This window comes from Kitasatospora sp. NPDC004615 (genome assembly GCF_042873545.1).
In the GTDB taxonomy this organism is placed as follows: Bacteria; Actinomycetota; Actinomycetes; order Streptomycetales; family Streptomycetaceae; genus Kitasatospora.
Window position 1 is genome coordinate 228,445 of record NZ_JBIALQ010000006.1, and the last position, 110,012, is coordinate 338,456.

The window sequence follows — 110,012 nt, forward strand, 5'->3', positions numbered from 1 at the left end:
CTCGCACGCCACCAGCCACCTGCTGCTGCCCGAGGATCCGGGGCTGCTCGCCGGGGACGGGCCGCTGGTGCTGGTCGACGACGAGTTCTCCACCGGCACCACGGTGCTCAACACCATCCGCGCCCTGCACGCCGCGCACCCCCGCGAGCGGTACGTGGTGGTCGCCCTGGTCGACCTGCGCACCCCCGCCGACCGCGCCCGCCTGGAGGTCGCCGCCGCCGAACTCGGCGCCCGGCTCGACCTGGTGGCCACCGCCGGCGGCGGCGTCCAGCTGCCGGAGGGCGTCCTGGACCGCGCCCGGGAACTCATCGACGCCACCCCCGAGCAGCCACAACCCGTCGAGCCCGCAGGCGAGTTGGCGCATCTCTGGCTGCCATGGCCGGACGGCCTGCCGGACGGCGGCCGGCACGGCTTCACCCCCGCCCACCGCCGCCGGCTGGAAGATGCGCTCCCCGCGCTCGGCGCCGCCCTCGCCGCCGCCGTCGGCCCCCGGCCCCGCCGCATCCTGGTGCTCGGCTGCGAAGAGCTGATGTACGCCCCGCTGCGGCTCGCCGACGCCCTGCAACGCCAACTCCCGGACGCCGAGGTGCGGTTCTCCACCACCACCCGCTCCCCGGTGTTCGCCCACGACCACCCCGGCTACGCGATCCGCACCCGGCTCGCCTTCACCGCCCACGACGACCCGGCCGGCGACGACGCCACCGAGCGCTACGCCTACAACGTCGCCCCGGGCAGCGATCCGGCCCGCCGCTTCGACACCGTCGTCCTGGTCGTCGACGACCCCGCCGACACCCCCGCCCTGCACCACGGCCCCGACGCCCTGCTGCCCCGCCTGCGCACCGCCACCGACCACGTGGTGCTCGCCGTTCTCCCGTCGTACCGCCCAGCGCCACCCGCCTGACGCCCCGCCGACCACCCGCTGCCAGAGCATCACCCCTGCGCACCCCACCGAAGGCCCGGCATGACCGCACACACCGCCCCCTCCCCGCCCGCCGCCCGCCCACTGCACGGACCGGCCTTCTCCAGCTACCCGGCCACCGACGTCACCTGGCTGCTCAAGGACCTCTCCGACGTCCACCTCGAAGCACCCGTCGAGGAACGCGAGGAGGCCGTGCAGTCCGGCGGCGCCCACTACGCCGAGTCGCTGCCGGTCGAGTACCAGCCCAGCCCCGAGTACCAGCAGCTGTTCCACACCGCGCTGGCCGCCTCCGCGACCCGGCTGGCCACCGCCGTCGGCGCCGTCGCCGAAACCCTGCTGCGCGAACGCGGACCGCACCTGGTGCTCGCCTCGCTGGCCCGGGCCGGCACCCCCGTCGGCATCCTGATCCGCCGCTGGCTCGCCCACGCCCACGGCCTCGACGTGCCGCACTACACCGTCTCCATCGTCCGCGGCCGCGGCATCGACCAGGTCGCGCTGAAGCACCTCGCCGCCCACCACCGCGCCGCCGACGTGGTCTTCGTCGACGGCTGGACGGGCAAGGGCGCCATCACCCGCGAACTCGAGCAGGCACTGGCCGGCACCGGCTTCGACCCCGGCCTCGCCGTCCTCGCCGACCCCGGCAGCTGCGTGCGTACCTACGGCACCCGCGACGACTTCCTGATCCCCTCCGCCTGCCTCAACTCCACCGTCTCCGGCCTGGTCTCCCGCACCGTGCTGCGCGCCGACCTGACCGGTCCCGGCGAGTTCCACGGCGCCAAGTACTACCGGCACCTGGCCGAGGCCGACGTCTCCGCCCGGTTCGTCGACACCGTCGCCGCCGAGTTCCCGGCCGTCGCCGCCGCCGTCGCCGCCGAAACCGCCCTGCTCGCCACCGCCGACCGCACCCCCACCTGGGAGGGCTGGGCCGCCGTCGAACGAATAAGCGCCGAGTACGGCATCGACAGCGTCAACCTGGTCAAGCCCGGCGTCGGCGAGACCACCCGGGTGCTGCTGCGCCGCGTCCCCTGGCGGATCCTCGCCCGCCGCGGCACCGGCGCCGACCTCGACCACGTCCGGCTGCTCGCCGCCCAACGCGGCGTCCCCGTCGAGGAGATCGACCACCTGCCGTACAGCTGCGTCGGTCTCATCCACCCGCGCTACACCCGTGGCGCCACCGGCGCGGACGGCACCGCCGTCCACACCTGACCCTGCCCCCGACCGAAGGAGACCCCGCCCGTGCCGCAGTTCCTGGTCGCCAGCGACCTCGACCGCACCCTCGTCTACTCCAACCGCGCGCTCGCTCTGGACGTGCCCGACCGGCTCGCCCCGCGACTGCTCTCGGTGGAGGTGCACGACGGCAAGGCGCTCTCCTTCATGACCGAGACGGCCGCCGAACTGCTCGCCGAACTCGCCGAGCAGACCCCCGTCGTCCCGATCACCACCCGCACCCGCACCCAGTACGAGCGGATCAACCTCCCCGGCCCCACCCCCGGCTGGATACCCCCGTACGCGGTCTGTGCCAACGGCGGCCACCTACTGGTCGACGGCGTGCCCGACCCCGACTGGCAGCACGAGATCCGCACCCGGCTGGACGCCGCCAGCGCCCCGCTGCCCGAGGTCGTCGAACACCTCGCCATCGCCGCCGACCCCGAGTGGACGCACAAGCGGCGGGTCGCCGACGACCTGTTCGCCTACCTGGTGGTCGAACGCGCCGAACTCCCCGCCGGCTGGATCGACGAACTCACCGCCTGGTGCGCCGACCGCGGCTGGACGGTCTCCCTCCAGGGCCGCAAGGTCTACGCGGTGCCCGCACCGCTCTCCAAGAGCGCCGCACTGGCCGAGGTCCGCCGCCGCACCGGCGCGCGGACCGTCCTCGCCGCCGGAGACTCACTGCTCGACGCGGACCTGCTGCTCACCGCCGACCACGGCTGGCGACCCGGCCACGGCGAACTCGCCGAGACCGGGTGGAGCGCCGAGGGCGTCACCGCGCTCACCGAGATCGGCGTCGCGGCGGGCGAGGAGATCATCCGGCAGATGCTGGCCCGGGTCCGCGCGGGGGAGGTAGCGGTTGTGAGCTGACCCGTGGCCGGTGGGCTATGACGCGTGACCGGTGGCCCGTGACGTGTGACTGGTGGCCGGTGGGTGCCGGTCAGCCGCAGCAGCCGCCCCCGCAGCAGCCGCCGCCCCCGCCGCTCGGGGCCGGGGCGGCAGCGCCGGACGCGCCGCCGGTCACGGCGACGGTCGACAGCAGCTTCACGGTGTCGGGGTGGCCCTCCGGGCAGACGGCCGGGTCGTTGGCCTGGGCCATCGGGCGGCTGAGTTCGAACGTGGCGCCGCAGGAGCGGCAGCGGAAGTCGTAGCGAGGCATGGTCAGCAGGGTACCGAGGGGTGACCGGGTCGGTGCCCGGTCGGTCCGCCCAGTGGCCGGTCGGGGACGGCGGGCGCCCAGCCGGTGTCGGCCGTTCAGTGGCGGCGGATCATCGAGACCACCTCGGCCGCCGTCTCCCGCACCGCCGCCAGTTCGGTCAGGAACTGCCAGTAGTCGGGGTGCCGGCCGGCCTGCTCCAGCGAGGCGACCGCACGGTCCAGGCGGCCCACCGCCGCGTCCAGCGGGCCGGCGTGCCGCGGGTCCGGCGCCTGCCGGCCGGCCATCGCCAACCGCTGGGCGTCGCGCAGCGCGAACCGGGCCCGCTCGATCTCGCGCTGCGGATCGTGCTGCACCTCGTTCAGCTGCCGCAGCCGCTCGTTGACGGCCGTCACCGACCCCTCGGCGGTGTCCAGCAGCGCCCGCACGGTGCCGATCGCCGTCGTGGCGTCCGCCCACCGCTGCTCGCCCCGGGCCCGCACCGTGTCCGTCAGCCGCGACCTGGCCGTCCGCACCGCGTCCGCGGTCTGCGCCGACACGTGCTGCAGGTCCTGCCAGCAGGCCGCCGAGAACCGCCGCCGCAACTCGCTCAGCGCGGGCTCCACCGTGCCGGCCCGGTTCTCCAGCGCGTCGATCCTGGTCCGCAGGGTGCCCACCCGGCGGTCGATCTCGCCGGCCCGCTCAGGCAGCTTCGCCGCCTCCGCCCGGACCTCCTCCGCCCGCCGCACCACGTCCTCCGCGCGCTGCAGCGTGGCCGGCACACCGTGCTGCGAGACGCCCTGGTTCAGCCTGGTCAGCTCCGGCGCGAGCTCGGCCAGCCGCGCCGCCAGGTCGTCCGCCCGCAATCCCGCGCCCCGCGCCTGATCCAACGCGACACTCGCCGCCAGCAACGCCTGCCTGGCCCGCTCCACCGCCGGCGTCACCCGGATCAGCTGCGCCTCGGCATGCTCCACCAGCGGCTGCAGCCGGCTGACGAAAGTACCCAGTTCCGCACGCTTGGAGTCCAGCTCGCGCTTGGCCTGCTCCAACTGCTGCTTGGCCCGGAACGCCGCCGACGGGTCCAGCTCGGCCGCCTCCAGATCGACCGCGTCCAGCGCCCCCAGATACGCCACCGTCACCTGGTCGATCCGGGCCACCAGCTCCGCGTACTCCCGCTCCACCCGGCGCGCGGTCGACGGCTCACCCGCCGACTTCACCGTCTCCACCGCGAGCAGCGCGTCCCGCTGCGCCGAATCCAGCTCGTAGAACGACTCCTGCGCCGCCTCCCGGGCCGCCCTGGCATCCGCGCGCGCGCCGTCCCGCCGGCCGCCGCCCCACCAGCCGCCCCGCCCCCCGCCACCGCCGCCGGCCACCCTCACCACGTGCTCCCTGCTCCGTCCCGTCCCACCACTCCACTCGCCATTCTTCCCGATCACCCACCCCGCACGGCACCCCCCGACGACACCCCCTCTCCCCAGGGGGCGGCGGACCACTCCCGGGACCAGGTAGTCTGTCCATTCGTCGTGCGACCGGCCCACCGGTCCACTTCGGCGCGGGCGCATAGCTCAGCGGTAGAGCGCCGCCCTTACAAGGCGGATGTCGGCGGTTCGAAACCGTCTGCGCCCACTCAGAAGTTGCAGGTCAGAGGCCCTTCCGCCCACCCGGCGGGAGGGCCTCCGACGTTGCGGCACACCTCGTTGACCCGGAGATCCCCCAGTACTCCAGCCGTAGATCGTGATCACGGACGGGAAGGTCAGGCCCGGGACGCTCCGAGGAACCGCAGCACGGCCAGGACGCGGCGGTGGTCCGCGTCGACCACGGGCAGGTCGAGCTTGGCGAGGATGTTGTTGATGTGCTTCGCCACGGCGCTCTCGCTGACCACCAGCGCCTGCGCGATGCCGGCATTGGAGCGCCCCTCGGCCATCAGACCGAGCACCTCCCGTTCGCGGGGGGTCAGCCGCGCCAGCGGGTTGCTCTCGCGCCGCAGCAGCAACTGGGCGACGACCTGCGGGTCCAGGGCCGTGCCCCCGTCCGCCACTCGCCGGACCGCCGCCACGAAGTCGGCGACATCGGCAACCCGCTGCTTGAGCAGGTAGCCCACACCGCTGGTGTTCGCAGACAGCAGGTCAGCCGCGTACCGCTCCTCCACGTACTGCGAAAGCAGCACCACCGCCGTCCCCGGCCAGCGCCGGCGGATCTCCATCGCCGCTCGCACCCCCTCGTCGGTGAAGTCCGGCGGCATTCGGACGTCGATCAGGGCGAGTTCGGGCCGGTGCTCCGCCACCGCCGCCAACAGCCCTTCCGCATCGCCGGTTTCGGCGGTCACCTGGAACCCGCCGATCTCCAGCACCTTGATCAGGCCGACCCGCAACAGCACCGAGTCCTCGGCGATCACCGCGCGCACGGCAGCTCCGCGGTGATGGTGGTGGGCCCGCCGGCGGGGCTGCTGACGTGGAAGGCCCCGTCGAGGGAGCCGACCCGCTTGGCCAGCCCGGTCAGCCCCGTGCCGGAGGCGGCGTCGGCACCGCCCAGCCCGTCGTCGGTGACGCGCACTCGCAGCACCTCGCCGACCTGGCGGACTATCACCTCCGCCTGCATCGCGTTGGCGTGCTTCGTCGCATTGGTCAGCGCCTCAGAGATCACGAAGTACGCGACCGACTCCACGTTGGGCGCCACCCGCTCCTCCAGATCGACCCGCAGCCGCACCGGCAGGGGCGTCCGGGCAGCCAGCCCGGACAACGCCGCGTCCAGACCTCGGTCCTCGAGCACGGCCGGGTGCAGCCCCCGCACCAGGTCATTGAGTTCGGCGATCGCCTCCTTCGCCTCCAGGTGCGCTCCGGCGATCACCTCGCGGGCATCACTCGGCAGGTCCGGGCGGGTGGCAATGGCCAGACCCAGATTGACCGCGAGAGACACCAACCGCTGCTGGGTGCCGTCGTGCAGGTCGCGCTCGATCCGGCGGCGCTCCGCGTCGACGGCCTCGATCAAGTCGGTCCGGCTCACGGCCAGCTGATCGACCCGCTCCTGGAGCCGCTGCGCCTGGCTGGGCCCGAGCAGGCCCACCGCCAGCCGCGCCTCGGCCCGGGCTACTGCCCGCGCGGTCCAGGGCAGGGCGCACAGGAGGAGGAGACCAGCCGCTGTGTAAGCCGGCAGCTGGGTCAGGTAGCCGAACCAGTCCTGGCGGATTCCGGTCGGCAGCGCCCACGACCAGGCGCAGGCGGTGGCGCCCGCCAGGCATGCCGCTGCCACCGCGAGCACCAGCAGCTCCAGCAGCGCGAGCAGCGGGCCCAGCACGAGGTGGTAGCCGATCTTGCGCCAAGGCCGCGTCGCCGCGAGCCACCGGGCGGTCGAGGCCCACGTCCGTTGTTCCGGCGCGGTGGGGGTGAGCCGGGGGACGTTTACACCGATGAGCACCCGGTAGCGAACCCGCTGAACGGCCGTCAGCACCGGGGCGCCGAGCAGGACCAGGGCGGTCGACACGGAAACCGTGAAGAGCCAGTTCCCCGTCCTGGCGGTAGTCGTCGCCGCCCAGGCCCACACGGGCACCAGCGCCAGGTGCGGCAGCACGCCGGCGGCGAGAAAACCGGTGTCCCGCTGCGCCCGGAGGACCGTGCGTCTCAGTCCAGCTGGAATCGTCATGGCACGACGCTAGGGCACCGCAGGAGGACGGCGCCATGAAGCCTGTACCCGATCTCGTGGTGAACCTAGTACCACCTGTAGATCTTGATCCTGGCCTGTCGGCGGACAGCATCTCGGCTTTGCGGAAGTCCTTGACGACGATGTTCCCGAGACTGATGCCGACCCGGACGACGACGAGCGAGCCCAAGTAGAGATCGACAGCCCGGCGAGCAGCGAGGGTCACCGGTCGTTGCTCATTCGACGCAACCGGCGCACCGGCGAACTCGCCTTCCACCGTTGCTACTCGGCTGGACGCGTTCCTTTGAGCGCCCTGGCCAGGGTTGCCGGGCGCCGTTGGACGGTGGAGGAGACCTCCAGTCCGCGGTGAGATCCAACGTCTCTTCACCGCCTTCGCCGCACCGCAACCACGCGGCCTGGCTCGGTTTCGCCGGATGCGGGAGGTGTACCCAGCACCACCAGCAAGTCGGATAGGAGCGCTACTGCCTCGGGCGCGCGCGAACGACATGCTGATGTCGTGCCCGAGGGGCGGGCACGGGAGGGAGCCAAAGGTCATGGCGAGCACTCAGCTGACCGGCGTTCATTCGTTCCCTCTGGCCCGCGTGGACGCCGGTCCGGGCTCCGGTGTCCCGCGGATCCTTCCGAAGGCCGCGGCCGCTTCGACGTCCCCCCTGCTGCTTCAAGCCGGCGGTGCTGATGGCGGTCTTCGTCGAGTTGCCGCTGGCGGTGGCCTGCGCGGTTCTCGCGACCCGGACCTTCCCTCGGCCGGGCCGCTGAGCGGAAGAGCTCGTGACGAGATCGGCGCTTGCGGTCCGGTCCGCTTCGGGAAGGCCCCGGCCTGCCGCAACGGCGGTACACGGGCGGTTCGTCCGGCCCGCTCGGGTCGACTGCCGACAGAGTCTGCGCCGGCCCAAACGGATTGCACACAAACACAACTGATTGACCATCGGGGATGCTCCGATGGCCCAATCGGATATTTGGGGAGGAATTATGAGGAATTCGCGGACATTGATCGGCGCGGGTGCTGCCGCCGCCGTCGCCACCTGGTGGTTCACCGACTCCGCGCCGTACCCGTACTCCCAGCGCTGGCTGCTCGACCTGCCGCTGCCGTTCCTGACTCTGAAGCGATTGGACCACGTGCTGCAGGCCCGGGAGGGCGAGAGGATCCTGGAGATAGGCCCCGGAACCGGCCTGCAGTCGCTGCACGTCGCACCGCAGCTGGGCCCGAACGGCCAGCTGGACATCGTGGACATCCAGCAGGAGATGCTCGACCACGTGGGCCGCCGGGCCAAGGAGCAGGGCGTCGACAACATCGTGCCGAACTGCGCCGACGCACATGAACTTCCTTTTGCGGATGGCTCGTTCGACGCGGCTTACGTGGTGACGGCGCTGGGCGAGATCTCGGATCCGGCGCGTACGCTGGCCGAGCTGCGCCGGGTGCTGAAGCCGTTCGGGCGGCTGGTGGTCGGCGAGTTCTTCGACAGGCACCAGATCCGGCCGTCCTCGCTGATCAGCCTGGCGGAGGGTGCCGGGCTGCGGGTCACCCGGCTGTACGGTCCGCCGTTCGCGTACTACGCGGTCCTGCGTCCGATCGACGCCTGACGCCGCTCGGGCGGTTCCCGCCAGGCCGAACCGTAGACTGGACGGCCGGCCGGTGGAGGGGCCTTTTGCATTCGGTGGACCTACCAGGAGGGCGCGGACGGTGAGTGAGTTCCTCATGAGGGCGGACGAGGAGATGCTGGAGTTCTTCTCCCAGATCGCCGACGTGCTCCAGACCTTCGGCATCTCCCGGGCCGAGGCCGTGGCCCGGGTGAACCGTGCCTGGGGTCACCGGACGTTCGATCCCTATCCCGACCTGATGTGCCACGAGGACGCCGACTACTGGGCTTACGGCATGTATTACCACGACGGCTTGGACCAGGGCGGGACGGTGCCGTACTGGGAAGAGAACCCCGACCGCAGCACCTGGCTGATCACACCGCCGCCGCCCGCCGACTCCCCGGCCTGGACCCTGCCCCGGGAGCCGTGACCGCGCAGGCTCTCGCCGGGCGGCGGCCCCGGGGCATGGTGTTTTCGGCCGATTCGCCGCACACCCCGACGAACTCCGGGCGCGCGGCCGTAACGTGTGGACGACCCCGACGACGGAGGTGGCCCGTGCCGAGGCGGGACTACGAGGACGATCCGAACGCACCGAAGGCCAACAGCCTCGTCCCGGCGGCAAGCGTCGTGGTCGTCGGCGAGGACGGTCGGGTGCTGCTCCAGCGCCGCACCGACAACGGCATGTGGGCCCTCCCCGGCGGCCGGATGGACGTCGGAGAGTCCCTGGCCGGGTGCGGCATCCGGGAGACCCGGGAGGAGACCGGCCTCGACATCGAGATCACCGGGATCGTCGGCACCTACACCAACCCCGGGCACGTCTTCGCCTACGACGACGGCGAGGTCCGCCAGGAGTTCAGCATCTGCCTGCTCGGACGGCCGACCGGCGGTCAACTCCGACTCTCCGCCGAGTCGTTCGAGGTGGCCTGGTTCACGTCCGAGCAGACCGACAGCCTGCCGATGGTGCCCAGCATCCGCAAGCGCCTGTCAGACTGGCGGTCGGGGCGGTTCCCGGTCGTTCGCTGATTCCGGATATGACGAACCGCCACGGGTCAGTCGCGCTGACGGATGATCAGGTCGGCGAGTTCGGCCAGTGAGTCGACCGTCCGGTCCGGGTTCGGCTCAGACTGCGAAGCCACCGTCCACCGCCAGCTCCGCGCCTGTGACGTATCGGGCGCTCTCGCCGGCCAGGTATGAGACGGCGTCCGCGACCTCCGCCGCCGTGCCGTAGCGGCCGAGCGCGGTGAAGCCACGCTGGAAGTCGGCGGAGTCGCCGTCGCCCGGGTTCATGTCGGTGTCGATCGGGCCCGGGTGGACCAGATTGACGGTGATCCCGTGCGGGCCGAGCTCCCGGGCCATGCCCTTGGTGAAGCCGATCAGAGCGGCCTTGCTGGTCGCGTAGAGCGCGCTTCCGGGGAAGGCCACCCGCTGGGCGATGCAGCTGCCGATGCTCACGATCCGTCCGCCCTCCACCAGGTACTGCAGCGCCGCCTGGGCATAGAGGTAGGGCGCGCGAACGTTCACTGCCAGCACCCGGTCGATCTGGTCGCACGTCACCGCCTCGATTGGTCCGACGGCGCCGACACCCGCGTTGTTCACCAGGATGTCCAGCCGCGTGAACCGCTCGGCGACCGCCGTCACCGCGCCGCACACCGCCTCCGGGTCTGCGCTGTCCGCGCGGACGGCCCAGCCGCTCCGCCCCATCGCGGTGATCTTGGCGACCACCTCCTCGGCCAACTCGGCCGAGCCCTGGTAGGTCAGCGCCACGTCTGCGCCGTCCTCGGCCAGCCGCAGCGCGACCGCCGCCCCGATCCCCCGGCTGCCGCCCGTCACCAGCGCCACCTTGCCGTCGAGCGCCGTCACACCGTTCATCGTCATCTCCGCAAAGCTCCTTGTTCCGGTCTTGGACACGCTCAATCCAAGATCGGAACGCCTTGCGGGTCCGGCGGTATTCAGACGTCACGTTCAATCTTCAACGACGACTCCGTACACCCCGGAAGTACGGCCCGTCCCTGGCTGCCGGTCCATTTCGGTCCGCCTGCCGGATCGGCAGCCACGTGGACCAAGGGGCAGCTCGGCGGGCGGACCGCCGCCGTCCAGCACCGCGCGCCGAGCTGGTCAACGTCGGTCAGCTCGGCCTCCGCGGTAGGTCCCGGCCGGACGGCGCGAGTTTGAAGACGGGCCCTGGCGCCGGTGGGTGGTGGGCCGGTTGCATGGGGGGATGGAGACTGGTGGGGCCGGGCGGCCGGTGGTGTATCTGTTCGGGGCGGCGGCGGGGGCGGTTTTCGGGCTGCCGGAGGTGGTTCGGGAGGCGCGGGGGCGGGGCTGGGAGGTGGCGGTCGGGCTGACGCCGACGGCGCGGGGGTGGCTGGAGGCGCGGGTGCCGGGGCTGGAGGAGTTGACGGGGTACCCGGTGAAGTCGGCGTACCGGTGGCCGGGCCAGCCGGATGTGCTGCCGGTGCCGGACGTGGTGCTGTTCGCCCCGGCGACGTTCAACTCCTTCAACAGCCTGGCGCTCGGTCTCACCACGTCCTGGGTGGTCGGTTACGCGGCGGAGGCGCTCGGCAAGGGCATCCCGGTGCTGGTCATGCCGTGCGTGAACACCGCGCTCGCCGCGCACCCCCAGTTCGCCCGCAGCGTGGCGACGCTGCGCGAGGCGGGCGTGCACGTCCTGCTCGGCGAGGACGGTTTCGTCCCGAACGAGCCGGGCACCGGCGACGCCCTCCCGTTCCCGTGGGACGCCGCGCTGCGGGCGGTGGAGCGGGTGCTGGGCGGGCAGGAAAGCAGCGACTGATGGAGGAGAAGGAGGAACGCTGTGCGGCGTGGACGGCCCTGGCGGAGTGCTGGGGTCCGGCGAGGGATCACGGCTGGATCGGGACGTCGATGGGCGACCTGCTGCGGCTGGCTCTCGCCGAGCCGAGGCTGGCGGAGTTCTGGCCGTGGACGGGGATGAACGAGTTGCATCTGTCGACCAGCCAGGACTTCCGTGACGCCAGGAAGGACGCGTTCCCGGCTGTCGCCGCCTGGCAGGGCGGCTACCGGGTCCTGGCCGCGCCGGCGTGGCAGGGGGCGGAGACGGTGCTGGAGACGACCGATCCGGCCGAGGCGCTGGCACGTCTGCTGGAGCTGATCGGCCGATGACGATCGAGGCGGAGCTGAAGGCCCGGGTGCGGGAGCCGGCGGAGTTGGTGGCGCGGCTGACAGCGGCGGCCGGGGTGGCGGGGCGGGTGGAGTTGTACCGGGACGTGTACTTCGATCGGCCCGGTGGGGAGTTGGGGGCGGTCGGTGCCGAGCTGCGGGTGCGGACGGTGACGGGGGCGGCCGGGACGCGGACGGTGCTGACGTACAAGGGTGCGGCGGTGGACGCGGTGTCGGGCTCGAAGCCGGAGACCGAGACGCTGGTGGCCGATCCGGTGGCGTTGCGGGCGATCCTGCGCGGCAGCGGGCTGGTGGAGACCATCGCCTTCGAGGAGCGGTGCCGGAACTGGAAGCTGACCGAGGACGGCCGCCCGCTGCTGGCCACGGTGGTGGAGGTGCCGGAGCTGGCCGGGGTGTTCCTGGAGGTGGAGACCCCGGCGGCGGATGCGGCGGAGCTGCCGTCCGCGCTGGCTGCCGTCCGCCGTGCGCTGCGCCGGCTCGGGGTCGTGGACGCGGAGCTGACCACCGAGCTGTACACGGACGCCGTCGCCAGGGTGAGGGAATGACGCGAGTCGGAGCAGCTTGCGCTTCTTGACCCGGGCGGTCTGCCCGTCCCGCACGGCGCGGTGAGGGAGTGACGCGAGTCAGAGCAGCTTGCGCGGGCCGACAGTAGGAGGGGAGTCGGAGGCGTCGCGGTAGGGGTGCAGCATGGCGGACGCGCCGCGCAGCTTCGCCGCGAGGCGGGCCGGCAGCACGAGTGTCCAGAGCAGGCCCTCGCCGCCGGGGCCCTCGACCAGCCAGGAACTCCAGGGGAGCTGGAGGGTGGCGGCGGGACTGAAGGCGATCGGGCGGTGGCCGGCCAGGGGGAGGTCGTGCAGGCCGAGGCGGCACCAGCTGGAGATGGTGAGGGTGCGGCGGGCGGGGTCGAAGCCGGCGGGGACGCAGTCGGTGATCCGGTCGCGGCCGATGCGCTGGAGGAAGCGCTGGTTGCTCCGCAGGGAGAGGTGCCGGGTGGTGAAGTCCTCGACGGCGGTGCGCAGCTCGGTGGCGTAGCGGGCGGGGGTGGTGCCGGGCCGCCAGGGCAGCCGGATCTCGCCGAGCAGGTTGCCGAGGGCGCCGTCGGGGAGGCCGAGGGGGCGGCGCAGGTTGACGGGGAGGGTGAGGGTCTGTTCGGCGTCCTGGTGGCCGTCGAGTTCGCGCAGGACGTGCAGCAGGTGGGCGCAGAGCGCGTCGTTGGTGGAGAGCGGGCGGCCGGCCTCGGCGGTGAGTGCGGCGCGCAGGCGCTGGAGCTCGGCGGGGGCGAACCAGATCTGCACGGTGCGGTTGGCGAGGCCGGCGGCGGCGATGGTGCGTTGCAGTTCGGCGGCCTCGGCGGGGTCGGGCAGCCGGAGGGAGGGGACTCCGCTGTCCTCGGCGGGGAGGTGGGCGTCGAGCTGGAGTTCGCGGTCGGCGGTGGGGGAGAGTGCGGGCGGCTCGGTGCCTTCGGTGCAGGCGGACCAGGTGCGCAGCAGCAGGGCGAAGGTGTGCATGTCGCCGACGGCGTGGTGCCAGGAGATGCCGAGGGCGCCGGTGCCGTCGGCGAGGCGGGTGAGTCGGACGGTGAGCAGCGGCAGGCGGGTCCGGCGGGCTTCGGTGGCGCGGACGTGGTCGACCAGGCCGTTCGCGGGCAGCGCCATCCGGTCGAAGGCCTCGGTGAGGGTGTGGGGGGAGTCGGCGACGGTGAAGGAGACGCCGGTGTCGTCGGTGTCGATGCAGAGGTCGCCGTCGGCGGTGGTGCGCAGGCGGCCGGCGAACTCGGGGAGCCGGGCGAGGGCGCGGGCGAGGCCGTCGGCGAGGGCGTCGGCGTCGAGCGGACGGTCGTGGAAGAGGACCACGGAGACGGGGAGGTCGGCGAGCAGCAGGTCGCCGACGGAGCAGCGGACGGGCCCGGGTCCGGGGCGGCCGGCCCGGACGGTGCGGATTTCGGCGTCGGACGTCGGCGTGCCGGTCATACCGGTCCCCTCCCTGGAGTGACGGAGGAACCATAGGGGCCTGCGGGTGGGGGAAACCAGAGGTGCCCGAACGGTCGCTGACGCGTCGTCCGGGCGGCCGGTTCCGATCCCGGGCAGGTATGTGTCGTTTCTCATACCGATGCCCGAAAGGGTCGAAAGGTGGTGAGCTGCGGTTTTCGTCCCGGGTTAATACGCCGTTTACAGGGGTGAAACGAAGGCGTTAGCCGCTAAAGGATCATGCAATCGACGAAAATTGAGCCTATCAGCTGACGAAACGCAGGTGAACGGCGGGCTTCTGCCGTGGTCTGCTGCGGAAACAGTGGGGGTTACGGTTCCCGCATGGTTCAGCTCGACAATCGCCCGGGAGCCGGCGCCGACGTCGCCACCGGCTCGGACGCCCCTGGCGGCGTCCGCTCCAAGGGCCTCAACAGCAACTCGATAGGTCTGCTCGGCAACGCCGTGATCGGCGTCTCCACGGTCGCCCCGGTGTACTGCCTGACGACGACGCTGGGCACCACCGTGGCCGCCGTCGGCCTGCAGATGCCGGCGCTCTTCCTGGCCGGCTTCCTGCCGATGCTGCTGGTGGCCTTCGCCTACCGGGAGCTGAACAAGGCGATCCCCGACAGTGGCACCTCCTTCACCTGGACGGTGAAGGCGTTCGGCCCGAAGATCGGCTGGATGTGCGGCTGGGGCCTGGTGATCGCCACGATCATCGTGCTGTCCAACCTCGCGGGCGTCGCCACCGAGTACCTGTACCTGCTGCTCGGTGAGATCACCCGCAGTGACTCGGTCGCCGCGCTCAACGACAACAAGCTGGTGCACGTGGTCACCTGCCTGGGGCTGATCGCGATCGCGACCATGATCAGCTACCGCGGCATGACCGCCACCAAGGGCGTCCAATACGCCCTGGTGGGTCTTCAACTGGTCGTCCTCGCCGTGTTCGGCGTGATGGCGATCGTCAAGGCCACCGGCAACGGCGATGCCGGGTCGCTGCACTTCTCCTGGAGCTGGTTCAATCCGTTCGAGGCCAGCTCCTTCACCGCGTTCGTGGCCGGTCTGTCGCTCTCGCTGTTCATGTACTGGGGCTGGGACGCCTCGCTGAGCGCCAACGAGGAGACCGGCGGCAGCGAGAAGACCCCCGGCCGGGCCGCGATGCTCGCCATGGTGGTCCTGGTCGGCTCCTACCTGTTCACCGCCGTCGCGGTGCAGATGTACGCGGGCGTCGGCACCACCGGCACCGGCCTCGGCAACCCGGAGACCTCCTCCAACGTGCTCGCCGTGCTGGCCGGCCCGGTGATGGGCCCGGCCCTCGGCGTGATGCTGTTCGTCGCCGTGCTGGCCTCCGCCTCCGCCAGCCTGCAGACCACCTTCATCCCGGTCAGCCGCACCGTGCTGGCGATGAGCGTGTACGAGGCGCTGCCGTCCTCCTTCACCGAGGTCAACGAGCGCTACAAGACGCCGGGCCGGGCGATCATCACCGCCGGTGTCGGCACCGGCGCGTTCTACACCGTGATGACCATGGTCAGCTCGCACGTGCTGGCCGACACCATCGCTGCGCTGACGCTGATGATCTGCTTCTACTACTCGCTGACCGCGTTCGCCTGCGCCTGGTACTTCCGCGGCGACTTCCGCAACTCGGTCCGCGACGCGGTGCTCAAGGTGGTCTTCCCGCTGATCGGTGGCCTCACGCTGGCCGCGATCTTCAGCAAGTCGCTGGTCGACATGATCAACCCGTCCTACGGCAGCGGCAGCTCGGTGTTCGGCATCGGCAGCGTCTTCGTGGTCGGCGCGGGCCTGCTGGCGCTCGGCCTGGTCGTGATGGCCGTGATGACGCGGCGCAGCCCCGCGTTCTTCCGCGGCGAGGTGCTTACGCGTGACACTCCGGCCCTGGTGATCCCGGAGTAGAGCGAAACCAGGGGCGCGGGGAACTGCGCGAGCAAGGAGCGCACGCCCGCAAGGTCGCGGTCAAGCGCAGGTCATTGTCCTGCGTCGCGATCTTGCGGTCGGGTCCTTCCGCTTCGCGCAGTTCCGCCCCCTCGCTTCGCTGGGGGTACCCCCAGCGCCCCTGGTTCGCCACCCTCAGTACGCGACGGTGAAGCGCTCGCCGATGTGCTTCGGCCGCTCGATCTCGTCCACCAGGGCCACCGCGTAGTCCTCGGTGGAGATGCGGCTCTCGCCGTCGGTGCCGATCAGCAGGTCCTCCAGGCCCTCGCGGTAGGTGCCGGTGCGCTCGCCGGGGGCGATGGTGGCGGCGGGGGAGAGGCTGGTCCAGCGCAGGTCGGTGACGGTGCGGAGGAAGTCCAGCGCGTCGCCGTGGGCGTGCATGATCTGGAGCAGGAACTCGGGCAGGCCCTCGGTGTCCCAGACCTGCTTGCCGTCGGGGGTGCGGAGCGAGCCGGCGCCGCCCACCGCGATCAGTCGCGGGGTGTCGGTGCCCAGCGTGCGCAGGCCCGCCACCAGGGATTCGGCGGACGGGGCGATCAGGGCCTGGTGGCCCGGCCCGTCGCCGCCGCCGACCGCGCTGACCACCACGGCCGACCCCTTGGCGTGCTCGGCGACCGAGGCCGGGTCCAGCACGTCTCCGGCCGCCACCGTCAGCGCCGGGTGGGTGACCGTCAGCTTTGCCGGGTCGCGGACCACGGCGGTGACGGTGTGGCCGCGGCGCAGCGCCTCGGCCAGTACGCGGGAGCCGATGGTGCCGGTGGCGCCGTACAGGGTGATGGTGCTCATGGGGGTGTCTCCTCGTTGCCGTTTTCGGTCTGCTGCTCGACCGTACGGCGGGCCGTTGCCGGTCGGCGAGGTACCGGGCCGACAGGCCGTGGTGAAAAACGGACACCCCCGCTGGCTGCGCTGCTCAGCCCAGGCGGAACAGGGTGCCGTGGCCGGTGGCCAGGGTGGCGGCGAGGACGGCCAGGTCGGCGAGGCCGAGGACCAGGCCGAGGCGGGCCCGGTGGGGGCGGGCGGTGCCGCGGTGGAGGGCGAGGGCGGCGAGGGTGACGGCGATCGGGCCGAGGACCAGGTTGAACAGCAGCAGTCCGAGCAGGCCGAGCACGAACGAGGCGACGGCCAGCTGGTCGGCTTCCGGGGCGGCGGGGCGGATGGTGTGCTGGGCGGACATGGCGGGCGCTCCGGGGTCAGTGGCGGCGGGTGCGGGTGAGCTGCTCGCGGGCGCCGAACAGCAGCAGCCAGGTGGCGACGGCGCCGGCCGCGGCGAGGGCGACCGGCCCGGGCAGGTGGGCGGCGGCCCCGGCGAGCAGGCCGAGGGCGAGCAGGGCGAGGAGCAGCATGGCGGCCTCTCCGGTTCGGGTGCTTCGGTGCATCGACACTGCGACGACGCGACGACGGGACGATGCGGCGTTTCGGCTAACAACTGTTCGCTGAAACCCCGTCAGCACTGTAGCGGGGCTGGAGATTTTCGGCAAACAGTTGTTTACTGAGCGCCGTGACCATGACCCCCGCCCCCGGCGTCCGTCAGGCCCAGAAGCAGGCCAGCCGCCGCGCCCTGCTGGATGCGGCCCTCGCCCTGCTGGAGGGGCAGAACCTGAGCGGCCTCGGCGTGCGCGAGGTGACGCGGGCGGCCGGGCTCTCCCCGGCGGGCTTCTACCGGCACTTCGCCGACCTGGCCGAACTGGGCGTGGTGCTGGTGCGGGAGTCGCTGGCCAACCTGCACGAGATGGTCCGCGCGGTGTTCGTGGGCAGTGGCGATCCGGAGCAGTTGATCGACCGTTCGGTCGAGGTGATCGACGCGCACGTGGCCGAGCATGCCGCGTACATCCGTTTCCTGGCCCGCGAGCGGCACGGCGGGGTGAAGCCGGTGCGGGACGCGGTCGGTGCCGAACTGAGGCACTTCGCGGAGGAGTTGGCCGAGCTGCTGGCGCCGCGGCCGGAGCTCGTGGACTGGTCGCCGAGTGAGCGCCGGATGCTGGCCGAACTGTACGTGGACCGGATGGTCGGCACGGCGCTGGCGCTGGTCGAGGCCGATCCCGCCGAGCGGGTCGCGATCGCGGACACGGTGCGCACGCAGCTGCGGCTGATCACGCTGGGAAGCCGTCATTGGAAGGCGAGTTGAAGGTGAGTTGACGGCGGGTTGGCGCCGTCTTGAGGGAAATCCGGGGGTGCGGTCACTCTTGACATAGTGTCATGGGCGCGCCAATTTAAGGGAACCCCAGTGGGACCCCGCATCCCTGAGAGGCAACCCCCATGAAGAAGCCGCTCATCGGCGCGCTCGGCACCGTTCTGCTCGCCGGGACCGCCCTGGTCACCGCCACCCCCGCGTCCGCCGTCACCGTCAACCTGGCCGGGACGGTCGCGCTCAGCAACTGTTCCGGCTCGCTGATCCGGATGCCCAACTCCGTGGACACCGACCCCGGACTGATCCTGACCAACGGCCACTGCCTGGAATCCGGCATGCCGGCCCCCGGCCAGGTGATCACCAACAAGGCGTCCACCCGCAGCTTCACCTTGCTCAGCGGCAGCGGCAGCAGCCTCGGCACGGTGCGCGCCAACCGGGTCGTCTACTCGACGATGACCGACACCGACGTCACCATCTACCGGCTGACCACCAGTTACGCGAGCATCAAGAACACCTACGGGATCTCGCCGCTGACCATGTCCAACACCCATCCGGTGGCAGGCAGCTCGATCAAGGTGCCCTCCGGCTACTGGAAGACCATCTACTCCTGCAACGTGGACGGCTTCGCCTACCGCCTCAAGGAGAGCAGCTGGACCTTCCAGGACTCGCTGCGCTACACCTCCGGCTGCAACATCATCGGCGGCACCTCCGGTTCCCCGGTGGTCGACGTCAACACCGGCCAGGTCGTCGGAGTGAACAACACCAGCAACGAGGACGGCCAGACCTGCACGCTCAACAACCCGTGCGAGGTGGACCAGAACGGCGCGGTGACCATACACCCCGGCATCGGCTACGCCCAGGAGACCTACACCATCCCGAACTGCTTCGCCCCGGGCAACGTGCTCGACCTGACCCGGGCAGGCTGCGTGCTGCCCCGCCCGTAGCCGGGCCCGAACGCGCGCAGCCACCCGGGTCCCCTCCGCGGGTGGCTGCGCGCGTTCCGCGGCGTCCTACAGGAAGCGGCGCAGCAGCCGGGACTTCGCGGCGGTGAACGGCGGGTAGGCGAGCCGCAGGGTGTCCAGCGCCAGCGGCTTGGACAGCACCGCCTTGGTGTGGCTGAACGTCTCCATCGAGTACCGGCCGTGGTACCCGCCCTGGCCGCTCTCGCCGACGCCGCCGAACGGCAGCCCGGGGACGGACAGATGGGCGTTCGGGACGCCGAAGGCCAGCGCCCCCGAGGACGTTTCGGCGGTCAGCCGGCGCCGGGTGTGCGCGGAGGCGGTGAAGGCGTACAGCGCCAGCGGCTTGTCCCGGGCGGTGATGAACGCGATCGCGGCGTCCAGGTCGGGCACCCGGACGATCGGCAGGACGGGGCCGAAGATCTCCTCGCGCATCACCGGCGCGTCCGGGTCGACGTCGGCCAGCACGGTCGGGGCGAGGTAGCGGGTGGCGCGGTCGTGCCCGCCGCCGGTGACGGTCCGGCCGTCGGCCAGCAGCGCCGTCAGCCGCTCGAAGTGGCGCTCGTTGACGATCCGTCCGTAGTCCGCGCTGCCGGCCGGGTCCTCGCCGTACATCTCCGTCACGGCGGCGGCCAGTTCGGTCTCCAGCGCGGGCGCGGCGTCGCCGATCGCGAGGACGTAGTCGGGGGCGACGCAGGTCTGGCCGGCGTTCATGAACTTGCCCCAGGCGATCCGGCGGGCCGCCGCGGCCAGATCGGCGCCGGGCTCGACGACCGCCGGGCTCTTGCCGCCCAACTCCAGCGTGACCGGGGTGAGATGGCGGGCGGCGGCGGTCATCACGATCCGGCCGACCGCTCCGTTGCCGGTGTAGAAGATGTGGTCGAAGCGCTGCTCCAGCAGAGCGGTCGTCTCCGGGACGCCGCCCTCGACCACGGCCACGGCCTGCGGGTCGAGGACCTGCGGCAGCCAGTGCGCGAGCGCCGCGGAGGTCGCCGGGGCGAGCTCGGAGGGCTTGACCACCACGCAGTTGCCCGCCGCGATCGCGCCGACCAGCGGGGCCAGCGCCAGCTGCAGCGGGTAGTTCCACGGGCTGATCACCAGCACCGTACCCAGCGGCTCGCGCACCGTCCGGGCCCGGGCGGGCGCCAGCGCGAGCGGCACCGCGACCCGGCGCGGGCGCAGCCAGCGGCCGAGATGGCGCAGCGTGTGGTCGATCTCCTTGACGGTGAACCCGATCTCGGTGACGTACGCCTCGGTCGGGCTCTTGCCGAGATCGGCCTTGAGAGCGGCCGCGAACGTCTCCTCCTGCTCGACCAACAGGTCGCGCAGCGCCCGGAGTTGGGCCTTGCGCCAGGCGAGCGGCCTGGTCCGGCCGGTGGCGAAAGTGGCGTTCAGGCGGGCGACGGTCGCTGCCGCGTCGGCCTGCTGGGCGGTGTCGGTGGGCGTGGAAACGCCGGTGGGAGCGTTCATGTTGCCGAGCATAAACGAAACGAAGTGTTTTCGTTTCGTTTTGGGTTCACCCGTAGGCTGGGGCGCATGACCCGCATCGCACCCCCCGCCACCCAGGACGGCCCGCGCCGGGGCCGCCCCCGCGACGCCGCACGCGACCGGGCCATCCTGGACGCCACCCTGGCCGTCCTCGCCGAGAACGGCTACGGCGCGCTGACCACCGCCGCGGTGGCCGCCCGTGCGGGGGTCTCCACTGCCACGCTCTACCGGCGCTGGTCCTCCAAGGACGAGTTGGTGATCGCCGCCGCCGCGACCCACGTCGAGGACATCCACGCCCAGCCCGACACCGGCACGCTGGAGGGTGACCTGCGGGTCCTGCTGCGCGACAAGGCCGCCGCGCTCACGGGTGAGGCCGGGCGCCTGATGCAGGCGCTGGTGGGCGAGGCGGCGCAGAACGTCGCGTTGGCGGACGCGCTCACCACCGCGTTCCTGGAGCCGGTGCACCGGCGGGTTGTCGAGGCGGTTCGGCGGGCTGTGGAGCGCGGTGAGATCGCGCCGGTTTTGGAGGTGGACGTGCTCGGGGCGGTGGTGGTGGGGCCGCTGATGAGCCGCTTTCTGCTGATGCCGCGGCCGGATCAGGTGGATGCGGCGACGGCGCAGGCGGCGGCTGACCGTTTCCTGCCGTTCGCGTTGCGGGCCGTCGGGGGGCGGTGAAAGGCGGGGACCGGAAACGGCGGAACGCTCAGCGCCCCGTTGATCATCCTATTGCTGCTGGTGGGGGCGAGCGTAGCGAAAAGTGAACGCGTTCAAAATGCCGGGGCCCGCCCGAGTTCTTCCTGAAGCACTGAATCGGTGCTTCAATTCTTTGCGTGGCCTACCGACGCACCGCCGCCGTCCAGGCCCGGCTCGACGGTCAGCGCGAGGCCGTCCTGCGGGCCGCCGTCGCCCTGCTCGCCGAGCGCGGGTACGCCGGGTGTTCGATGGCGGCCGTCGCCGATCGGGCCGGCATCGCGACCGGCAGCATGTACCAGCACTTCGACGGCAAGGCCGACCTCGCCGTCACCCTGTTCCGCACCGTCTGCGGCCGGGAGATCGCCGCCGTCACCGAGGCCGCCGAACGGGCCGGCGACCCGCTGGACGGTGTCGCCGCGGTGGTCGCCACCTTCGCCGCCCGTGCTCTGAAGTCGCCCCGGCTGGCGTACGCGCTGCTCGCCGAACCCGCGGACCGGGTGGTCGAAGCCGAACGCCTGGTGTTCCGGCGGGCGTTCCGGGACCTGATCGCCGGACGCATTGATCAGGCCGTGGCGAACGGTCAACTCCCCGGCCAGCGCGCCGAACTGACCGCCGCCGCGATCGTCGGCGCGGTCGGCGAGGCACTGGTCGGCCCGCTCACCGACGGACAGCCGCCGGAGACCGTACTGCCCGAGCTCGTCACCTTCACCCTGCGCGCCCTGGGAGGGCACTGATGGCAAGCACTCACGAGGTCACCAACCAGGTCCCCGACCCGTTCGGCCACGACGTCGCCGAGGACCCCACCCTGCTGGCCGCCCTGCACCGGGCCGGCGCCGGCTGGGCCACCGACGAACTGCATGCCCTCGGCCGCCTGGCCGGCACCGAGCAGGCCGCCGACTGGGCCCGGCTCGCCAACGACAACCCGCCGGTGCTGCGCACCCACGACCGCTACGGCCACCGCATCGACGAGGTCGAATTCCACCCGTACTGGCACGAGTTGATGCGCACCGCGGTCGAGCACGGCCTGCACGCCGCGCCCTGGCAGGACGAGCGGCCCGGCGCGCACACCGCCCGCGCCGCCAAGTTCTACGTCTGGGGCCAGGTCGAGGCCGGACACACCTGCCCGATCTCGATGACGTACGCCTCCGTCCCCGCCCTGCGCACCAGCCCCGAACTCGCCGCCGCCTACGAGCCGTTGCTGGCCGCCCGCGAGTACGACTTCGGGCTGCGCGAGCCGCACGGCAAGCGCGGGCTGATCGCCGGCATGTCGATGACCGAGAAGCAGGGCGGCTCCGACGTCCGCACCAACACCACCCGTGCCGTCCCCGTCGGCGACGGCACGTACCGGCTGGTCGGCCACAAGTGGTTCACCTCCGCCCCGATGTCCGACCTGTTCCTGACGCTCGCCCAGGCCCCCGGCGGACTCTCCTGCTTCGTGCTGCCGCGCGTCCTGCCCGACGGCAGCCGCAACGCGCTGCGCCTGCAGCGACTCAAGGACAAGCTCGGCAACAAGTCCAACGCCTCCTCCGAGATCGAGTACGAGGACGCGGTGGGCTGGCTGGTCGGCGAGGAGGGCCGCGGCGTGCGGACCATCATCGAGATGGTCAACATGACCCGGCTGGACTGCACCATCGGCGCCGCCTCCGCGATGCGCTACGGCGCGCTGCGCGCCCTGCACCACGCGAGCCACCGGCACGCGTTCGGCAAGCCGCTGGTCGAGCAGCCGCTGATGCGCAACGTCCTCGCCGACCTGGTCGTCGAGTCGGAGGCCGCCACCGCGATCGCCATGCGCCTCGCCGAGGCCACCGACCGCGCCCTGGCCGGCGACCAGCAGGAGGTCCGGTTCCGCCGCCTCGGCCTGGCCGTCGCCAAGTACTGGGTGTGCAAGCGCGGCCCCGGGCACGCCGCCGAGGCCCTGGAATGCCTGGGCGGCAACGGCTACGTCGAGGAGTCCGGCATGCCCCGGCTCTACCGCGAGGCCCCGCTGGTGTCGATCTGGGAGGGCTCCGGCAACGTCGCCGCCCTCGACGCGCTGCGCGCGATGGCCCGCCAGCCCGAATCGGTGGCCGCCGTGTTCGACGAGCTCGACGCCGCGAGCGGACTCGACCCGCACTTCGACACCGCCGTCGCCGACCTCCGCAAGGACCTCGCCGACCCCGACCACCTCGAGTACCGCACCCGCCACCTGGTCGAACGCCTCGCCCTCACCCTCCAGGCCTCCGCGCTGCTCCGCCACGGCGACCCCGCGGTGGCCGAGGCCTTCACCACCACCCGCCTCGCCGGCCACTCCGGCCTGGCCTACGGCACCCTGCCCACCGGCGTCGACACGGCGGCGATCCTCGCCCGGATCCCGTCGCTCCCCACCGGCGCGTGATTCCGGTCCGGGGCCCGGAAGGGCCCCGGATAAGCGCTGCTAGCGTGGCGGACGATCTCGTTCCGTGGGTTGAAGGGTTGCGCCGGCGATGGCCAAGTTCCTGCTGAGTCTGCATCTGATAGTCGCCGTGCTGGCCGTCGGTCCGGTCGCGGTGGCGGTGAGCATGTTCCCGCGGAAGGCGAAGGCGGCGCTGGCGGCGGGCCCGGAGCAGGTGAACGCGCAGGCCTCGGTGCGGCTGCTGCACCGGATCAGCAACGTGTACGCGCTGATCGGAATCGCGGTGCCCCTGCTGGGCGTCGGTACGGCGCAGGCCATGGGCGTGCTGGGCAACGCCTGGCTGATCGCCTCGATCGTGCTGACGGCCGTCGCCGCGGGTGTGCTGCTGCTGTTCGTGCTGCCCGGTCAGCAGGCCACCGTGGACGCACTGGACGCGACCGAGAACCAGGAGGCGGAGACCACCCGGGCCACCGGCATGCTGAAGATGCTCCCGATGACCGCGGGCCTGTTCAACCTGCTGTGGATGGTCGTCCTGGTGCTGATGGTCATCCGGCCGGGGTCGACGAACGGGGCGTGACGCCGCGCACCTCGAGACCGGCCAGCAGTTCGGCGGTGGCGGCCGCGACGGCGGCCACCGCCGCGTCGAACACCTCCCGGTTGTGCGCGGCGGGAGCACGGAACCCGGAGATCTTCCGGACGTACTGGAGCGCCGCCGCGTGCACGTCCTCGGGAGTGGCGTCGGGCGTCATCGGCGGGCGGAGCGTCTTGATGCTTCGGCACATGCCTCCAGTCTGCTCCGCCCCACCGACACTCAGCCGGGGAGCGGTCGCAGGCGCACCCCGGCCCGTTTGACGGCCCGCGCCACGATCGCCGTCTCGGCGCGGCGCACCCCGAGCGGGCCCAGCACCTCGGTGTGGAAGCGGTACAGCGCCGCGTGGTCCGGGCAGAACACCGCGCACATCAGATTCGTCGGCCCGCCGGTGGCCAGCACCCCGTGCACCTGCGGGTGCCGGGCCAGTGCCTCGCCCGCCGCGGCGAGCCGCCCCGGCGGCAGCTCCAGCCACAGGTTGGCGTCCACGGCGGCGCCCAGCAGCCGCGGGTCCACGCTCGCGTGGGTGCGCAGCAGCCCGCCCTGCGCCAGCCGGTGCAGCCGCCGCCGGACCGTCGACTCCGGCGCGCCCGAGGCGGCGGCCAGCGCGGCGTGCGAGCGGCGGGCGTCCACCGCCAGCAGGTCCAGCAGCCGGTGGTCGAGTTCGTCCGGCTCCGGCGGCGGCCCGCTGGGCGGCGCCGGGGCCAGCAGCGCCTCCTGCTCGGCCGTCAGCGCGCCGCAGCGCCACGCCGAGGCGTCCGCGAACAGGTGCAGGACGGCGTGCGCGGTGGACTCCATGACCGCGTCGGTGGCCGGGAGCTGCCCGTACAACAGGCGGTCGCGTTCGGACGGGCCCCCTAGCACCACCGCCGACACCTCCTGCCCGCCCAGCATGACGTCCACGAACGGGACGTCCTCCCGGGCGGCCAGCGCCAGCGCGATCGCGTCCACCCGGCCGCGCAGCACCCGCACCCGCAGCAGCAGCGCGCCGAGCGCCGCCACCCGGCTGTCCGGCATCCGCACCACCCGGACGGTGCCGGTGCCCAGCAGCCGGCCCAGCCGCCTGGTCACGGTGCGCGCCGACACCCCGAGCACCTGCGCGATCCGCCCGGTCTCGGCCCGCCCGTCGACCTGCAGCGCGTGCACCAGCTGCCGGTCGAGCGGGTCCAGCATCTTGGCGGGATCCGCCGTGTCGGTGTCCATGCTGTCCGATTCCCGTCGAATGCTGCGCCTGTGACGTCCTGAAGCGTCGCCCTGACGGTACTCCTGTGGTGCCCCACCGCACCGAAGGAGACGCACCGTGAAGGACATCCTGGCCGGCACCGAGACGGCCCTGCGCGAGGTCGGCGAATGGCTCGCGCACCGGCAGCCCACCGAGCCCGTCGACGCCGCCACCCCCGAACAGGCCCGCGCCGCGTTCGACGCGATCGACCGGCCCGCCACCGCGATGCTGCGCGAACGCCTCACGGCGCTGCGCCCCGGCGCCGGTTGGCTGGACGACGAGTGGGCGCGGGACGTGCCCCGCGACGGCGAGTGGTGGCTGTGCGACGCCACCGACGGCGCCGTGCAGTACCTGAGCGCCCTGCCGCAGTGGGTGCTCACCGCGACGCTGCTGCGCGACGGCGCGCCCGTGCTGGCCGTGGTGCACGCGCCACTCGCCGGCACCACCCACACCGCGACCGCCGACGGCGGCACCCGTCTGAACGGCCGCCCCTGCGCGCCCCGCCGCCGCACTCTCGCCACCGCGGTCGCGGCCACCTCCCAGCCGCCGCTGATCGCCCGCGACCCGCACGCGCTGCACGCCGCCGGCGCCTCGCTGACCGCCGTCCTCCCGCACGTCCTCGCGGTGCGCAACCTCGGCCCGACCGCACTCCAGATCGCCCAGGTCGCCTCCGGTCACCTGGCGCTGTTCTGGCAGTTCGGTGCCGACCCGGCCAACCTCCTCCCGGGCGCCCTGCTGGCCGCCGAGGCCGGCGCCGCCGTCACCGACGCCGCCGGCCGCCCCTGGACGCCCGACGCACCGTCCTTCGTCGCCGCAGCGCCCGGCGTGCACGCCGAACTCCTGGATGTGCTGCGGCAGGTGTGACCGCTGGGTCAGAGCGTGCCCAGGGTCGGCTGGAGGGTGGCGGCGGCGGTGAACACCACCTGTTCGGTGGTGACTTCGAGGTAGTGCAGGTCGCCGTGCCGGTGCTGGAGGGGCGGGTCGAGGGGGAGGGCGGACAGGTCGAGGTCGGGCAGGCTGTCGAGGGTGGCCAGGCCGAGCTTGATCAGCGCCTCCTTGCGCACCCACTGGCGGAGGAAGGCCCGGGTCGGGTCGGGGTGCTTGGCGACGAGTTCGGCCTCGGCGGGGCTGAGGACGTGGCTCAGGGAGGCCGGGTCGTTGGTGCGCGGGCCGAGGTGTTCGACGTCCACGCCGATCGGGACGGGGCCGGCCGCGGCGGCGATGATCCCGCCGGTGTGGGACAGGCTCAGGTGGGTGCCGGGGCGGTCGGTGAGCAGTGGCCGGCCGTGGCCGGTGCGGTCGCAGCCGGGGCAGTGCTGGCCGAAGGCGACGTCGGCGGGGTCGATGCCGAGGTGCGTGGCGGCGCAGAACCGGACCAGCAGGTGGGCGGCGAGGAAGTCGTCGCGGTCGGCCTGGCGGCGGAAGCGGTCGGCGCGTTCGCGTTCGACGTCGTTGAGCAGCCGTTCGTCGGCGTCCGGCCGGGCGAGGACGTCGGCCGTGGTGGCGAGCAGGGCGAGCGGGTGGTTCGACACAGGTCTCCTTGTCCGGGCGGGCGCTGTCATCGGTGCACCAGCAACTTAGTCCGTTCGAGCGATCTTTCGGGGTGTCGGTTGTCGGGTGGCCGATTTTCGTTCGGCGCCACCACTTGGCTGGCGGCGGTCTGCTGCCTGCCGACCCCACCGTCAACGAAAGGGGTGTCCGTGCGACACGGCGCTCGTCCCAAGAACCGGCTGATCCGGTATGCGGCGGTGACGGCGCTCGCCGCCGCCCCGCTGGTCACTCTGGCGTCGGTCGGCCAGGCGGACCAACTCGCCCCGCCGCTCGGCCCGTGCGTCGGCGACTGTCCGAACCCGTTCCCGCCGGTCCACAACGGTCCCGCCGCCGGCACCGACGACACGATCAACATCTTCGTCGGCGGCAACTACCGGGTGGAGGGCCGCTCCGCCGAGGCCGAGGGGAAGATCGTCACGGTCAAGGACCTCACGGTCGACAAGAACGGCGGCGGCCTGTTCAACATGGGCGTGGTCGGCGTCGGCTCGCAGGTCGCGCCGCCGCCCGGCACCGACCACGTGACGGTCGGCGGCGCGGTGGACGTCGTCACCGGCAACCGGGTGCAGCTCGGCGGCGGCGACCCGGCCCGCTGGGGCAACCTGGCCTACGGCACCACCGAGAGCGGCACCCTGGAGTTCTCCGGCCCCGGCGCGGCCCGCCAGGACCCGGCGGCGATCGACCCGTTCCGCGGCCTCACCACCGTCGTCGAGGACCACTCGGCGTGCATGGCCGAGCAGACCGCGACCGGCGAACTGACCGTCAACGGCAACCTGTACACCTTCACCGGTGACGGCCACAGCACGCGCCAGGTCTTCAACGTGAACCGGAACATCGGCAGTGCCACGGCCGCCGCCGACATGGTGTTCGCCGGCATCCCGGCCGGTGCCACGGTGATCGTCAACATGGTCGGCCCGGACCCGGTGCTGATCCGCACCAACACCGGCAGCGGCATCCCCGGCGACCAGCTCACCGACATGCAGCCGCTGCTGATGTGGAACTTCCCCGCCTCCACCGACGCGACCATCACCGGCGGCGCCCAGTTCCAGGGCTCGGTGATGGCCGGCAACCCGGCGGGCACCGTCACGCTGTCCAACCCGGGCACCAACGGCCGCGTCTACCTGGCCGGAAACCTGGTGCAGGGCGGCACCGCCGGGACGGAGCTGCACGCCTACCCGTTCAACGGCGACCTGCCGACCTGCGGCCAGAGCCCCAGCCCCTCGCCCTCGCCGAGCGAGTCCGAGAGCCCCTCGCCGTCGCCCTCGGAGAGCGAGTCCAAGAGCCCGCACCCGTCGCCGTCCAGGAGCGAGAAGCCCTCGGAGAGCGTCGAGCCCACCCACGGCGAGCGACCGGTGCCCGAGCCGAGCCGCAAGCCCGAAGGCCCGCTGGCGAACACCGGCAGCGGCCCGGCCGGCCCGATCGCCGGCGCCGCGGCCGTGCTGCTGGGCCTCGGCACGGCGGTGACGGTGCTGGTACGCCGGAGCCGCGGCCGTCGCCACTGACGCCCCGCGCCCGACCCGAAGAACGGCCGGAGCCCCCGTCGGGGCCCGGCCGTTCGGCCTGCCAGAGGCCAGAGCCCGGGTCAGGTGACGTCGCCGCGCCGGGCGAACCGCTCCTCGCGCCACTCCCCGGAGGCCAGCACCTCGCGCAGCGCCGCCGCCGCGTCGTACACGTCCGCCCGGGACAGGTACAGCGGGGTGAAGCCGAAACGCATCAGGTCGGGCGCCCGGAAGTCGCCGATCACCCCGCGGGCGATCAGCGCCTGGACGATCCGGTAGCCCTCCGGGTGCCGCAGCGCCACCTGGCTGCCGCGCAGCTCGTGCCGGCGCGGCGTCACCGACTCGACGTCCAGGTCCGCCGTCAGCTCCAGGAACAGGTCGGAGAGCTCCAGGCTCTTGGCGCGCACCGCCGCCGGATCGGCCAGCTCCCACACGTCGAGCGAGGCCTCCAGCGCGGCCAGGCCCAGCACCGGCGGCGTCCCGGTGAGGAACTGGGTGATCCCCTCGGCGGGCCGGAAGCCGGGCTCGAAGTCGAACTGCCGGGCGTGGCCGAACCAGCCGGTCAGCGGCTGCCGGGCGGCCGCGTGGTGGCGCTCCGCCGCGTACAGGAACGCGGGCGCGCCCGGACCGCCGTTCAGGTACTTGTAGCCGCAGCCGACCGCGAAGTCCACGCCGGCCGCGTCCAGCCGGATCGGCAGCGCCCCGGCGGTGTGGCACAGGTCCCAGACGGCGAGTGCCCCGGCCGCGTGGATCCGCTCGGTGACGGCCGCCATGTCCAGCAGCTCACCGGTGCGGTAGTCGACGTGCGACAGCAGCACCACCGCGGTGTCCGCGTCGAGCACCGCGTCCAGCTGCGCCGCCGAGTCCACCAGCACCGGCCGGGTGCCCGGGTACAGCCCGGTCAGCCCGTCCGCGATGTACAGGTCGGTGGGGAAGGCGTGCCGCTCGGCGACCAGCGCGCCGCGCCCGGGGCGCAGCCGCAGTGCCGCGCCGAGCACCTTGAACAGGTTGACGGAGGTCGAGTCGCAGACCACCACCTGCCCGGCCGCCGCACCCAGCAGGTGCGCGCCGAGCCGGTCGCCGAGGCGCCCGGGCTGGTGGAACCACCCGGCGTCGTTCCAGGACCGGATCAGGCCGGTGCCCCACTCCTCGGCGACCACCTTCGCCAGGTGGCCGGGGGTGCGGCGGGGCAGCGCGCCGAGCGAGTTGCCGTCCAGGTAGAGCACGCCCTCGGGCAGCTCGAAGTGCTCGCGCATCGGGTGCAGCGGGTCGGCGGCGTCGCGGACGACGCACTCGTCGCGGGTGGGAGGCATCGTGCGAGTTGTCACAGTTCGTTCCTGACGGACCACAGTTCGGGGAAGACGTCCTGGTCGGCGGTGTGCTTGAGCCAGCTCAGGCCGCTGGAGCCGCCGGTGCCGGGCTTGCCGCCCATGGTGCGCTTGACGCTGGAGTAGTGACGCTGGCGCCAGCGGGTGACCCGCTCGGCGGTGTCCAGCAGCGCTTCGCCGAGGCGGGCCAGGTCGGCCAGCGCCGGGTCGGTGTAGACGGTCCGCCAGGCGGCCTCGACGGTGTCGTCGTGGGCGTGGCGGGCGGCGGGCGGGGCCGCGGGTATCTCCAGGCCGCGGCGGGCCAGCACGGCCAGCGCCTCGTCGTACAGGCTGGGGGTGCGCAGCTCGGTGAACAGCTCGTCGTACTCGGCGGGGGAGTCCTGGTACATGGTCAGCAGGCGTTCGCTCTTGTTGCCGAGCAGGAACTCCAGCCGCAGGAACGCCGAGGACTGGAACCCGGACGCCTCGCCGAGCACCGGCCGGAACGCGTTGAACTCGGCGGGCGTCATGGTGGCCAGCAGGTCCCAGGAGGAGACCAGCACGTCCTGCACGTGGTGCCCGCGGCGCAGCGCGTCGCGGGCGGCGGTCAGGTCGTCCTCGCGCAGCGCGGCGCGGGCGGTGGTCCACTCGCGGTGCAGCAGGTCGAACAGCAGCTCCATCACCTGGGTGGTGACGATGAACGTGTACTCCGAGGGCTCCGAGCTGCGGGGCTGCTGGAGCGAGTGCAGCTCCGTCAGGTGCACGTACCGGGCGTAGGGGGTGGACGTGCCGCTGTCCTGCTCGCTGCCGAACCGCAGGTGGGGCCGGTGGGTCTGCCCGGTCATGGCCGGTACCTCCTGGTTCCGCCCGCTCCGGGGTGCGGCGGGCGCCACCATTGTGCGGCGCGGCGGCCTGCTCTTGAATGGGCGTCGTAGCCCGGTTGGCGGCAATGGCCTGCCGTTCGCAAGGTGCTGCGCCCCGATCGCCTGACGAACGCAAAGGAGCCGACGATGGACGCGGTGGACCGGCTGCTGCTGGCCGAACTCCAGGCCGACGCGCGGCTCTCGTACAACGAGCTGTCCCGCCGGGTGAACCTGTCCCCGCCGGCCGTCGCCGAGCGGGTGCGCCGGCTCGAGGCGGACGGGGTGATCACCGGCTACCACGCACACCTGGACCCGGCGAAGGCCGGTGCGGCGGTGATGGCCCTGGTGACGGTGCGCTGCTACGGCCCGCGCTGCGTGCTGCGTGACCCGGAGGTGGCGCACTGGCCGGAGGTGTTCCAGCTGCACCGGGTGACCGGCGGCGCGTGCTGCGTCCTGCTGGTCGGCGTCCCCGACATGCCGGCCTTCGAGCGGCTGACCGACAGGCTGGGCAGCTACGGGCAGCCGACCAGCTCGATGATCCTGTCCAGCCCCGTGCCGTGGCGGCCGATCCAGGCGTCCTGAAAGGGCCTGTCAGTACTCGTTCTTCGGGGGAGCCAGGTGTACCCCGAGGCTCTCCAGCCCGTACAGGAACATCTCCACGCCGACGGCCGCCAGCAGCAGCCCGAGCAGCCGGGACAGCACCTCCAGCGAGGTGCGCCGGCTGGCGCGCAGCAGCGGGGCGAGCAGCAGGACGGACACGCAGTCCACGGCGATCACCGCGACGTACATGGCGGCGACGGTGGAGTGCCAGCCGATGGTGTCCCGGGTGAGCGACTCGACCAGCAGCGCGGTGATCGCCAGCGGGCTGGCCACGTACGGCAGCAGCAGCTGGCGGATGCCGTCGGCGAGGGGGTTGTCGAGATGGCCCTCGTTGCTGCCGCCGCCGAGGTGGATGCCGAGCACGAGCGCGACGGCGTAGATGAAGAAGATCACCCCGCCGGCGATCTGCAGCGACTGGTCGGAGATGTGGAACAGCGCCGCCATGACGTCCGCGCTGTACGCCAGCACCAGGCCGACCACGGCGGCGACCGCCGAGGACACCAGGGTGAGTTTGCGCAGTTCGGCCGGGGTGCGGGTCTGGCTGAGCTGGGCGAAGGCCAGCAGGACCTTGGGCGGGCCGACCACGGCGAAGAAGGTGACGAAGACGGTGCTCAGGTTGATCGCCGACATGCGCCCATGATGGGTGGTCAGCGCAGGCGGACGGTGACGCCACCCTGGCGCAGTACGTCGAGGATGGCGTCGAAGTAGGAGCGTTCCTCCTCGTCGGGGCCGGTGACCCGGCGGGTGAGGGCCTGGGCGGAGACCAGGGCGTCGCGCCAGATCAGCACGAACGGCGGCTCGGGGGTGAAGCCGCCGCGCAGGACGTCGGCGAGGGCGTCGAGGTTGCTGCCGTAGTAGCCGTTGTGGGCGTGCACGGCGTGGCCGAGTTCGGCCCAGAAGGTCTTCTCGTCGGTGACCCGGTCGCCGTGCAGGACGTACTCGGGTGGCTGCGGTGCGGTGGGCATCGGGAGTCTCCCTGCGGGGTGGGGCGGGTCGCCCGGATGGGTTCGCCGGGTCGAGCGGGGGCGGTGCGCACGCTGGGATGGGCCCTACGGACTTCTCTTCCACACCAGGGGCAACACCATGACCAGTCTGCACCGCAAGGATCTCGGTCTGTTGGCACTTCGCGCGGTCGTCGGCGGTGTCCTGTTCGCGCACGGCGCGCAGAAGCTGTTCGGCTGGTTCGGCGGCGGCGGGCTGGAGGGCACCGCCGCCGCCATGGAGCAGATGGGCTTCGAGCCGGGCGAGCGCAACGCGCTGGCGGCGGGCCTGGGCGAGGCGGGTGGCGGTGCGCTGCTCGCGGTGGGCCTGGCCACCCCGGTGGCGGGGTCGGTGGTCGCCGGGACGATGGCGGGCGCGATCGCGGTGCACGCCCCGGCGGGGTTCTTCGCGCACGGCGGCGGCTACGAGTACCCGGCGCTGCTGGGCGCCTGCGGGCTGGCGCTGGCGATCACCGGCCCGGGCTGCTACTCGTTGGACGCCGCCTCCGGGCACGCGCTGGGCCGCCCGTGGCTGGGCGTGCTGGCGTTCGGGGCGAGCGCGCTGGGCGCCGTCGCGGTGGTGAAGCGCCGCCAGGACGTGGTGCGCAGGCGGGAGGCCAGGGCCGCGGACGAGGCGGCCCGCGAGAACGGCACCGGGCTCTCCTGAGCGCCGCGACGAGACAGGGAGAATCACTGATGAAGCGACAGATCCGGGTGGCCGCAGGCTTGGCGGCGGTCCTACTGGGTTCGGCGGCGCTGGCGGGCTGCACGTCGAGCGGCAAGACGTCCGGGGCGGCGACCTCGGCGGTGGGTTCGGCCGCGGAGTCGGCGCTGGCCTCGGCCACCGCCGCGCTCGGCTCGGCGGCGGCCTCGCTGGGGTCCTCCGCGCAGGCCGCGGCGTCCTCCGCGCTGGCGAGCGTCAAGGGCGGGCTGAACGTGAAGGGCGACGTGGCGCTCGGGGCGGCGACCACCGGGTCGGACGGGAAGCTGTCGGTGCCGGTGACGGTCACCAACCACGGTTCCCAGGCGGGCAAGTACACGATTCAGGTCAACTTCGACGACGCGTCGGGAAACCTGCTCGACGCGACCGTGGTGAACGTCCCGGAGGTCGCGCCCGGGGCGACTGCGCAGGCCACGGCGCACAGCAACCGTTCGCTGAACGCGCCCGTTACGCCTGTGGTGGCGAATGCGCTGCGGTACTGATCGGACACCGAACCTTAAGCGTGGCGTAAGCGTCAGATCTCGCTCTTGACGGTCGAGTTGGTCTAGTCCATTTTACTTGGCAGGTGCAGGGAGCCCCTGGGCCGGCGCCGGTGGTTCAGACCACCGGCGCCGGTTCGGCTTATCCCGGCCCTGGCGTTTGTGCAGGCCAACGCTCGATTCCCCCTGTCATGCCCCTGGCTGTGCGGCCCCACCTCGCACGGTTCGCATCCGGGTTTGTCAGGACCCCCACAACCAGGAGTCTCGCAGCCATGCTTCGTTCCGTTTCCCCCCAGTCGCCCACGCGGCGGCGCCCCAAGAGCTGGGCCGCGCTCGCGGCCGGCACGGCGGCCTCCCTGCTGCTCGGCGGCACCCTGGCCCTGACCGGCGGCACCGCCCAGGCGGCTCCCACCAACTCGACCGGTGCGCCGGCCACCAGCGGTGGCATCAAGGTGGCCTACTTCGACCAGTGGTCGATCTACACCAACGGCTACTACCTGAAGACCATGAACGACACCGGCGCCGCCGGGAAGCTCGACTACCTGATCTACGACTTCGGGAACATCGACCCCACCAACCTCACCTGTTTCGAGGCCAACAAGGCCGCCTCGCAGGACGAGAACAACCCGAACGCGGGTGACGGTGCGGGCGACTCCTTCGCCGACTACCAGAAGACCTTCGACACCACGACCTCGGTCGACGGTGTGGCCGACACCTGGAACCAGCCGATCGTCGGCAACTTCAACCAGCTGAAGAAGCTGAAGGCGAAGAACCCGAACCTCAAGGTCCTGCTCTCCATCGGCGGCTGGACCTACTCGAAGTACTTCTCCGACGCCGCGGCCACCGACGCGTCCCGCAAGAAGTTCGTGTCCTCCTGCATGGACCTGTACATCAAGGGCAACCTGCCCGTGCAGGGCGGCTACGGCGGTCCGGGCACCGGCGCCGGCATCTTCGACGGCATCGACATCGACTGGGAGTACCCGGGCGGCAACGGCCACACCGGCAACCACTCCTCCCCGGCCGACAAGCAGAACTTCACCTCGCTGCTCGCCGAGTTCCGCAGCCAGCTGGACGCCCAGGGCAAGACGGACGGCAAGACCTACAGCCTCGCGGCGGCGGTCGGCGCCGGTCAGGACAAGATCAAGTACGTCGAGACCGACAAGATCGGTCAGTACCTGACCTTCCTCGACATCATGACGTACGACATGCACGGCGGTTGGGAGGCCCAGGGCCCGACCAACCACCAGGCCCCGATCTACACCAACCCGAACGACCCGATGAACCCGGTCCCGGGCGGCGACGGGAAGTACTCGCTGGACAACGCCATCAAGGCGTACACCGTGGGTGACTCGCAGTACGGCATCCCCGGCGGCTTCCCGGCGAAGAAGATCAACGTCGGCGTCCCGTTCTACTACCGCGGCTGGACCGGCGTCACCGCCGGCAACAGCCACGGCCTGTTCCAGCCGGCGACCGGCCCGGCGGCCGGCGGCAGCTACTCGGGCAACGTCAACGGCATCAAGATGTACAAGGAGCTCAACGGCTTCGTCGACAACCCGGCCTACACCTACTGGGACGACGCCGCGAAGGCCGCGTACTTCTACGACGGCACCACCTTCTGGTCGGGCGAGAACGCCCAGTCGATCCAGGCCAAGCTGGACTACGCGCACTGCAACGGCCTCGGCGGCTCGTTCGCCTTCTCGATGTACGACCTGGGCACCCAGACCGCGCTGTTCGACAAGATGGTGAGCGCGACCAACGGCTCCGCCGCGAACTGCCCGGCCGCCCCGTCGCCGTCGGCCTCGCAGTCGGCCAGCCCGTCGCCGTCCACCTCGGCCTCGGCCTCGCCGTCGACCTCGGCCTCGCCGTCCACCTCCGCCTCGCCGTCGCAGTCGCCGACCACCGGTGCCTGCTCCGCCGCCCCGAGCTGGAACGCGGCCACCGTGTACGCCACGGCCACCAAGGTCTCCTGGAAGGGTCACTACTACACCAACAAGTGGTGGACCACCAACGAGGACCCGAGCCTGAGCGGCCAGTGGGGCACCTGGACCGACAACGGCCCGTGCTGACCGACCGCTGACCGGTAAGTAGCCCGCTCGACGAACGAGGGGCGCAGGGAGATCACTCTCCCTGCGCCCCTCGTTGCGTTGCCCCTCCCCGGTCGACCGGCCGTCAGCAGGTCAGGTCATCGGTGCGGCCGAGGGCGTCCGGTTGGGACTCCTCGATCCGGCGCAGCATCCGGGTCAGCGTGGCGGCCAGCTCGGGGCGGTCCTCGGTGGAGACGTCCTGGAGCAGGTCGGCCTCGAAGACCGCGGCCATCCGCATCAGTTCGATCCACTTGTCGCGGCCGGTCGGCGTGAGCTCGATGATCACCCGGACCCGGTTGGCCTCGTCGCGCTCGCGGGTGACCAGGCCGTCGTTGACCATCCGGTCGATCCGGTGGGTCATCGCGGCCGGGGTCAGGCCGAGCCGCTTGGCGAGCTCGCCCGGGCCGAGCCGGTACGGACTGCCGCTGAACACCAGAGCCTTGAGCACCTCCCACTCGGCGTTGGTGATGCCGAGGGTGGCCAGCTGGCGGCTGTAGGCCACGTTCATCCGGCGGTTGAGCCGGGAGAGGGTGGAGACGATGGTCTCCACCTGGGGGTCCACGGTGGGGAACTCCCGCTGGTAGAGGGCCACCTGTTCGGCGATGCCGAGTTCGGTGGCGGAGTCGGGCTCCGCTCTGCGTGCGCTCATGGGGTCATTGTTCCACGCATCGTGCAGCTGTTAAGCCTTTGACGCGTTAAGGTTTCTATGCTTAGACTTTAGCTCTGAAATCTTACGGGTTGAAGTGACGGCCACAGGGGCCGGCTTTCGGAGTCTTCGAGGGGTGCCAAGTGAAGGAGTGGGGCGGCCGACTGCGTCGCGTCCAGATCGGCAACGCGCTCAGCGCGTTCGGCAGCGGCTTCACGCTGCCGTACATGTTCGTGTACGTGGACAAGGTGCGTGGCCTTGGCTCCGTGGCGGCCGGCGCGGTGTTCACCGTGTTCGCGCTCGCCGCGTTCGCCGTGCTGCCGCTCACCGGCCGCGGCATCGACCGGTACGGCCCGCGCCCGGTGCTGCTCGCCGGCACGGCGATGGCCGCATCCGGTGCGTTCGCCTTCGGCCAGGCCGCGAGCACGCCCACGCTGCTGATCTCCTCCTTCCTGTTCGGCGCCGGTGTCACCACCTGCCAGCCCGCGCTCGCCACGATGATCGTCCGCTGCACCCGCAAGGCCGAGCGTTCCCGCGCCTTCGCGCTGCAGTTCACCCTGGTCAACCTGGGCATGGGCGTCGGCGCGCTGGTCGGCGGCCTGATCGCCCACACCGCCGACCCGGCCAGCATGACCAGGCTGTTCACCATCGAGGCGCTGACCTTCCTCGGCCTCGCCGCCGTCACCGGCACCGCGAAGATGCCCGACGCGGAGGTCGAGCCGGCCGCCGCGGCCGCTGCCGGCAGGAACGGCGGGCTGCGGACGCTGGTCGCCGACAAGGCGATGCTGCGGCTGTGCCTGCTCGCCGGGCTGATCTTCTTCACCTGCTACGGCCAGTTCGAGTCCGGCGTCGCCGCATTCGCCACCTCCACCGTCGGCCTCGCGCCCTCCACGCTGGGCCTGGCGATCGGCGCCAACGCGCTGACCATCGTGCTGCTGCAGATGTTCGTCGTCCGGATCACCGAGCGCCGCCGCCGCACCACCGCGATGGCCGCCGCCGGCGTGGTCTGGCTCGCCGCCTGGGGCATGGCCCTGGTGGCCGGCCTGATCCGCGAGGACCAGATGGCCGCGACCGTCGCCATCGTCGCGATCTACGCCCTGTTCGGCGTGGGCGAGTCCCTGCTCGCCCCCACCATGGGCCCGATCGTCGCGGACCTCGCCCCGGCCCGGCTGCTCGGCACCTACAACTCCGGCTACGCCCTGGTGAAGCAGACCGCCGTCGCGGTCGGCCCCGCCGTCGGCGTCCTGCTGGTCGGCTCCGGCACCTGGCCGCTCTACCTGGCCTCGATGGCCTTCTGCACCCTGCTGATCGTCGCCCTGGCCTTCCGCCTGCGCGGCTTCCTGACGCCCGCGCAGGACAACGTCCGGGTGCTGAACGTGCCGCAGCGCGAGCTGCGGGAGCTGGAGGCGGTGGCCTGACGTGCCGCCGGCCGCCCACTCGGGAATCTCCCCGGGTGGGCGGCCTTTTTCGCGTTCGGCGCGGTCAGCGGCGGGTGGGCATCAGGAGCGAGAAGGTGTCCTCGCGGGACGGGAAGCGGATGGCCAACGGGGCGATGGGGCCGGTCAGTTCGAGGACCAGCTGGTCGGCGCCGCCGACCGCCTCCAGCAGGAAGTCGCGGTTGACGTGGACCAGGAGCTCGGCGGGGGAGGTGCCCGGGAGGGCGTCGGCGGCGGTGGCGGTGACGGCGGTGACGGGGAAGTCGATGCCGTCCTGGGTGCGGGTCGCGGTGGACGGCTCGGCGGTGGCGAGCATGCTGTGCAGCTGGTCGGCCGTCAGGGTCAGGCGGTGGGTGGGCTCCAGGCGCAGCAGGCGGCGGTAGTCCGGGAAGTCGTGGTCGGCGCGCTCGCCGGAGAGCTCGCGGCCGGCCGCGCGGACGGTGAACTGTGCCCCGTCCAGCACGAGTTCGGCTTCGTCGGCGTCGGCGAGCAGGGCCCGGGCGGCATCCGCGAGAGCCGTCGGCAGGAGAGCGGAGGCGGCCGGGCCGTCCAGCGTAGCCGGGCAGTCGGCGACCGCCAGCCGGTAGCGGTCGGTGGCGACCAGGTGCAGGACGCCGTCCTCCGCGTCCAGGAAGATCCCCGCCACGGCGGGCAGGGCGGTGTCGGACGGGGCGGCGAAACGGACTGCGTCCAGCGCGGCGGCGAGGCGGGCGGCGGGGACGGTCAGTCGGGTCTGCGGCATGGGGAACTCCCTCGAGTCGAGCAGTGCACGGACAGTGGAGAGCTCACGGCGGGCATCGGACAGGCCGTCCTCCAGCCGGCGCAAGTGCGCGTCCAGTTCGGCACGGGCCTCGGCCGGGGTGCCGGTCAGTACCCGGGTGAGACCTGCCAGCGGCATTCCGACCCGGCGTAGGCGGGCGAGCAGCCGGGCGTCCGGAAGCTGCTCGTCCGCGTACCAGCGGTACCCCGAGTGCGGGTCCACGGCGGCCGGGACGAAGATGCCCGCGCCGTCGTAGAACCGCAGGGCGCTGACACTCAGGCCGCTGGCGCGGGCCAGTTCGCCGATGCTGCGCATTCTGTTCTCCACGCGGTAGACACTCATGCCTCGACCTGGTCGAGGGTCAAACGGTAGCCGGGAGGCTTGTGGCGGAAGTGCTGCTGGGTCGCCCGCACGTGCATGTCATCGTCGGGAGTCGCGATCTTTCCCGTGGGTGCGTTCCCCTTCGCGCAGTTCTCCCCCAGCCCTAGCGGGCTGGGAGGTGCCCCCACGCGCCCCTGTCTTCGCGCTCGCCTGCCTTTCGCGGCCGCTAGGATCGGGACATTGCGGACATGTCGTCAACTGGCGGGCGGACGGGGCGGGTATGGCGCTGGCGGTCGAGTCGCGGCGGGCGGTCGTGGGGGTCGCGGTGGGGCGGGACCGGTTCCGGTGGTGGGGGCCTGTTGGGGTGGCGGTGTTCGCGGGGGTGCTGCGGCTATGGGGGCTGCGGTATCCGAATGCGTTCGTGTTCGACGAGACGTACTACCCGAAGGACGCGTGGTCGCTGCTGCAGCAGGGCTACGAGGCGGTCTGGCCGGACAACGCGAATCAGCTGATTCTCGGGGTGCCGCAGGTGATCCCGCTGAGCCAGGCGCCGGCGTTCGTCGCGCATCCGCCGCTCGGCAAGTGGGTGATCGCGGTGGGGGAGCACTTCTGGGGTCTGCACCCGTTCGGCTGGCGGATCATGGTGGCCGTGCTGGGCTCGGTGAGTGTGCTGATGCTGGCCAGGATCGGGCGGCGGTTGTTCCGCTCGACGCTGTTGGGGTGCGTCGCGGCGCTGTTGATGGGTGTGGACGGGCTGCAGTTCGTGATGAGCCGGGTCGGTCTGCTGGATGGCATCTCCGCGTTCTTCGTGCTCGCCGCGTTCGGTTGTCTGCTGATCGACCGTGACCGCGTCCGCGGGCTGTTGCGGGCGGCGTGGGCGGAGGGCGGGCGGGCCGGGGACGAGGTGCGGCTGGGGGTGCGGCCGTGGCGGGTGGGTGCCGGGGTACTGCTGGGGGCGGCGTCTGCGGTGAAGTGGAACGGCTTGCAGATCCTGGCGGTGTTCACCGTCCTCGCTCTGCTGTGGGACCAGGCGGGGCGGCGGGCGGCCGGTGCGCACCGGGCGTGGCGGGCGATGCTGCGGCGCGATCTGTGGCCGGCCGCGCTGTCCATGGTGGGCAGTGCGCTGGTGGTGTACGTCGTGGCGTGGAGCGGCTGGCTGGCGACCACGGGCGGTTACGGTCGGCAGTGGGCGGACGGCCGGGCCGGGCTGTCCCCGGCGCGGACGCCGCTGGTGGACATCCCGTTGCCGCAGGTGTCGATGAGCTGGGTGCCGGCGCCGCTGCGCAGCCTGTGGCACTACCACGCGCAGATGTACGACTTCAATACCGGCCTGTCGTCCCCGCACACCTACCAGTCGAACCCGTGGAGCTGGCTGGTGCAGGGCCGACCGGTGTCCATGTACTGGCAGCAGGTGCCGGACGGGCAGCACGGCTGCCACTCCGCCGAGGGCTGCGCGAGCCAGATCCTGGCGCTCGGCACCCCGTTCCTGTGGTGGACGGCGTGCTTCGCGCTGGCGTACGCGCTGTACCGGTGGTTCTTCCGGCGGGACTGGCGCTCCGGCGCGATCCTGGCCGGCGTCGCCGCGATCTACCTGCCGTGGTTCCAGTACCAGCGGCGGACGACCTTCTCCTTCTACATGGTGCTGCTGGTGCCGTTCCTCTGCCTGGCCGTGGCGCAGTTGCTCGGAGCGATGCTCGGGCCGGAGGGCAGTCCGCCACGCCGACGACGGTGGGGCGCGGCCGGGGCCGGGCTGATCGTGCTGGCGATCGTCGGCTGTTTCGCGTACTTCTATCCGCTGTACACGGCGGAGGTGATCCCGATGTCCGAGTGGCGTGCGCGGATGTGGTTCACCAGTTGGATCTGAGGTGAAGTTGCTTTCCGCAGGCGGGGGTTCGCAGTTGCTGCCGGTCACCTGGCCGCTCGGTGTGGCGTGCGCGGTGCTGCTCGCGGTGGCCGCGCTGGTCGCCGGACGGGGCGGGCTCGGGCACGGGCGGGCGGTGCTGCGCGCCGGGGCGCGGGCGGCCGTGCAGCTGGCGGCCGTCGCGCTGGTGATCGCCTGGGTGGTGCGTTCGTTGTGGGCGTCCGCACTGTTCGTGCTGCTGATGTTCGCCGTCGCCGTGCGCACCGCGGGCCGACGGATGGGCGAGGGCCGGGACGGGCGCGGCGGGCGGTGGGAGTGGGCGTGGGCGGCGGTGCCGATCGCCGCCGGAGTGCTGCCGGTGCTGCTCCTGCTGGCCGTCACCGGGCTGCTGCCGCCGAAGGGCCTGAGTGTGATCCCGGTGGCGGGCATCCTGATCGGCGGGGCGCTCACCGCGACGTCGCTGGCCGGGCGGCGGGCGCTGGACGAACTGCGGCTCCGGCACGGCGAGGTGGAGGCCGCGCTGGCCCTCGGCTTCGAGGAGCGCGATGCCCGGCTGGAGATCTGCCGGACCGCCGCCGCGACCTCGCTGGTGCCCGCCCTCGACCAGACCCGCACCGTCGGACTGGTCACCCTGCCCGGCGCGTTCGTCGGCATGCTGCTCGGCGGCGCGACGCCCGTCCAGGCCGGTGCGGTGCAACTGTTCGTGCTGGTCGCGCTGCTGGCGGTGGAGGCGGTCGCGGTCACCGCCGTGCTGGAACTGGTCGGCCGGGGACTGGTCGGCGGCCCGGGCGGCAGCCGGTAAACTCGCCGGGTTGTTGAAGGGGAGTAGCCCTCCACCGGACCGTCGACATACCGGCCCGTCCCCCCGCGGACGAGCCCGGCGCCCGGGGCACCTCACGGGGTGTCGGCGAGACCTTCGGCCGCAGCGCTGTGACCATGAACCAGTGCTGCCGGGCCGAGGCGTCCCCTTCCACGGGTGCCCGGGGCCGGCGGCAACGAGACCGAAAGACCCCCGGATCCGATGAACAGCCTGACCATCGCCGCGCTCACGTTCGGCATCATCTTCCTCTCCGAACTGCCGGACAAGACCGCCCTGGCCAGCCTGGTCCTCGGCACCAAGTACCGGGCGAGCTACGTGTTCGCGGGCATCGCCGCCGCGTTCGCCCTGCAGGTCGCGCTCGCCCTGGTCGCCGGCAGCCTGCTGGCCCTGCTGCCGCAGCGCTGGGTGGAAGGCGTGTCCGGCGTCCTGTTCCTGGTCGGCGCGGGCATGCTGCTCTGGCACAAGGAGGACGAGGACGAGGAGGGCGAGGCCAAGGAACCCGCGAACAACTCGTTCTGGAAGGTCGCCGGTACCAGCTTCGTGATCGTCGCCGTCGCCGAGTTCGGCGACCTCACCCAGATCATGACCGCCAACCTGGCCGCCAAGTACGCCGATCCGCTGGCCGTCGGCCTGGGCTCCTGGCTGGCGCTGTGCGCGGTCGGCGGCATCGCCATCGTCGGCGGGCAGAAGCTGCTGCGGCACGTGCCGATGAAGGTCATCGTGCGGATCGCCGCGCTGGCGATGATCGCACTGGCCGGGTTCAGCCTGTTCAAGGCGATCACCGGCTGACGCGTCGTCGGACAGCGGCCGGGCTCAGCATTTGGGGTTCTGGGCCACCTCCTGCAACAGGGCCTGGGTCTGTGGGTCGTAGACGCCCGGCTCGATGCCCTTCAGCTTGCTGCGGTACTTCCACTGGAAATTCATCAGTGCGCTCTGCGTCTGGGCGCCGAACCCCGTCTGGTATTTGTCGGTGATGTCCCCGTCGAGCCAGTTGACGGGCATGCAGGCGGCCTTCATCAGCAGGTGCTGAAGCTGCACCACGTCCGGCCCGGTGTCGTTCCGCCGCAGCGTCCGGTTCGCGCTGGGCGAGGGCGAGGACGACGGGCTGGCCGGGGGCGCGGACGTCGGCTCGGGCGGGGCGGTGGTCGGGGCGGCCGCCGGCTTGGTGGCGACGCTCTGGGACGGGCGGGCGGAGCTGCGGGTCGGCGACGGGCTGTCCGCGCTCGCGGACGCGTCCGGGGACGCCTCGCCACTCGACGGCGCGCTCGGGGTGGTCGCGGCGGAGGAGGCCACCCCCGGGCCGGTCGGCGCCGGCAGCGCGTGGTCGACGCTGTCCGGCGAGGAGGACAGCAGCATCGCCATGCTCACGGCCAGCGCCGTCACGCCCACCGCGCCGCCCGCGATCACCAGCCGCTTGCGGTCGGCGCTGCGCCGCCGCTGCGAACGGCGTTCCGTCCGGCTGACCGGCGCGGCGGACTCGTCGTCGTGGAAGCCGAACAGGCCCAGGTCGGTGGCCGGCGGAGGCTTCGGGCCGTCCGGGACCGGAGGGAGCAGCGTGGTGGCCGGGTCGGGGCCGGCGGGTATCGGGGGGATCAGCGCGGTGGCCGCCGTCCCCGGGTCGGTGGGTATCGGCGGGATCAGCGCGGTCGGCGGCTCGGGCTGGGGCGGCGGCGGGACCACCCGGCCGAGCTGGAACGGGGCGGGCGAGCCCTGTTCCTGGACGGGCGGCAGCAGCTGTGTAGCGGCGGCGTCCGACTGAGCTGCCGGCGGCGCGAACGGGCCGGCGGCCTGCGGAACGTGCGGCGCCCGGCCGGGCGGCGGTGGCGGGACGGCTCCGGGAGCGGACGGCTGCGGCGGGACGAACGGCACCGTCTGCGTGGTGATCGGCTGCACGGGCGGTGGGCCGGCCTGGGTGGTGATCGGTTGCACCGGCGGCGGGCCGACCTGGGTACCGAACGGGTCGGCGGCCGGGTGGCCGGGCTCCATCAGCACCGGGGTGTCGGCGACGTACGGGCGCACCAGGTGCGGGCCGTCCAGCGGCGGGAGGACCGCGGTCTGCTCGGCCGGGGAGAAGGCGTGACACGCGCAGCTGCCGGCCGGCCCTACGGTGCCGCAGCTGGGGCAGCGGTCTGCCGGCATCGGCCGGTCCTCCTCGGGTCGGAAACGAACGCAGTGATTATGCAGGACCATCCCACGGGGCAACAGGGACGGCCGGGCCGGGGTGCGCCCCGGCCCGGCCGCCGGGCCGCCGGTGCCGGTCAGCCGGCGGCGGCGCCCGCCTGCTCGCGGAACTGCTGCGGGCTGAGCCCGCGGACCCGCTTGAACGCGGCGCTGAGCGCGAAGCCGCTGCCGTAGCCGACCCGGCGGGCGACCGATGTGAGGGTGGCGTCCGGTTCGGCCAGCAGGTCGGCGGCCTGGGCGAGCCGCCAGTTGGTGAGGTACGCCATCGGGGGCTCGCCCACCAGGTCGGTGAAGCGCCGGGCCAGCGCGGCCCGTGAGATGCCCGTCTCGGCGGCCAGCTCGTGCACCGTCCAGGCGCGCGCCGGGTCGGTGTGCAGCAGGACCAGCGCGCGGCCCACCACCGCGTCGGTGTGGGCCCGGTACCAGGCCGGGGCGTGGGTGGCGTCGCGGGAGAACCAGCAGCGCAGGGCGGAGATCAGCAGCAGGTCGAGCAGTCGGTCCAGCACCACCTCCTGGCCCGGCTCGTCCCGTCCGATCTCCGCCTCCAGCAAGGCCACCAGCGGTGAGCTCCACTCCTCGGCGGCCAGTCGCAGCACCGGCGGCAGTGCGCGCAGCAGCCGTCCGCTGACCTCGCCGTGCAGCTGGTAGGTGCCGCTGAGCAGTACCGTCGCTGCCTCCCTGGCGGTGCCCCAGGTCCGGACGCCCTGGTCGAGTTCCTCGCACATCCGCTCGCCGTCGACGGTGGTCGACACCTGCCCCGGATGGATCACCACCTGGGGCGCGGTCTCCGGCCGGTCGGCGACGGTGTACGGCTCCGGCCCGCGGACGATCGCCAGGTCCCCGGTCCGCAGCGGCACCGGCGGGCCGTCGTCCGGGACGATCCAGCCGTCGCCGCGCACCGTGGTCAGCACCGTCAGCGGCGCCCGGTCCTCGATCCGGATCGCCCACGGCGGGTCGAACACCGACCGCAGCAGGAACGCCCCTTGGGCCCGGGGGCCGGTCAGCAGTGCGGTGAGCGCGTCCATGGCCGCCAGCGTAGACGCCAGGTGTGCGGCCGGGTGGACGCTCACGTATGTCAACGAGCTTCTGGGCCATGGATCTTGGAGCTCCTGGTGAGTTGACTGTCCGTCATGACCACACGAACGGGGGCTCACGGCATGGCAGTTCTTCGCACGGTGACGCTGATCGGCGCGACCATTACCGCAGGGCTCAGCGCGGGCCTGTTCTACTCCTACGCCTGCTCGGTGATGCCCGGCCTGGCCAAGGTCGAGGACCGGGCCTTCGTCGACACCATGCAGCGCATCAACGTCGCCATCCTGAACGGCTGGTTCATGATCAGCTTCCTCGGCGCGCTGGTGCTCATCGTCGCCGCGGGCATCCTCCAATGGCGCGGCGGCAACCGCACCGTCCTGCTGTGGATCGGCGCCGCCGCCGTCCTCTACCTCGCCATGTTCGTCATCACCAGCGCCGTCAACGTCCCCCTCAACGACAAGCTGGCCGCCGCCGGCGCCCCCGACAAGCTCACCGACCCGGCCGCCGTCCGCGCCGCCTTCGAAGACGTCTGGGTCCGCTGGAACGTCGTCCGCGCCATCACCTCCACCGCCGCCTTCGCCTGCCTGACCTGGGCGCTGGCCCTGTCGGGGCGCAACTCCTGACCTCCCGTCACCGCTTCAGCCGGACGGCGTGTGCGCCGTCCGGGGCGACGGTCAGCGCGAACCGTTCGACCCCCGGGCGGCCCCGGGCATCCCACCACCGCCACCCGGCCTCCACCTCGTCCCACAGCCGGCGTGGGCCGGACTGCACCACCTCGAACTCCGCCCGTCCCGGCTCCCAATCGGCCGTCGCCCACGAGGTGACGGCCGTGTCGTGCAACCAGAGCGTGTATGTCCCGTCCGGGTACCGCTCCGTCAGCGGAAACACCCCCGGCACCCGGACGCCGATCGCGAACATCGCCGCCCAGCCGCCGAGTTCGTCGGGCGAGAGGGTGGTGGCGGACCGGACGCCGTCGGCGGGCCACGGCGCGGACAGGTAGGCGAGACTGTTCGGGCGGGCCACGCGCTGGGCGCGCAGCCGCATGAACGCGGACGAGCGGGCGAATCCGCCGTGGGCGCTGCCGTCCGGTTGGGTCGTCAGTTTCACGACGGCCTCGCCGCCGTACTCCGGCCCCCAGGGTGCGACGATCATCGCGCCCGGGCGGCACTGTTCGATCCAGGCGCGGGGCACGTCCCGCACCGAGCAGGTGGCGATCACCCGGTCGAACGGCGCAGTCGGCGGATGCCCGGCCGCGCCGTCGCCCACCACGGTGACGGGGGCGTACCCCGACCGGGCGAGGCGGCGTTGGGCGTCGGTGGCCGTGCTCCCGTCGACCTCGACGGTGGTGACGTTCGCCGAGCCGAGGCGGTGCGAGAGCAGCGCGGCGTTCCAGCCCGTTCCGGTTCCGATCTCCAGCACGCGGTGGCCATCGGCGACGTCCAGCGCCGCGAGCATCGAGAACACCATGGTGGGCATCGAACTGGACGAACTCGGCGCGGTGCCTCTGGAGTTGCCGAGGTGCGCCCCGTCGTCCCACTGCGTGGTCAACGGCACGTCCGAGTACACCGCCCGCCACCACGCGGCAGCATCCTGACTCCGGCTCACCGCGTGGCCCTGCCGCACCCCGTCCGCCATTCCCGGCCACACCGTGTCCGGCACGAACAGGTGCCGGGGAACGGCGTGGTATGCCGCGAACCAGTCGGGCTGCAGCGAGCCGTTGGCGATGAGCGCGGAGGCCAGCCGGTCGCGACCGGCCTCCGCTGCCTGGCGTGCCGTCACCACGTCAGCGCCCCGCCGCCGGACCAGCCGGACCTGCCGGACCCTGGCCGTCGGAGGTGTTGCCGCCCTCGTCGCTGCCACCGCCGCCGTGCTTGTTGCCGCTGCTGCTGTCGTCCTGCTGGCCGCCGCCGGATCCGTCGCCGCTGCCGCCGCCGTGCTTTCCGTCGAACGTGGGCATGGTGCCTCCTCTGTTCTCGCGTGGTGGGACGGGCTTCCGTCCCGATGCTCACGCTAGGTGGCGGGAGTGTGGCGGAGGGCGCCTGATTCTCGGGAATTCCCCTGCGGGAGGGAGGGATTCGCGGACTGGCGCAGGTCTGGGCTCAGTTGCTGTTCAGCGCTTGACGGCACCGGGCGATCACCCGCTGGGCGTCCGCGCCGTGGACGGCCGCACGGTTCAGCGACTCCCACACGCGCAGGTAGAGGGCCACGCTGTCGGGGGCGTCCAGCCAGAGTTCGGCGTGCCAGTCCTCGGCGATGACCAGGCGTTCGTCGTGGATCCAGAAGCCGTTGGCGGGCGGCAGTTCGACCGGGGCGTCGAACGGCACGATGCCGAGAGTGACGTTGTCGAGGCCGATCACGCCGCTGAGACGGTCGAGTTGGGCAGCCATCACGCCCGGCGGGCAGATCCGCGCCCGGAGCGCGGCCTCCCACATGACGATGTGGAAGCGCTTGCCGCGCCGGTACAGCAACTCCTGGCGGCGGATTCGGGCTTGCACTGCCTCGTCGATGTCGCGGGGGGAGCGGTGGAGGGCGGTGTAGGCCTCGAAGATGTGCCGTGCGTAGTCCGGGGTTTGGAGCAAGCCGACGACCATCGCGTTCTGCCAGGCTCTTGTGGCGGACGAACGCTCGTATTCGACCGTCAGCCGGTCCTGCACCGGCCGATGACCGGCGGCCAACTGCCGTCGCCAGGAACGGGATTGCGTCTCGAAGGTGCGAAGCCTGGCCGACAGCTCGGCCGCTGCCTCGGGCTGCCCGACGCCGTCCGCCCAGGCCCGAAGGTCCTCGTGGGTGGCCGTCTGGCGGCCGGTCTCCAGCTTGCTGACCTTGGACTGCGTCCATCCGAGCTGTTCGGCCAGTTGGCGACCTGTGAGACCGCCCTTGGTCCGCAGCTCGCGGAGCCGCAGACCGAGGGCGTAACGGGCCTGTTGGAAATCGGTGGTCACTCGCCGGACGGTACCCCAGCCCGGAACTCGCGGTGCGGCACGGCGAAGTGCCAGGCGGCGTCCCGCTCCTGGCAGGCGCGGTTGACCCGGACCGGGTCGGTGATCACCTCGATCTCGGTCAGCACGTCGTTGGCGTCGAAGTGCAGCAGCGCGATCACCCGGGAGTCGAACACCCAGGCGTCCTCCAGAGGAAGGCCCAGCCGGTCGGCATCCTCCCGCCACAGGTAGCGGACGTCCTCGCCCACCGTGCCGATCTGTTCGGCGTTGTCGAGCAGGTAACGCTGGCCGAGGGTCGGCGGGTTGTCCATGATCCGCACCCGTTCGAACCGCTTGCCCTGCGCGGACTGCGCACTGCGGTTGCGGGCCCAGTCGTTGTCCATGTCCCAGCCGGGGTCCTCACCGGCGACGAACCGGCGGTAGGTCTCGGTCTGCTCGTCGGACCGGTACTGGCGGCGGGTCTCCAGCCGGAATGCCGTGTGCTGGAAGGTCTGGAACATCGACTCGAACTCGTCGTAGCTGATCATCACGGGCTCGCGCTCGGCGGCACGCGGCGCGAAGTCCGCGAGCAGGACGCGGGGCACGGTCACAAATCCCTCGCCGGGCTTGATGTTGCGGAACTGGGCCACTTCCGCCGGGTCCGTGACGAGGTCGCCCTGCACGATCACCTGCCCGGTCTCCTCGTCCTCGTACAGCGTCGGGCATCCGCTGTGCCCCGAGTTGCTCCCGATGTAGCGCAGGCGACGGGTCATGTCTGTGCTTCCCTCCTGTGGGCGGTCGGCCTCAGAATGCCCGGGCATCCGGCGGGACAGGACGCGGATTCGCGAATATTCGTCCGGAGGGGCGGGCGAGACGGGCGTCACGGGAACCCGTGGGCGGGTGCCGGACAGCTCATAGGAGTGATCACAGATATGCGAACCCGGGTGCGGGCCGGGGACCCGGACGTATTCGGGGAGCTGTTCGACCGGTATGCCCGGACTGTCTACAACCACGCGTTCCGGCTGACCGCGGACTGGTCGGTCGCCGAGGACGTCATGTCGGCGACGTTCATGGAGGCGTGGCGGTTACGGGACAGGGTGGCCGAGGAGGGCGGGTCGCTGCGGCCGTGGCTGCTGGGCATCGCGACGAACCTCGCGCGCAACCACTGTCGCAGCAACCGGCGTTACCGCGCTGCGGCCGCCGCGCTCGCCGCGACCGGGCCCTCGGTGGTGGAGATGCCCGACCACGCCGAGGAAGTGGTCGGGCAGGTGGACGACCGGCGGCGGATCGCCGCCACCGTCACCGCGATCGGGGCGTTGCGGCGGGCCGAGCGGGAGGTGCTGATCCTGTGCCTGTGGGAAGGCCTGGAGTACGCCGAGGCCGCCGAGGCGCTCGGCGTGCCCGTCGGGACCGTCCGCTCCCGCCTCTCCCGCGCCCGCACCAAACTGCGCAAGCTCGCCCACGCCGAACTGGCGACAGAAAGACGGGAACTCACCCGCCGCAGCCGACAGACAGAGAGGGACCGCGCAATCGCGGTCCGGCCCGTACCGGAAGGACACCGATGAACGCCAGCCCCTCCCAGCCGCACCCGGCTGACCGGCCGGAGACCGACGGCCTCCGGCCGACCGCGGAGCGGAATCTGCCGGCGGGCCGCCACCAGTTCCACAAGGAGCAACTGATGGCCCAGATCCACGAAGACCTCAACAACGCCGTTCCCGCCCCCGTACGACGGAACCCGTTCCTGCGCCGCGCGATCCTGCTGCCCGCGGCGGGGTTCGCCCTCGCGGGCGCCGTGGCGGCCGGAGCGGTCCTGATCCCGCAGGACCACGCGGCCCGGCCCGCCGCCGGCCCGGCCCTGACCGGCGACATCGGCAACGGCGACCAGAAGGGAGCCGTCCAGCTGCTCAACCGGATCTCGCTGGCCGCCGCGGAGGCCCCGAGCCCGGCGGTGCGTCCGGGTCAGTACGTCTACCTCGAGTCGCAGGTCGCCGGCATCAACGTGAAGGACGTCGACGGGAAGCCCACCCCGTTCGACACCCCCCTTCACACCCGTCGGATGTGGACGTCGGACAACCACCGGGGTTGGCTGTCCGAGCCCCAGCAGCACGTGGACGCCGAGCTGGAGCTGCTGCGAATCGGACGTCTCGAATGGCCGACCTACGAGTACCTGGCCTCCCTCCCCACCGACCCCGACGCGCTGCTGAAGAAGATCCGCGAGGAGATCGCGTACGAAGGCCAGGGTGGTCCGGACGCGGAGGCGTTCATTGCCATCGGCACGCTCCTCCGCGACACCTACCTCCCGGCCCCGGTCATGTCCGCGCTCTACAAGGCCGCCGCCAAGATCCCCGGCGTGGTCGTGGTGGACGACGCGGTCGACGCCATCGGTCGCCACGGGGTCGCGGTGGCCCGGACCAAGGAGTCCAACGGCCAGCGCTCCGAGTGGATCTTCGACAAGTCGACGTTCGCCTTCCTCGGCGAGCGCACCGTCCAGGTCGGCACACCGGCCCCGGGCCAGGTCGTGACCAAGCCCGGCACGGTCCTCGTCACCGCCGCCGTCACGAAGCGCGCCGTCGTCAACGAGATCAAGCAGATCCCGTCCGACCAGGCCTGACCCGGCCCTTGATGGAGGCCCCGGCACCACGAGACAAGGTGTCGGGGCCGCACCGGCGTGTCGATCGCTGGAGCACGAAACGGCCGGGGTCGTGGGCTGCACCACCCACTACGGGAACGAGGCCCTGCCGCACTGGGCGTTCGACGAGCAGGAACGGGCCGAACCTGCGCAGCGGCTGGTGAGTGCGGAGTCCGTGGGGAGGGCGATGACGTCGCCGTGCTGTTGGAGCCCCCATTGTTCGGGGGTGGGCGGTCAGTCGGATACTCGTCGGACATCCCAACCCGGAGGCAGCGTGAGTCAGTTCGAGCCCGAAGAGATCCGCACCGACCGACTGGACCTGCTGCCCCTGCGGGTCGAGCATGCCGAGGAGATGGCCGTCGTGCTGGCCGATCCCGGCCTGCACGCGTTCATCGGTGGTGCGCCGGACAGCGCGGAGGTTCTGCGAGCGCGCTACGAGCGGTGGGTGGCCGGTTCGCCCGACCCTGGGGAGTCCTGGTGCAACTGGGTGATCCGGCTCCGTGACGACGACTGCCTGGTGGGGACGGTCCAGGCGACGGTCACCACCGACGAGCGCGGGGCGGCGGCGGAGATCGCCTGGGTGGTGGGAACGGCCTGGCAGCGGCGCGGCATTGCCGCCGAAGCGGCCCGGGGCCTCGTCGCCCGGATCCGGGAGCTCCCGGTGCGCACGGTCGTGGCCCACATCCACCCCGAGCACGCGGCGTCGGCCGCCGTCGCGATTGCGGCCGGACTCGTGCCCACCGACAAGTGGGAGGACGGGGAGGTCAGGTGGGAGCTGGTCGTCGGCTGATCGAGCGCATCCGCAGGGGGTGACGAACCCGGGAACCTCGATCAAGGACGACCTTCGTGGCCGCGGGTCGGGCGTCGATCAAACGTCCATCTTGGGCCGGTCTACTCGGAGCACTGACTCCTTCGAGGTCCTGGAGAACCATCGTGATCAAGCGTGCAGTAGTTGTCGCGGCGGCAGCTGCGCTGTTCAGTCTCGGCGCCAGTGTGGCGCTCGCCGACGCGGGCGTGAAGTCGTCCGACGGCGTTCCGTCCCAGGCCGTCCAGGCCGGGGCCCCGGGCGCCGCGAAGGCGTGGATCGGCCACGAGGAGCATCGTGCGTCGGCGGCCGGTGGAGACGTTTTCGCGGCTGCCGGGGAGAAGCGTTCGACCGGCACCGTGACCACGGCCGGCTGGCTCGACAAGCCGGGCGAGGGCGTTCTGTAGGTCGGCGCGTCTGCGGTTCGCCTCGCTGGTTTCCCTGTTGCCGGCGGGGCGTTCTCGTTGCAGTTGTTTCGGCGTGTCAAGCCACCCATATAGGAAATCAGCTCCGGAGGTTGCCCGGTCCGGAGCTGTGTCGAGCCCGTGCAGCTGTCAGGGGGTGGGGAACTGTCCGGCCTTGACCTTGGCGACGAACGCTTGCCACACCTCAGCGGAGAATGTCAGGCGGGGGCCGTCAGGGTCTTTGGAGTCCCGGACCATTCCCGGGTTGGCATCGTCCACTTCGATGCACTCCCCGCCGTCGCCATCGCTGTAGGACGATTTGCGCCACTTGGAGGCGCTGAGGTCAGGCCCTTCACTCATGTGCGTACTCCTCCGCCGCCGATTTGATCAGGGCCAGGGACGCCTCCGGCGACAGCGCGACGGCCCTGGCTAGATCGTATGACCTCTCGCAAAGGGCGACCACGGCCGGATCGTCGAGCAACTGCCCCGAGTGCAGGCTCTCGACGTACGCCACGGGCGGAGCCTCGGCGAACGTCATGAGGAAGACCGAGCTTGCCACCATGGCGTGTGCCCCCGCGCTGAACGGCAGTACCTGAACCAGGAGTTTGCCCATCCCGGCCAGCGTCAAGAGATGGCGCAGTTGTTCGGCCATCACATGTTCGCCACCGACAGGCGTTCGGATCACTGATTCGTGGAGGATCACCCACAACAGAGGTGCTGTTGGATCGGTCAGGACACGGGCCCGTTCAAGCCTGGCCGCCACCGCGTCATCCACCGCGACGGCTGAGGCGAACGGCTTGGCTGCTCGGACAACGGCGCGCGCATAGGCAGCCGTCTGCAACAGCCCTGTCACCAGCGTTGGGGCGTAATGGGAGATCGTCTTGGCCTGCGACTCAAGCTCGGCAACCGGAGCGAAGTGGGCGGCATGCCGTGTGCGGGTCACCATGGGGAAGAGGCGCGCGAAGTGGCCTCCGGTGCCCAGGGCCGCATCGAGCCGTTCCGAGAGATCTTCCTGCGGCCTCCTGACCGCACTTTCGATCTGGCCGATGTACGCACCGGAGCAGTAGACCAGTTCCCCCAGCCCGCTCTGGGACAGCCCCTTTGCCTCGCGGAGGCGTCGAACCTCCGCTCCGTAGAACGCGCTCGGGGAGGCGGACGGATCGAGGTCCTTCGGACTGGCCATACGTCATATCCCTGTTTCAGCAGCGCAGTTGCTGTGCCGTCAACTCTGTCCAGGTTACCGACCAATGCCGACGCTGGTCACGGAAAGTCGAGCACGAGGTGACTTGGAGCAACGATGGCAGCGGTGGAGAGCGACACGGCGCGGAGATGTGCCTATCGCGCGGAGGCGGAGGAAGCAGCGGACGCCGTAGAGACGGCGTGGCGACTCGCGGGACTGCCGACAGAGCCCAACGTGATGCCGGTGACGAGTGGGCGTGGCCTGAGCGTCGGCGCTCACGTCTCCCTTGGGGGGTGCAGCGCCGCCACAGCTCGCGCGCTCGCCGACGTGTTGACGGAGTACGCCAGGCTGACGGGCCGACTCATCGACGGCCGATCCCAGCGATTCGTGGCCCGTGTACTTGCCGACCACGGGGTGAGGCCGGCGCTGCCGAGCGACGGGGTCTACGTCGTCGCAGGGGAGTGGAGCGTGTGACCACTGATCAGTGGGAGCCTCAGGAAGGGCAATCGGCCCACGACCGGCGCTCGGGCGGAGACGTGCGCGTGATGGCCGTCCATGAGTGCGGGGTGTTCGTCCGCCACCTGTGGGACGGGCGGGAGGGTGTTACCTCACTTGAGGATCTGGCCCCACCGGAGCGTACGGCCCTGGCGCGGTGACGGGTGCTCTCGATCGTGCCTGGGACGCGGCTGCTCAGTTCGTAGCTCTGACGGGCGAGCAGGTGCGGGTGTCGCAGGTGGCCGGCGGCGTACAGCTCAGGTTCCGAGTAGCGCCCATGGATGGTGACTTGCACCTTGAAGTGCTTCGCGTCCTGGGTGAGTCCGAGCGCTTCGGGCATGACCGGCTGTCCGACGGTAGCGGAGAGTTGTGGGCCACCTACCGCGAGAGCCGTCCGTGACCCGCCCATCAGGCCCCGGGAGTACGTAGGCGCCTCAGTATTCGTACGCTGGGCCTAGGGCGATGCCTTGGAGTCGTCCTCACGTCGCTTGCGCTGTCGTTCGTACGAGGGCTGCTCGCGCGTGATCAAGGTGAGGTCGCCATTCCGGCTGACCGTGCAACTCAAGGGGTGTCGTGTGGGCAGCGTTGTGAAGATCAATGTGCTGACTGTTCCTGCTGAGCAGCGGGAGGTGTTGGAGCAGCGGTTCGGGTCGCGGGCCGGGGCCGTGGAGGGTGCGGACGGGTTCGAGTGGTTCGAGCTGCTGCGGCCGGTGGAGGGGACGGACCAGTACCTGGTGTACACGCGGTGGCGGGACGAGGAGTCGTTCCAGGCGTGGATGGAGGGTCCGATGAAGGCGGCGCACCAGGGTGGCGGCGACCGGCCGAAGCCGGCGGCGACGGGGTCGTCGGTGTGGTCGTTCGAGGTGGTGCAGTCGGCCGGGCCGAAGGCGTAGGTAGGGAAGCGGGGCCGGTCATCGGGGGGAGGCCGGCCTACGTGAACGGGATGGCGATGTCCGCCACGTGGTCGTCCGGGGCGGCGGTGGGCCAGTTCGGGTAGTAGATCTCGCGGTTGGCGGCGCTGCGGGTGTGGCCGTGTTCGGTGAGCCAGGTGCCGAGGGCGTCGTGGGCGGCGGCCATGGCTGCGAAGCCTGCCTGGTTCTTGGTGCGGGTGAGGTAGGCCTCGCGGTGGGCGGGTTCGATGCGGATGCCGATCTGCGGGGTGGGTTCGACGGCGTTCTGGGTGGGGGCGCAGAGTTCGACGGGGCCGTCGGAGTCCTCGCTGACCAGGCCGTCGTAGACCGCGAAGATCGGTCCGGACAGGCATGCTCCGGTCTCGCGGAGGTGGGAGAGGAGCAGTTCGGTCGATGAGGCGAGGAAGTCGGGGAGGTCGGCGGCGGTGACGTGGCGCCGGGCGAACAGGACTTTCTGCTCTGCGACTTCGCGTTCGGCGATCTCGTCCATGGTGGGGTTCCTTCCGGTGAGGACGTCTCGGGCGTAGCCCACCGCGTCCCGGCGGGCCAGGTGGGCGGATTCCTGTTCGCGCCAGTACGCGGCGAGCAGTGCGGCCGGCTCCGGGCTGCGGGAGTCGAGGACGGTCGCGATGAGGGCGAGCGGCATGCCGGTGGCGCGCAGCAGGGCGATGCGGCGGGCGCGTTCGACCTGGGCGGGGCCGTAGCGGCGGAAGCCGGTGCGCGGATCGGTCTCGGTGGGTGGCAGCAGGCCGCGGTCGCCGTAGAGCCGTAGGGCCTTGAGGCTGAGCCTGGTTCTGGCCGCGAGTTCCCCGATGCTGATCAGTTCCTCTTGCACGGGGCCACTGTGCACTCTGCCCCTGGGGGAGAGGCAAGCGGATGATCGCGGGTGGGAGTGTGGCGTGACGTCAGTGCCGGGTTGTACGCCGCAGGTTGGAGGCCGGGTCCATCCTGCGGCCGTACGTGGAGCGGGGGTGGCGGATCGGAGACTGGAGGCAATTCGAGGTACTGATTCCGCACAGAGGGCTGGCATGGTTCTGCGAAACGGGCGAACGATTCTGCTGCTGACGGCCGTGCTGGCGGCGCTCACTCCGGCGACGGCGTTCGCGGCGGGGGATCCGCTGCAGCGGTACGCGCAGCAGGAACTCCGCTGGGAGCATTGCGAGATGGGCGGCTTGCCGTCGTTCGAGTGCGCGAAGGTGAAGGTGCCGCTGGACTACGGGAAGCCCGCGGGCCGGATGATCGAGATCGCGATATCGCGGGTCAAGGCGGCCAGTGCGAAGGAGCGGCACGGGGTGCTGCTGATGAACCCCGGGGGGCCGGGCAGTCAGGGGCTGACGATGCCGGTGGAGTTCGAGCCGATGCTGCCGGCGGAGGTGCGGGCGCGGTTCGACCTGGTCGGGTTCGATCCGCGCGGGGTCGGGCGGAGTTCGCCGATCGGCTGCGATCTGACGGAGGACGAGCGGAGCATCCAACATCCGTACAGCGCGGCCACGTTCGGGAAGGATGTGGAGCGGGCCCGGTCGGTGGCCGACAAGTGCTGGGCGAAGGCGGGGGACGTGCTGCCGCACATCACCACCCGCAACACGGCGCGGGACATGGACATCGTCCGGGCGGTGCTGGGCGAGCGGCGGATCTCCTACTTCGGGTACTCGTACGGGACGTACCTGGGCGCCGTCTACACGCAGATGTTCCCGCAGCGGTCGGACCGGATCGTGCTCGACAGCGCGCTCGATCCGAAGCTCGCCTGGCGGGATTCGTTCCGGGGCTGGTCGGCGGCGGCCGAACTCGCGTTCACCCGGTGGACGGAGTGGGCCGCCGAGCGTGACGCCACGTACGGGCTGGGGGCCTCGGCTGCGGAGGTGCGGAAGACGTACTGGGAGCTGGTGGAGCGTGCCGACCGGACGCCCGTTCCGACCGACGACGGGAAGGGGCTGGACGGCGCCGCGATCCGTTCGGGGTACCGCGCGTTCGTGCAGGTCGAGGCCGTCACCCCGTGGATCGTCGCGCTGAAGGCCGCGGCCGCGGGCGGGCCGGCCGTGCCGGGCGTCCCGCCGGTCGTCGTGGACGACAACATGACGGCCGTCACCTGGGCGGTGTTCTGCGGCGACACCCGGAGCTGGCCGCGCGACCCCGAGCAGTACCGCCGCGACGCGATCGCCGACCGGGCCAGGTACCCGCTGGCGGGTGATTTCGGGGCGAACGTCCAGCCGTGCGCGTTCTGGAAGTCGGCGGCCGTCGAGCCGGCGACCGTGGTCAACAACGAGGTCGACGCGCTGATCGTGCAGAACCAGTGGGACCCGCAGGCGACGCTCGCCATGGCCCAGGGCATGCGGCGGGCCCTGCACGGCTCCCGGATGGTCACGGTCGCCGGTGGCGAGGGCCACGGCGTGGTGGTGGCCGGCCCGTCCTGCGCGGACGGCGCCTTCACCCGCTACCTGACCACGGGCCGGCTGCCCGCCAAGGACGTGACCTGCACGAATCAGTGAAAGGCCGCGCGGCGCGTCGCGCGGCGGAGGGTGCGCAGGAGGGGGCCGCCGACGGTGAGGCAGAGGACGGCGGTGAGGGCGGCGCGGGGGAGGTCCCAGCCGAGGGAGGTGGTGAGGCAGTAGAGGGCGAAGCGGGTGAGGTTGGCGGGGAGGGGGTCGCCGGGGACGAAGGAGATCGAGGTGGCCAGGCCGCCGATGTAGGGCCAGCCCTGGAGGTTCATCACCACGCCGTAGCCGATGGCGGAGAGGACGCCGTAGAGAGCGAGGAGCAGGAGTTCGGGCCGGCCGCGCAGGCGGGCGGCGCCGGGGAGGAGTCCGGCGCCGAGGCAGACCCAGCCCATGGCGAGCATCTGGAACGGCAGCCAGGGTCCGACGCCGCCGGTGAGCAGGCCGGAGGCGAACATGGAGAGCGCGCCGAGGACGAAGCCGAAGCCGGGGCCGAGGGCGCGTCCGGAGAGCACCATCAGGAAGAACATCGGCTCCAGTCCCGCGGTGCCGGCCCCGAGCGGGCGCAGGGCCGCGCCGGCGGCGGCGAGGACGCCGAGCATGGCGACGGCCTTGGCGTCCAGGCCGGGTGCGCCGGTGGCGTTGCGGCCCTCGGAGAGCTGGGCGACCAGCACGGCGAGCAGCAGCGGCAGCAGCAGGGCGAACAGCCACGGCGCGTCGGTGGAGTGGCCGACCAGGTCGGAGTCGCGGGCGGCGAGCAGCGGCCAGCCGAACGCGGCGACGCCGACGGCGGAGACCAGGGCGAGCGCGACGAGCGAGCGCCGCCCGAGCGGGACGGGGCGGGCGAGTTCCCGGGAGGTCATGGCAACTCCCTGAGCGCGGCGGCGACTTCGGGGACGGTGAGGTACGGGGGGAGGATCTTCGCGGTCTGCGGGGCGAAGGTCGGGGAGGCGAGGACGACTTCGGAGGTGGGGCCGTCGGCGACGATCTCGCCCTCGGCGAGGACCGCGGTGCGGTGGGCGAGTTCGGCGGCGAGCTCGACGTCGTGGGTGGCGAGCAGGACGGTGTGGCCCTCGGTGGCGAGCGTGCGCAGGATGTCGACCAGGCGGGCCTTGGCGGCGTAGTCGAGGCCGCGGGTGGGTTCATCGAGCAGGAGCACCGGGGGGCGGGCGGCGAGCACGACGGCGAGGGCGAGGGTGAGGCGCTGGCCCTCGGAGAGGTCGCGGGGGTGGCAGTGGTCGTCGACGCCGGGGAGCAGGGTGGCCAGAACGGTCCGGCAGGTGCCGGGTTCGGCGCCGGCGTCCTGGTCGGCGGAGGCGCACTCGGCCGCGACGGTCTCGGCGTACAGCAGGTCGCGCGGGTCCTGCGGGACGAGGCCGACGGAGCGGATCAGGTCCTTCGGGCGGGCTTTGTGCGGCGTGAGGCCGTTGACCCGGACGGTGCCGGAGTCGGGGGCGTGCAGGCCGACCAGGCTGCCCAGCAGGGTGGACTTGCCGGCGCCGTTGCGTCCCATCAGCGCGGTGATCTGGCCCGGGAACAGGGCGAGTTCGACGCCGCGCAGGGCGGGGACGGGGCCGCGGGAGACCACCAGCCGGGAGACCGTGGCGATCGCGGGGGCCGACGGAGTCACCGAAGGAGCAGCGGCGGGCGCGGGCAGGCGTTCGCGCAGGGTCGCCGCGCGCCGCCGGGCGTCGCGGACGGTGAGCGGCAGCGGGCTCCAGCCGGCCAGCCGGCCGAGGTCGACCACCGGGGGCCGGACGGGGGAGCGGGCCATCAGGGTGGCGGGGTCGCCGAGTACGGGCGGCTCGCCGGGGCCGGGGAGCAGCAGGACCTGGTCGGCGTACTGGACGACGCGTTCCAGGCGGTGTTCGGAGAGCAGGACGGTGGTGCCGAGGTCGTGCACCAGCCGCTGCAGGACGGCCAGCACCTCCTCGGCGGCGCCCGGGTCGAGCGCCGAGGTGGGCTCGTCCAGGACCAGCACCTCGGGGTGGACGGTCAGCACCGAGCCGATCGCCACCCGCTGGCGCTGGCCGCCGGAGAGCGCGGAGAGCGCGCGGCCGCGCAGGTCGGCGAGGCCGAGCAGGTCGAGCGTCTCCTCGACCCGGCGGCGCATCACGGCCGGGGGAAGGCCCAACGACTCCATGCCGTAAGCGAGTTCCTCCTCGACGGTGTCGGTGACGAAGTGCCCGGCCGGGTCCTGGCCGACGGTGCCGACCACGTCGGCGAGGTCGCGCGGCCGGTGGGTGCGGGTGTCGCGGCCGGCGACGGTGACCCGGCCCTCCAGGACGCCGCCGGTGAAGTGCGGCACCAGCCCGGAGACGGTGCCCAGCAGGGTGGACTTGCCGGCGCCGGACGGGCCGACCAGCAGGCACAGTTCGCCCTCGGGAATGGTCAGGTCGACGCCGCGAAGGGCGGGTTCGGCGGCGTCGGCATACCGCACGCCGACCTGCTCGAAAGTGATCACCGGGTGCTCCGGGGCGGCTCGGGGGTGACGAAGGCGGGCAGCAGGCCGATCAGCACGGCCGCGGCGGGCAGCAGCGGCAGCCGCGGCGCGGTCGGCGGGACCACCGACGGCGTCAGGGCCTCCGGCCAGCGGCCCGCGTACCAGATCAGGGCGGCCGCGACCAGCGCGCCCGACAGAGCGGTCAGCCACTCCGGGAGCGCCCACGGATCGGGCCGGTAACGGGTTCTGACGGAACGCCGACTGCCCAGGGCCAGCCCGGCGGCGGACGCGGCGACGCCGGCCAGCAGCACGGGCAGCGCCCAGGCGTGGCTGCCCGCGGTGAGCAGCCCGTAGGTGGCGCTGCACACGCCGAGCAGCCCGGCAAGCGTCAACACCCCACCGGTGCGCACCAGTTGGCGCGGCACCCGGGCGGTGCGGCCGAAGCCGCGGGTGTCCATCGCCGCCGCCAGCGCCACCGAACGCTCCAACGCGCCCTCCAGCACCGGCAGTCCGACCGACAGCACCGCCCGCACGCCCCGGTCGGTCCGGCCGCGCAGCCGGCGCGCCGCCCGCAGCCGCCGGACGTCCGCCACCAGGTTCGGCGCGAACGTCATCGCCACCACGGCCGCCACGCCCGCCTCGTACAGCGCGCCCGGCAGCGAACGCAGCAGCCGCGACGGGGAGGCCAGCGCGTTCGCCGCGCCCACACAGGCCAGCAGCACCGCCAGCCGCAGCCCCTCGTACAGCGCGAACAGCACGCCCTCCAGGCTCACCGAACCGCCCAGCCGGACACCCTGCGCCCAGGCGGGGAGCGGAAGTTGGGGAAGCGTGAACAGGACATGGGTGCCGCCGACGGGGGAGCCCAGCAGAACCGCGAACACCACCCGGGCGGCCAGCACCAGCAGGCCGAGGCGCAGGAACGCCGCGTACGAGCGGGCCCACGGCGCGTCGCCGCGCCGGGCCGCCACGACGAAGCCCGCCACCGCCAGGATCAGCAGCAGGAGCAGCGGATTGGTGGTTCGGCTGGCCGCCGCCGCGAGGCCCAGCGACCACAGCCACCAGGCGCCCGGGTGCAGCTGCCGGGGCAGCGAACGGCTGTGCACCGCCCCCGGGTTCGCGGACCCGGGGGCGGTCGGAGCGGTGCGGCGCAGACGGTCGACGGACATCGTCAGCGGGTGCGGCGGCGACGGGCCTGCCAGACCGCGCCGGCGCCCAGCAGGACCACCGCGCCGACCCCGGCGATCACACCCACGGCCGGGCCGCCGTCGCCCTTGTCGGACGAGGCCGAACCGCCCGGACCGGCACCGGAGCCGGAGCCCGCCGCGACCTGCTCGCCGCAGCCCGCGCGCGGGTAGCCGGCGATCGCGCACAGCAGCCCGGCGGAGTCGTAGCGCAGCGGCGCGGCCACCGCGGCCAGCACCTCCGCCGAGTTCGCGGCGCTCGGCACCGAGGCGCACACCGAACGTGCCTCGGCGGGCTGTTCACCGTTCGGGGCGTCCTTCGCGGTGCCGAAGTCGAGCACCACGGCGACCCGCTTGTGGCCGCCGCTGGGCGCGGTGTTCGCGCAGATCGCGGCGAAGTCGGCGGGCGGCGACGGCCGGGGCGCGTCCTGACCGCCGTCCGGGCTGAGCACGAACCGCCAGCCGTCCACCGCGCCGTCCGCGGGCACGTTCCCGGTCGGCCCGACCTGCTGGAACGCCCAGCCGTCCGCGCCGCCCTTCCAGAACGACCAGTACCGGTAGTCCGCCGCGTGCGCGGACCCGGCGCCCGGGCCGAGCAGGGCGCCGAGGGCGCCCAGCAGAGCGAACACGGCGCCGACGGCGGCGGCAGCTCGTGGTGCACGGCAGAGGGGATGCGGGGCAGGGGCGCCGGTTACGGGGGCGGCAGGCGTGCGGCGGGCGGCGGGCCGGTGGACGGCGGCGTCGCGGCAGGCCGAGGCGCTCGGTGCCTGGTCGCCAGCGGCGGCAGTTCGCGGGGCGAGGCCAGGGCGCTGCCCGGCGGCGGTGCCGGTTGCGGGGGTGCGGCCGGTCACCGGCCCTGCTCCGGCCCGTCGCCCGACGGCTTCTCGTCCGACGGCTTCTCGTTCGACGGCTTCTCGCCCGACGGGGTGTCACCGGCCGGGGAGCCGGTGGCCGGGGAGCCCGCGGCGGCGGCGTTGCGGCGGCGGTTGAGGCTGAGCAGGATGCCCGCGCCGATGCCGACCAGCAGGCCGACGCCGATCAGCCAGCCGGCCGAGAAGCCGCTGTTCTCGTCGGGCTCGGTGATCGCCGAGCCGGGGGCGCGGGTGGCCTGCGGGTCGCCGGCGCTCGGGCCGACCTTCGGCTTGGGGCCGGAGTCGACCAGCAGCTGCACCAGGTTGGCGCCGCCGAAGTTGTACGGGTCGAGCTTGGCGGCGCTGGCGGTGAGCACCAGGGTGGCGGTGGCCGCCGGGTCGGTGCCGCTCTTGCCCTGCGCGGCCCAGGCGTAGCCGTTGCCGGCCAGCCAGTCGGCGGCGCTCCTGGCCTCGGTGGAGTGGCCGGAGGCGATCAGGCCGAGCACCGACCAGGCGGTGGAGTTGAAGTCGGCGGTGGCGGCCGCGCCGGGGGTGTCCAGCAGCAGGCGCTGCCCGCCGGCGGCGAGCTTGCCGGTCAGCCAGGCGGCGTCCGCCTCGGCGGAGTCGGCGTGCGCGACCGGGCCGTCGCCCGGGGTGTCCGGGCAGGTCAGGGTCTTCGGCGCGGCGTCCTTGCGGTCGGCGGTGGTGACCGGCAGGTGCCCGCCCGCGGAGGCCAGCAGGGCCTGCGCGGAGGCGATCGTGTTGGGGGCGGCCGGGGCGCCGGAGACCGGCTGGTAGACGAACGCGCCGCGCTGCTCGGCGGCGGTCCAGCAGCCCAGCTGGAAGGAGGCGAGCCCGTTGTAGGCGGACTGCCCGCCCGGGAGGGACGTCGTGGCCGGGTCGATGCCGGCGGCCAGCAGCGCGTTCACCGCCAGGGCGGTGGAGTTGGCGTCGCCGGGGGTGCCCGGGTTGTACGCCCAGGTGCCGTCGACGGTCTGCTTGGCGCGCAGCCAGTCGGTGCCGCGGGTGACCTGCTGCTGGTGGTCGCCGAGCACGGTGAGCGCCTGGATGGCCATCGAGGTGGCGTTGGAGTCCTCGGCGGCGGGGACGCAGGCCGCGCCCTCGGCCCGGTAGGACGGCCAGCCGCCGTCCTCGCACTGCTGGTCGAGCAGCCACTTCACGGCCGCGTCGGCGGGTACGACCCGCTCCTGGTGCAGGGCGATCAGCGCCAGCGACTGCCGCCACACGCCGTCGTACTGCGGGTCGCCCTTGCCGTACAGCCCGGCGGGCACCCCGGACGACACCGAGGGCGAACCGGACGCCGAGCCGGACGCAGAGCCCGAGGCCGAGCCGGACGGGGAGCCGGAGGCGGATGCGTCGGAAGAAGCGGAGGCGGACGGAGCTCCCGAGGCCGGGTCGGTGGGGTCGGCGAGCGCGGGCACGGCGGCGGCGCCGGCGAGCAGGGCGCCGGCCAGCGCGGCGGCGCCCAGGCGGGCAGCGGTCAGCATTTGGGGAGAAAGCCTTTCGGGAGCGGTCGCAGCGAACCCGTGGGGGCCGCCCGTAGACCCACGACGGAGGAGGGCCGCTCGTCTCCGGCCGGGCAGTCCGACTGCGTCGCGCCGGGGAACGGCGCGGCTCACGGTTGCGGGTCAGTGCCGGAATCGCACCGGCTTTCCCCGGCCTCGGAGGCGGATGTGAAGTTGTCCGGCGGTCCGGTGGGGGCCGTCCCGCGCCTCCAAGACTCTAGCCGCCGACCGGCGCGGCACCCCTGGCAGGTGGTGGAACCGGTTGCAGTTCGTCCCCGTCCGGGAACGGTGTGGCGAGGGTGAGCAGCCGGGCGGCGGTGTGCAGGTCGGCCCGGACCTCGGCCAGCGAGGCGCGGCCCGACAGCCAGGCCAGCAGGGTGGCGTGCCAGGTGTGGGCGACCACCCGCAGCGCCGCCTGCTGGCCGGCGGTCGGCGGGTCGGGGAGGCAGGCGGCCTCCAGCACGATCGCCGAGGTGACCTGGGCGACCTCGTCCACCTCGTTGCCCACCGAGCGGTCCGCGAAGGACAGCGCCCGCACCATCGCCTCGGCCAGCCGGGGTTCGCGCTGGAGGGCGTGGAAGGCGTGGGTGAGTGCCTCGGCGACCCGGGCCGCCGGGTCGGCGCCGGTCGGCGGACGCCTCCGTACCTGGTCGTGCAGCCGTTCCAGCTGCTCGCGCATCACCGCCACCAGCAGGTGCACCTTGGACGGGAAGTAGCGGTACAGGGTGCCCAGGGCGACCTGCGCGCTCTCCGCGACCTCGCGCATCTGCACCGCCTCGAAGCCGCCGCGGGCGGCCAGCGCGGTGGCGGCCCGCAGGATGCCCCGGCGGCGTTCGGCCTGGCGCGGCGTCAGTGTCCCGTCGGCGGTGGCGTTCGCGGTCACGTTCACTCCCGGGCGGGGGATCGAAGGACGGGGTGGCGTCAGGTGGTCGCGCGGCGTGGCGTGAATCACCTGCCGGGGCTCCTGACGGCAAGCTACGGCCCGGTAATCTTCGAGGTCTCTCGTTGTCCGCTTTCCCCGACGGCGAGCCTGCACCACTGTGAAACGTGATCTACTTTACCGGTCGGCGGCCGCGTCCGTCGCCGGTCCCGGTGAGTAGGGAAGAGGGGCCCCGGATGACCGCGTTGCCGCCGCCGTCGCTGCGGATCGCCCTGCTGTCGTACCGCGGCGACCCGTTCTGCGGCGGCCAGGGCGTGTACGTGCGCCACCTGTCCCGGGAGCTCGCCCGGCTCGGCCACCACGTCGACGTGATCGGCGCCCAGCCGTACCCGGTGCTCGACGAGGTCGAGGGCCCCGGCTCGGTGCGGCTGGTCGAACTGCCCAGCCTCGACCTGTACCGCGCCGACGACCCGTTCCGCACCCCCGCCGCCGACGAGTTCCGCGGCCCGGTGGACCTGCTGGAGTTCGCGGTGATGCGCACCGGCGGCTTCCCCGAGCCGCTGACCTTCTCGCTGCGCGCCCGCCAGTACCTGGCCCGGCACAAGGGCCGCTACGACGTGGTGCACGACAACCAGACCCTCGGCTACGGCCTGCTCGGCCTGGCCCGGCACGGCTTCCCGCTGGTCACCACGGTCCATCACCCGGTCACCGTGGACCGGCAGTTGGAGATCGACGCGGCCACCGGCCGGCTGGAGCGGCTCGGCAAGCGCCGCTGGTACGCCTTCACCCGGATGCAGCAGCGGGTGGCGCGCCGGCTGGAGCAGGTCATCACCGTCTCCGAGAGCTCCCGCGGCGAGATCGCCGAACACCTCGGCGCCGCCCCGCACGCCATCTCCGTCGTCCCGATCGGCGCGGACACCCGCCTGTGGTCGCCGTCCGACGCGATAGCCCGGGTGCCCGGGCGGATCGTCACCACCTCCAGCGCCGACGTCCCGCTCAAGGGCCTGGTGCACCTGGTCGAGGCGCTCGCCAAGGTCCGCACCGAACGCGACGCCCACCTGGTGGTGGTCGGCAAGCCGCAGAAGGACGACGGCCCGGTCGCCGACGCGGTGCGCCGGTTCGGCCTGGAGGACCACATCGAATTCCGCACCGGCCTGACCGACGCCGAACTCGTCGACCTGTACCGCTCCGCCGAGGCCGCCTGCGTCCCCTCGCTGTACGAGGGCTTCTCGCTGCCCGCCGCCGAGGCGATGGCCACCGCCACCCCGCTGGTCGCCACCACCGGCGGCGCCATCCCCGAGGTCGCCGGACCCGACGGCGAGACCTGCCTGGCCGTCCCGCCCGGCGACGCCGGGGCGCTCGCCGCCGCGCTCGGCCGGCTGCTCGACGACCCCGCGCTGCGCGCCCGGCTCGGCGAGGCCGGACGGGCCCGCGTGCTGGAGCGGTTCACCTGGGCCCGGGCCGCCGAACTCACCGCCGACCGCTACCGGGCCGCCATCGCCACCGGCGCGGGCGCCGCCGCCCGCTCCGGCCCAGGCTGGCGCTACGTCGGCTGACCGGGCCGCTCGGCACAACAGACCGTCAACACCCGTACCACCCCTCGTGAATGGGAGCCCCGCAGTGCTGACCGTCGACTTCTCCCGCTTCCCGCTCGCCCCAGGAGACCGGGTGCTCGACCTGGGCTGCGGCGGAGGCCGGCACGCGTTCGAGTGCTACCGGCGCGGCGCCAACGTGGTCGCCCTGGACCAGAACGGCGAGGAGATCGCCGAGGTCCGCAAGTGGTTCGCCGCCATGGAACAGGCCGGCGAGGCCCCCGCCGGGGCCAGCGCCACCGCCATGGAGGGCGACGCGCTGAACCTGCCGTTCGACGACGACACCTTCGACCGGATCATCATCTCCGAGGTGATGGAGCACATCCCCGACGACAAGGGCGTGCTCGCCGAGATGGTCCGCGTCCTCAAGCCCGGCGGACTGCTCGCCGTCACCGTGCCCCGCTACCTGCCGGAGAAGATCTGCTGGGCGCTGTCCGACGAGTACCACGAGGTCGAGGGCGGGCACATCCGCATCTACAAGGGCGACGAACTGATCGAGAAGGTCCGCGGGGCCGGCCTGGAGCCCTACGGCAACCACCACGCGCACGCCCTGCACTCCCCGTACTGGTGGATCAAGTGCGCGATGGGCGTCAACAACGACAAGGCCCTGCCGGTGCGCGCCTACCACCAGCTGCTGGTCTGGGACATCGTCGGCACCCCCGTCATCTCCACCCTCACCAAGGCCGCCGAGAAGGCCCTCAACCCGGTGCTCGGCAAGTCCTTCGTCGTCTACGCCAGCAAGCCGCACCAGCCCCGGACCGGCGCGTGACCGCCGCCGTCCCCGCGGCCCTGCTGCTGGACGGCGTCCTCGACGCCGCCCAGGCCGCCGACACAGTGCGCTCGATCCTCGCCCACCAGCAGCCCGACGGCGCGATCCCCTGGTTCCACGGCGGACACCTCGACCCCTGGGACCACACCGAGGCCGCGATGGCCCTCGACACCGCCGGCGAACACGCCGCCGCCGAAGCCGCCTACCAGTGGCTCGCCGACCGGCAGAACCCCGACGGATCCTGGTACGCCGCCTACGCCTACGGGCAGGACGGCATCGCCGACGGCACCGCCACCGACCGCGCCCGCGAGACCAACTTCTGCGCGTACATCGCCGTCGGCGCCTGGCACCACCACCTGTCCACCGGCGACGACCGCTTCCTGGAACGCATCTGGCCCGCCCTCAGCCGCGCCCTCGACCACACCGTCCGGCTCAGCCTCCCCGGCGGGGCGATCGCCTGGCGCCAGGACGAGGACGGCACCGCCGCGACGGACGCGCTGCTCACCGGCTCCTGCTCGATCCTGCACGCGCTGCGCTGCGGACTCGCCGTCGCCGACCACCTCGACCGGCCCCAGCCGGACTGGGAACTCGCCGCCGGCCGCCTCCAGCACGCCATCGCCCGCCACCCCGAGCGGTTCCTCGACAAGGACCGCTACTCGATGGACTGGTACTACCCCGTCCTCGGCACCGCGCTGCGCGGCGAGGAGGCGACGGCCCGGCTGGCCGCCGAATGGGACCGGTTCGTCGTCCCCGACCTCGGTGTCCGCTGCGTCAGCGACCGCCCCTGGGTCACCGGCGGCGAGAGCGCCGAACTCGCGCTCGCGCTGTGGGCCGCCGGACAGTCCGACCGCGCCGTCGAGATCCTCCGCTGGATTCAGCACCTGCGCCACCAGGACGGCTCCTACTGGACCGGCTACGTCTTCGAGGACGACGCGATCTGGCCCGAGGAGCGCACCACCTGGACCGCCGGCGCGCTGCTGCTCGCCGTCGCGGCCCTCGGCGGCGACCACGCGACGGTCAGCGTGTTCGGCGGGGAGCACCTGCCGGCCGGGCTGGCGGTCGGCGACTGCTGCTGAGTCGTCGGTACAGCGAAAGGTCCGCCCGGGGAGGGGAGTTCCCTCCTCGGGCGGACCTTTTGGCGTGTTCGGGGTTGCGCGGGAAGTCTTGCGCGCCCCCGTTGGGCGGGCGTCAGCCGCGCTGGATGCCCGTGGTGTCGTTCAGGACGCCGTGGGTGCCGTCGGGCAGCTGGGCGACGAGTGCCGCACCGCGCTGGTCGACTGCCAGGTACCAGGTACCGGGGACCAGCTCACCGACCGGCGGGGCCGCCGGGTTGTCCTTGTTGCCCAGCTGACGGACCGCCGGGACGGCGAACCAGAACGGGGCGAACGGCGCGGCGGCAGCCTGCGGCGGAACCTGGTCCTGGATGGCCGGCTGGACGGCGGTGGGCTGCTGCGAGGCCGGCTGCGGGGCCGGAGCGGCCGCCTGCGCGGGTGCCGGGTAGCCGTAGCCGCCGGCCGGCTGGCCGCCGAACTGCTGGGCGGGCACGGGCTGGTCGGCCTGCGGCTGCGGCTGGCCGGGGAACGGCTGCGGCTGCTGCTGCGCGCCCGGGTAGCCGTACGCGCCGGGCTGACCGGGCTGGCCGACCTGGCCGGGGGCGCCGGGCTGGCCGCCGTACGGGGGGAACGGCTGCGGGGTGGTCGGCGCCGACGGGGTGGCGGGCATCAGCGGGCCCTGCAGGGCCGGGACGAGCGGACCGGCGATCACCGCGCCCGCGAGCACCAGGGTGGAGAGCAGGGACAGGTAGGCGCCCGCCCCGTTGCTGTAGAGGTCCGGGCAGCCGATCAGCGTCCACAGGCAGCCCCAGAACGAGAGCACGGCCAGCGCCGTACCCCACTGGTCCAGCCGCAGACCGGCGACCTGCTTGGTGCCCCAGTTCTCCTTCTGCAACCGGAACAGCAGGATCAGCACCGCGCCGACCAGGCCGGTCAGCACCACCGACGGCAGCAGCGGGAACAGGCCCGAGGCCCAGGCGTTCGATGACAAGCTGGCCGTCTTGGCCGTACAGCCCAGGCCGGAGCAGTCGAACTTCCGGAAGGGCAGGAAGGACGAAATCAGGAGCAGTACCGCCGCACCGGCGACGGCGGCGTCTCCCCTGGTGAGAGCGCGCAGATTCACTGACGTTCCCCTCATTGGTGTAGTCGTGGTCGGCGGGCGGTGACCGAGCCCCCGGAGTACCGGAGCGGTACAACGGGGCAAAAGCCTAGGGCCAACGCGACGCCGTGTGCACAGCGCCCTCCGGATCCGGCACGAACCGGACAGGTCGGACGGGCGTCCCGCACGGGGACAGGACAGGGACGGAACGGACGGTCTGGTTGGCGGCTCACCCCGTGAGATAGCTGGTCAGAGCGTCGGCGACGGCCTGGGCGGCGCGCTGGCGCCACTCCGGGTCGGACATCCGCTTCGCGTCGCCGGTGTTGCGCATGTTGCCACACTCGATGAACACCTTCGGGACCTTCGACAGGTTGAGTCCGCCCAGGTCGCTGCGGGTGTCCAGGCCCTGCTGGCCGATGTAACCGGCCGTCGGCTCGCCGGTACCGGTCTTGAACGTGTCGCGCAGCAGCACGCCGAGCCGGTGCGACGGGTCGACGACCGCGGCGGTGTCGGCCGGGCCGGCCACCACCCTGCCGGGCATGATCACGTGGAAGCCGCTGCCCGACGCCGGCGCGCCGTCCGCGTGGATCGAGACCGCGGCGTCCGCCTTGGCCTCGTTGCCGATCCGGGCCCGCTCGTCGATGCACGGACCCCACGGACGGTCACCGTCCTGGGTGAGCACCACGGCCGCGCCCCGGTCCTGGAGGATCTGCCGGGCCCGGTGCACCACGTCCAGGGTGAACTCGGCCTCCGAGTAGCCCGCGTCGGTGGAGGTGCCGGTGGTGTCGCACTCCTTGCGGCCGTTGCCGATGTCCACCTGGCGGTTGATCTCGGTGGTGTGCTTGCCGTTGCCGGTGTTGTGGCCCGGGTCGAGCAGCACCGTCTTCCCCGCCAGCGGGCGGTTCCCGGCGTCCGAGGCCTGGGCCGACGGCGAGGCCGGCGCGGCCGGGCCGGTGGACGCACTGCCGTTCGGGGCGGGGGAGTCCGTCGGGTCGGCGCCGTCCACCCGGTCGCCCTCCGCGTAGCGCGGTGAGGCAGCCGGGTGCGAGGTGACGTCCCGCGAGCTGTTCGCGACCGCCTGCCAGCCCAGCCAGCCGATCAGACACACCGGCAGCACCACGCTCGCCAGCTTCACGGCCGGGCGCCAGCGCGCGGTGCGCCGCTCGGGGTCGCCGTCGTCGGGGTAGGAATCGGGCTCGACGGGGGGTGGGGTGGTACGGCCGGTCAATGGTTCCTCAGATCCTGTCCCAGGTACGCGCCGTCAGACCGTAGGTGTCGGCGATCGGCTTCCACTTCGCCACGAAGTCCTTCTTGGACTGGGTGGCCTGCGGGTTGAGGTCGTTGGCACGGGTCAGATCGGCCGTGCTGGGCGCCGTGTTGTTGGCGCAGCCCTGGCTGGAGACGGTGCGCGCCCACGCCGCGTACGCCCGGTCGATGTCCCCGGACGCCTGCCAGGCGTCCTTCAGCTTCGCCGCCGCGTCGGCCCCGCCGGGCAGATTGTCGGTGTGCAACTGGGCCAGCTCGGCGATCAGTTGGTCACGCTGCTGGGCGCCGGTGTCGAACACCTTCGCGGCGTTGTCGATCTCCGTCTTCGGCGGGCAGCTGCGCACCTTCGCCACCGCGTTGCCGATCGGCGCCTTCGCGTTCTCGCCCTTCGTCAGCAGCGCGTCCAGCGCCTTCGCCTCGGTCGCCGCGTCCGGACCGGCCGAGGCCGAGGCCGAGCCCGACGGGGACGGGCCGGCGGTGTTCGGCGCGGAGGCCGACGGCGAGGCGCCGCCCGTGCCGCCCTGCGACGGATCGTGCGTCGGGGCCGAGTTGCCGCCCTTCGACTCGGACGAGGTGCCGCTGTCGCTGTTCTTCACCGCCCACACCACGCCGACGCCGATCACCAGCAGCAGCGCCACCGCCGCGCCGATCAGCACCGGGGTGCGCCGCCGCCGCGGGTCCTCCTCGTAGTCGAAGTCGGGCTCCTGGCCGCCGTACCCGCCGTTCGCGAACTGCGGCTGGCCACCGAAGCCGGACTGACCGCCGAAGGTCTGCTGCCCGCCGTACGAGGGCTGCGGGGTGCCGAACTGCTGCTGGGCGAACGGCGGTTGCTCGAACTGCTGCTGACCGCCGAAGGACTGGCCCTGGGGCGGGAACTGCTGGCCGCCGAAGCCGGGCTGGTCGCCGAAGGTCTGCTGCCCACCGAAGGTCTGCGGCGGGGGCTGCGGCCCGGGCGGGGGCGGCGGGGTGCCGAACTGCTGCTGGGCGAACGGCGGTTGCTCGAACTGCTGCTGACCACCGAACGTCTGGCCCTGCGGTGGCGGCTGCGGCGGCGGGAACTGCTGCCCGCCGAAGGTCTGCTGCGGGAGCTGCGGTGGCTGCGGGACGGGCGGCGCGGCGGGCGGCTGCTGGGCGGTCGGCGGCGCGGGGGCGGCCGGCTGCTGCGTGCGGGGCGGCGGTGTCGCCGGGCCGGGGGCCGCGGCGGTGCGCGGCGCCTCGGGCTGCGGCGGCTGGGGGACGACGGGGGCAACGGGGGCAACGGGGGTGACCGGAGGGACCGGGGCGGCGGGTGCGACGGGTCCGGGCGCGATCTTCGGGAGCGGGATCGCCGTGGTGGGCGGACCGGCGGCCGCCGGGTCCTCCGCCATCGGCCGGCGGACCCAGCCGCCCGCGCCGTTGTTCGCGGTCGGATCCCACACCGCTCGCGCGGCCTTGCCCTGCTCCGTCATGCCGTGTCCTCGCCCCCGCCTACTGACCCGCCGATGGCTCTGCCGCCGTACGACCCGCGCCCCGCACCGGCCGTCCGTGGTCCGCCGCCCCGACACCGTACCGGCCGTCGGCGGTGCGGGTCACGGCGGTCCCGCAACAACGCGCCGTGGTGTGGACGACGCCGCGGCGGCCGTGATCGTTCCCGGTCACGGCCGGAAAATCGGCGAATCGCGGGTCGGTCGCGGTGCGTCAGGACGTCGCGCGGCGCAGCACCCGCAGCGAGCCCGTCACCGAGATCTCCTCGAATCCCTCGTCCAGCGCCCGCAGGTACACCCGGTACGGGGCCTGGCCGCCGTCCGCCGGGTCGGGGAAGACGTCGTGCACCACCAGCAGGCCGTCCTTGGCGAGGTGCGGGGCCCAGCCCAGGTAGTCGCCGGTGGCGTGCTCGTCGGTGTGCCCGCCGTCGATGAACACCAGCGACAGCCGGCCCTGCCAGACCGCCGCGATCTGCGGGGAGCGGCCGACCAGCGCGACCACGTGCGGTTCGAGGCCTGCGGCGTGCAGGGTGCGGCGGAAGCGCGGCAGGGTGTCCATCAGGCCGACCTCCGGGTCGACCAGCGTCGGGTCGTGGTACTCCCAGCCGGGCTGCTGCTCCTCGGACCCGCGGTGGTGGTCGACGGTGAGGGCGACCGTGCCGGTGCGGCGGGCGGCGTCGGCCAGCAGGATCGCCGAGCGTCCGCAGTAGGTGCCGATCTCCAGCACCGGCAGCCCGGTGCGTCCGGCGGCGTCGAGTGCGGCGGCGTACAGCGCCAGGCCCTCGTCCTCGGGCATGAAGCCGGTGGCGGCGCGGAACGCGGCGAGCACCTGCGGGTCGGGCGTGGCCGGGGCCGCGGGGTCGAGGTCGGTCATCGGGCGCTCCTGCCGGGCTGGTGGGGGACTGACCAGGACCCTACTGGATGGTAGGAACGCCCGTTCGCGGGCCGACCGGTCAGAGCAGGTCGACGGCGATCCGCTCGCGGCGGGCGGCGAGCTCGGCCTCGATCAGGGCGGCCCGGCCGGAGTCCAGCACCACGGGGTGCCGGTGCTGCTCGGGCTTGGCGGCCGTGAGCATCCGCAGCCGCAGGTAGGTCGGCGGGTGCGTGCTGTCCACGGCCTCGGCCAGCCTGGCGGCCGCGCGCACGCGGCGCTCGGTCTCCAGCGCGGGACGGTGCGGACGGCCTCGGCCAGCGACTGCCACAGGTCGGGGGTGGCGTCCCGGCCGCTGCCGGTCCGCCGCGGAGGCACGGTGCGCTGACGGTTCAGCACCGTCTCGAAGGTCTGCCGGTGCAGCAACGCGGTCAGCGCGCCCCGGGTGTCGGCGACCGAGGTCAGCCGGACGGCCAGCAGGTCGGCCCGGTACTCGGCGGCCTGTCCGGCGCGCATCCACAGCCGGTTCATCAGCAGCGTCAGCCCGTGCACCGCCCGGTTGAGCACCCACAGGACCCGGTTCGCGACCAGTTCGGCGAGCACCACCAGCACGCCGATCAGGCCTCGCTGGGTCCGGGTCGGGCTCGGCACGGTCATCCGGTACCACTCGACCAGGGCGCCCAGCGCCGAGCCGTTCCACAGGCCGCGCCGACGGTCGCCGTTGACGCAGCGTCCGATCTCGTGGGCGAGCACCGCGACCCGCTGCTGCGGGGCGAGCGCCGTCCACAGCGGCAGGCCGATCGTCAACTGCCGGTGGCGGCGCAGCCCGAGCACGGCGAACGAGGCGTTCCACTCGCCGTCGACCGCGATCGAGTCGACCTTCGGCGCGCCCAGTTCCTCGGAGATCCGGTCGACCAGCGCGTACAGGGCGGGCGCGGCGGTGCGGTCCAGCACCCCGTCGCGGGCCGGGCGGCCCAGCCGGGGGCGCAGTTGGAAGGCGACGGCCAGCGCGATCACCCCGAGCAGTCGGCCCGGCCAGCCCGGCAGCAGCAGCCCGGTGAGCAGGCCGAGCCCGAGCAGCAGCACCGTCAGCGAGACCAGGTGCACCACCCCGGCCAGCACGAACGCCGCCGTCGTCGAGCCGTCCCGCAGGTCGGAGCCGCCCGCGGACACCAGATTGAACACCTGCTCGGAGCGCTCCCTGACGTCCCGCCGGGCGGCTTCCCTGCGGCGCTCGGCCCGCTCCGCCGCGCGCTGCTGACGTGGCGTCCGGTTCGTGGGGGCCGGCTCGGGCGGCAGCAGGTTCCACTCGCAGCTCGGGCACCAGGTCGGGAAGCGCTCGTTGACGGCGAGCGCGGACCGGCAGTCGGGGCAGCGCTCGGCGGATCCGGCGGCGGCGGATCCGGCGGCGGGTCTGTCGGCGAGGGCGTCGGTGGTGGACATGGCGGCGGATCATGCCATGGGCGGGAGGCGGCGGGAAAGCGGTTTCCGGCCTGGTGGCCGTTGGTGGGCTGCCGCGCGGGGAGGTCGATGCGCTATACAGAGGGCGGCCCGTAGTGGAACGTGTTCCACCCCCTCGTCCGCCCTTCGCCGCCGCCGGGTCGTCACCCGTGCGCGGTGGCCCTCACCCCAGGAGCAGCCCGTGCGCGCAGCGATCCTGCACAAGACCGGACAGGACACCCTGGACGTCCGTGACGACGTCGAAGCGGTCGGCTTCGGACCGGGCATGGTCCGGGTCCGGCTGCACGCCGCCAGCCTCTGCCACTCCGACCTGTCCGCGATGTCCGGCGTGCTGCCGCAGCCCGCGCCGTTCGTGCCGGGCCACGAGGGCGCCGGCGAGGTGGTCGAGGTCGGCGAGGGCGTGACGCGGCTCGCGCCCGGCGACCGGGTGGTGCTGTGCTGGATGCCGCCCTGCGGGGACTGCCCCGCCTGCCGGAGCGGCCGGAGCCACCTGTGCGTGGCCTCGCTCCGCCGGCTCTCCACCCCGACGTTCCGGATCGGCGGCGACACCGACGCGTACGGCTTCTACAGCACCGGCACCTTCGCCGAGGAACTGGTGGTCGCCGCCGACACCCTGCTGCCGGTGCCCGCCGACCTGCCGTACGACCTGGCCGCGCTGATCGGCTGCGGCGTCACCACCGGACTCGGCGCCGCCGTCAACACCGCGCGGGTGGAGCCCGGTTCGGCCGTCGCCGTGATCGGCGCGGGCGGGGTCGGCATCGCCGCCGTCCAGGGCGCCCGGATCTGCGGCGCCGCCCGGATCACCGTGGTCGACCCGGTGGCCTCCCGCCGCGAGCGGGCACTCGGCTTCGGCGCCACCGAGGCGATCGCCCCCGAGGACCTCAAGTCCGCCGCCCGCGGCGTCCCCGGCGGCGGCTTCGACTACGTCTTCGAGGCCGTCGGCCGCTCCGAGACCGTCCGGGCCGGCTACGACGCCGCCCGGCGCGGCGGCGCGGTGGTGGTGATCGGCGCGGGCGCGGCGGACGACCGGGTCTCCTTCAGCCTGGGCGAACTGTTCTTCAACGAGAAGCGCCTGCTGCCGTCCATGTACGGCGGCGGCGACGTCCGCCGCACCGCGGACCGGGCGATCGACCTGTGGCGGGCCGGCCGGCTCGACCTGGCCGGAATGATCACCCACCGGCTGCCGCTCACCGAGGTCAACGAGGCGATCCGGCAGATGCGCAGCGGCGAGGCACTGCGGACGGTGCTCACGGTCGACTGACGGCCTTCGGCTTTCGAACGGCCGACGCCCCCGGCTCGTCAGGACGGTGACGGGCCGGGGGCGTCGGCGGTGCGAGGTGGTCGTGCGGCGGGCCGTCCGGCCCGCGACGGCCCGAACGTCAGCGCCGGTGGCGGCCGTGCGGGTCCGCGTCCGCGCTGTCGTCGTTGGCGGTGGTGCCCCGGTGCCGGCCGTGAGCCACGCCGTCGGCGCTCTCGTCGGCGCCGGGCGCGCGGTGGTCGTGCTCGGTGGTGTCGTCGATGGACTCGGACATCTGGTCAGTCTTCTCCGTGCGAATGGGCGGTCTCTGCGAAAAGGTGCACCGGTACGCCTCGGCGCACCGGTGTGCCAGGGACCCGGACAGCAGGAAGCAGGCCGCCATCGTGGTCGGCCCGCGCGGGGCCACGATAACGGCCGGATCGAATCGGAGCCTACCCAAACCATGCGCGTCGCGCCCCGAAACCCGCACCCGGCGGTGCTGTCGTCAAGTGGCCGACGGCAACGATCCGTTCGGCGATCGACCTGAATGTCCGGGATGCCCGTTCGCCACCATCGGACACGCCCCCGTCCGTCCACCGCAGGCCTGCCCGGTCGACCAGGCCCAGGCCCAGTGCGACCCAGCCCGTCGCCGCGGCGACCGCACCGACGGGCAGTCCATCGGCCGCCACCAGCCGGCCGGTCGTGCCCAGTACCGTCAGTTCCACCGTCGTGAGGAGCAGCGCCGTCCGGCCATGGCGTCCGAAGACGTGCAGACGCCGCGGGGCTGCGACGCGGGTTTGAAGACAGCCCCTAGCACCGCGCCCGCCGAGGCGGCCGGTGCCGTTGCCTTACGCAGCAAGGAAGTTCGTGGATCCGCCGGACCGGCCGCCCGGGCCAGTGTCGACGCGGCCGCCCCGAGCACCAGCAGGGCCGCCAGTCCGGCGATCGCCCGACCCGTGGGGCGCCCCGCCACCAGGGTGTCCAGGACCACACCTGCCGACCCGGGCAGAGCCAGTGCCGTCGCCGCCTCCAGCGGTACCGACACCGTCAGCGCGACCGACCACCAGCCTCGCACGAGTCAACTCCGGGCAGATGTGAGGGAACCAGGACGGGTGGGCGGGGCGGCCGAGGGCCGTGCCCGCCCCCGCGAACGGGAGCGGACACGACCCGGGCCGGGCGCCTGGGCGTCAGGCGATGGTGAAGAGCAGGCAGGTCACCGCCAGGCAGGTCAGCTGGCACCCGTCGCCGTGGCCGCCCAGCTCGACCGACTCCACCTCCGGCAGCTCCTGCAGGGCGGCGAGGTCGGTCTCGAACGCGGTCATGTTCTCCATGGTGTTTCCTCCCCTATCTGTTTCGTCGGGCACGGACGTGTCCGACGACCGCGACGGGAAATCCCGTCGCAGGTCCGGCCCCGCCGATCGCGCTCCGGGCCGCAGCCGGGCAGGCCGGCGGGCTCCCGCGCGCGGCGGGAAATCTTCTGCTGAACAGGCGGGTCAGGCGGGTCTGCCGGTGCGCAGGAACCTCGCGAGCAGTTCGTGCAGCACGGCCGCGCCCTCCTCGGCGAGCACCTCGTGCCCCGCGCCCGCCGCCTCCACGTAGCGGAAGTCGGCGCCCTCGGCCCGGCCGAGCCGCAGCAACTCGTGCCGCAGCAGCCGGGACTGACCGACCGGCACCACCTCGTCGCGGTCCCCGTGCACCACCAGCAGCGGGGTGCGCAGCCGGTGCGCGAGGAGCAGGACGTCGCGCGGGCCCCGGGCGTCGTCGATCGGCAGGTCGCCGCCGAGCCGGGTGGTGAGCGCCCGGACGGGGGGCGAGGCCTCCGCGAGCAGGCGGGCGCCGGACAGGAACGGTGCCACCACCGCGCACCGCGACACCGTCCCCGCCGGGGCGTGCGCCGCCGCGAGCAGCGCCAGGAACGCGCCGTAGCTGACACCGAACAGGGCCGGCGGCTCCAGACCCAGCGCAGCCCGTTGCCCGGCCACGCCCTCCAGCAGCGCCAGTACGTCGTCCAGGTCGGGGCCGCCCCACGCGCCGCGGATCGCCATCGCGAACTCCGTGCCGTAGCCCGTCGAACCGCGCTGGTTCGGGGCGAGCACGGCCAGGCCCTGCGCCGTCATCCGCTGGAGCGCCGGGTCGAACTCCAGCCGCCAGGCGTCCGCCGGGCCGCCGTGCAGCGCCAGCACCAGGTGCGGGGCGGACAGCCAGTGCTCGCCGCCGTACACCACCGCCTCGACCGGCCCCGCCGGGCCGGCCAGCTCCACGCACCGCGCCGACTGCCACCGGCTGCCGTCCCCGGGCCCGGCCGAGCCGTCCAGCCGCCAGCCGTCCGGCCGTGCCGTGCCCGGCAGCAGCGCGTCCACGTCCAGGGTGGCGAGCGCGGCCGGGCGGTCCGGCGCCGAGTACGGCATCCGCAGGCCCGCCGGCGACCAGTGCCCGACCGCGCCGAGCCGCCCCGGCGGCACCGCCAGCGGGTCGAGCCGCCCGCTGCCCGGCTGCCACAGCACCAGCGAGGACGCCGCGCCGTGATCGACCTGGAGCACCACCCGGGGCTCCGCGCCCGGCGCGGGCGGGGCGAGCGCGATCGGCCGCAGCAGTCGGCCCGGCTGGTGCAGGCAGTCGGGGAAGCGCACCGGCTCGGCACCGCCGATCAGCGCCCAGCCCAGCCGGTCCGCGCCCGGCGCGTCGCTGCGCAGCATCCCGAAGCCCGTCGCCGGGTCGAACAGCACCAGCCGGTCGTTGCTGGTCCCGCCGAGCTCCAACAGTGGTGTGGTGGAGCCGAGTTGGAGATCCAGTACGACGGTCTTGACCATCCCGTCGGCCACCCGGTCGAGCGCCAGCAGCCGGCCGGTCGCGTCCAGCCACACCCCGCCGCCGTGCAGCCCCGGCAGCTCGGCCACCTCGCGGGGCGCCGAACCGTCCGCCGCCAGTAGCCACACCGTGGTCACCGGGCGGGTGTCGGTGCCGAGCAGCACCGCGACCGGTGCGCCCGCCGCCCCGGCCGGGCCGGGCATCGCCAGCATCCGCAGACCCGGCAACCGCATGGCGGCCAGCGGGAGTTCGGGCTCCCTGGGCGACAGCAGCACCAGCGCGTGCCGGTCGCCGTCGTGCCGGCACACCAGCACCCGCCCGTCCGGCAGCGCGGCCAGCTGCGAGTGCAGGCTCTCCGCCCGCCCCGCCGACAGCACCACCGGCGCCGCCTCGCCGTACTCCGGCAGCCGCCAACTCTCCACCTGCCAGGCGCCGTCGGCCCCGGCCGCCAGGCAGGCCGCGTGCGAGCCGTTCCCGGCGAAGGTGAAACTCAGTCGCCGCAACGCCTGCGGCGCGGTGCGCACAGTCGCCGTGCTCATCGGGGACCTCCTGCCGAACGGTGGCGCAACGGTCGGGTGGTGGGCGGGAGTTGACGGCCCGGACAGCGTCGGGGCAGGGCGAGCCGCGGCTCGGCGCACTTCTTCATTGCCGCCCTCCCGTCGCGGTCCCGCTCAACTCCGGTGTGTCGAGTTGAGGTGGCGTCAAAGTGCCTGCTCGGTACGGCTCCGGGTCGGACCACAGGCGCGGTCCCGGGTGGCGCAGGCGGAGCAGGAAGGCGAGCGGGCCGGTGGTGCCGGTGCCGTACGCGGGGGTGCAGCCGGTGCCGGTCTCGTCGGGGAGGACCAGCAGGCCGTCGCGGAGTGCGGCGCGGGCGGCGATCAGCCGGGCGAGCTCGTGGGCGCCGTGCCGGAAGCGGCTCTCGCCGGTGGCCCGGGCCAGGTCGAGCAGGTACTCGCCGTTGCCGGCCAGGCCGTGGCAGGCGGAGACCCCGCTGTGCCAGCGGCCGTCCAGGACGGCCCGGCCGGCGGCCCGCGCCAGTCGGCGGGCCCGGTCGTCGCCGGTGGCCTGCCAGAACCGGATCAGGAAGGTGCCGACGCCGGAGGAGCCGCTGCACCAGTGCGCCAGCCGGACGTGCGCCGGGTCGCCGTGGCTCTGCGGCCACCACGCGGCCTCGCCGTCCCACCGCGCGGTGGCTTCCAGGGTCTGTACGGCCAGCTCCGCGCCGGCCATCAACTCCCGTGCGGAGTCCGACAGTTCGGGGTCGGCGCTCAGCCGTTCGGCGCAGGCCAGCAGGAAGGCGCCCACGCCGGCCACCCCGTGGGCGTGGCCGAGGTGCACCGCCCCGGCGAGCGCCGAGTCGAAGTCGGCGGGCACCGGCCAGACCGTCCCGTACGGTTCGGCGCGGGCGGCGGCCAGCAGGGTGCGGGCGCAGTGCGCGGCGCGGTCGAGGAACTGGCGTGCCCCGGTGGCGCGGTGGGCGCGCAGCTGGAGGAACCCGGCCCCGGCGGCGCCGTGGCAGATGTCCGGGTTGGGCCAGACCAGCGGGACCTTCATCGCCATCGCGGCGGCCCGTTCGGCGAGGCCGGGGTGGTCGAGGGCGTCGGCGGCGTCGAACAGCGCCCAGGCGGCGCCGGAGCGGCCGAAGTGCAGGCCGGGCAGCACCACGGGTTCGGCGGCGCAGCGCCGTTCGATCCACTCGGCGGCCGCCCGGGCGGTGGCCCGGGCCTGTTCGCGGACGGGTTCCGGCAGCGGCGCGAGGCTCGCCCGGGCCAGCACGGCGAGCACACCGGCGGCGCCGTGCTGCACGTTGCACGGGTCGGTGAGCTGCCCGGAGGTGACGGCCGGCCACAGCCGGTCGCGCCGCTCCGGGGTGGCGGTGGCCGCCAGGTGACGCAGACCGTCGTGCAGCAGCCGGTCCAGCGGTGGCGGGGTGGCCGGGCCGACCGGGCCCGGGACGTGGGCCTGCCCGGTGGGCGCGGTGAGTTCCTTCCGGACCCGGGCCAGGCTCCACCGCCGCTCGGGCTCCTCGGCGCGCAGCCCGAGCACCAGCGGTGCCAGCCGGCGTGCGGTGAGGCCCTCGCGGGCGGCCGGTGCCAGCCAGCGGCCGAGGCGTTCGGCGACGGGGCGGGCGAGCGGCCGGTCGTCCGGCAGCAGCGGGTCGTGGCCGGTGGCGAGCAGGAAGTAGAGGCCGCCGAGCGCGTACAGGTCGGCGCGGGGGTCGGCCAGGTCGGTGCGCTGCGGGCCGGCGTGCTCGGGGGCGCGGTACCCGGGGGTGCCGGCGGTGCCGGCCAGTGTCCCCGGGGGGACGGCGAGTTCGAGGTCGACCAGGCGGACGGTGCCGTCCGGCCGGACCAGCACGTTGCCGGGGGAGAGGTCGCGCAGCACCAGCCCCTGCTCGTGGACGCGCTCCACCAGGTCGAGCAGTGCCAGCGCCAGCGGTCCGGCCTCGGCCCACGGGACGTCGGGGGCGCCGTCGCGCCGCAGCCGGGCCGCCGCCCAGCTGCCGAGCGCCTGGCCGGGGATGCGCTCCTGGACCAGGAACAGTGAGTCCTGCTGCTCGACCAGGGCGTGCATCCGCGGCGTCAACCCGGTGTCGGCCAGTCGGCCGAGCAGTTCGGCCTCGTTCCGCAGTGCCGTGCGGGCGTCGGTGCCGGCCCGGTCGACCTCGATGTGGGCGCGGGCCTGCTTGACCACCACCTCGGCGCCGGTGGCCGGGTCGGTGCCCAGGAACACGCCGCCCTTGGCGCTGTGCCGCAGCGCGGCGGTGAGCGCCCAGCGGCCGTCCAACAGCACGCCGGCCCGGCGCCCGCCCGTCCTCGCCCCCGTGTCGGTGGTCGATCCCGCCCCCTCGACGGGGTCGACCACCCATGGCGGGCAGCGGTAGGACGCGGTGCGGACGTCCTCGACCGACTCGCCGTCCGGGCCGCGCAGCATCGAGCGGTACGCGCCGTCGTTGCCGAGCAGCGCGCGGCCTGCGAAGCCGCCGTAGCGGTAGTGCACCAGGCTGCCGGGGCGGTACGGGCGGTCGGAGAGAATCGCCGGTCCGGGCATTCCCTCGGTGGCCCGGTGGAGTTCCTCGGCGAGCCGGCGGAATTGTTCGTCGCCGTCCGGATAGGCGGTGATGAATTTCCCGGCCGAAGCCCGGTCGCTGTTGCGGGAATTGATTTCGTGCAGGCGTTCCCGGTCGGCGGTGAACTTGAAGGCGCAAGGGTCTTCGGCGATCACCGCGGCGACCGCGGCCAGCACCTCGGCCCCGACCGGGGAGGCGGCGGCGACGTGCAGCTTCCAGCCCTGTTCGGGCAGTTCGCGGCCGGGCGGCCGGACCGTGCACCAGAAGCCCTCGACCGCGATCGTCCAGTCGCCGTCTCCGCCCCGGGCCCGGCTGCCGGCCACGGCCGCCCGCGCCACCTCCACCAACGTGCCGTCCGCCCCCGGCTCGTCGTCGACCGGTACCGGCCCCCCTGTCCTGCGCAGCGGTGTGCCCGCCCCCATCTGCTTCACACCCCTTCGTGGTGGACTCGACCGATCGCGGTCTGCGGAAGTTCACGAGAGGCTCGCCCGCGCCGGTCGAATTCCGCCGGGAATTTCGGCCGGTCGCCTTTTTCGACCCCCCGGTCGAGGCAACTCTCGTTCGCAGGACTGAAGTTACTTTCGGGGAGGGGGTGACTCAACACCGGACGAGTCACTTCACTCTTAAGGGTGATCGGGATTCGTTTTCGAATACGTTCGCCCTGACGGGTCTGGGCAGGGCGTTCCGCGTGCCCACCGGCCCGCCGGCGCTGCCGACCGCCCGGAAGTGCCCGTTCGGACGCCCGCCTACCGCTTGCCATCGTGTTGACGCTCAGGTGTGCGAGTCGTCCGCAGGGTGGGTGGTGGACGGGCCCGGCCGGGCGGGGCCGTGGCACGCGGTAGTCTCGACAGGTGCCGAAACTGTCCGACGTCATCGCCGTGCTCGAAGAGATCTACCCCCCGCAGTGGGCGGAGTCCTGGGACGCGGTGGGCCTGGTCTGCGGCGATCCCGAGGCCGAGGTGGGCCGGGTGCTGTTCGCCGTCGACCCCGTGCAGGCCGTGGTGGACGAGGCCGTCGAGTGGGGCGCCGACCTGCTGATCACCCACCACCCGCTCTACCTGCGCGGCACCACCACGGTCGCCGCGACCGGCTTCAAGGGCCGGGTGGTGCACACCCTGATCAAGCACGACATCGCGCTGCACGTCGCGCACACCAACGCCGACCATGCCGACCCGGGCGTCTCCGACGCCCTCGCCGAGGCCGTCGGACTGAAGGTCACCGGCCCGCTGGTGGCCGACCCGACCGACCCGGCGGGACGCCGCGGCAGCGGCCGGATCGGCGAACTCCCGCAGCCGATGACGCTGAGCGCGTTCGCCGCCCAGGTCGCCGCCGGACTGCCCGCCACCGCGGCGGGCGTCCGGGCCGCCGGCGACCCGGAGCAGCAGGTGCGCCGGGTCGCGGTCTGCGGCGGCTCCGGCGACTCCTTCCTCGCCGAGGCCCGCAAGGCCGGCGTGGACGCCTACCTCACCGCCGACCTGCGCCACCACCCCGCGTCCGAGGCCACCGAGGCGGCACCCGTCGCCTTGGTCGACGCCGCACACTGGGCCACCGAGTGGCCCTGGCTCACCCTCGCCGCCCGCGAGCTCACCAGCCGTGCCACCGACCGCGGTTGGCCACTGGAGACCCGCATCTCCACCCGGGTCACCGACCCGTGGACGGCGCACGCGCCGATGCCGTACGCCCCCTGACACCCGTCGAACCCACACACAGGAGCCATCCCGCGTGAACGCCGCGCCCGCCGACCAGATCCGCCTGCTCGACCTGCAGGCCATCGACTCCCGTCTCGACCAGCTGGCCCACCGGCGCCGCACCCTGCCCGAGCACGTCGAGATCGACAAGGCCACCGCCGACCACACCGCCCTCAAGGACCTGGTGGTCGCCGCCCAGGCCCAGCTCGGCGACACCACCCGCGAGCAGACCAAGGCCGAGGCGGACGTCGAGCAGGTCCGTGCCCGGTCCGCCCGCAACCAGCAGCGGATGGACTCCGGCGCGGTCACCTCGCCGAAGGACCTGGAGAACCTCCAGCACGAGAACGCCTCGCTGGCCAAGCGCCAGGGCGACCTGGAGGACATCGTGCTGGAGGTGATGGAGCGCCTGGAGTCCGCGCAGACCCGGGTCACCGAGCTCACCGCCCGCCTGGAGCACTCCGCCGTCGTGGTCGCCGAGGCCGAGGGCCGCCGCGACGCCAAGTTCGCCGAGATCGACGGCGAGGTCGAGAAGGTCCGCCGCGACCGCGAGGCCGTCGCCAACGTCATCCCCGCCGACCTGATGAAGGCCTACCTGCGCCTGCGCGAGCAGCAGGGCGGCGTCGGCGCGGCCCGCCTGTACCAGCGCCGCTGCGAGGGCTGCCGCACCGAGTTCTCCATCACCGAGTTCAACGCGATCAAGGCCGAGCCGGCCGACAAGGTGCTGCGCTGCGAGAACTGCGGCCGGATCCTGGTCCGCACCGGCGAGTCGGGCGTCTGACCCCGGTGGCCGGAGCCCGGTTCATCGTTCAGGCCGACGGCGGCTCCCGGGGCAACCCGGGGCCGGCCGGCTACGGCGCGGTGGTCCTCGACGCCCGCACCGGCGAGATCCTGGCCGAGGCCGCCGAGTTCATCGGACGGGCGACCAACAACGTCGCCGAGTACAAGGGCCTGATCGCCGGGCTGAAGGCCGCCCGCGCACTCGACCCGGACGCCCGGATCCTGGTCGAGATGGACTCCAAGCTGGTCGTCGAGCAGATGTCCGGCCGCTGGAAGATCAAGCACCCCGACATGCAGCCGCTCGCCGCCGAGGCCCGCGGCGTCGCCGGGCGCGGCAACGTCGAGTACACCTGGATCCCGCGGGAGAAGAACAAGGAGGCCGACCGGCTCGCCAACGAGGCGATGGACGCCGGGAAGCACGGCCGCCAGTGGGAGCCCAAGGCCCGGGCCGCCGCCGCCCCCGTGGTGGACGAGCCGCTGCCCGCCGCACCCGCACCCCGGGCCGGCTGGGCCGCGCCCGCCGACCTCGGCGCCCCCACCACGCTGGTGTTCCTCCGGCACGGCGAGACCCCGCTCACCCCGCTCCGGCAGTTCTCCGGCAGCACCGGCAGCGACCCCGGCCTCTCCGAGAAGGGCGTCTGGCAGGCCGAACGCACCGCCGAGGCGCTCGCCGCCCGCGGCACCGTGCAGGCCGTGGTCTGCTCGCCGATGCTGCGCACCCGGCAGACCGCCGAGGCCGTCGCCCGCCGCCTCGGCCTGGACGTGCGGATCGAAGAGGGCCTGCGGGAGCTCGACTTCGGCGACTGGGAGGGCCTCACCTTCGCCGAGGTGATGGAACGCCACCCCGACGACCTGACCGCCTTCTTCGGATCCGCAAAGGCCAAGCCCACCGGCAGCGCCGAATCGCTCACCACGCTCGCCCACCGGGCCGGGCAGGCCCGCGACAAGATCCTCGCCCGCTACCCGGGCAAGACCGTCCTGGTGGTCTCGCACGTCAGCCCGATCAAGACCCTGGTCCGGCTCGCCCTCGGCGCCCCGCCGGACGCCGTGCACCGGATGGAACTCTCCGCGGCCTCGCTGTGCGCCGTCCAGTACTACAGCGACGGCAACGCCTCGCTGCGGCTGCTCAACGACACCTCGCACCTGCGCTGACGTCGTCGTGGTGGCGGACGGTCAGTGCACGTCCGTCACCACGACGTCCAGCTGCCACGGCTTGCGGCCCGTGCCGCGCGCCGCGACCTCCACCCGGTAACCCAGCTGCGCCAGCGCGTCCACCAACTCGCCCGGCGAGGACGGCTCCAGGCCCGCGGCCAGCAGGTCGCGCACCAGACGGCCCTTGGTCGCCTTGTTGAAGTGGCTGACCACGGAACGCTTCAGCACCCCGTCCACCTCGCGCTCCTGCAGCACCCGCACCGTCACCGTCCGGCCCGCCACCTCACCCGCCGGCTTCCACGCCGCCGCGTACGCCGAACTGCGCAGGTCCAGCACCAGCCCGGCCGCGGCCTCCTCCGGCAGGACGCTGTCCATCGCCGTCCGCCAGTACGGGCCGAGCGCGCCCAGCGGCGGCAGCTTCACACCCATCGCGCAGCGGTACGGCGGGATCCGGTCGCCGATCCGCACCGCGCCCCACAGGCCGGAGAACACCAGCAGCGAACGCTCCGCCAGCTCGTACGCCCGCTCGTCCAGCTTCGCCAGGCCCAGGTTGTCGAACAGCACCCCGGTGTACACCTCGCCGGCCGGCCGCGCCCCCGCCGTCAACAGCCCCGCGTTCTTGGCCACCTCCCCGCGCAGGCCCTTGCTCAGCCCCAACACCTCGGCCGCCCGCTCCTCGTCCCCCGCACACAGCTCCACCAGCGCCGCCAGCGCCTTCTCCCGCGCCCCGGTCAGCCCCACCAACGAGAGCCCCGCCACCTCCACCGGCACACCCGCCTCCGGCGCGGCCTTCCCCTCCGACGGCGGCAGCAGAACCAGCACGGCAACACCCTTCAACGACCCACAACAGACCCGGTCAACCCTAACGACCAGCGGGTCCGCACCCCGAATCCGCGACCGTCCGCACTGCGGTGCGGTGTGGTTTCCGCCGTGCTCCGGCGAACTACCGCCCGCGGGCGGCGACCACCGCCGCGCCCGTGCCGAGGGCCAGGCAGAGCGGGGCGTAGACGCGGCGGTCCAGGCGGACGAAGTCCGGGGTGCGGCGGGCGAAGGCGAACGGGCCAGCCAGGGCGCGGGTCAGCAGGGCGCCGGCGACGCCCGCCGCACCGGCGGTGCGCAGGCGGCGCGGGCCGAGCGGGGGCAGCACTCCGCCGCGGGCGGCGACCAGGTAGGCGCCGGTGCCGAGCAGTCCGGCCACGGCCAGGCAGGCTCCGGCGGAGGGGAGTCGGTCGGGGGCGACGCCGACCACCAGGTCGGCGAACTGCTCGCGGTCCCGGCACGGCCACGGCGAACGGGACCACACCGCGTGCAGCGCGCCGACGGCGGCCAGCGTGCCCGCGACGGCGGTCGCCGTGGCCCGCACCCCGCGCCCGCCTCCGGTCGCGTCCGTCCCGTCCCCGCAGCACCGGCACTCCGAACCCGGCGCCACCCACTGCCGTTTGTCCGTCCGAGCTGTCACGGCCCCGCCCCTTCCCACGGCCAATCCCCGTGCACCGCCGCCGGTTTCACGGCCGGTCCGGGTGCACCAACCACGCTACTGCGCCTTACGCTGCGACCATGCCGCGCCGAAAGCTCAGCGTCCGGGCCGCCCAGACCGCCAGGATCAACACCGAACTCGCCGACCTCAGAAGCCTTCTGGAGATCCGCACCGACTGGCCGCCGGAAGTCCTCGCGGAGGCCGAGCGGGCTGCCTCGCTGCCCCGACTGCCCGAGTTCGACGCCACCGACCTCGACCTGTTCACCCTCGACCCGCCGGGCTCCCGCGACCTCGACCAGGCCATCCACCTGGCCCGCCGCGGCGGCGGCTACCGGGTGCACTACGCGATCGCGGACGTCGCGTCCTACGTCTCGCCGGGCGGCGCGATCGACACCGAGGCCGGCCGGCGCGTCCAGACGCTGTACTTCCCGGACGGCAACGTGCCGCTGCACCCGGCCCGGCTCTCCGAGGGCGCGGCCAGCCTGCTGCCGGGCGAACTGCGGCCCGCCCTGCTCTGGCAGCTCGACCTGGACGCCGACGGAGCGCTGCTGCTGGCCGACGTGCGCCGGGCCCGGGTCCGCTCACGACGGCGGCTGGACTACGCCACCGTCCAGGGCCGGATCGACGCCGGCGGCGCGGACGAGCAGCTCACCCTGCTCGCCGAGATCGGCCGGCTCCGCGAGGCGCAGGAAGAGGCCCGCGGCGGGGTCAGCCTGCCGATCCCCGAGCAGGAGGTGGAGGCCGTCAACGGCGGCTACCGGCTCCGCTACCGGGCGCCCCGGCCCGCCGACGGCTGGAACGCCCAGCTCTCGCTGCTCACCGGCATGGCCGCCGCCGAGCTGATGCTGGACGCCGAGATCGGCCTGCTGCGCACCCTGCCCACCGCCCCCGAGTCCGCCTTCGAGCGGCTGCGCCGGGTCGCCGCCGCACTCGAGGTGCCCTGGCCGGACGGGCTGCCCTACCCGCAGCTGATCCGCTCCCTCGACCCGGCCCGCACCGCCGACGCCGCGTTCCTGAACGAGTGCACCGGCCTGCTGCGCGGCGCGGGCTACCACGCGTTCGACACCGCCCGCGGCACCGTCCCGCCCGCCGACCCCGGGCATGCCGCGCTGGCCGCCCCCTACGCCCACTGCACCGCGCCGCTGCGCCGCCTCGGCGACCGGTACGCGCTGGAGGTCTGCCTCGCGGTGGCCGGCGGCACCGATGTCCCGGGCTGGGTGCGGGACGCCCTGCCGCTGGTGCCCGCGCGGATGAGCAGCGGCGACCGCCGCGCGCACGCGGTGGAGCGCGCCTGCGTGGACCTGGTGGAGGCGGAGCTGCTGCGCGGCCGGGTGGGCGAGGACTTCCGGGCGGTGGTGATCGACGTGGACGAGCGCCGGCCGGGCACCGGCACGGTGCAGCTGCGCCGTCCCGCGGTGGTCGCCAAGTGCGACGCGGCCGACCGGCTGCCGCTGGGCCGCCGGGTGACCGTCCGGCTCACCCTGGCCGACCCGGTCGCCCGGGCTGTCCGGTTCGCGCTGGTGCCCGACGCACAAGGGCCTTCGGGGGCTGCCGAGGCCGGTGCGATGATCGGGGAATGAGCCGACCGAGCACTGCTCCCGACCGCCGCCGCCGGCTGATCGTCCTGGCCATCTGCTGTCTGAGCCTGTTCATCGTCGGCCTGGACAACACCGTGGTGAACATCGCGCTGCCCGCCATCCAGCGCGACCTGGGCGCGCCCGCGTCCGGCCTGCAGTGGGTGATCGACGCCTACACGCTGGTGCTGGCCTCGCTGCTGATGCTGTCCGGGTCGATCGCGGACCGGATCGGCCGCCGCCGGGTGTTCCGGACGGGGCTGCTGCTGTTCGTGCTCGGCTCGCTGCTGTGCAGCCTGGCGCCGGGCCTGGGCTGGCTGATCGCGTTCCGGGCGGTGCAGGCGGTCGGCGGGTCGATGCTCAACCCGGTGGCGATGTCGATCATCACCAACATCTTCACCGACCGGAAGGAGCGGGCGCAGGCGATCGGCGTGTGGGGCGGCGTGGTCGGCATCAGCATGGCGCTCGGTCCGCTGATCGGCGGGTTCCTGGTGGACAGCGCGGGCTGGCCGTCGATCTTCCTGATCAACATCCCGGTCGGGCTGGCGGCCTTCGTGCTGACGCACCGCTACGTCCCGGAGTCCCGGGCGCCGCGGGCCCGCCGGCTGGACCCGGTCGGCCAGCTGCTGATGGTGCTGATGCTGGGCTGCGGCACCGCCGCGATCATCGAGGGGCCGGGCCACGGCTGGACCTCGCCGGGCATCCTGGCGCTGGCCGGGGTGGCGCTCGCCGCGCTGCTGGTGTTCCCGTTCTGGGAGCGACGGGTGCCTGAGCCGCTGATCGACCCGCGGTTCTTCCGCAGCGCCCCCTTCGCCGGGGCCACCGTCACGGCGGTGTGCGCGTTCGCGGCGCTCGCGGGCTTCCTGTTCCTGAACACCCTGTACCTGCAGAACGTGCGGCACTACACCCCGGTGGTGGCCGGCCTGTGGACGCTGCCGATGGCCGGGCTGACGCTGCTGACCGCCCCGCTGTCCGGCCGGATCGTCGGCAGCCGCGGCCCGCGCCTGCCGCTGCTGGTGGCGGGTGCGGCGATCGCCGCCAGCGGGGTGCTGCTGACCGGGCTGACGGCCGACTCCTCGGCCCTCCTGCTGCTGCCCGCGTACGCGCTGTTCGGGCTGGGCTTCGGCATGGTGAACGCGCCGATCACCAACTCGGCGGTCTCCGGCATGCCGCTGGCCCAGGCCGGGGTGGCCGCCGCCGTGGCCTCCACCAGCCGGCAGGTCGGCCAGTCGCTGGGCGTCGCGGTGATCGGCTCGGTGGTGGCCGGCGCGGTCGCCTCGGCCGGGAGCTTCACGCTCGCCACCCACGCCGGCTGGTGGATCGTGGCCGGCCTGGGCCTGACCGTCTTCGTCCTCGGCCTGGTCACCACCACCCCGTGGGCGGCCGGCACGGCGGCCCGGGTGGCGGCCCGCTTCGACCGCCAGGTCCCGGGCGGGGTACGGGGAGCCTCCGTGGAGCGGCTACCATGACCCTTACGGCGGACGAGCCGGCCGGGCGGTCGCGTCGGGTCCCTTCTGGGGGCCCGCCGAGGAACGTCCGGGCTCCACAGAGCAGGGTGGTGGGTAACGCCCACCCGGGGTGACCCGCGGGACAGTGCCACAGAAAGTAGACCGCCCACCGCTTCGGCGGTGGGTAAGGGTGAAACGGTGGTGTAAGAGACCACCAGCGACCGAGGTGACTCGGCCGGCTCGGTAAACCCCACTCGGAGCAAGGTCAAGATCGACACCCTCGGGTGTCGTGCGCGGGTGTTCGAGGGCTGCTCGCCCGAGCTCGCGGGTAGACCGCACGAGGCTGTCGGCAACGGCAGCCCTAGATGGATGGCCGCCTCCCCGGGCCGCGCAAGCACCCCGGGAGACAGAACCCGGCGTACAGGCCGACTCGTCCGCCGCCTTCGGGTTCTCCGCCGCACGCCGAATGCGTGCCCGCGTGATCGTGTGCCAACTCTCCGTGTTTTCGCCATCGGCTTTCCGGAATGGGCAAAGCGCTGTCCGAATGTCGATTCGTCGGCGTACCGCCAATTCGCTGTCGAGTTGTTTCGGCGCGGACATTTCAACCTCGGACACGGCGAAGGGGCGGTCACCTTTCGGTGACCGCCCCTCACTTGCTACCGGACCGCCTCAGGCCCAGCGGGCCCGCGGGTAGGTCAGGCCTTGCCCCAGGTGTTGGTGGACCACAGCGCGCTACCGTTGGTCGGGGTGCTGCCCGCGCGGTAGGTGACCATGTTGCCGTCCGACTGGATCCGGGTCCACGCGCCCGGGTTGTCCCAGGTGCCGTTGGTCCAGTACGCGGCCTTGTCGTCGGCCACGCCGAAGACGCCGCTGGGGTCCTGGACCGTGAGCGCGCCCGGGTGCCCCTGGGTGTTGGCCGCCCAGATGACGCCGCCGTCCTTCTTGCGGTAGAGCACCAGGTTGCCGTCAGCCTGCTGGATCAGGATGGTGGTGCTGGACTCCAGCCAGTTGTTCGCGAAGATCGCCTGGCCGTACTGCCCGGTGCCCTTCAGGTTGTCGGCCGGCGAGTCGACGTACTGGCCGTTCACGTAGTCCGGGAAGAAGCCGGCGTCGTTCCGCCAGTACGGGGTGCCGCCGTTCGAGTTGCCGACCAGCAGCTCGCCGCCGTCCAGGACGAACACGGCGTTCGTCTTGTTCCAGGTGCCGGTGGACCAGACGGCGCTCACGCCGTCCTGCTTGTAGATGACGAAGTTGCCGTCGGCCTGCATGACGGCGGAGGCGCCGTTGTTGCCCCAGGTCTTGCTGGACCACAGGACCTGGATCTGCTTGCCGTTGTCAGCGGTCAAGTACTGGACCAGGTTGCCGTCGGTCTGCATCGTCAGGGTGCTGTAGCCGACCTTCACGCTGTCGCCCGGCTTCAGGCTGTCGCCCGGGTTCAGCAGGGCGTAGGTCGGGGTGACGATGACGCCCTGCGGGGCGGCCTTGGCGGTCTTGGCCTGCGCGGCGACCTTCGGCATGGTGCGCGCGGTCGACGCGGTCTTCACGGCCTTGGTGCTGATCTTGCCCTTGGGCGCCGGAGCGGCGGAGGCCGCCGGAACCGCGACGGCCGTCATGGCACCGGCTGCGATCAGCAGCGCGGCGGCACGAGTGAACGTGCTCTTACGCATGGGTCCCCCCTCGAAGAGAAATGGCTGGAGCCCGTGATGAATCCAGCGGAGAATTCATACACCCAGCCGCGGACAGTGTTGCAGGCGGGGTGGGTTACTCGCGAGGGATATTCGTACGAATCGTCAGCAGACCTTCGTCACAGCGCCGAAGAGCCCGTCCGCGCGAGTGCGGACGGGCTCTTCGGGCAATGCTGGCGGAGGGTCAGCCCACCGAGGAGTTGTAGCTCTCGATGGCGGGCTGGAGCTCCTTGGCGGCGTCCGCGAGCGCCTGCTGGGCGGTCTTGGTGCCCGCGATGGTCTGCTCGATCGCGGTCTCCACGCCCTTGCGGGCCTGCGGCATGACGCCGAGCAGGCAGCCGGCCGTGGCCGTGGTCGGCTTGGTGGCCTTCAGCTGCTCGATCGCGGTCTGGAACTGCGGGAACTTGCCCACCCACTCCTTGTCGGCGGGCAGGTCCAGCGCCTTGGAGTTGACCGGGAAGTAGCCGGTGCCGGTGTGCCAGACGGCCTGCTGCTCGGGGGCGGTGAGGAACTTCTCGAACTCCCAGGAGGCGCGCTTCTGGGCGTCGGAGTGGCCGGGGCCGGAGATCCACAGCGAGGCGCCGCCGATGATCGGGCCGCCCTGGTCGCCGGCCGCGGTCTTGGGGAACTGGGCGGTGCCGACGGTGAACTTGGCGGCCTCGGTGTAGCCGCGCAGCACGCCGGTGGACTCCAGGTGCATGGCGACCGTGCCGGCCTTGAACGCGGCCTGCGCGTCCGGGGTCTGACGGCCCGTGTTGGCCGCGTAGCCGCCCTTGACCAGGTCGGCCCACCACTGGACGATCTCGGCGCCCTTGGCGGAGTCGAAGGCCACCTTGCCGGCCTTGCCGCTGCGGCCGTTGTCGGCGTCGCAGTACAGCGCGCCGTTCTCGGCCAGCAGCTGCTCGACGAACCAGCCGTAGATGGCCGCGCCGAAGCCGTACCGGACGGTCTTGCCGCTGTCGTCCTTCTTGGTCAACTGCTTGGCCATGTCGCCGAGTTCGGCGAGCGTCGTGGGCGGCTTGGCCGGGTCGAGGCCGGCCTCCTTGAACGCGTCGTCGTTCAGGTACAGCAGCGGCATCGAGGAGTTGAACGGCATCGACTGCAGCTTGCCGCCGACCGAGTAGTAGTTCCGGATGTTGGCCTGCAGGTCGTCCAGCGAGTAGCCGTCCTTGTCGGCGAACGCCTGCGCCGGGACGGTCTGCTTGGAGTCGATCATGAAGCGGGTGCCGATGTCGTAGACCTGCACCACCGCGGGCGTGGCCTTCTGCTGCACCGAGGCCTTGTACTTGGCGATCAGGTCGTCGTAGGTGCCCTGGAACAGCGGCTTGACCTCGATCTTGCCCTGGTGCGCGGCGTTGAACTGGTTGACCAGGGCGGTCAGCTGCTCGGCGTTCTTGCCGGTCATCGAGTGCCAGAACTCGATGCTGGTCACACCGGACGCCTGGTCCAGCGCGGAGGCGGCCGGGGCGCCGGACTCGTCGGAGGAGCCGCCGGAGCCGCTCGAGCTGCAGGCGGTCAGGGCCAGGCCGGACACCAGCAGCGCGGCGAGCGCGCGGGCACTTCTCTTCACGGGTTCTCTCTCTTCTGCGAGGGTTGGTACCGGGAGCGGTGGTGCGGGCGGAGCGAAGTGGCGGTGCGTCAGCGGACGGCGCCCGCGGTCAGGCCGCGGACGATGAACCGCTGGCCGAACAGCACCAGCGCCAGCGTGGGCAGCAGCGACAGCACCACGCCGGCCATGATCAGGCCGGGGTCGGTCATCTCGGAGTCCCGCAGCGAGGTCAGGCCGATCTGCAGGGTCTGCATGTTGGCGGTGCGGGTGATGATCAGCGGCCAGAAGTACTGGTTCCAGGACGACAGGAAGACGTAGATGGCCAGCGCGGCCAGGGCCGGCTTGTTCAGCGGCACCAGGATCCGCCACAGGAACCGCCAGTGGCCGGCCCCGTCGATCCGGGCGGCGTCCCGCAGCTCGCCCGGGAACTGGCGGAACGACTGCCGCAGCATGAACGTCCCGAAGCCGGACGCCAGGAACGGCAGCACCAGGCCGAAGTAGGTGTTGCCCATGCCCCAGTCCGACAGCGTCAGGTAGTTGGGGATGATGATGGCTTCCCACGGCACCATCAGGGTGGCCAGGAACAGGCCGAACACGATGCTCCGGCCGCGCATCGGCAGGAACACGAAGGCGTACGCGGCGAGCACCGCGGTGAACAGCTGCGCCACCGTGATCAGGCCCGCCACCAGCATCGAGTTGCCGTACTGGCGGAACAGCGGGATGGCGTGCACGGCGCCGGAGAAGTTCTCCCCGGTGAGCGAGTGCGGCATCATCGCGGGCGGGTAGCTGGCGATCTCGTCCGGGCGCATGAAGGCGCCGGCGAAGACGTAGTAGACCGGGAAGGCGACCGTCAGCACGGCCACGGCGAGCACTGCCCAGACCCCGACCCGGCCCAGCGTGTCGCGGACCCGCAGCGGCGGGCGGGCGGTGCGGGCGGGCTCGGCGACGGCGGGCGTCTTGGTGAGGGTGGTCATGCGTAGTGCACCTTCCGCTCCAGGACTCCGAACTGCACGGCGGTGCAGCACAGCACGACCACCATCAGCACCACGGCCTGCGCGCTGGCGGTGCCGAAGTCGCTGGAGCCGTAGGCGAACGCCTTCTCGTACACGGAGTAGACCAGGGTGCGGGTGGAGCCGTCCGGGCCGCCCTTGGTGAGGATGTGGATCTGGCCGAAGCTCTGCAGCGCGTTCACGGTGGAGATCACCACCAGGAAGAACAGGCTGGGGCCGAGCATCGGAATGGTGATCGAGCGGGCCAGCCGGAAGCCGGACGCGCCGTCCAGCCGGGCGGCCTCGGTGATCTCGCCCGGGATCGAGCCGATGCCGGCCGAGAGCACCAGCACGTTGTATCCGAGGTTCATCCAGATCGTGGAGATCGCGACGGAGATCAGCGCCCACTGGGAGTCGGTCAACCAGCCCACCGGGCCCAGACCGAGGTGCGACAGCAGCCCGTTGAGTACACCGCTGGCGGGGTTGTAGAACACCGAGAAGACCACCGAGGCGCTCGCCACCGAGAACGCGAACGGCAGCGCGAAGGCGGATCGCAGCAGCCGCACGCCGCGGATCCGACCCTCCATCAGCAGGACCAGCAGCAGCGCCCCGAGCACTCCGGGGGCCACCGTGAACAGCACGAACAGCGCGGTGGTGACCAGCGTGTTGCGGAAGTCCGCCGAGGAGAGCAGGTCGGTGTAGTGCTTCATGCCGACGTACTTGGAGGGCGCACCGAACAGGTCGTTGGCGTGTGCGCTCAGGTAGAAGGTGCGCCCCAGCGGATAGACGATGAAGAGCGCGAAGACCACTACCGAGGGCAGCAGGAAGGCCCAGGCGAGCCCGTGCTCGCCGAGACGGCGCCGTGGCTCGGGTGGGCTTGATGCGGTCGGCATGGTGCGCGTCCGCCTTTCGTGACGTTGGTTCCGGCCAAACCGTGTCGTCCTCGAACGACGGGTCGGCGAGGAGAGGGTGAGCGGAGGGTGTCGCGCAGTTTACGCGTTCGCGTCACATCCGAGGGGACGGCTGTCGCCACCCCGTCACTGTCTGTTCCGCGCCCTCGCGCAGCCGTTGTTCCGTCAGGTCTACCGGCCGGTAGGAATACTGACTTCCGATCACTGTGCGTGGCAAGGCTTCGGACGCGTCCGATCGATCTTCAGTTGTCCGGGGAGCCGGGCTTCTGCCCGGTTTCGGTCAGCGCAGCAGGCGCCGCTCCTTGGCGATCGCGACCGCGCCGGAGCGGGTGTCCGCGCCGAGCTTGGCGTAGATCCGGCCGAGGTGGGTCTTGACGGTGGCCTCGCTGATGAACAGCGCCCGGGCGATCTCCCGGTTGCCCAGGCCCTGGCCGAGCTGGTCGAGGATGTCCTGTTCACGGTCGGTGAGTTGGGGCAGGGGGGAGCGCATCCGGGCCATCACCCGGGACGCGACCGGCGGGGACAGCGCCGGCCGGCCCGCCGCGGCCGAGCGGATCGCCGCGAACAACTCGGCCGGGCGCTCCGCCTTCAACAGATACCCCGTCGCGCCCGCGTTGATGGCCCGGGTGATGTCGGCGTCGGTGTCGAAGGTGGTCAGCACCAGAACATGGCTGTCGCCCGGGCCGGCCAGGATCCGCCGGGTGGCCTCCACCCCGTCGATTCCGCTGCCGAGTTGAAGATCCATCAGCACCACGTCCGGCTGCAGGCGGGCGGCCAGCGTCACCGCCTCCTCGCCGGTGCTGGCCTCGCCGACCACCTCGATCGCCCCGTCGCTGGCCAGCAGCGCCAGCAGCCCGGCCCGGACCATCGCGTGGTCGTCGCAGATCAGCAGCCTGACCTTGTCGTTGTCGTTCATGGACCCTCCGTGCGGTGCGGGTGGTGCGGGTGGTGCGGTGTGCTGTCAGCGGGCCTCCGGTGGGCTCTCGAAGCGTGGGCTCTCGAAGGGCGGGCTCTCGGGCGGTGAACCCTCGGGTGACGGACTCCCGGCCGGTGGGCTCTCCAGCGGGACGGCGGCCGAGACCACGGTGCCCTCGCCCGGGGCCGACTCGACGGTGAGCGTGCCGCCCAACTGCCGTAGCCGGGCCCGCATCGCGGGCAGCCCGTGGCCGCGCCCGTGGCCGCGCCCGCGGCCCGCGCCGGCCGGCCCGCCCGCGCCGCGGCCGCCGGGTGGCGGGGTGAAGCCGCGGCCGTCGTCCGCGACATCCAGCACCGCCTGGTCGCCCAGGTAGGACAGCGTGATCGAGGCCCGGCCGGCCCGGGCGTGCTCCCGGACGTTGGCCAGCGCGCCCTGGGCGATCCGCAGCAGCGCGGACTGCGCGGCGGCCGGCATCGGCGCCGGGCTGCCGTCCAGCTGGAAGCGGACCGGCAGGCCGCTCTCCGCGGCCTCCCGCTCGGCGAGGGCGGCCAACGCGGCCTCCAGCGTGCCCTGTTCGGCGAGATCGGCCGGGGCGAGGTCGTGCACGAAACGGCGGGCCTCGGCGAGGTTCCGGGCGGTGATCGCGGCGGCCGTCCGGACATGGCCGCGGGCGGCCGCCGCATCCTGCTCCCAGGTCAACTCGGCGGCCTGCAGCAGCATTTGCTGGCTGGACAGGCCCTGCGCGAGGGTGTCGTGGATCTCGACGGACAGCCGCTCGCGCTCGGACAGCGCGCCCTGCCGGCGCTCCACGGCGGCCAGCTCCCGGCGGGCCCGGATCAGGTCGATGATCAGTTTGTGCTGCCGGGCGCCCTGCCGCTGCATGTACAGGAACACCGCGGTGGCCAGCGCGGCGACCGCCGGGGGCAGCAGCACCAGCGTCGGATCGGCGCCCGGCAGCCGCAGTTGGGACACCATCACCAGCGCGGTGAGCGCCGACACCAGCGGGATCGCCGTCCGCGGCGGGAACGCCCGCAGCACCGTGTACACCAGCGGGACGGCGCACCAGGCGAAGCTCGGCGCCATCAGCACCAGCACCGCCCAACTGCCCAGCACCGCCGCCAGCCAGGCCTGCCGGCGCTCGGAGAGACCGGACAGGTGCCCGGCGGCGAGGGCGATGCTCAGCGCGATCACCCACGGTGTCAGCGGGCTGGCCAGGTGGTGCGTCAGGTAGCGCGTCAGCGAGGTGCCGAGCAGCAGCACGAAGACCAGCCGCATGACCATCGCGAGCCAGCCCGCGTCCGGGTCGGCCGCCCGGGAGAGCGGGAGACGCATCATGGCCGACCTCCTTTCGCGCGCTGTCGGCACCGGCAGGCACGCTGCCGGCACTTGGATGGTGCCCGCGGATCACGGTTCGCACATCAACCGATCGGCTGACACGGTTGTCGTCCATCATGCTCCGCCGGTCCAGCCGGTTCGCCGATCCGCGGTGGGGGTCCGGCCGCGAACCATGGAGAGCGAGGCCGGCGCACCCCAGCAGTCCGGCACCGAACCACCGATCCAGGAGCCGAAGATGAAGAAGCTGAGCACCCGTACCCGCGTCGTCACCGGTGCCGTCGCGGTGGCCGCGGTCGGCGCGAGCGTGGTCGGCGCCGTCTCCGCCAGCGCCGAGACGCCGAACGCGGCCCCCGCCACCGCCGTCTCGTCCGACGTCCAGAACAAGAACACCTTCGACACCTCGCACCTGACGGTCGAGGCCGCCACCAAGGCCGCCCAGGCCAGCCTGGACGCCGCGGCCAAGGCCGGCCAGAAGATCTCCGTCGCGGTCGTCGACCGGAACGGCAATGTGATCGTCGAGCTGCGCGGAGACGGCGCCGGCCCGCAGTCCTTCGAGTCCGCCCAGCGCAAGGCCTACACCGCGGTGTCCTGGAACGCCCCGACCTCCGAGCTGGTCAAGCGCCTGGCCCAGGCGCCGAACCTGAAGGACATCCCCGGCACGCTGTTCCTCGGCGGCGGCGCCCCGGTCCAGCTGAAGGGCGCCCCGATCGCGGCCGTCGGCGTGGCCGGCGCCCCCAGCGCCGACCAGGACGAGCAGTTCGCCCAGGCAGGGGTTGCCGCGCTGAACAAGTGAGGCCCGGCGCCGCAGGGCCGGTGGCCCGCTCCCGGAAGAGCGGGCCACCGGCCCGGTCGGTGCGCTGCGCGGAGGCTCAGACCTCGCGAGGCACCTGCTCGGGTCCGCGAGGCAGCCGTTCGGGTTCGCGGTAGGCGCACAGCGCCCAGATCACGAAGACGTCCAGCGCGATCAGCACCAGCGACCACAGCGGGTAGTAGGGGATGTCGAGGAAGTTGTCCAGCAGACTCAGCGCGGCGAAGAACACACCGGCGATCCGGGCCCAGAGCATGCCGGTGAGCACGCACAGGCCGGTCAGCGCGACCAGCGCGCCGATCACCAGGTGGATCCAGCCCCACGAGGTGAGGCTGAAGCGGAAGACGTACTGGGGGGTGGTCACGAAGATGTCGTCCTTGGCGATCGCCATGATCCCGCGGAACACCTCCAGCAGACCGCTCACCAGCATCAGCACACCGGCGAACAGCACAGTCCCGGACACCCAGGGCTTGTTCCCGGGGGCCGGTGAAGCGGGCGGCCCGGGCGCTGCCGGGGTCGGACCGACGGACGAGCTCATGGGAGACCTCCTTGGCCGAAGTTGACCTGTGACGACCCTCGACCCGTCCACCCGCCGGGGCACCCCGGCGACTCCGTTCGGGTGACTCCCCGCCGCCCGCACCCCCGCCCCGGCCCGCCCGCCACGGCCCCGCCGCGTACCGGATCGCCCCGGCCGCGCGCGCTGTGTTTACTGGTCACAGTGCCCGGGCGCCCGGCGAGGAGGTGCCGAAGCCATGGCCGACACCAGCTGGAACGACCTGCCGCAGCCGCTGCGCCGGGTACTGGACGGCACGCCCGCCGGCGTCGCCGTCCTCGACACCCACCTGCGCTTCCGCTACGTCAACCCGGCGCTGGCCGCGATGAACGGCATCCCCGCCGAGCGCCACCTCGGCCACACCGTCGCCGAACTGTTCCCCGGCCTCGACGCCCGCGACGACCTGCTGCGCGAGGTGCTCGCCGACGGCCGCCCCCGCGAGATCACCTCCAGCGGCCACACCCGGGCCGGCTCCCCGCAGCACCGCCGCTACTGGTACGGCGCCTACCACCGGCTGGAGACCGCCGGACAGCCCGCCGGCCTGGTCGGCATCCTGCTGGAGGTCACCGCCAGCCACCGGCAGCAGCGCGAACTCGAACAGGCCCGGGCCCGGCTCGCCCTGCTCGACACCGCCGCCACCCGGATCGGCACCACCCTCGACGTGGAGACCACCTGCGGCGAACTCGCCACCTTTCTGATCGAGCACCTCGCCGACGCCGCCACCGTCGAACTGCTCCCGCACTCCGACAGCCAGCACGCCCGCCCCCTCCCCGACGGCGGCCGCCGCCTGCTGCGCACCGCGGTCACCGCCAGGCCCGACCTGCTGGAGCGGATCCGGGTGCTCGGCGAACGCGGCGAGTACGTCGACTACGGGCCCGACTCCGCCGTGCCGCGCTGCCTGGCCGAGGGCCGCCCGGTGATCGAGAACCAACTGACCGAGGCCGACGCGCGCCGCACGGCCCCCAACCCGGACCGGATCGCCGACTTCGGCGCGCTCGGCGTCCACGCCGCGATGGTGGTGCCGCTCACCGCCCGCGGCCACCGGATCGGCACCGCCACCCTGCTGCGCACCGGCCCCTCCCCGGGCTTCGGCGAGGACGACGCCGTCGCCGCCCAGGACCTCGCCGTGCGCGCCGCCATCAACCTCGACAACGCCCGCCGCTACAGCCGCGAGCACGCCGTCGCCGTCGACCTGCAGCGCGCCATGCTCGCCGAACCCGGCACCCCGCACCCCGACATCACCGTCGCCTTCCGCTACCGCCCGGCCGGCACCAGCGCCCTGATCGGCGGCGACTGGTACGAGACGGTGGCGCTGCCCGACGGCCGCACCGTGCTGGCCATCGGCGACGTGATGGGCCACGGCATCGAGGCCGCCGCCGACATGAGCCACTACCAGGCGATGCTCCGCGCGATGGCCCTGCTGGAGCCGAGCGCAGACCGGCTGCTGGCCCGGATGGACGGCCTGGCCGGCGAGGTGCACGACTACCGCCCGTCCACCTGCCTGGCGGTGTACGCCGAACCCGCCCGCGGCCGCTACTGCTTCGCCAGCGCCGGCCACTTGCCGCCCGCCGTGGTCCGGCCCAACGGCGAGGTGGCGCTGCTGCCGGTGGCGCCCGGCCCGCCGCTCGCCACCGGCCACAACGGCTACGTCCCGAGCTACGCGGTGGTCCCGCCCGACCACACCCTGCTGCTGTTCACCGACGGCCTGGTGGAGCGCCGCGGCGAGGACATCGACCGCTCGCTGGAGCGGCTCACCGCCCGGCGGCTGCCCGCCGGGGCCGGCCCGGAACGGCTGCTGGACGAGGTGCTGGCCGGCGCCCCTGACCCCGCCGAGGACGACATCGCGCTGCTCGCCGCCGCCCCCGCCCGGCCGCGCCCCGGGCAGGCGAGCAGCGGGGAGGTGCTGACGGCGCTGACCGGCGGGCGGTGGCAGCCGCTGCGCCGGTGACGGGCCGTCACGAGGCGAGCGAGCGGAGCGCGAGTGCGCGCAGGTCGGCCAGCCGGTTCCGGTCGAAGCCGTGGTAGACGGCGTTGGTGCAGAGCACCACGTAGCGGCCGGTGTGCGGGGCGAGGAACAGGCTGGTGCCGGTGAAACCGTGATGGTAGGCCACCGAGTCGTCGGCGGTGACCAGCCAGGCGAGGCCGCGGTGCAGGCCGGGTTCGACGGCGGCGCAGGGGCGGCGGCTCTCGGTGAACCAGTCGGCCAGCGGGCTCGCCCCGGCCAGCAGGTGCTCGGCGTAGGCGGCGAGGTCGGCGGCGGTGGAGAACACCCCCGCGTGGCCGGCCACCCCGCCGAGCAGCGCGGCGCTCGGGTCGTGCGGCGCGCCCCAGGTGCGGGGTGCGTCGCGCAGGCGCTGTTCGGTCGGGGCGAGCTGCGGGTCGCGCGGCAGCGGTCCGTAGACGGTGGCGGTCAGGCCGAGGTCGCGCCAGAGTTCGTCGGCGAGCAGGTGCAGGGGGTTGCCCAGCAGGGCGGGCAGCAGCAGGCCGAGCAGGATGAAGCCGCGGTCGATGTAGCGGTACCGGCTGCCGGGCGGGCTGACCAGCGGCTCGGCGCACAGGTGCTCGATCAGCGGTCGGCCGGTGTGTTCGTAGCCGGCCAGGCCGGTCCACGGGAGCAGGCCGGAGGTGTGGCAGAGCAGCTGCCGGGCGGTCAAGTAGCCGCCGGGGGAGGGAAGTTCGGGCAGGTGTTCGCGCAGCGGGGCGTCCAGGTCGAGCCGGCCGGCGCGGACGGCGGCGCCGACCAGTGGCCAGGTGGCGAGCACCTTGGTGAGCGAGGCGAGGTCGTAGCGGGTGCCCGGGCCGGGCCGGGCGTCGCCGCACTCGGGGGCGACCAGGCCGTGCCCGACGGTGACCCGGCCGGCGCCCACCTCCCCGACGGTCAGCACCCCGCCGGGGAACAGCCCGGCGTCCACGGACCTGGCGAGGCCGGCGCCGAGGACGGCGGCGGTGTCGGCGCTCCACGTGGAGTTCTGCACGGCATCCCTCTCGTCCGGACAGGCCCTGGTCCGCATTCTCGCCCGCGCCGGACGGCGAAGACCAGGGGCCGTCAGGTGGGCTGCGGGGCCAGGGCGTCGAGGGCGGCCAGCGCGCGGTCGGCGTCGTCGGCGGGGACGAACAGGTGGTCGTGGTGGAAGCCGGCCACCACGTTGCAGCTGATCCCGTGCTCGGCGAGCGCGGCGGAGACCGCGGCGGTGAGGCCGACGGCGTCCAGCGCGGAGTGCACCCGCAGGGTGATCCAGGCGGCGGTGAACGCGTGCGGCAGGCCGAGCGAGTCGGCCTCCTCCTCGAGGACGACGAAGGTCACGCCCTCGGGTTCGGCCACCGTGACGACCGGCCGCAGCCCGGCGGGAACCCGGCCGGGCAGTGTGCAGTACACGTAGCGGCCGGGGTTGAGGACGGGGCTCAAGCCGGAGAGCAGCTGTCGAAGATCGCGTTCGCCTGACATGGCCGTCACCGTAGTGGCTGCGGGCGGCGGGGCGGGAGCGCTGCGGGGCGTGTCGGTGTCACTCGTAGACGCGGGCCTCGTCGAGCTGCCAGGCGACCGACGTCCAGGTCACCGGTTCGATCGGCGGGGCGTCGGAAAATCTCGGCGGCAGGCCGAGGGAGGAGTCGAGCCAGGACTCCCAGGACGTCAGGAACCCGGCCAGCGAGCCGCTCGCCCAGCCGCCGCCGTCGCCGGCCCACAGACCGCGGGCCACCCGGTCCGCCGTCCAGGCGCGGTCCCGCGCGTAGTCGGCGGCCAACGCGCGCAGCAGGATCCGCAGTTCGCCGGAGGTGGCCACGTCCAGCTCCTCGCCCAGCGGGGCGGGTTCGGCGGGCCCGGCCGGTGGTGCGGCGAGGGCGCCGAGCAACTGGTCGGCCAGGCCGGACCAGCCCGGGTCCGGGGCCTGCTCGGGGAGGGCGGCGGCCCAGCGGAGCAGGACGTCGTCCACGTCCGGGCCCTGGCCCGCGAAGTGCGCGGACAGGCGCCGCAGCAGGGCGAGGAAGTCCTCGGCGGTCTCGACCGGGTCCGTCGTCGTGTTCGTCACGGCGCGAGGTTAGGGCCGGGCAGGCGCTCGGTTCGACCGGTTATTTCGGCGGCCGGGTATCGGAAGGGGTTGTCGAACGACAGTTACCGATATATCGTCGAGTTATCGAGATGCTTCGCCGATGGAGCGTCCGACAGCCATGGGGAGTGGATCATGCGTTACGACAAGCGCTACGGCGGGGAGAGCCGGCGCCGCTGGGCCGAAGGGGCGCGGCGGGCCGGGGAGGGCGAGGAGTTCGAGGTGCGGGCCGCGTTCGGGCCGTTCGGGGCGCCGGGGCGGCCGATGCCGCCGTTCGGTCCGGGGTTCGGGCCGCGCGGGCGCGGCTTCGGCGGCCACGGGACGCGCGGGCACGGCGGCCGGCGCGGCGGGCGGGCCCGGCGGGGCGATGTGCGGGCCTCGCTGCTCGCGCTGCTGCGGGAGCGGCCGATGCACGGCTACGAGATGATCACCGAGATCGGCGAGCGCACCGGCGGAGTCTGGCGGCCCAGCCCGGGTTCGGTGTACCCGACGCTCCAGTTGCTGGAGGAGGAGGGGCTGATCAAGGCCAACGAGGAGTCCGGCAAGAAGCTGTTCGAGCTGACCGAGCAGGGCCGGGCCGAGGCCGAGCAGGGCCCCGAGTCCCCGTGGGACGAGGCCGGCCGGCAGGGCGACTGGGAGGCCGTGCAGGAGGTCGGCGCCGCGCTCGCGGCGGTGGACCACGCGGTGCGCCAGGTCATGATGACCGGCACCGAGGAGCAGCGCGCCAAGGGCCTGGCCGTGCTGGCCGAGACGAAGAAGAAGCTGTACCTGATCCTGGCCGAAGAGGCCTGAGAGCGAGCGGCGGGCGTCAGCCGCTGGCGGCCTCGTCGTACTCGTAGCGCCAGCGGAACCGGCCCTTGGCGTTGTACTCCTTGGCACGCCGGTAGACCAGCGTGACCGCCGGGGTGTCCCCGTGCGCGGGGACGGGCACCCGGTAGACCTTCGGGACGGACTGCAGCGGGCTCAGCAGGATCGGCAGCACCCTGCCGTCCAGCGGGCCGCCGAGGAATGCGGTGTCGGCGCTTCTCACCGCTCCAGGGTAGGGCGACGGGCGGGATGTCCGGTGCGGGCGGGTGTGTCCGCCGCGGCGGCGGAAGGTGTGACGGGGACGGCACTGCCAACGGTCATTCGGAGGGCTCCGGGACCCTTATCCTGCTACGTACGCCCCCGGGGGTTGCCCCGGGTCCGCGGGCCCGTACGGGCCGGGTGGGGCGCGCCGAGGTGCGCCCGCCCGCCGAGCGAGACTCTCGTACTCCGTACCCGCCCCCGGAACGTCGGCCGGCCGGAGAACCCGGCCCCGGTCGACGACAGACGCCCCCGCGCGTGGTGCACCGATGAGGGAAGCAGCGAGCGGCTCCGTGTGTTGGCGTCGTTTGTGGCGTAGGTGGTCGTGCCGTACCAGGCGCGGCAGCTCAGCGGGTGCGGAAGGGGCCAGATGGAAGCCAGCAGCAGGTGGACGTCCTGGTGGCGGCGGGACCGGAAGCAGGACGACCCGGGCGCCGAAGAGGACGCGGCTGCGAAGCTGGATCTGCTGCTGGGGGCGGTCCGGTCGGGGTTCCCGGTGGCGCCGGCGGCGCACCCGGAGGGGTACCGGTGTTCGTGCGACCGGGTCGGCTGTCCGGCCCCGGCCCAGCATCCGGTCTCCTTCGCCTGGCAGTCCCAGGCCACCACCGACGCCGAGCAGTTGGCGCACTGGCTGACCCGCGACCCGGAGGCGAACTTCGTCACCGCGACGGGCCGCGCGCACGACGTGCTGGACGTGCCGGCCGAGGCCGGGGTGCTGGCGCTGCGGCGGCTGGACGCGCTCGGCGTGGGCGGCCCGGTGGCGGCGGTCGGCAACGACCGGTACCTGTTCTTCACCGCGACCCGCGGCACCCCGCAGGACGAGGACGAGTGGTGGCCCAGCGCGCTGGACTCCACCCCCGAGACGGTCTCCGAGCACCCCGGGCTGCGCTGGCACTGCCGCGGCTCGTACACCCTGGTCCCGCCGGCCGCGCTGACCGACGGCTCCCGGGTGCGCTGGCTGCGCGGCCCCGACCAGCAGCTGCCGGACCCGCTGCGGGTGCTGGACGTGCTGACCGACGCGTGCACCGAGGTCGGCGCCGTCGCCGAGGAGCAGTGGCTGATCGGCTGAGCCGGGGCAGGACCTGAAGCCGGTCCCGAAGCAGGACCTGAAGCAGGAACGACAGAGCGGCCCGTCCCCCGACCGGGGTGGCGGGCCGCTTCGGCGTTCCGAGGCGTTCCGAGCGTTCCGGAAGGTCAGGGCAGGGTGAGGATCTCCGCGCCGTCGGCGGTGACCACCAGGGTGTGCTCGAACTGGGCGGTGCGCTTGCGGTCCTTGGTGACGACCGTCCAGCCGTCCGGCCAGATGTCGTAGTCGTAGCTGCCCAGGGTGAGCATCGGCTCGATGGTGAAGGTCATGCCCGGCTTGATCACCTGGGTGGCCCGCTCGCTGTCGTAGTGCGGGATGATCAGGCCGGAGTGGAACGAGGTGTTGATGCCGTGGCCGGTGAAGTCGCGGACCACGCCGTAGCCGAAGCGCTTGGCGTAGGACTCGATGACCCGCCCGATCACGTTGATCTGCCGGCCCGGCTTGACCGCCTTGATCGCCCGGTCGAGGGATTCCCGGGTGCGCTCCACCAGCAGCCGGGACTCCTCGTCCACGTCGCCGCACAGGTAGGTGGCGTTCAGGTCGCCGTGCACCCCGTGGATGTACGCGGTGGCGTCGATGTTGACGATGTCGCCGTCCTGCAGCACGGTCGAGTCCGGGATGCCGTGGCAGATCACCTCGTTGATCGAGGTGCAGACCGACTTCGGGAAGCCCCGGTAGCCGAGGTCGGACGGGTACGCGCCGTGGTCGCACATGTACTCGTGCGCGACGGCGTCGAGCGCGTCGGTGGTGACACCGGGTGCGATCAGCTTCGCGGCCTCCGCCATCGCCTGCGCCGCGATCCGGCCGGCGATCCGCATCTTCTCGACGGTCTCCGCGGTCTGCACCTCGGGGCCGGTGTACGGGGTCGGCGCGGGCTTGCCGACGTACTCCGGGCGCGCGATGTGCGCGGGGACCTTGCGGGTGGGGGACTGCGTGCCGGGTACCAGAGCCATGACCGCGAGTGTATCGGCCGCCATCCGCCCGCCCCGGGCCGTGTGCGCGGCCGGGCCACCGGGAATGATCACTGCTGACCGCCGCGGCCCTCGCCGCGGGGCCCACCAGGACGGGAGACGAGACGATGGTGTTCGGCCGCAGCAAGCCCACCGGGCAGCCGGGGGAGTGGTTCTACTGCATCAAGCACGGCAAGGTCGAGGAAGGCCCGGAGTGCCCCGCCAAGGACCGGCTCGGCCCCTACGCCAGCCGCGAGGAGGCCGCGCGCGCCCTGGAGACCGCCGCCGAGCGCAACCAGGAGTGGAAGCAGGACCCGCGCTGGAACGACGAGGACGAGCCGGGCACCGAAGGCTGACGGAGGCTCAGGACACGCCCTCGGAGACGCCCGCCGCCTTCGCCGCTTCCGCCGCCTGCCGCTCGTGCTGGGCCCGCACCGCCAGCGCGTGCGGGTCGGTGCGGGAGTCCCAGGCCAGCAGCTTGGGGATGGACGCCGTCAGCGCCAGCACGCCCAGCACGCACATCACGCCGCCGGTCCAGATCGAGGCCCGCGTCCCGATCATCGCGGCCATGCCGCCGGCCCGGACCTGGCCCAGCTGCGGGCCGACCGAGTACGACAGCACCTCCACCCCGGCGAGGCGGCCGCGCAGCTCGTCGGGGATGGACTGGTTCCAGATCGTCGACCGGGCCACCCCGCTGATGTCGTCGGCGGCGCCCGCCAGCGCCAGGCACACCAGCACCAGCCAGATGTTTCCGGCGAGGCCGGCCAGTGCCATCGACGCGCCCCAGCCGAGCGCCGCGAACAGCAGCATCCGGCCGTGCCGGTGGACGCGCGACATCCAGCCGCTGGTCGCCGACACCACCAGCGCGCCGGCCGCCATCGCCGAGTACAGCAGGCCCAGCGCCCACTCCGCATCCAGCGACGAGGCCAGGAACGGGAACACCGCGACGGGGAAGGCGAACAGCATCGCCACCGTGTCGATCGCGTAGGTGCCCAGCAGGTCCTTGCGGCTCCACGCGTAGCTCAGGCCCTGCCCGATGCTGCGCAGCGACGGGCGGTCGGCGCTCTCGGCGGGCGGCACCGGGCGCATCCGGACGATCAGCGTCAGCGAGACCAGGAAGGTCGTCAAGTCCAGCGCGTAGGCGACGCGCGCCCCCGCGAGCGTGACGATCACACCCGCCAGCGGCGGGCCGGCCACCGAAGCGACGTTGCGGTACAGCGAGTTGAGGGCGAACGCGGCGGGCAGCTGATCGTGCCCGACCACCCGCGGGATCATCGAGTCCAGCGCCGGACGCTGCATGCCGTCCAGTGCTGCCGTCAGCGCCGCCACCAGGTAGATCGGCCACAGCAGCGGATGCGGCAGCAGTGCGTTGGCAAGCATCAGCGCGGCCAGCAGCGCCAGGCCCGCCTCGGTGAGCAGCACCAGGCGGCGGCGGTCCAGCGCGTCCGCCAGCGCGCCGCCCCACAGGCCGAACACCACCAGCGGCACCAGCTCGAACGCGCCGACCAGGCCGACCGCGAGGGTCGAGTCGGTCAGCTGCTTGATCTGGATCGGCACCGCGACGTACGTGAGGAAGCTGCCGAAGCCGGTGATGCAGCCCGACGTCCAGAGCAGCCGGAAATCCCGGGAGGAGCGCCAGGGCGTCAGATCCGGGGCGAGCTTGCGGAAGAAACGGGCAGCAGACGTCACATGGTCAGATGCTGCGGTAGGCGGACGGAACGGGGCAACTGCTTTTCTGTCGGGCCGTCACCAGCGCAGCACCGGCGAGGCGGTCAGCCGCTCCGCCAGCCGGGCCAGCCGCGAGCGCGGCGGCACCGTCGAGGTGGCCGAGCTGACCAGGTGCTGGACCAGTTCGAACGGTTCGGGTTCGGCGTCCGGCACCGTCAGCCGCTCGTGCGCCAGCGCCGTCAGCTCGGGGTCGCCGCCGTCCAGGGCGAGCAGCACCGCGCCGGCCCGGCGGGCACCGTCGAGGCGCTCCAGCAGGGGCTCGTCGGCGGGCGCGGGGGCGATCAGCAGCACCGTTGCGCCGGTGCGTGCCTCCTCGAGCCGGGGCAGCCCGCACGCCAGATGGTTCGGCGCGCCCGTCGGCACGGTGTGCCGCAGCAGGGTCGGGACCAGCTCGGGAACCCCGCTGTACGCGGCCTCGTCGCTCAGGTGCGCGGCCAGGTGCCACGGCTCGTAGTGGGGGGTGCCGACCAGCAGCAGGCCGGTGGCGCGGCGCCGGGTGACCGAGCCGCGCAGTGCGGAGGCGAAGACGCCCGCCCGCTCGGGCCAGCCGGTGCCGGACAGTGACTGCCGGAGTGCGGAAACTCTCACCGCGTCCATGCGCGACAGCATGCTGCCCGGGCAGGCCGTTTGGCAGGATCTTCCGCATGACGCAACCCGATTCAGTGAACGCGACGGCCGGACCGGGCCGACAGCTGCCGGACGTCTCCGAGCTCGTGGTGGGAGTCCTCGGCGGCACCGGTGACCAGGGCCGCGGCCTCGCCTACCGGCTCGCCAAGGCCGGTCAGCAGGTGATCATCGGCTCCCGCAGCGCCGAGCGCGCCGAGGACTGCGCCTCGCAGCTCGGCCTGGGCATCCGTGGCACCGACAACGCGCGGTGCGCCCGGGAGAGCGACGTGGTGATCGTCGCGGTGCCGTGGGACGGCCACGCCGAGACGCTCACCTCGCTGCGCGCCGAACTCGCCGGGAAGATCGTGGTGGACTGCGTCAACCCGCTGGGCTTCGACAAGCAGGGCGCCTACGCGCTCCAGGTCCCCGAGGGTTCCGCCGCCCAGCAGGCCGCCGCGCTGCTGCCGGACTCCACCGTCACCGCCGCCTTCCACCACCTGTCGGCGGTGCTGCTGCAGGACGAAACGGTGGAGTCGATCGACACCGACGTGATGGTGCTCGGCGAGGACCGCGCCGCCACCGAGACCGTGCAGGCCCTGGCCGGCCGGATCCCCGGCATGCGCGGCATCTTCGCCGGGCGGCTGCGCAACGCCCACCAGGTGGAGGCGCTGGTGGCCAACCTGATCTCGGTCAACCGCCGCTACAAGGCGCACGCGGGCCTGCGGATCACCGACGTCTGAGCCGACGTCTGAGCCGGGCGCGCCGCGGTGTGACCCACGCCGCGGCGCGCACCGGCCACCCCCGGCCGGTGCGGGCTGTTCGGTCGGCGAGAATGGCGGAGCCACACCGCCCGCCCGAGGAGTCCCGCCATGCCCCGCAACGCCCTGTACGCCACGATCGTCCTGGCCCTGGCCGTGACCGCCGCGGTGGTCTCGTTCGTCGAGGGCAACTGGCTCGGCGTGGTGTGGGTGCTGATGGCCGGCGTGGCCAGCAACATCGCCTGGTACTACCTGCGCAAGGACCGCGCCGAGCGGGCCCGCGCGCAGCAGCCGCAGGCCCAGTAGAGCGGATGGCGCGGGCTCAGTAGGTCTTCCAGAAGCTGAACAGCAGCCGGCCGACCGCCGCGTAGTGCGAGTCCGCGCCGAACAGGTCGAAGATTCCCATGGTGAGGTCGTACAGCCACTGGCCGACCTGGCTCTGCCACACCAGCGCGAACAGCAGCAGCATGCCGTAGGGCGCGTACGGGGCGATCGCCCGACGGGTCTTGGGCGACAGCCAGGGCTCGATGATGCCGTAGCCGTCCAGGCCCGGCACCGGCAGCAGGTTCAGGATCGCCGCGGTGACCTGGAGGTAGGCGAGGAAGCCCAGGGCGGCCGGCAGCGGGGAGAACATCAGCTCCTCGCCGTCGTAGTGGGCCGGCACGTTCGGGTTGTCGAACCAGCCCTGGCTGACCGCCACCAGCAGCACGATGCCGAACAGCGCGTTCACCAGCGGGCCGGCCGCCGAGATCAGGCTGTGCTTGAGACGGCCGGAGATCCGGTCCCGCTCGATGTAGACCGCGCCGCCGGGCAGGCCGATGCCGCCCATCAGCACGAACACCACCGGCAGCACGAAGCTCATCACCACGTGCCCGTACTTCAGCGGGTTCAGCGTCAGGTAGCCCTTCATGCCGACCGTGATGTCGCCGCCCGCCAGCGCGGTGCGCGCGTGCGCGTACTCGTGCAGGCAGAGCGACACCATCCAGCCCGCCACCACGAACAGGAAGATTCCGAACCGGTCGTTGCCCCAGCCGGTGGCCAGCGCGAAGCCGGACGCGACGAAGGTGCCGGCCAGCGCCAGGAAGATCGGGCTGACCCGGCTCTCCGCGCTGCGCTGGCCGGTGCTGGCGTAGGTCATGACGAGAAGGCTCCGGAACATGGGGGTCGGGCGGACGTCCGATGATGCCGGGCACCGGGCGCACCCGACAAGCGGCCATGGATGAACGGACGGCGGCAGCCCAGCGTTCCGTACGGGTGTGCGCCCGGGGCGTCGGACGCGTCCCGCAGAATGGGCGGGTGCATTACGGCATCCTCGGCACCACCACCGCCCACCACGACGACGGCACGGCGATCGCGCTCGGCGGCGCCCGGCTGCGCGCCCTGCTCGCCGCGCTCGCGCTGCGCCAAGGCCGGCCCGTCCCGGCCGAGTTGCTCGCCGACGAGGTGTGGGCGGAGGAATCGCCGCAGGACGCCGCCGCCGCACTGCAGACGCTGGTCGGCCGGCTGCGCCGCACCGTCGGCCGGGACGAGATCGGCTCCGGGCCGGCCGGCTACTGGCTGACCGGCCCGCACACCGATGTCGCCGAATTCCAGCGGCTGGCCGCCGACGGCGTCCGCGCCCTCGCCGACGGCGACCCGGCGGCCGCCGCCGACCGGCTCACCGCCGCGCTCGCCCTGTGGCGCGGCCCCGCGCTCGCCGACCTGCCCGACCGCACCGCCCCCGCCGCCCGCCTGGAGGCCCAGCGCGAGGACGCCCGCCGGCACCGGCTGACCGCCCAGCTGGCCCTCGGCCGGGCCGCCGAGGTCACCGCCGAACTCGCCGAACTCTGCCGGGACCACCCGCTGGACGAGCAGCTCCAGGCCCTCCAGCTGCGCGCCCTGCGCGCGGCCGGCCGCACCGCCGAGGCGCTCTCCCGCTACGAGGAGATCCGCCACACCCTCGCCGACCGGCTCGGCACCGACCCCGGCCCCGAACTGCGCGCCCTGCACCGCGAGTTGCTCACCACCGCGCCCGAAACCGCTCCCGCTGCGCCGACCACTGCCGCCGGCAACCTGCGCCCCGGCCGCACCAGCTTCGTCGGCCGCGAGGGCGAACTCGCCACCGTGGCACGCGCGTTGACCGCCGGCCGGCTGACCACACTGACCGGCCCCGGCGGCTCCGGCAAGACCCGGCTGTCCGTCGAGGCCGGCCGCCGCGAACAGGGCACCGCCAACTGGCCCGGCGGCGTCTGGCAGGTCGAACTCGCCCCGCTGGACGACCCCGCCGCCGTCCCCGCCGCCGTCGCCGCCGCGCTCGGCCTGCGCGAGACCGTGCTGCACACCGGCGGCACCGTCGCCGAGGTGATCGAGGGCGGCCGCAAGGACCCGGTGAGCCGGGTCGTCGACCACCTCGGCCGCCGGCGCCTGCTGCTGCTGCTCGACAACTGCGAACACGTCGTCCAGGCCGCCGCCGACCTCGCCGACCGGCTGCTCGCCGACTGCCCGGGCGTCACCGTCCTCGCCACCAGCCGCGAACCGCTCGGCGTCCCCGGCGAGACCGTGCTGCCCGTCGAACCGCTGCCCGACCCGTCCGCGCTGCGGCTGCTCGCCGACCGCGGCGCCGCCGCCCGCCCCGGCTTCCGCACCGACCAGGACCCGGAGGCCTGCGCCGAACTCTGCCGCCGCCTGGACGGCCTGCCGCTGGCCATCGAACTCGCCGCCGCCCGGCTGCGCGGACTCACCCCCCGCCAGCTCGCCGACCGGCTGGACTCCAGGTTCGCGCTGCTCACCGCCGGCTCCCGCACCCTGCTGCCCCGCCAGCAGACCCTGCGCGCCGTCGTCGACTGGTCCTGGGACCTGCTCGGCCCGCGCGAACGCGCCGTGCTGCGACGGCTTTCGGTGTTCGCCGGCGGCTGCACCCTGGAGGCCGCCGAGGCCGTGCTCGCGGACGCCGAGGTGCCCCGGGTGGAGGTCGCCGACCTGCTGCTGTCGCTGGTCGACAAGTCCCTGCTGGTGGCCGGGCTCGGCGAACAGCCGCGCTACTGGATGCTGGAGACCATCCACGAGTACGCGGCCGAACGCCTCGCCGAGGCCGCCGAACCCGAGGTCGCCCACCGCCACACCAGGCACTACCGGGAAGTCGCCCGGACCGCCGCCCTCCGCCTGCGCGGCCCCGGCCAGCTCGACGAGCTCGCCCGGCTGGACCGCGAGCAGGAGAACGTCCGGGCCGCGCTGCGCCGCGCCGTCGACGCCGAGCAGGAACAGGAGGCCCTGGTGCTGGCGCTGTCGATGGCCGGCTACTGGGCGCTGCGCGACTACCGCGCCGAGTCCCGCGGTTGGTACGAAGCAGCCGCCGTGCTCGGCCCCGAGCCGTTCGCCGACGACGCCCCGATGCCCGTTCCGCTCACCGCCGGCCCGCTCGACCAGCCGCCG

At 73.1% G+C, this 110,012-nt stretch carries 109 protein-coding genes, 1 tRNA gene, 1 other RNA gene and 1 pseudogene (2 of these 112 only partly in view); 52 read left to right on the forward strand and 60 right to left on the reverse strand.

All coding sequences use genetic code 11. The features are described from left to right. Positions 1–2,125, forward strand: a pseudogene (locus ACFYS8_RS22160) (phosphoribosyltransferase) (it extends 410 nt beyond the left edge of the window). 30 nt (positions 2,126–2,155) lie between these two features. Continuing rightward, positions 2,156–2,998 carry an HAD family hydrolase gene (locus ACFYS8_RS22165; RefSeq protein ID WP_387643232.1) on the forward strand — a complete coding sequence of 281 codons (843 nt, stop codon included), beginning with the start codon at positions 2,156–2,158 and terminating at the stop codon, positions 2,996–2,998. 70 nt (positions 2,999–3,068) lie between these two features. On the opposite strand, the gene ACFYS8_RS22170 is transcribed toward ACFYS8_RS22165, so the two are convergent. Continuing rightward, positions 3,069–3,287 carry a zinc ribbon domain-containing protein gene (locus tag ACFYS8_RS22170; protein WP_387643234.1) on the reverse strand — a complete coding sequence of 73 codons (219 nt, stop codon included), beginning with the start codon at positions 3,285–3,287 and terminating at the stop codon, positions 3,069–3,071. Positions 3,288–3,382: 95 nt separating this feature from the next. Next, complete coding sequence (locus ACFYS8_RS22175) at positions 3,383–4,642, reverse strand: hypothetical protein (RefSeq protein ID WP_387643236.1); 1,260 nt, start codon at positions 4,640–4,642, stop codon at positions 3,383–3,385. 175 nt (positions 4,643–4,817) lie between these two features. Here ACFYS8_RS22175 and ACFYS8_RS22180 point away from each other — a divergent pair. Next, positions 4,818–4,889 (forward strand) — tRNA-Val (locus ACFYS8_RS22180). A 127-nt stretch (positions 4,890–5,016) separates the two neighbouring features. Here the strand turns inward: ACFYS8_RS22180 and ACFYS8_RS22185 are convergent. Both ACFYS8_RS22185 and ACFYS8_RS22190 read right to left on the reverse strand, forming a co-directional pair. Continuing rightward, positions 5,017–5,667: a response regulator gene (locus ACFYS8_RS22185; protein WP_387643238.1), complete on the reverse strand. Its 651-nt coding sequence runs from the start codon at positions 5,665–5,667 to the stop codon at positions 5,017–5,019. Continuing rightward, the gene (locus ACFYS8_RS22190; RefSeq protein ID WP_387643240.1) at positions 5,655–6,902 is read right to left on the reverse strand and encodes a sensor histidine kinase; all 1,248 of its coding nucleotides are present in this window, start codon (positions 6,900–6,902) and stop codon (positions 5,655–5,657) included. The genes ACFYS8_RS22185 and ACFYS8_RS22190 overlap by 13 nt, the downstream gene beginning before the upstream one ends. Positions 6,903–7,889: 987 nt before the next feature. Here ACFYS8_RS22190 and ACFYS8_RS22195 point away from each other — a divergent pair. The 3 genes from ACFYS8_RS22195 to ACFYS8_RS22205 all read left to right on the forward strand — a co-directional run bounded on the left by ACFYS8_RS22195 (position 7,890) and on the right by ACFYS8_RS22205 (position 9,521). Continuing rightward, a complete protein-coding gene (locus tag ACFYS8_RS22195) occupies positions 7,890–8,501 on the forward strand; it encodes a class I SAM-dependent methyltransferase (protein WP_387643242.1) in 612 nt (203 codons plus the stop codon). A 100-nt stretch (positions 8,502–8,601) separates the two neighbouring features. Next, positions 8,602–8,928, forward strand: a complete 327-nt coding sequence (locus ACFYS8_RS22200; RefSeq protein ID WP_387643243.1) for a hypothetical protein — start codon at positions 8,602–8,604, stop codon at positions 8,926–8,928. 125 nt (positions 8,929–9,053) lie between these two features. Next, a complete protein-coding gene (locus ACFYS8_RS22205) occupies positions 9,054–9,521 on the forward strand; it encodes an NUDIX hydrolase (protein WP_387643245.1) in 468 nt (155 codons plus the stop codon). Between the two features lie 96 nt (positions 9,522–9,617). Here the strand turns inward: ACFYS8_RS22205 and ACFYS8_RS22210 are convergent, their stop codons facing one another. Further along, the gene (locus ACFYS8_RS22210; protein ID WP_387643247.1) at positions 9,618–10,373 is read right to left on the reverse strand and encodes an SDR family NAD(P)-dependent oxidoreductase; all 756 of its coding nucleotides are present in this window, start codon (positions 10,371–10,373) and stop codon (positions 9,618–9,620) included. Between the two features lie 343 nt (positions 10,374–10,716). Between ACFYS8_RS22210 and ACFYS8_RS22215 the strand changes: the two genes are divergently transcribed. From ACFYS8_RS22215 to ACFYS8_RS22225, 3 genes are read left to right on the forward strand one after another with little or no spacing between them, the layout of a single operon-like run. After that, positions 10,717–11,289 (forward strand): flavoprotein, encoded by a 573-nt coding sequence (locus ACFYS8_RS22215; RefSeq protein ID WP_387643248.1) that lies wholly within the window; start codon positions 10,717–10,719, stop codon positions 11,287–11,289. Beyond that, positions 11,289–11,636: a DUF6193 family natural product biosynthesis protein gene (locus ACFYS8_RS22220; RefSeq protein ID WP_387643249.1), complete on the forward strand. Its 348-nt coding sequence runs from the start codon at positions 11,289–11,291 to the stop codon at positions 11,634–11,636. Before ACFYS8_RS22215 ends, ACFYS8_RS22220 begins: the two co-directional genes overlap by 1 nt. Beyond that, the gene (locus ACFYS8_RS22225; RefSeq protein ID WP_387643251.1) at positions 11,633–12,199 is read left to right on the forward strand and encodes a class IV adenylate cyclase; all 567 of its coding nucleotides are present in this window, start codon (positions 11,633–11,635) and stop codon (positions 12,197–12,199) included. The genes ACFYS8_RS22220 and ACFYS8_RS22225 overlap by 4 nt, the downstream gene beginning before the upstream one ends. Before the next feature lie 78 nt (positions 12,200–12,277). On the opposite strand, the gene ACFYS8_RS22230 is transcribed toward ACFYS8_RS22225, so the two are convergent. After that, positions 12,278–13,624, reverse strand: coding sequence for an acyltransferase (locus ACFYS8_RS22230; RefSeq protein WP_387643253.1), 1,347 nt, complete (start codon positions 13,622–13,624; stop codon positions 12,278–12,280). Between the two features lie 339 nt (positions 13,625–13,963). Here ACFYS8_RS22230 and ACFYS8_RS22235 point away from each other — a divergent pair, with 339 nt between their 5' ends. Further along, positions 13,964–15,529 carry an APC family permease gene (locus ACFYS8_RS22235; RefSeq protein ID WP_387643254.1) on the forward strand — a complete coding sequence of 522 codons (1,566 nt, stop codon included), beginning with the start codon at positions 13,964–13,966 and terminating at the stop codon, positions 15,527–15,529. 174 nt (positions 15,530–15,703) lie between these two features. Here ACFYS8_RS22235 and ACFYS8_RS22240 read toward each other — a convergent pair whose 3' ends face one another. The 3 genes from ACFYS8_RS22240 to ACFYS8_RS22250 form a co-directional block, all read right to left on the reverse strand. Further along, the gene (locus ACFYS8_RS22240; RefSeq protein ID WP_387643255.1) at positions 15,704–16,354 is read right to left on the reverse strand and encodes an NAD(P)-dependent oxidoreductase; all 651 of its coding nucleotides are present in this window, start codon (positions 16,352–16,354) and stop codon (positions 15,704–15,706) included. Between the two features lie 124 nt (positions 16,355–16,478). Continuing rightward, entirely contained in the window at positions 16,479–16,742 is a 264-nt protein-coding gene (locus ACFYS8_RS22245) for a DUF4190 domain-containing protein (RefSeq protein WP_387643257.1), read from the reverse strand. 16 nt (positions 16,743–16,758) lie between these two features. Further along, positions 16,759–16,911 carry a hypothetical protein gene (locus ACFYS8_RS22250; protein ID WP_387643258.1) on the reverse strand — a complete coding sequence of 51 codons (153 nt, stop codon included), beginning with the start codon at positions 16,909–16,911 and terminating at the stop codon, positions 16,759–16,761. A 161-nt stretch (positions 16,912–17,072) separates the two neighbouring features. On the opposite strand from ACFYS8_RS22250, the gene ACFYS8_RS22255 reads away from it, so the two are divergent. Continuing rightward, positions 17,073–17,693 carry a TetR family transcriptional regulator gene (locus ACFYS8_RS22255; RefSeq protein WP_387643850.1) on the forward strand — a complete coding sequence of 207 codons (621 nt, stop codon included), beginning with the start codon at positions 17,073–17,075 and terminating at the stop codon, positions 17,691–17,693. A 131-nt stretch (positions 17,694–17,824) separates the two neighbouring features. After that, positions 17,825–18,640, forward strand: a complete 816-nt coding sequence (locus ACFYS8_RS22260; RefSeq protein WP_387643260.1) for a serine protease — start codon at positions 17,825–17,827, stop codon at positions 18,638–18,640. Between the two features lie 66 nt (positions 18,641–18,706). Here the strand turns inward: ACFYS8_RS22260 and ACFYS8_RS22265 are convergent, their stop codons facing one another. Next, positions 18,707–20,125: an aldehyde dehydrogenase family protein gene (locus ACFYS8_RS22265; protein ID WP_387643262.1), complete on the reverse strand. Its 1,419-nt coding sequence runs from the start codon at positions 20,123–20,125 to the stop codon at positions 18,707–18,709. 66 nt (positions 20,126–20,191) lie between these two features. On the opposite strand from ACFYS8_RS22265, the gene ACFYS8_RS22270 reads away from it, so the two are divergent. The 4 genes from ACFYS8_RS22270 (at position 20,192) to ACFYS8_RS22285 (ending at position 23,784) form a co-directional block, all read left to right on the forward strand. Further along, positions 20,192–20,818 (forward strand): TetR/AcrR family transcriptional regulator, encoded by a 627-nt coding sequence (locus tag ACFYS8_RS22270; RefSeq protein WP_387643264.1) that lies wholly within the window; start codon positions 20,192–20,194, stop codon positions 20,816–20,818. A 155-nt stretch (positions 20,819–20,973) separates the two neighbouring features. After that, complete coding sequence (locus ACFYS8_RS22275; protein WP_387643265.1) at positions 20,974–21,570, forward strand: TetR/AcrR family transcriptional regulator; 597 nt, start codon at positions 20,974–20,976, stop codon at positions 21,568–21,570. Further along, positions 21,570–23,210: an isovaleryl-CoA dehydrogenase gene (locus tag ACFYS8_RS22280; RefSeq protein ID WP_387643267.1), complete on the forward strand. Its 1,641-nt coding sequence runs from the start codon at positions 21,570–21,572 to the stop codon at positions 23,208–23,210. The genes ACFYS8_RS22275 and ACFYS8_RS22280 overlap by 1 nt, the downstream gene beginning before the upstream one ends. 88 nt (positions 23,211–23,298) lie before the next feature. Then, positions 23,299–23,784 carry a hypothetical protein gene (locus ACFYS8_RS22285; protein ID WP_387643269.1) on the forward strand — a complete coding sequence of 162 codons (486 nt, stop codon included), beginning with the start codon at positions 23,299–23,301 and terminating at the stop codon, positions 23,782–23,784. Here ACFYS8_RS22285 and ACFYS8_RS22290 read toward each other — a convergent pair. Both ACFYS8_RS22290 and ACFYS8_RS22295 read right to left on the reverse strand, forming a co-directional pair. Further along, on the reverse strand, positions 23,753–23,989 hold the full coding sequence (locus ACFYS8_RS22290; RefSeq protein ID WP_043913756.1) for a DUF2277 domain-containing protein: 237 nt from the start codon (positions 23,987–23,989) through the stop codon (positions 23,753–23,755). The genes ACFYS8_RS22285 and ACFYS8_RS22290 overlap by 32 nt on opposite strands. 29 nt (positions 23,990–24,018) lie before the next feature. Next, on the reverse strand, positions 24,019–24,999 hold the full coding sequence (locus tag ACFYS8_RS22295) for an Lrp/AsnC family transcriptional regulator (protein WP_387643271.1): 981 nt from the start codon (positions 24,997–24,999) through the stop codon (positions 24,019–24,021). A gap of 97 nt (positions 25,000–25,096) precedes the next feature. Here ACFYS8_RS22295 and ACFYS8_RS22300 point away from each other — a divergent pair, with 97 nt between their 5' ends. Continuing rightward, positions 25,097–25,882 carry an inositol monophosphatase family protein gene (locus ACFYS8_RS22300; RefSeq protein WP_387643273.1) on the forward strand — a complete coding sequence of 262 codons (786 nt, stop codon included), beginning with the start codon at positions 25,097–25,099 and terminating at the stop codon, positions 25,880–25,882. A gap of 8 nt (positions 25,883–25,890) precedes the next feature. On the opposite strand, the gene ACFYS8_RS22305 is transcribed toward ACFYS8_RS22300, so the two are convergent. After that, positions 25,891–26,550, reverse strand: a complete 660-nt coding sequence (locus ACFYS8_RS22305; RefSeq protein ID WP_387643275.1) for a 4'-phosphopantetheinyl transferase family protein — start codon at positions 26,548–26,550, stop codon at positions 25,891–25,893. Positions 26,551–26,718: 168 nt separating this feature from the next. Here ACFYS8_RS22305 and ACFYS8_RS22310 point away from each other — a divergent pair, with 168 nt between their 5' ends. Continuing rightward, a complete protein-coding gene (locus ACFYS8_RS22310; RefSeq protein WP_387643277.1) occupies positions 26,719–28,068 on the forward strand; it encodes a choice-of-anchor A family protein in 1,350 nt (449 codons plus the stop codon). An 80-nt stretch (positions 28,069–28,148) separates the two neighbouring features. Here the strand turns inward: ACFYS8_RS22310 and kynU are convergent, their stop codons facing one another. Further along, the gene (kynU, locus tag ACFYS8_RS22315) at positions 28,149–29,378 is read right to left on the reverse strand and encodes a kynureninase (RefSeq protein WP_387643278.1); all 1,230 of its coding nucleotides are present in this window, start codon (positions 29,376–29,378) and stop codon (positions 28,149–28,151) included. A gap of 11 nt (positions 29,379–29,389) precedes the next feature. After that, complete coding sequence (locus ACFYS8_RS22320) at positions 29,390–30,217, reverse strand: tryptophan 2,3-dioxygenase (RefSeq protein WP_387643280.1); 828 nt, start codon at positions 30,215–30,217, stop codon at positions 29,390–29,392. 165 nt (positions 30,218–30,382) lie between these two features. Here ACFYS8_RS22320 and ACFYS8_RS22325 point away from each other — a divergent pair, with 165 nt between their 5' ends. After that, the gene (locus ACFYS8_RS22325) at positions 30,383–30,817 is read left to right on the forward strand and encodes an Lrp/AsnC family transcriptional regulator (protein ID WP_387643282.1); all 435 of its coding nucleotides are present in this window, start codon (positions 30,383–30,385) and stop codon (positions 30,815–30,817) included. Between the two features lie 9 nt (positions 30,818–30,826). Here the strand turns inward: ACFYS8_RS22325 and ACFYS8_RS22330 are convergent, their stop codons facing one another. Together ACFYS8_RS22330 and ACFYS8_RS22335 are read right to left on the reverse strand one after the other, a co-directional pair. Further along, positions 30,827–31,465 (reverse strand): MarC family protein, encoded by a 639-nt coding sequence (locus ACFYS8_RS22330; protein WP_387643284.1) that lies wholly within the window; start codon positions 31,463–31,465, stop codon positions 30,827–30,829. Positions 31,466–31,482: 17 nt separating this feature from the next. Beyond that, the gene (locus ACFYS8_RS22335; RefSeq protein WP_387643285.1) at positions 31,483–31,800 is read right to left on the reverse strand and encodes a barstar family protein; all 318 of its coding nucleotides are present in this window, start codon (positions 31,798–31,800) and stop codon (positions 31,483–31,485) included. A gap of 118 nt (positions 31,801–31,918) precedes the next feature. On the opposite strand from ACFYS8_RS22335, the gene ACFYS8_RS22340 reads away from it, so the two are divergent. The 3 genes from ACFYS8_RS22340 to ACFYS8_RS22350 all read left to right on the forward strand — a co-directional run bounded on the left by ACFYS8_RS22340 (position 31,919) and on the right by ACFYS8_RS22350 (position 35,081). Then, positions 31,919–32,482, forward strand: a complete 564-nt coding sequence (locus tag ACFYS8_RS22340; RefSeq protein WP_387643287.1) for a DoxX family protein — start codon at positions 31,919–31,921, stop codon at positions 32,480–32,482. A 29-nt stretch (positions 32,483–32,511) separates the two neighbouring features. Next, positions 32,512–33,018, forward strand: coding sequence for an FxLYD domain-containing protein (locus tag ACFYS8_RS22345; RefSeq protein WP_387643288.1), 507 nt, complete (start codon positions 32,512–32,514; stop codon positions 33,016–33,018). A 269-nt stretch (positions 33,019–33,287) separates the two neighbouring features. Further along, the gene (locus ACFYS8_RS22350) at positions 33,288–35,081 is read left to right on the forward strand and encodes a glycosyl hydrolase family 18 protein (protein ID WP_387643290.1); all 1,794 of its coding nucleotides are present in this window, start codon (positions 33,288–33,290) and stop codon (positions 35,079–35,081) included. Between the two features lie 103 nt (positions 35,082–35,184). Here the strand turns inward: ACFYS8_RS22350 and ACFYS8_RS22355 are convergent, their stop codons facing one another. Next, positions 35,185–35,748, reverse strand: a complete 564-nt coding sequence (locus tag ACFYS8_RS22355) for a MarR family winged helix-turn-helix transcriptional regulator (protein WP_387643291.1) — start codon at positions 35,746–35,748, stop codon at positions 35,185–35,187. 140 nt (positions 35,749–35,888) lie between these two features. Between ACFYS8_RS22355 and ACFYS8_RS22360 the strand changes: the two genes are divergently transcribed. Then, on the forward strand, positions 35,889–37,163 hold the full coding sequence (locus tag ACFYS8_RS22360) for an MFS transporter (RefSeq protein WP_387643293.1): 1,275 nt from the start codon (positions 35,889–35,891) through the stop codon (positions 37,161–37,163). 64 nt (positions 37,164–37,227) lie between these two features. Here ACFYS8_RS22360 and ACFYS8_RS22365 read toward each other — a convergent pair whose 3' ends face one another. Beyond that, positions 37,228–38,256, reverse strand: a complete 1,029-nt coding sequence (locus ACFYS8_RS22365; protein WP_387643295.1) for a MerR family transcriptional regulator — start codon at positions 38,254–38,256, stop codon at positions 37,228–37,230. A gap of 286 nt (positions 38,257–38,542) precedes the next feature. Here ACFYS8_RS22365 and ACFYS8_RS22370 point away from each other — a divergent pair, with 286 nt between their 5' ends. The 3 genes from ACFYS8_RS22370 (at position 38,543) to ACFYS8_RS22380 (ending at position 41,732) form a co-directional block, all read left to right on the forward strand. Next, on the forward strand, positions 38,543–40,126 hold the full coding sequence (locus ACFYS8_RS22370) for a dolichyl-phosphate-mannose--protein mannosyltransferase (protein ID WP_387643296.1): 1,584 nt from the start codon (positions 38,543–38,545) through the stop codon (positions 40,124–40,126). Between the two features lies 1 nt (position 40,127). Further along, complete coding sequence (locus ACFYS8_RS22375) at positions 40,128–40,925, forward strand: ABC transporter permease (protein WP_387643298.1); 798 nt, start codon at positions 40,128–40,130, stop codon at positions 40,923–40,925. Positions 40,926–41,144: 219 nt separating this feature from the next. Then, positions 41,145–41,732, forward strand: coding sequence for a TMEM165/GDT1 family protein (locus ACFYS8_RS22380; RefSeq protein ID WP_387643300.1), 588 nt, complete (start codon positions 41,145–41,147; stop codon positions 41,730–41,732). 24 nt (positions 41,733–41,756) lie between these two features. On the opposite strand, the gene ACFYS8_RS22385 is transcribed toward ACFYS8_RS22380, so the two are convergent. After that, a complete protein-coding gene (locus ACFYS8_RS22385; protein WP_387643302.1) occupies positions 41,757–43,082 on the reverse strand; it encodes a peptidoglycan-binding protein in 1,326 nt (441 codons plus the stop codon). A gap of 119 nt (positions 43,083–43,201) precedes the next feature. Then, positions 43,202–44,149: an AraC family transcriptional regulator gene (locus tag ACFYS8_RS22390; RefSeq protein ID WP_387643304.1), complete on the reverse strand. Its 948-nt coding sequence runs from the start codon at positions 44,147–44,149 to the stop codon at positions 43,202–43,204. A 132-nt stretch (positions 44,150–44,281) separates the two neighbouring features. Between ACFYS8_RS22390 and ACFYS8_RS22395 the strand changes: the two genes are divergently transcribed. After that, on the forward strand, positions 44,282–44,779 hold the full coding sequence (locus ACFYS8_RS22395) for a DUF1772 domain-containing protein (protein WP_387643306.1): 498 nt from the start codon (positions 44,282–44,284) through the stop codon (positions 44,777–44,779). A gap of 7 nt (positions 44,780–44,786) precedes the next feature. On the opposite strand, the gene ACFYS8_RS22400 is transcribed toward ACFYS8_RS22395, so the two are convergent. From ACFYS8_RS22400 to ACFYS8_RS22415, 4 genes are all read right to left on the reverse strand, one after another. Then, positions 44,787–45,935 carry a methyltransferase domain-containing protein gene (locus ACFYS8_RS22400; RefSeq protein ID WP_387643307.1) on the reverse strand — a complete coding sequence of 383 codons (1,149 nt, stop codon included), beginning with the start codon at positions 45,933–45,935 and terminating at the stop codon, positions 44,787–44,789. Positions 45,936–45,939: 4 nt separating this feature from the next. Further along, positions 45,940–46,113 carry a hypothetical protein gene (locus tag ACFYS8_RS22405; RefSeq protein ID WP_387643309.1) on the reverse strand — a complete coding sequence of 58 codons (174 nt, stop codon included), beginning with the start codon at positions 46,111–46,113 and terminating at the stop codon, positions 45,940–45,942. A gap of 142 nt (positions 46,114–46,255) precedes the next feature. Beyond that, the gene (locus ACFYS8_RS22410) at positions 46,256–47,098 is read right to left on the reverse strand and encodes a helix-turn-helix domain-containing protein (RefSeq protein ID WP_387643311.1); all 843 of its coding nucleotides are present in this window, start codon (positions 47,096–47,098) and stop codon (positions 46,256–46,258) included. After that, positions 47,095–47,847, reverse strand: coding sequence for a DUF6879 family protein (locus ACFYS8_RS22415; protein WP_387643313.1), 753 nt, complete (start codon positions 47,845–47,847; stop codon positions 47,095–47,097). The genes ACFYS8_RS22410 and ACFYS8_RS22415 overlap by 4 nt, the downstream gene beginning before the upstream one ends. A 159-nt stretch (positions 47,848–48,006) precedes the next feature. On the opposite strand from ACFYS8_RS22415, the gene ACFYS8_RS22420 reads away from it, so the two are divergent. From ACFYS8_RS22420 to ACFYS8_RS22435, 4 genes are all read left to right on the forward strand, one after another. After that, entirely contained in the window at positions 48,007–48,639 is a 633-nt protein-coding gene (locus ACFYS8_RS22420) for an RNA polymerase sigma factor (protein WP_387643315.1), read from the forward strand. Continuing rightward, entirely contained in the window at positions 48,636–49,685 is a 1,050-nt protein-coding gene (locus ACFYS8_RS22425; RefSeq protein ID WP_387643317.1) for a CU044_5270 family protein, read from the forward strand. The genes ACFYS8_RS22420 and ACFYS8_RS22425 overlap by 4 nt, the downstream gene beginning before the upstream one ends. A gap of 292 nt (positions 49,686–49,977) precedes the next feature. After that, positions 49,978–50,493 (forward strand): GNAT family N-acetyltransferase, encoded by a 516-nt coding sequence (locus tag ACFYS8_RS22430; protein ID WP_387643319.1) that lies wholly within the window; start codon positions 49,978–49,980, stop codon positions 50,491–50,493. Positions 50,494–50,636: 143 nt separating this feature from the next. Next, a complete protein-coding gene (locus ACFYS8_RS22435) occupies positions 50,637–50,915 on the forward strand; it encodes a hypothetical protein (protein WP_387643321.1) in 279 nt (92 codons plus the stop codon). A gap of 147 nt (positions 50,916–51,062) precedes the next feature. Here ACFYS8_RS22435 and ACFYS8_RS22440 read toward each other — a convergent pair whose 3' ends face one another. Beyond that, positions 51,063–51,272: a DUF397 domain-containing protein gene (locus tag ACFYS8_RS22440; protein ID WP_387643323.1), complete on the reverse strand. Its 210-nt coding sequence runs from the start codon at positions 51,270–51,272 to the stop codon at positions 51,063–51,065. After that, positions 51,265–52,095 carry a Scr1 family TA system antitoxin-like transcriptional regulator gene (locus ACFYS8_RS22445; RefSeq protein WP_387643325.1) on the reverse strand — a complete coding sequence of 277 codons (831 nt, stop codon included), beginning with the start codon at positions 52,093–52,095 and terminating at the stop codon, positions 51,265–51,267. Before ACFYS8_RS22445 ends, ACFYS8_RS22440 begins: the two co-directional genes overlap by 8 nt. A 114-nt stretch (positions 52,096–52,209) precedes the next feature. Here ACFYS8_RS22445 and ACFYS8_RS22450 point away from each other — a divergent pair, with 114 nt between their 5' ends. Both ACFYS8_RS22450 and ACFYS8_RS22455 read left to right on the forward strand, forming a co-directional pair. After that, positions 52,210–52,566, forward strand: a complete 357-nt coding sequence (locus ACFYS8_RS22450; RefSeq protein ID WP_387643326.1) for a hypothetical protein — start codon at positions 52,210–52,212, stop codon at positions 52,564–52,566. A gap of 596 nt (positions 52,567–53,162) precedes the next feature. Then, a complete protein-coding gene (locus ACFYS8_RS22455; RefSeq protein WP_387643328.1) occupies positions 53,163–53,480 on the forward strand; it encodes an antibiotic biosynthesis monooxygenase family protein in 318 nt (105 codons plus the stop codon). A 37-nt stretch (positions 53,481–53,517) separates the two neighbouring features. Here ACFYS8_RS22455 and ACFYS8_RS22460 read toward each other — a convergent pair whose 3' ends face one another. Then, a complete protein-coding gene (locus ACFYS8_RS22460; RefSeq protein WP_387643330.1) occupies positions 53,518–54,333 on the reverse strand; it encodes a MerR family transcriptional regulator in 816 nt (271 codons plus the stop codon). 193 nt (positions 54,334–54,526) lie between these two features. Between ACFYS8_RS22460 and ACFYS8_RS22465 the strand changes: the two genes are divergently transcribed. Further along, complete coding sequence (locus ACFYS8_RS22465; RefSeq protein WP_387643331.1) at positions 54,527–55,984, forward strand: alpha/beta hydrolase; 1,458 nt, start codon at positions 54,527–54,529, stop codon at positions 55,982–55,984. Here the strand turns inward: ACFYS8_RS22465 and ACFYS8_RS22470 are convergent. From ACFYS8_RS22470 to ACFYS8_RS22495, 6 genes are all read right to left on the reverse strand, one after another. Next, positions 55,978–56,793 carry an ECF transporter S component gene (locus ACFYS8_RS22470; protein ID WP_387643333.1) on the reverse strand — a complete coding sequence of 272 codons (816 nt, stop codon included), beginning with the start codon at positions 56,791–56,793 and terminating at the stop codon, positions 55,978–55,980. The genes ACFYS8_RS22465 and ACFYS8_RS22470 overlap by 7 nt on opposite strands. Beyond that, entirely contained in the window at positions 56,790–58,394 is a 1,605-nt protein-coding gene (locus ACFYS8_RS22475) for an ABC transporter ATP-binding protein (protein ID WP_387643335.1), read from the reverse strand. The genes ACFYS8_RS22470 and ACFYS8_RS22475 overlap by 4 nt, the downstream gene beginning before the upstream one ends. Then, a complete protein-coding gene (locus tag ACFYS8_RS22480; RefSeq protein ID WP_387643336.1) occupies positions 58,391–59,539 on the reverse strand; it encodes an energy-coupling factor transporter transmembrane component T in 1,149 nt (382 codons plus the stop codon). The genes ACFYS8_RS22475 and ACFYS8_RS22480 overlap by 4 nt, the downstream gene beginning before the upstream one ends. A 2-nt stretch (positions 59,540–59,541) precedes the next feature. Then, the gene (locus tag ACFYS8_RS22485) at positions 59,542–60,183 is read right to left on the reverse strand and encodes an SCO2322 family protein (RefSeq protein WP_387643338.1); all 642 of its coding nucleotides are present in this window, start codon (positions 60,181–60,183) and stop codon (positions 59,542–59,544) included. A 218-nt stretch (positions 60,184–60,401) separates the two neighbouring features. Further along, positions 60,402–61,913 carry a prenyltransferase/squalene oxidase repeat-containing protein gene (locus tag ACFYS8_RS22490; RefSeq protein ID WP_387643340.1) on the reverse strand — a complete coding sequence of 504 codons (1,512 nt, stop codon included), beginning with the start codon at positions 61,911–61,913 and terminating at the stop codon, positions 60,402–60,404. Between the two features lie 235 nt (positions 61,914–62,148). Further along, complete coding sequence (locus ACFYS8_RS22495) at positions 62,149–62,814, reverse strand: TetR family transcriptional regulator (protein WP_387643342.1); 666 nt, start codon at positions 62,812–62,814, stop codon at positions 62,149–62,151. 233 nt (positions 62,815–63,047) lie between these two features. Here ACFYS8_RS22495 and ACFYS8_RS22500 point away from each other — a divergent pair, with 233 nt between their 5' ends. The 3 genes from ACFYS8_RS22500 to ACFYS8_RS22510 all read left to right on the forward strand — a co-directional run bounded on the left by ACFYS8_RS22500 (position 63,048) and on the right by ACFYS8_RS22510 (position 66,248). Continuing rightward, the gene (locus ACFYS8_RS22500; protein ID WP_387643343.1) at positions 63,048–64,367 is read left to right on the forward strand and encodes a glycosyltransferase family 4 protein; all 1,320 of its coding nucleotides are present in this window, start codon (positions 63,048–63,050) and stop codon (positions 64,365–64,367) included. Positions 64,368–64,431: 64 nt separating this feature from the next. Then, positions 64,432–65,172 (forward strand): class I SAM-dependent methyltransferase, encoded by a 741-nt coding sequence (locus ACFYS8_RS22505; protein ID WP_387643345.1) that lies wholly within the window; start codon positions 64,432–64,434, stop codon positions 65,170–65,172. Then, the gene (locus tag ACFYS8_RS22510; protein WP_387643347.1) at positions 65,169–66,248 is read left to right on the forward strand and encodes a prenyltransferase; all 1,080 of its coding nucleotides are present in this window, start codon (positions 65,169–65,171) and stop codon (positions 66,246–66,248) included. The genes ACFYS8_RS22505 and ACFYS8_RS22510 overlap by 4 nt, the downstream gene beginning before the upstream one ends. Before the next feature lie 112 nt (positions 66,249–66,360). Here the strand turns inward: ACFYS8_RS22510 and ACFYS8_RS22515 are convergent, their stop codons facing one another. The 5 genes from ACFYS8_RS22515 to ACFYS8_RS22535 all read right to left on the reverse strand — a co-directional run bounded on the left by ACFYS8_RS22515 (position 66,361) and on the right by ACFYS8_RS22535 (position 72,366). Further along, positions 66,361–67,347: a hypothetical protein gene (locus ACFYS8_RS22515; RefSeq protein WP_387643349.1), complete on the reverse strand. Its 987-nt coding sequence runs from the start codon at positions 67,345–67,347 to the stop codon at positions 66,361–66,363. A 205-nt stretch (positions 67,348–67,552) separates the two neighbouring features. Continuing rightward, entirely contained in the window at positions 67,553–68,551 is a 999-nt protein-coding gene (locus tag ACFYS8_RS22520; RefSeq protein ID WP_387643350.1) for an N-acetylmuramoyl-L-alanine amidase, read from the reverse strand. Between the two features lie 7 nt (positions 68,552–68,558). Then, entirely contained in the window at positions 68,559–70,037 is a 1,479-nt protein-coding gene (locus tag ACFYS8_RS22525) for a hypothetical protein (protein WP_387643352.1), read from the reverse strand. Positions 70,038–70,266: 229 nt separating this feature from the next. Continuing rightward, positions 70,267–70,926 carry a class I SAM-dependent methyltransferase gene (locus ACFYS8_RS22530; protein ID WP_387643354.1) on the reverse strand — a complete coding sequence of 220 codons (660 nt, stop codon included), beginning with the start codon at positions 70,924–70,926 and terminating at the stop codon, positions 70,267–70,269. Positions 70,927–71,058: 132 nt separating this feature from the next. Next, complete coding sequence (locus tag ACFYS8_RS22535) at positions 71,059–72,366, reverse strand: M48 family metalloprotease (RefSeq protein WP_387643356.1); 1,308 nt, start codon at positions 72,364–72,366, stop codon at positions 71,059–71,061. A 199-nt stretch (positions 72,367–72,565) separates the two neighbouring features. Between ACFYS8_RS22535 and ACFYS8_RS22540 the strand changes: the two genes are divergently transcribed. Beyond that, positions 72,566–73,645, forward strand: a complete 1,080-nt coding sequence (locus ACFYS8_RS22540; protein ID WP_387643358.1) for an alcohol dehydrogenase catalytic domain-containing protein — start codon at positions 72,566–72,568, stop codon at positions 73,643–73,645. A 118-nt stretch (positions 73,646–73,763) separates the two neighbouring features. Here ACFYS8_RS22540 and ACFYS8_RS22545 read toward each other — a convergent pair whose 3' ends face one another. The 4 genes from ACFYS8_RS22545 to lanL form a co-directional block, all read right to left on the reverse strand. Continuing rightward, positions 73,764–73,916, reverse strand: coding sequence for a hypothetical protein (locus ACFYS8_RS22545; protein ID WP_387643360.1), 153 nt, complete (start codon positions 73,914–73,916; stop codon positions 73,764–73,766). An 892-nt stretch (positions 73,917–74,808) separates the two neighbouring features. Continuing rightward, the gene (locus ACFYS8_RS22550) at positions 74,809–74,952 is read right to left on the reverse strand and encodes a VenA family class IV lanthipeptide (RefSeq protein WP_387643362.1); all 144 of its coding nucleotides are present in this window, start codon (positions 74,950–74,952) and stop codon (positions 74,809–74,811) included. A 162-nt stretch (positions 74,953–75,114) separates the two neighbouring features. Next, positions 75,115–76,968: an alpha/beta hydrolase family protein gene (locus tag ACFYS8_RS22555; protein WP_387643364.1), complete on the reverse strand. Its 1,854-nt coding sequence runs from the start codon at positions 76,966–76,968 to the stop codon at positions 75,115–75,117. A gap of 103 nt (positions 76,969–77,071) precedes the next feature. Then, positions 77,072–79,921: a class IV lanthionine synthetase LanL gene (gene lanL / locus ACFYS8_RS22560; protein ID WP_387643365.1), complete on the reverse strand. Its 2,850-nt coding sequence runs from the start codon at positions 79,919–79,921 to the stop codon at positions 77,072–77,074. Positions 79,922–80,350: 429 nt separating this feature from the next. Here lanL and ACFYS8_RS22565 point away from each other — a divergent pair, with 429 nt between their 5' ends. From ACFYS8_RS22565 to ACFYS8_RS22575, 3 genes are read left to right on the forward strand one after another with little or no spacing between them, the layout of a single operon-like run. Then, positions 80,351–81,187, forward strand: coding sequence for a Nif3-like dinuclear metal center hexameric protein (locus ACFYS8_RS22565; RefSeq protein WP_387643367.1), 837 nt, complete (start codon positions 80,351–80,353; stop codon positions 81,185–81,187). Positions 81,188–81,221: 34 nt separating this feature from the next. Next, a complete protein-coding gene (locus tag ACFYS8_RS22570) occupies positions 81,222–81,965 on the forward strand; it encodes a zinc ribbon domain-containing protein (protein WP_387643369.1) in 744 nt (247 codons plus the stop codon). Between the two features lie 5 nt (positions 81,966–81,970). Further along, the gene (locus tag ACFYS8_RS22575; RefSeq protein ID WP_387643370.1) at positions 81,971–83,116 is read left to right on the forward strand and encodes a bifunctional RNase H/acid phosphatase; all 1,146 of its coding nucleotides are present in this window, start codon (positions 81,971–81,973) and stop codon (positions 83,114–83,116) included. Between the two features lie 21 nt (positions 83,117–83,137). On the opposite strand, the gene yaaA is transcribed toward ACFYS8_RS22575, so the two are convergent. Then, on the reverse strand, positions 83,138–83,938 hold the full coding sequence (gene yaaA, locus ACFYS8_RS22580) for a peroxide stress protein YaaA (RefSeq protein ID WP_387643372.1): 801 nt from the start codon (positions 83,936–83,938) through the stop codon (positions 83,138–83,140). A gap of 121 nt (positions 83,939–84,059) precedes the next feature. Next, positions 84,060–84,479 carry a DUF3995 domain-containing protein gene (locus ACFYS8_RS22585; protein WP_387643374.1) on the reverse strand — a complete coding sequence of 140 codons (420 nt, stop codon included), beginning with the start codon at positions 84,477–84,479 and terminating at the stop codon, positions 84,060–84,062. A 194-nt stretch (positions 84,480–84,673) separates the two neighbouring features. Here ACFYS8_RS22585 and ACFYS8_RS22590 point away from each other — a divergent pair, with 194 nt between their 5' ends. The 3 genes from ACFYS8_RS22590 (at position 84,674) to rnpB (ending at position 88,052) form a co-directional block, all read left to right on the forward strand. Then, a complete protein-coding gene (locus ACFYS8_RS22590; protein ID WP_387643376.1) occupies positions 84,674–86,173 on the forward strand; it encodes an RNB domain-containing ribonuclease in 1,500 nt (499 codons plus the stop codon). Further along, a complete protein-coding gene (locus ACFYS8_RS22595) occupies positions 86,170–87,636 on the forward strand; it encodes an MFS transporter (protein ID WP_387643378.1) in 1,467 nt (488 codons plus the stop codon). Before ACFYS8_RS22590 ends, ACFYS8_RS22595 begins: the two co-directional genes overlap by 4 nt. 13 nt (positions 87,637–87,649) lie before the next feature. Then, positions 87,650–88,052, forward strand: an RNA gene (rnpB, locus tag ACFYS8_RS22600) — RNase P RNA component class A. A 258-nt stretch (positions 88,053–88,310) separates the two neighbouring features. Here rnpB and ACFYS8_RS22605 read toward each other — a convergent pair. The 6 genes from ACFYS8_RS22605 to ACFYS8_RS22630 all read right to left on the reverse strand — a co-directional run bounded on the left by ACFYS8_RS22605 (position 88,311) and on the right by ACFYS8_RS22630 (position 95,000). After that, on the reverse strand, positions 88,311–89,282 hold the full coding sequence (locus ACFYS8_RS22605; protein ID WP_387643380.1) for a hypothetical protein: 972 nt from the start codon (positions 89,280–89,282) through the stop codon (positions 88,311–88,313). 202 nt (positions 89,283–89,484) lie between these two features. Further along, on the reverse strand, positions 89,485–90,870 hold the full coding sequence (locus ACFYS8_RS22610) for an ABC transporter substrate-binding protein (protein ID WP_387643382.1): 1,386 nt from the start codon (positions 90,868–90,870) through the stop codon (positions 89,485–89,487). 68 nt (positions 90,871–90,938) lie between these two features. Then, on the reverse strand, positions 90,939–91,823 hold the full coding sequence (locus ACFYS8_RS22615; protein ID WP_387643384.1) for a carbohydrate ABC transporter permease: 885 nt from the start codon (positions 91,821–91,823) through the stop codon (positions 90,939–90,941). After that, positions 91,820–92,731 (reverse strand): carbohydrate ABC transporter permease, encoded by a 912-nt coding sequence (locus ACFYS8_RS22620; RefSeq protein ID WP_387643385.1) that lies wholly within the window; start codon positions 92,729–92,731, stop codon positions 91,820–91,822. The genes ACFYS8_RS22615 and ACFYS8_RS22620 overlap by 4 nt, the downstream gene beginning before the upstream one ends. A 298-nt stretch (positions 92,732–93,029) precedes the next feature. After that, positions 93,030–93,665 carry a response regulator gene (locus ACFYS8_RS22625; RefSeq protein ID WP_387643387.1) on the reverse strand — a complete coding sequence of 212 codons (636 nt, stop codon included), beginning with the start codon at positions 93,663–93,665 and terminating at the stop codon, positions 93,030–93,032. A 45-nt stretch (positions 93,666–93,710) separates the two neighbouring features. Next, positions 93,711–95,000, reverse strand: coding sequence for a sensor histidine kinase (locus ACFYS8_RS22630; protein ID WP_387643389.1), 1,290 nt, complete (start codon positions 94,998–95,000; stop codon positions 93,711–93,713). 235 nt (positions 95,001–95,235) lie between these two features. On the opposite strand from ACFYS8_RS22630, the gene ACFYS8_RS22635 reads away from it, so the two are divergent. Continuing rightward, on the forward strand, positions 95,236–95,793 hold the full coding sequence (locus ACFYS8_RS22635) for a heme-binding protein (RefSeq protein ID WP_387643391.1): 558 nt from the start codon (positions 95,236–95,238) through the stop codon (positions 95,791–95,793). 76 nt (positions 95,794–95,869) lie between these two features. Here the strand turns inward: ACFYS8_RS22635 and ACFYS8_RS22640 are convergent, their stop codons facing one another. Continuing rightward, positions 95,870–96,271 carry a hypothetical protein gene (locus ACFYS8_RS22640; RefSeq protein ID WP_387643393.1) on the reverse strand — a complete coding sequence of 134 codons (402 nt, stop codon included), beginning with the start codon at positions 96,269–96,271 and terminating at the stop codon, positions 95,870–95,872. A gap of 289 nt (positions 96,272–96,560) precedes the next feature. Here ACFYS8_RS22640 and ACFYS8_RS22645 point away from each other — a divergent pair, with 289 nt between their 5' ends. Continuing rightward, positions 96,561–98,309, forward strand: a complete 1,749-nt coding sequence (locus ACFYS8_RS22645; RefSeq protein ID WP_387643395.1) for a SpoIIE family protein phosphatase — start codon at positions 96,561–96,563, stop codon at positions 98,307–98,309. Between the two features lie 7 nt (positions 98,310–98,316). Here the strand turns inward: ACFYS8_RS22645 and ACFYS8_RS22650 are convergent, their stop codons facing one another. The 3 genes from ACFYS8_RS22650 to ACFYS8_RS22660 form a co-directional block, all read right to left on the reverse strand. Then, complete coding sequence (locus tag ACFYS8_RS22650; protein WP_387643397.1) at positions 98,317–99,336, reverse strand: serine hydrolase domain-containing protein; 1,020 nt, start codon at positions 99,334–99,336, stop codon at positions 98,317–98,319. Between the two features lie 71 nt (positions 99,337–99,407). Continuing rightward, positions 99,408–99,806, reverse strand: a complete 399-nt coding sequence (locus ACFYS8_RS22655) for an ACT domain-containing protein (RefSeq protein ID WP_387643399.1) — start codon at positions 99,804–99,806, stop codon at positions 99,408–99,410. 58 nt (positions 99,807–99,864) lie between these two features. Next, entirely contained in the window at positions 99,865–100,389 is a 525-nt protein-coding gene (locus ACFYS8_RS22660) for a hypothetical protein (protein WP_387643401.1), read from the reverse strand. A 153-nt stretch (positions 100,390–100,542) separates the two neighbouring features. Here ACFYS8_RS22660 and ACFYS8_RS22665 point away from each other — a divergent pair, with 153 nt between their 5' ends. Continuing rightward, complete coding sequence (locus tag ACFYS8_RS22665) at positions 100,543–101,199, forward strand: PadR family transcriptional regulator (protein ID WP_387643403.1); 657 nt, start codon at positions 100,543–100,545, stop codon at positions 101,197–101,199. 16 nt (positions 101,200–101,215) lie between these two features. Here the strand turns inward: ACFYS8_RS22665 and ACFYS8_RS22670 are convergent, their stop codons facing one another. After that, positions 101,216–101,437, reverse strand: coding sequence for a hypothetical protein (locus tag ACFYS8_RS22670; RefSeq protein ID WP_380481373.1), 222 nt, complete (start codon positions 101,435–101,437; stop codon positions 101,216–101,218). A 405-nt stretch (positions 101,438–101,842) separates the two neighbouring features. On the opposite strand from ACFYS8_RS22670, the gene ACFYS8_RS22675 reads away from it, so the two are divergent. Further along, positions 101,843–102,541 carry a bifunctional DNA primase/polymerase gene (locus tag ACFYS8_RS22675; RefSeq protein ID WP_387643405.1) on the forward strand — a complete coding sequence of 233 codons (699 nt, stop codon included), beginning with the start codon at positions 101,843–101,845 and terminating at the stop codon, positions 102,539–102,541. 125 nt (positions 102,542–102,666) lie between these two features. Here the strand turns inward: ACFYS8_RS22675 and map are convergent, their stop codons facing one another. Then, on the reverse strand, positions 102,667–103,512 hold the full coding sequence (map, locus tag ACFYS8_RS22680; RefSeq protein ID WP_387643407.1) for a type I methionyl aminopeptidase: 846 nt from the start codon (positions 103,510–103,512) through the stop codon (positions 102,667–102,669). Between the two features lie 125 nt (positions 103,513–103,637). Between map and ACFYS8_RS22685 the strand changes: the two genes are divergently transcribed. Next, the gene (locus ACFYS8_RS22685; protein WP_387643408.1) at positions 103,638–103,865 is read left to right on the forward strand and encodes a hypothetical protein; all 228 of its coding nucleotides are present in this window, start codon (positions 103,638–103,640) and stop codon (positions 103,863–103,865) included. Between the two features lie 7 nt (positions 103,866–103,872). On the opposite strand, the gene ACFYS8_RS22690 is transcribed toward ACFYS8_RS22685, so the two are convergent. Both ACFYS8_RS22690 and ACFYS8_RS22695 read right to left on the reverse strand, forming a co-directional pair. Continuing rightward, the gene (locus ACFYS8_RS22690) at positions 103,873–105,198 is read right to left on the reverse strand and encodes an MFS transporter (protein WP_387643409.1); all 1,326 of its coding nucleotides are present in this window, start codon (positions 105,196–105,198) and stop codon (positions 103,873–103,875) included. Positions 105,199–105,255: 57 nt separating this feature from the next. Beyond that, a complete protein-coding gene (locus ACFYS8_RS22695) occupies positions 105,256–105,834 on the reverse strand; it encodes a hypothetical protein (protein ID WP_387643411.1) in 579 nt (192 codons plus the stop codon). Positions 105,835–105,881: 47 nt separating this feature from the next. Between ACFYS8_RS22695 and npdG the strand changes: the two genes are divergently transcribed. Both npdG and ACFYS8_RS22705 read left to right on the forward strand, forming a co-directional pair. Further along, a complete protein-coding gene (gene npdG / locus ACFYS8_RS22700) occupies positions 105,882–106,583 on the forward strand; it encodes an NADPH-dependent F420 reductase (RefSeq protein ID WP_387643412.1) in 702 nt (233 codons plus the stop codon). 129 nt (positions 106,584–106,712) lie between these two features. After that, entirely contained in the window at positions 106,713–106,907 is a 195-nt protein-coding gene (locus ACFYS8_RS22705; RefSeq protein WP_387643414.1) for a hypothetical protein, read from the forward strand. A 16-nt stretch (positions 106,908–106,923) separates the two neighbouring features. Here the strand turns inward: ACFYS8_RS22705 and ACFYS8_RS22710 are convergent, their stop codons facing one another. After that, the gene (locus tag ACFYS8_RS22710) at positions 106,924–107,739 is read right to left on the reverse strand and encodes a site-2 protease family protein (RefSeq protein ID WP_387643416.1); all 816 of its coding nucleotides are present in this window, start codon (positions 107,737–107,739) and stop codon (positions 106,924–106,926) included. A gap of 158 nt (positions 107,740–107,897) precedes the next feature. Here ACFYS8_RS22710 and ACFYS8_RS22715 point away from each other — a divergent pair, with 158 nt between their 5' ends. Continuing rightward, positions 107,898–110,012, forward strand: partial view of an ATP-binding protein gene (locus ACFYS8_RS22715; RefSeq protein ID WP_387643418.1) — the 5' portion only. It continues 1,188 nt past the right edge of the window; 2,115 of the gene's 3,303 nt are visible here — the first part of the coding sequence; its start codon is at positions 107,898–107,900; the stop codon falls past the right edge of the window.

Coding starts and splice junctions, on each gene's coding strand:
- ACFYS8_RS22260 (WP_387643260.1), top strand. CDS start 17,825: ATGAAGAAGCCGCTCATCGGCGCGCTCGGCACCGTTCTGCTCGCCGGG.
- ACFYS8_RS22415 (WP_387643313.1), bottom strand. CDS start 47,847: ATGACCCGTCGCCTGCGCTACATCGGGAGCAACTCGGGGCACAGCGGA.
- ACFYS8_RS22530 (WP_387643354.1), bottom strand. CDS start 70,926: ATGACCGACCTCGACCCCGCGGCCCCGGCCACGCCCGACCCGCAGGTG.
- ACFYS8_RS22395 (WP_387643306.1), top strand. CDS start 44,282: ATGGCAGTTCTTCGCACGGTGACGCTGATCGGCGCGACCATTACCGCA.
- ACFYS8_RS22445 (WP_387643325.1), bottom strand. CDS start 52,095: ATGGCCAGTCCGAAGGACCTCGATCCGTCCGCCTCCCCGAGCGCGTTC.
- ACFYS8_RS22225 (WP_387643251.1), top strand. CDS start 11,633: ATGACGATCGAGGCGGAGCTGAAGGCCCGGGTGCGGGAGCCGGCGGAG.
- ACFYS8_RS22685 (WP_387643408.1), top strand. CDS start 103,638: ATGGTGTTCGGCCGCAGCAAGCCCACCGGGCAGCCGGGGGAGTGGTTC.
- ACFYS8_RS22675 (WP_387643405.1), top strand. CDS start 101,843: ATGGAAGCCAGCAGCAGGTGGACGTCCTGGTGGCGGCGGGACCGGAAG.
- ACFYS8_RS22710 (WP_387643416.1), bottom strand. CDS start 107,739: ATGACCTACGCCAGCACCGGCCAGCGCAGCGCGGAGAGCCGGGTCAGC.
- ACFYS8_RS22230 (WP_387643253.1), bottom strand. CDS start 13,624: ATGACCGGCACGCCGACGTCCGACGCCGAAATCCGCACCGTCCGGGCC.
- ACFYS8_RS22665 (WP_387643403.1), top strand. CDS start 100,543: ATGCGTTACGACAAGCGCTACGGCGGGGAGAGCCGGCGCCGCTGGGCC.
- ACFYS8_RS22280 (WP_387643267.1), top strand. CDS start 21,570: ATGGCAAGCACTCACGAGGTCACCAACCAGGTCCCCGACCCGTTCGGC.
- ACFYS8_RS22405 (WP_387643309.1), bottom strand. CDS start 46,113: ATGCCCACGTTCGACGGAAAGCACGGCGGCGGCAGCGGCGACGGATCC.
- ACFYS8_RS22320 (WP_387643280.1), bottom strand. CDS start 30,217: ATGACCGGGCAGACCCACCGGCCCCACCTGCGGTTCGGCAGCGAGCAG.
- ACFYS8_RS22425 (WP_387643317.1), top strand. CDS start 48,636: ATGAACGCCAGCCCCTCCCAGCCGCACCCGGCTGACCGGCCGGAGACC.
- ACFYS8_RS22655 (WP_387643399.1), bottom strand. CDS start 99,806: ATGTCAGGCGAACGCGATCTTCGACAGCTGCTCTCCGGCTTGAGCCCC.
- kynU (WP_387643278.1), bottom strand. CDS start 29,378: ATGCCTCCCACCCGCGACGAGTGCGTCGTCCGCGACGCCGCCGACCCG.
- ACFYS8_RS22525 (WP_387643352.1), bottom strand. CDS start 70,037: ATGACGGAGCAGGGCAAGGCCGCGCGAGCGGTGTGGGATCCGACCGCG.
- ACFYS8_RS22220 (WP_387643249.1), top strand. CDS start 11,289: ATGGAGGAGAAGGAGGAACGCTGTGCGGCGTGGACGGCCCTGGCGGAG.
- ACFYS8_RS22440 (WP_387643323.1), bottom strand. CDS start 51,272: ATGAGTGAAGGGCCTGACCTCAGCGCCTCCAAGTGGCGCAAATCGTCC.
- ACFYS8_RS22295 (WP_387643271.1), bottom strand. CDS start 24,999: ATGGACACCGACACGGCGGATCCCGCCAAGATGCTGGACCCGCTCGAC.
- ACFYS8_RS22355 (WP_387643291.1), bottom strand. CDS start 35,748: ATGAGCGCACGCAGAGCGGAGCCCGACTCCGCCACCGAACTCGGCATC.
- ACFYS8_RS22195 (WP_387643242.1), top strand. CDS start 7,890: ATGAGGAATTCGCGGACATTGATCGGCGCGGGTGCTGCCGCCGCCGTC.
- ACFYS8_RS22255 (WP_387643850.1), top strand. CDS start 17,073: ATGACCCCCGCCCCCGGCGTCCGTCAGGCCCAGAAGCAGGCCAGCCGC.
- ACFYS8_RS22420 (WP_387643315.1), top strand. CDS start 48,007: ATGCGAACCCGGGTGCGGGCCGGGGACCCGGACGTATTCGGGGAGCTG.
- ACFYS8_RS22635 (WP_387643391.1), top strand. CDS start 95,236: ATGAAGAAGCTGAGCACCCGTACCCGCGTCGTCACCGGTGCCGTCGCG.
- ACFYS8_RS22555 (WP_387643364.1), bottom strand. CDS start 76,968: ATGAGCACGGCGACTGTGCGCACCGCGCCGCAGGCGTTGCGGCGACTG.
- ACFYS8_RS22235 (WP_387643254.1), top strand. CDS start 13,964: ATGGTTCAGCTCGACAATCGCCCGGGAGCCGGCGCCGACGTCGCCACC.
- ACFYS8_RS22465 (WP_387643331.1), top strand. CDS start 54,527: ATGGTTCTGCGAAACGGGCGAACGATTCTGCTGCTGACGGCCGTGCTG.
- ACFYS8_RS22470 (WP_387643333.1), bottom strand. CDS start 56,793: ATGACCTCCCGGGAACTCGCCCGCCCCGTCCCGCTCGGGCGGCGCTCG.
- ACFYS8_RS22390 (WP_387643304.1), bottom strand. CDS start 44,149: ATGGACGCGCTCACCGCACTGCTGACCGGCCCCCGGGCCCAAGGGGCG.
- ACFYS8_RS22210 (WP_387643247.1), bottom strand. CDS start 10,373: ATGACGATGAACGGTGTGACGGCGCTCGACGGCAAGGTGGCGCTGGTG.
- ACFYS8_RS22290 (WP_043913756.1), bottom strand. CDS start 23,989: ATGTGCCGAAGCATCAAGACGCTCCGCCCGCCGATGACGCCCGACGCC.
- ACFYS8_RS22645 (WP_387643395.1), top strand. CDS start 96,561: ATGGCCGACACCAGCTGGAACGACCTGCCGCAGCCGCTGCGCCGGGTA.
- ACFYS8_RS22705 (WP_387643414.1), top strand. CDS start 106,713: ATGCCCCGCAACGCCCTGTACGCCACGATCGTCCTGGCCCTGGCCGTG.
- ACFYS8_RS22265 (WP_387643262.1), bottom strand. CDS start 20,125: ATGAACGCTCCCACCGGCGTTTCCACGCCCACCGACACCGCCCAGCAG.
- ACFYS8_RS22625 (WP_387643387.1), bottom strand. CDS start 93,665: ATGAACGACAACGACAAGGTCAGGCTGCTGATCTGCGACGACCACGCG.
- ACFYS8_RS22170 (WP_387643234.1), bottom strand. CDS start 3,287: ATGCCTCGCTACGACTTCCGCTGCCGCTCCTGCGGCGCCACGTTCGAA.
- ACFYS8_RS22380 (WP_387643300.1), top strand. CDS start 41,145: ATGAACAGCCTGACCATCGCCGCGCTCACGTTCGGCATCATCTTCCTC.
- ACFYS8_RS22240 (WP_387643255.1), bottom strand. CDS start 16,354: ATGAGCACCATCACCCTGTACGGCGCCACCGGCACCATCGGCTCCCGC.
- ACFYS8_RS22535 (WP_387643356.1), bottom strand. CDS start 72,366: ATGTCCACCACCGACGCCCTCGCCGACAGACCCGCCGCCGGATCCGCC.
- ACFYS8_RS22245 (WP_387643257.1), bottom strand. CDS start 16,742: ATGTCCGCCCAGCACACCATCCGCCCCGCCGCCCCGGAAGCCGACCAG.
- ACFYS8_RS22615 (WP_387643384.1), bottom strand. CDS start 91,823: ATGACCACCCTCACCAAGACGCCCGCCGTCGCCGAGCCCGCCCGCACC.
- lanL (WP_387643365.1), bottom strand. CDS start 79,921: ATGGGGGCGGGCACACCGCTGCGCAGGACAGGGGGGCCGGTACCGGTC.
- ACFYS8_RS22605 (WP_387643380.1), bottom strand. CDS start 89,282: ATGCGTAAGAGCACGTTCACTCGTGCCGCCGCGCTGCTGATCGCAGCC.
- ACFYS8_RS22365 (WP_387643295.1), bottom strand. CDS start 38,256: ATGCGCAGCATCGGCGAACTGGCCCGCGCCAGCGGCCTGAGTGTCAGC.
- ACFYS8_RS22345 (WP_387643288.1), top strand. CDS start 32,512: ATGAAGCGACAGATCCGGGTGGCCGCAGGCTTGGCGGCGGTCCTACTG.
- ACFYS8_RS22500 (WP_387643343.1), top strand. CDS start 63,048: ATGACCGCGTTGCCGCCGCCGTCGCTGCGGATCGCCCTGCTGTCGTAC.
- ACFYS8_RS22480 (WP_387643336.1), bottom strand. CDS start 59,539: ATGTCCGTCGACCGTCTGCGCCGCACCGCTCCGACCGCCCCCGGGTCC.
- ACFYS8_RS22490 (WP_387643340.1), bottom strand. CDS start 61,913: ATGCTGACCGCTGCCCGCCTGGGCGCCGCCGCGCTGGCCGGCGCCCTG.
- ACFYS8_RS22370 (WP_387643296.1), top strand. CDS start 38,543: ATGGCGCTGGCGGTCGAGTCGCGGCGGGCGGTCGTGGGGGTCGCGGTG.
- ACFYS8_RS22270 (WP_387643264.1), top strand. CDS start 20,192: ATGACCCGCATCGCACCCCCCGCCACCCAGGACGGCCCGCGCCGGGGC.
- ACFYS8_RS22385 (WP_387643302.1), bottom strand. CDS start 43,082: ATGCCGGCAGACCGCTGCCCCAGCTGCGGCACCGTAGGGCCGGCCGGC.
- ACFYS8_RS22620 (WP_387643385.1), bottom strand. CDS start 92,731: ATGCCGACCGCATCAAGCCCACCCGAGCCACGGCGCCGTCTCGGCGAG.
- ACFYS8_RS22250 (WP_387643258.1), bottom strand. CDS start 16,911: ATGCTGCTCCTCGCCCTGCTCGCCCTCGGCCTGCTCGCCGGGGCCGCC.
- ACFYS8_RS22330 (WP_387643284.1), bottom strand. CDS start 31,465: ATGTCGGCGATCAACCTGAGCACCGTCTTCGTCACCTTCTTCGCCGTG.
- ACFYS8_RS22340 (WP_387643287.1), top strand. CDS start 31,919: ATGACCAGTCTGCACCGCAAGGATCTCGGTCTGTTGGCACTTCGCGCG.
- ACFYS8_RS22190 (WP_387643240.1), bottom strand. CDS start 6,902: ATGACGATTCCAGCTGGACTGAGACGCACGGTCCTCCGGGCGCAGCGG.
- ACFYS8_RS22325 (WP_387643282.1), top strand. CDS start 30,383: ATGGACGCGGTGGACCGGCTGCTGCTGGCCGAACTCCAGGCCGACGCG.
- ACFYS8_RS22350 (WP_387643290.1), top strand. CDS start 33,288: ATGCTTCGTTCCGTTTCCCCCCAGTCGCCCACGCGGCGGCGCCCCAAG.
- ACFYS8_RS22550 (WP_387643362.1), bottom strand. CDS start 74,952: ATGGAGAACATGACCGCGTTCGAGACCGACCTCGCCGCCCTGCAGGAG.
- ACFYS8_RS22335 (WP_387643285.1), bottom strand. CDS start 31,800: ATGCCCACCGCACCGCAGCCACCCGAGTACGTCCTGCACGGCGACCGG.
- ACFYS8_RS22595 (WP_387643378.1), top strand. CDS start 86,170: ATGAGCCGACCGAGCACTGCTCCCGACCGCCGCCGCCGGCTGATCGTC.
- ACFYS8_RS22285 (WP_387643269.1), top strand. CDS start 23,299: ATGGCCAAGTTCCTGCTGAGTCTGCATCTGATAGTCGCCGTGCTGGCC.
- map (WP_387643407.1), bottom strand. CDS start 103,512: ATGGCTCTGGTACCCGGCACGCAGTCCCCCACCCGCAAGGTCCCCGCG.
- ACFYS8_RS22545 (WP_387643360.1), bottom strand. CDS start 73,916: ATGTCCGAGTCCATCGACGACACCACCGAGCACGACCACCGCGCGCCC.
- ACFYS8_RS22590 (WP_387643376.1), top strand. CDS start 84,674: ATGCCGCGCCGAAAGCTCAGCGTCCGGGCCGCCCAGACCGCCAGGATC.
- ACFYS8_RS22630 (WP_387643389.1), bottom strand. CDS start 95,000: ATGATGCGTCTCCCGCTCTCCCGGGCGGCCGACCCGGACGCGGGCTGG.
- ACFYS8_RS22215 (WP_387643248.1), top strand. CDS start 10,717: ATGGAGACTGGTGGGGCCGGGCGGCCGGTGGTGTATCTGTTCGGGGCG.
- ACFYS8_RS22695 (WP_387643411.1), bottom strand. CDS start 105,834: ATGGACGCGGTGAGAGTTTCCGCACTCCGGCAGTCACTGTCCGGCACC.
- npdG (WP_387643412.1), top strand. CDS start 105,882: ATGACGCAACCCGATTCAGTGAACGCGACGGCCGGACCGGGCCGACAG.
- ACFYS8_RS22450 (WP_387643326.1), top strand. CDS start 52,210: ATGGCAGCGGTGGAGAGCGACACGGCGCGGAGATGTGCCTATCGCGCG.